The sequence below is a fragment of the Azospirillum mesophilum genome (assembly GCF_053470405.2).
Map to the genome: position 1 here is coordinate 115,344 of NZ_JBPXMQ020000004.1, position 115,343 is coordinate 230,686.

General features: G+C 69.6%; 88 protein-coding genes, 1 pseudogene and 1 riboswitch (2 of these 90 cut by a window edge). Of the genes and pseudogenes, 28 read left to right on the top strand and 61 right to left on the bottom strand.

What is annotated here, in order from left to right; translation table 11 throughout:
* Positions 1–2,216: the 3' portion of an MGH1-like glycoside hydrolase domain-containing protein gene (locus ACSVC7_RS06500; RefSeq protein ID WP_448203838.1), read on the top strand. Its footprint begins 475 nt before the window's first position; the window shows 2,216 of its 2,691 coding nt (coding positions 476–2,691); its start codon lies beyond the left edge, outside the window; the stop codon is at positions 2,214–2,216.
* A 158-nt stretch (positions 2,217–2,374) separates the two neighbouring features.
* Here ACSVC7_RS06500 and ACSVC7_RS06505 read toward each other — a convergent pair whose 3' ends face one another.
* Positions 2,375–3,328, bottom strand: a complete 954-nt coding sequence (locus tag ACSVC7_RS06505) for a LysR family transcriptional regulator (protein WP_448203839.1) — start codon at positions 3,326–3,328, stop codon at positions 2,375–2,377.
* Between the two features lie 319 nt (positions 3,329–3,647).
* Between ACSVC7_RS06505 and ACSVC7_RS06510 the strand changes: the two genes are divergently transcribed.
* The 5 genes from ACSVC7_RS06510 (at position 3,648) to ACSVC7_RS06530 (ending at position 6,708) form a co-directional block, all read left to right on the top strand.
* A complete protein-coding gene (locus ACSVC7_RS06510; protein WP_448203840.1) occupies positions 3,648–3,983 on the top strand; it encodes a BufA1 family periplasmic bufferin-type metallophore in 336 nt (111 codons plus the stop codon).
* A 34-nt stretch (positions 3,984–4,017) separates the two neighbouring features.
* Entirely contained in the window at positions 4,018–4,908 is an 891-nt protein-coding gene (bufB, locus tag ACSVC7_RS06515; RefSeq protein ID WP_448203841.1) for an MNIO family bufferin maturase, read from the top strand.
* Positions 4,898–5,695, top strand: a complete 798-nt coding sequence (locus ACSVC7_RS06520; protein ID WP_448203842.1) for an HvfC/BufC family peptide modification chaperone — start codon at positions 4,898–4,900, stop codon at positions 5,693–5,695. The genes bufB and ACSVC7_RS06520 overlap by 11 nt, the downstream gene beginning before the upstream one ends.
* Before the next feature lie 3 nt (positions 5,696–5,698).
* Positions 5,699–6,184: a DoxX family protein gene (locus ACSVC7_RS06525; RefSeq protein ID WP_448203843.1), complete on the top strand. Its 486-nt coding sequence runs from the start codon at positions 5,699–5,701 to the stop codon at positions 6,182–6,184.
* Between the two features lie 95 nt (positions 6,185–6,279).
* Positions 6,280–6,708 (top strand): hypothetical protein, encoded by a 429-nt coding sequence (locus ACSVC7_RS06530; RefSeq protein ID WP_448203844.1) that lies wholly within the window; start codon positions 6,280–6,282, stop codon positions 6,706–6,708.
* 20 nt (positions 6,709–6,728) lie between these two features.
* Here the strand turns inward: ACSVC7_RS06530 and ACSVC7_RS06535 are convergent, their stop codons facing one another.
* From ACSVC7_RS06535 to ccoN, 4 genes are all read right to left on the bottom strand, one after another.
* Positions 6,729–7,046, bottom strand: a complete 318-nt coding sequence (locus ACSVC7_RS06535; protein ID WP_448203845.1) for a type II toxin-antitoxin system RelE/ParE family toxin — start codon at positions 7,044–7,046, stop codon at positions 6,729–6,731.
* 5 nt (positions 7,047–7,051) lie between these two features.
* The gene (locus tag ACSVC7_RS06540) at positions 7,052–7,294 is read right to left on the bottom strand and encodes a hypothetical protein (RefSeq protein ID WP_448203846.1); all 243 of its coding nucleotides are present in this window, start codon (positions 7,292–7,294) and stop codon (positions 7,052–7,054) included.
* A gap of 388 nt (positions 7,295–7,682) precedes the next feature.
* Positions 7,683–8,843 carry an HPP family protein gene (locus tag ACSVC7_RS06545; protein ID WP_448203847.1) on the bottom strand — a complete coding sequence of 387 codons (1,161 nt, stop codon included), beginning with the start codon at positions 8,841–8,843 and terminating at the stop codon, positions 7,683–7,685.
* Between the two features lie 93 nt (positions 8,844–8,936).
* A complete protein-coding gene (gene ccoN, locus ACSVC7_RS06550; protein ID WP_448203963.1) occupies positions 8,937–10,361 on the bottom strand; it encodes a cytochrome-c oxidase, cbb3-type subunit I in 1,425 nt (474 codons plus the stop codon).
* A gap of 418 nt (positions 10,362–10,779) precedes the next feature.
* On the opposite strand from ccoN, the gene ACSVC7_RS06555 reads away from it, so the two are divergent.
* The 3 genes from ACSVC7_RS06555 (at position 10,780) to ACSVC7_RS06565 (ending at position 15,488) form a co-directional block, all read left to right on the top strand.
* Positions 10,780–11,649, top strand: coding sequence for a LysR family transcriptional regulator (locus ACSVC7_RS06555; protein ID WP_448203848.1), 870 nt, complete (start codon positions 10,780–10,782; stop codon positions 11,647–11,649).
* Positions 11,650–11,778: 129 nt separating this feature from the next.
* Positions 11,779–14,481, top strand: a complete 2,703-nt coding sequence (mgtA, locus tag ACSVC7_RS06560) for a magnesium-translocating P-type ATPase (protein WP_448203849.1) — start codon at positions 11,779–11,781, stop codon at positions 14,479–14,481.
* 8 nt (positions 14,482–14,489) lie between these two features.
* Positions 14,490–15,488 (top strand): ABC transporter ATP-binding protein, encoded by a 999-nt coding sequence (locus ACSVC7_RS06565; protein ID WP_448203850.1) that lies wholly within the window; start codon positions 14,490–14,492, stop codon positions 15,486–15,488.
* A 50-nt stretch (positions 15,489–15,538) separates the two neighbouring features.
* On the opposite strand, the pseudogene ACSVC7_RS06570 reads toward ACSVC7_RS06565, so the two are convergent.
* A pseudogene (locus tag ACSVC7_RS06570) lies at positions 15,539–15,757 on the bottom strand (DNA alkylation response protein); the annotation flags it as partial.
* A gap of 93 nt (positions 15,758–15,850) precedes the next feature.
* Here ACSVC7_RS06570 and ACSVC7_RS06575 point away from each other — a divergent pair.
* Positions 15,851–16,327, top strand: a complete 477-nt coding sequence (locus ACSVC7_RS06575) for a GFA family protein (protein ID WP_448203851.1) — start codon at positions 15,851–15,853, stop codon at positions 16,325–16,327.
* A 3-nt stretch (positions 16,328–16,330) separates the two neighbouring features.
* Here ACSVC7_RS06575 and ACSVC7_RS06580 read toward each other — a convergent pair whose 3' ends face one another.
* The 5 genes from ACSVC7_RS06580 to ACSVC7_RS06600 form a co-directional block, all read right to left on the bottom strand.
* On the bottom strand, positions 16,331–17,650 hold the full coding sequence (locus ACSVC7_RS06580) for an O-antigen ligase family protein (RefSeq protein WP_448203852.1): 1,320 nt from the start codon (positions 17,648–17,650) through the stop codon (positions 16,331–16,333).
* Positions 17,647–18,651, bottom strand: coding sequence for a GumC domain-containing protein (locus ACSVC7_RS06585; RefSeq protein ID WP_448203853.1), 1,005 nt, complete (start codon positions 18,649–18,651; stop codon positions 17,647–17,649). The genes ACSVC7_RS06580 and ACSVC7_RS06585 overlap by 4 nt, the downstream gene beginning before the upstream one ends.
* A gap of 55 nt (positions 18,652–18,706) precedes the next feature.
* Positions 18,707–19,726, bottom strand: a complete 1,020-nt coding sequence (locus ACSVC7_RS06590) for a glycosyltransferase family 2 protein (protein WP_448203854.1) — start codon at positions 19,724–19,726, stop codon at positions 18,707–18,709.
* Positions 19,727–20,017: 291 nt separating this feature from the next.
* Positions 20,018–21,547 (bottom strand): lipopolysaccharide biosynthesis protein, encoded by a 1,530-nt coding sequence (locus tag ACSVC7_RS06595; RefSeq protein WP_448203855.1) that lies wholly within the window; start codon positions 21,545–21,547, stop codon positions 20,018–20,020.
* A gap of 410 nt (positions 21,548–21,957) precedes the next feature.
* A complete protein-coding gene (locus ACSVC7_RS06600; protein WP_448203856.1) occupies positions 21,958–22,785 on the bottom strand; it encodes a class I SAM-dependent methyltransferase in 828 nt (275 codons plus the stop codon).
* A 39-nt stretch (positions 22,786–22,824) separates the two neighbouring features.
* On the opposite strand from ACSVC7_RS06600, the gene ACSVC7_RS06605 reads away from it, so the two are divergent.
* The 6 genes from ACSVC7_RS06605 to ACSVC7_RS06630 all read left to right on the top strand — a co-directional run bounded on the left by ACSVC7_RS06605 (position 22,825) and on the right by ACSVC7_RS06630 (position 29,138).
* Entirely contained in the window at positions 22,825–23,916 is a 1,092-nt protein-coding gene (locus ACSVC7_RS06605; RefSeq protein ID WP_448203857.1) for a hypothetical protein, read from the top strand.
* Positions 23,917–23,918: 2 nt separating this feature from the next.
* Positions 23,919–25,055 carry a MalY/PatB family protein gene (locus ACSVC7_RS06610; RefSeq protein WP_448203858.1) on the top strand — a complete coding sequence of 379 codons (1,137 nt, stop codon included), beginning with the start codon at positions 23,919–23,921 and terminating at the stop codon, positions 25,053–25,055.
* Positions 25,052–25,975 (top strand): polysaccharide deacetylase family protein, encoded by a 924-nt coding sequence (locus ACSVC7_RS06615; protein ID WP_448203859.1) that lies wholly within the window; start codon positions 25,052–25,054, stop codon positions 25,973–25,975. Before ACSVC7_RS06610 ends, ACSVC7_RS06615 begins: the two co-directional genes overlap by 4 nt.
* Before the next feature lie 20 nt (positions 25,976–25,995).
* Entirely contained in the window at positions 25,996–27,090 is a 1,095-nt protein-coding gene (locus ACSVC7_RS06620) for a hypothetical protein (protein ID WP_448203860.1), read from the top strand.
* A gap of 163 nt (positions 27,091–27,253) precedes the next feature.
* The gene (locus tag ACSVC7_RS06625; protein WP_448203861.1) at positions 27,254–28,258 is read left to right on the top strand and encodes an AAA family ATPase; all 1,005 of its coding nucleotides are present in this window, start codon (positions 27,254–27,256) and stop codon (positions 28,256–28,258) included.
* Positions 28,248–29,138, top strand: coding sequence for a ParB/RepB/Spo0J family partition protein (locus tag ACSVC7_RS06630; protein WP_448203862.1), 891 nt, complete (start codon positions 28,248–28,250; stop codon positions 29,136–29,138). Before ACSVC7_RS06625 ends, ACSVC7_RS06630 begins: the two co-directional genes overlap by 11 nt.
* A 140-nt stretch (positions 29,139–29,278) precedes the next feature.
* On the opposite strand, the gene ACSVC7_RS06635 is transcribed toward ACSVC7_RS06630, so the two are convergent.
* On the bottom strand, positions 29,279–30,166 hold the full coding sequence (locus tag ACSVC7_RS06635; RefSeq protein WP_448203863.1) for a ferritin family protein: 888 nt from the start codon (positions 30,164–30,166) through the stop codon (positions 29,279–29,281).
* Positions 30,167–30,386: 220 nt separating this feature from the next.
* On the opposite strand from ACSVC7_RS06635, the gene ACSVC7_RS06640 reads away from it, so the two are divergent.
* From ACSVC7_RS06640 to ACSVC7_RS06675, 8 genes are all read left to right on the top strand, one after another.
* Positions 30,387–32,648: a 4Fe-4S binding protein gene (locus ACSVC7_RS06640; protein WP_448203864.1), complete on the top strand. Its 2,262-nt coding sequence runs from the start codon at positions 30,387–30,389 to the stop codon at positions 32,646–32,648.
* Positions 32,649–32,702: 54 nt separating this feature from the next.
* Positions 32,703–34,634, top strand: a complete 1,932-nt coding sequence (nosZ, locus tag ACSVC7_RS06645; RefSeq protein WP_448203865.1) for a TAT-dependent nitrous-oxide reductase — start codon at positions 32,703–32,705, stop codon at positions 34,632–34,634.
* A 124-nt stretch (positions 34,635–34,758) separates the two neighbouring features.
* Positions 34,759–36,135, top strand: coding sequence for a nitrous oxide reductase family maturation protein NosD (locus tag ACSVC7_RS06650; protein WP_448203866.1), 1,377 nt, complete (start codon positions 34,759–34,761; stop codon positions 36,133–36,135).
* Positions 36,132–37,013, top strand: coding sequence for an ABC transporter ATP-binding protein (locus ACSVC7_RS06655; RefSeq protein WP_448203867.1), 882 nt, complete (start codon positions 36,132–36,134; stop codon positions 37,011–37,013). Before ACSVC7_RS06650 ends, ACSVC7_RS06655 begins: the two co-directional genes overlap by 4 nt.
* Complete coding sequence (locus ACSVC7_RS06660; protein ID WP_448203868.1) at positions 37,010–37,840, top strand: ABC transporter permease; 831 nt, start codon at positions 37,010–37,012, stop codon at positions 37,838–37,840. Before ACSVC7_RS06655 ends, ACSVC7_RS06660 begins: the two co-directional genes overlap by 4 nt.
* A complete protein-coding gene (locus ACSVC7_RS06665) occupies positions 37,840–38,430 on the top strand; it encodes a nitrous oxide reductase accessory protein NosL (protein ID WP_448203869.1) in 591 nt (196 codons plus the stop codon). Before ACSVC7_RS06660 ends, ACSVC7_RS06665 begins: the two co-directional genes overlap by 1 nt.
* Entirely contained in the window at positions 38,427–39,425 is a 999-nt protein-coding gene (locus ACSVC7_RS06670) for an FAD:protein FMN transferase (RefSeq protein WP_448203870.1), read from the top strand. The genes ACSVC7_RS06665 and ACSVC7_RS06670 overlap by 4 nt, the downstream gene beginning before the upstream one ends.
* Before the next feature lie 24 nt (positions 39,426–39,449).
* A complete protein-coding gene (locus ACSVC7_RS06675; RefSeq protein ID WP_448203871.1) occupies positions 39,450–39,641 on the top strand; it encodes a twin-arginine translocase TatA/TatE family subunit in 192 nt (63 codons plus the stop codon).
* A 71-nt stretch (positions 39,642–39,712) separates the two neighbouring features.
* Here the strand turns inward: ACSVC7_RS06675 and ACSVC7_RS06680 are convergent, their stop codons facing one another.
* From ACSVC7_RS06680 to ACSVC7_RS06735, 12 genes are all read right to left on the bottom strand, one after another.
* Positions 39,713–41,284, bottom strand: a complete 1,572-nt coding sequence (locus ACSVC7_RS06680; protein ID WP_448203872.1) for a GMC family oxidoreductase — start codon at positions 41,282–41,284, stop codon at positions 39,713–39,715.
* Between the two features lie 28 nt (positions 41,285–41,312).
* On the bottom strand, positions 41,313–41,855 hold the full coding sequence (locus ACSVC7_RS06685) for a Twin-arginine translocation pathway signal (RefSeq protein ID WP_448203873.1): 543 nt from the start codon (positions 41,853–41,855) through the stop codon (positions 41,313–41,315).
* 40 nt (positions 41,856–41,895) lie between these two features.
* Positions 41,896–42,291: a VOC family protein gene (locus ACSVC7_RS06690; RefSeq protein ID WP_448203874.1), complete on the bottom strand. Its 396-nt coding sequence runs from the start codon at positions 42,289–42,291 to the stop codon at positions 41,896–41,898.
* Positions 42,292–42,456: 165 nt separating this feature from the next.
* Positions 42,457–43,794, bottom strand: a complete 1,338-nt coding sequence (locus tag ACSVC7_RS06695) for a phenylacetate--CoA ligase family protein (protein WP_448203875.1) — start codon at positions 43,792–43,794, stop codon at positions 42,457–42,459.
* Positions 43,795–44,003: 209 nt separating this feature from the next.
* On the bottom strand, positions 44,004–46,088 hold the full coding sequence (locus ACSVC7_RS06700; RefSeq protein WP_448203876.1) for a methyl-accepting chemotaxis protein: 2,085 nt from the start codon (positions 46,086–46,088) through the stop codon (positions 44,004–44,006).
* A gap of 236 nt (positions 46,089–46,324) precedes the next feature.
* Positions 46,325–46,609 (bottom strand): DUF5985 family protein, encoded by a 285-nt coding sequence (locus tag ACSVC7_RS06705; RefSeq protein ID WP_448203877.1) that lies wholly within the window; start codon positions 46,607–46,609, stop codon positions 46,325–46,327.
* Positions 46,609–46,875 (bottom strand): DUF5985 family protein, encoded by a 267-nt coding sequence (locus ACSVC7_RS06710; RefSeq protein WP_448203878.1) that lies wholly within the window; start codon positions 46,873–46,875, stop codon positions 46,609–46,611. The genes ACSVC7_RS06705 and ACSVC7_RS06710 overlap by 1 nt, the downstream gene beginning before the upstream one ends.
* A 16-nt stretch (positions 46,876–46,891) precedes the next feature.
* Positions 46,892–47,263 carry a hypothetical protein gene (locus ACSVC7_RS06715; RefSeq protein WP_448203879.1) on the bottom strand — a complete coding sequence of 124 codons (372 nt, stop codon included), beginning with the start codon at positions 47,261–47,263 and terminating at the stop codon, positions 46,892–46,894.
* A 168-nt stretch (positions 47,264–47,431) separates the two neighbouring features.
* A complete protein-coding gene (locus ACSVC7_RS06720) occupies positions 47,432–49,525 on the bottom strand; it encodes a response regulator (RefSeq protein ID WP_448203880.1) in 2,094 nt (697 codons plus the stop codon).
* A gap of 15 nt (positions 49,526–49,540) precedes the next feature.
* Complete coding sequence (locus tag ACSVC7_RS06725) at positions 49,541–55,858, bottom strand: HAMP domain-containing protein (RefSeq protein ID WP_448203881.1); 6,318 nt, start codon at positions 55,856–55,858, stop codon at positions 49,541–49,543.
* A gap of 658 nt (positions 55,859–56,516) precedes the next feature.
* A complete protein-coding gene (locus ACSVC7_RS06730; protein WP_448203882.1) occupies positions 56,517–56,801 on the bottom strand; it encodes an HU family DNA-binding protein in 285 nt (94 codons plus the stop codon).
* A 130-nt stretch (positions 56,802–56,931) separates the two neighbouring features.
* On the bottom strand, positions 56,932–57,285 hold the full coding sequence (locus ACSVC7_RS06735) for a hypothetical protein (RefSeq protein WP_448203883.1): 354 nt from the start codon (positions 57,283–57,285) through the stop codon (positions 56,932–56,934).
* A 327-nt stretch (positions 57,286–57,612) separates the two neighbouring features.
* Between ACSVC7_RS06735 and ACSVC7_RS06740 the strand changes: the two genes are divergently transcribed.
* Positions 57,613–58,620 (top strand): M23 family metallopeptidase, encoded by a 1,008-nt coding sequence (locus tag ACSVC7_RS06740; protein ID WP_448203884.1) that lies wholly within the window; start codon positions 57,613–57,615, stop codon positions 58,618–58,620.
* 65 nt (positions 58,621–58,685) lie between these two features.
* Here the strand turns inward: ACSVC7_RS06740 and ACSVC7_RS06745 are convergent, their stop codons facing one another.
* From ACSVC7_RS06745 to ACSVC7_RS06805, 13 genes are all read right to left on the bottom strand, one after another.
* The gene (locus ACSVC7_RS06745; protein ID WP_448203885.1) at positions 58,686–58,952 is read right to left on the bottom strand and encodes a hypothetical protein; all 267 of its coding nucleotides are present in this window, start codon (positions 58,950–58,952) and stop codon (positions 58,686–58,688) included.
* A 307-nt stretch (positions 58,953–59,259) separates the two neighbouring features.
* Complete coding sequence (locus tag ACSVC7_RS06750) at positions 59,260–60,255, bottom strand: zinc-dependent alcohol dehydrogenase family protein (protein ID WP_448203886.1); 996 nt, start codon at positions 60,253–60,255, stop codon at positions 59,260–59,262.
* Between the two features lie 173 nt (positions 60,256–60,428).
* Positions 60,429–61,283 (bottom strand): ParB/RepB/Spo0J family partition protein, encoded by an 855-nt coding sequence (locus tag ACSVC7_RS06755; RefSeq protein ID WP_448203887.1) that lies wholly within the window; start codon positions 61,281–61,283, stop codon positions 60,429–60,431.
* A complete protein-coding gene (locus tag ACSVC7_RS06760) occupies positions 61,273–62,310 on the bottom strand; it encodes an AAA family ATPase (protein WP_448203888.1) in 1,038 nt (345 codons plus the stop codon). Before ACSVC7_RS06760 ends, ACSVC7_RS06755 begins: the two co-directional genes overlap by 11 nt.
* Positions 62,311–62,474: 164 nt before the next feature.
* Entirely contained in the window at positions 62,475–64,199 is a 1,725-nt protein-coding gene (locus ACSVC7_RS06765; RefSeq protein WP_448203889.1) for a bifunctional protein-serine/threonine kinase/phosphatase, read from the bottom strand.
* Between the two features lie 62 nt (positions 64,200–64,261).
* Entirely contained in the window at positions 64,262–65,101 is an 840-nt protein-coding gene (locus tag ACSVC7_RS06770; protein WP_448203890.1) for a formate/nitrite transporter family protein, read from the bottom strand.
* 455 nt (positions 65,102–65,556) lie between these two features.
* A complete protein-coding gene (locus ACSVC7_RS06775; protein WP_448203891.1) occupies positions 65,557–66,324 on the bottom strand; it encodes a 3-oxoacyl-ACP reductase in 768 nt (255 codons plus the stop codon).
* Positions 66,325–66,343: 19 nt separating this feature from the next.
* Positions 66,344–67,342: an ABC transporter substrate-binding protein gene (locus ACSVC7_RS06780; protein ID WP_448203892.1), complete on the bottom strand. Its 999-nt coding sequence runs from the start codon at positions 67,340–67,342 to the stop codon at positions 66,344–66,346.
* A 14-nt stretch (positions 67,343–67,356) separates the two neighbouring features.
* On the bottom strand, positions 67,357–68,115 hold the full coding sequence (locus ACSVC7_RS06785) for an ABC transporter permease (RefSeq protein ID WP_448203893.1): 759 nt from the start codon (positions 68,113–68,115) through the stop codon (positions 67,357–67,359).
* Positions 68,112–68,870 (bottom strand): ABC transporter ATP-binding protein, encoded by a 759-nt coding sequence (locus tag ACSVC7_RS06790; RefSeq protein WP_448203894.1) that lies wholly within the window; start codon positions 68,868–68,870, stop codon positions 68,112–68,114. Before ACSVC7_RS06790 ends, ACSVC7_RS06785 begins: the two co-directional genes overlap by 4 nt.
* 11 nt (positions 68,871–68,881) lie before the next feature.
* Complete coding sequence (locus ACSVC7_RS06795; RefSeq protein ID WP_448203895.1) at positions 68,882–70,336, bottom strand: acyl-CoA reductase; 1,455 nt, start codon at positions 70,334–70,336, stop codon at positions 68,882–68,884.
* A 4-nt stretch (positions 70,337–70,340) separates the two neighbouring features.
* Complete coding sequence (locus ACSVC7_RS06800; RefSeq protein WP_448203896.1) at positions 70,341–71,432, bottom strand: LuxE/PaaK family acyltransferase; 1,092 nt, start codon at positions 71,430–71,432, stop codon at positions 70,341–70,343.
* Positions 71,433–71,526: 94 nt separating this feature from the next.
* A riboswitch (TPP riboswitch) is annotated at positions 71,527–71,653 on the bottom strand.
* A 96-nt stretch (positions 71,654–71,749) separates the two neighbouring features.
* Positions 71,750–71,908: a hypothetical protein gene (locus tag ACSVC7_RS06805; protein WP_483508112.1), complete on the bottom strand. Its 159-nt coding sequence runs from the start codon at positions 71,906–71,908 to the stop codon at positions 71,750–71,752.
* A 282-nt stretch (positions 71,909–72,190) separates the two neighbouring features.
* Here ACSVC7_RS06805 and ACSVC7_RS06810 point away from each other — a divergent pair, with 282 nt between their 5' ends.
* Entirely contained in the window at positions 72,191–72,643 is a 453-nt protein-coding gene (locus ACSVC7_RS06810; RefSeq protein WP_448203897.1) for a hypothetical protein, read from the top strand.
* Between the two features lie 37 nt (positions 72,644–72,680).
* Here the strand turns inward: ACSVC7_RS06810 and ACSVC7_RS06815 are convergent, their stop codons facing one another.
* The 11 genes from ACSVC7_RS06815 to ACSVC7_RS06865 all read right to left on the bottom strand — a co-directional run bounded on the left by ACSVC7_RS06815 (position 72,681) and on the right by ACSVC7_RS06865 (position 99,367).
* Positions 72,681–76,850, bottom strand: coding sequence for a non-ribosomal peptide synthetase (locus ACSVC7_RS06815; RefSeq protein ID WP_448203898.1), 4,170 nt, complete (start codon positions 76,848–76,850; stop codon positions 72,681–72,683).
* Between the two features lie 205 nt (positions 76,851–77,055).
* On the bottom strand, positions 77,056–82,464 hold the full coding sequence (locus ACSVC7_RS06820; RefSeq protein WP_483508114.1) for a beta-ketoacyl synthase N-terminal-like domain-containing protein: 5,409 nt from the start codon (positions 82,462–82,464) through the stop codon (positions 77,056–77,058).
* Positions 82,465–82,567: 103 nt separating this feature from the next.
* On the bottom strand, positions 82,568–85,441 hold the full coding sequence (locus ACSVC7_RS06825) for an acyltransferase domain-containing protein (RefSeq protein ID WP_448203900.1): 2,874 nt from the start codon (positions 85,439–85,441) through the stop codon (positions 82,568–82,570).
* The gene (locus ACSVC7_RS06830) at positions 85,438–92,382 is read right to left on the bottom strand and encodes an SDR family NAD(P)-dependent oxidoreductase (RefSeq protein WP_448203901.1); all 6,945 of its coding nucleotides are present in this window, start codon (positions 92,380–92,382) and stop codon (positions 85,438–85,440) included. The genes ACSVC7_RS06825 and ACSVC7_RS06830 overlap by 4 nt, the downstream gene beginning before the upstream one ends.
* Positions 92,383–93,702, bottom strand: a complete 1,320-nt coding sequence (locus ACSVC7_RS06835) for a glycosyltransferase (RefSeq protein ID WP_448203902.1) — start codon at positions 93,700–93,702, stop codon at positions 92,383–92,385.
* A 6-nt stretch (positions 93,703–93,708) separates the two neighbouring features.
* Positions 93,709–94,005 carry a phosphopantetheine-binding protein gene (locus ACSVC7_RS06840; protein WP_448203903.1) on the bottom strand — a complete coding sequence of 99 codons (297 nt, stop codon included), beginning with the start codon at positions 94,003–94,005 and terminating at the stop codon, positions 93,709–93,711.
* A gap of 25 nt (positions 94,006–94,030) precedes the next feature.
* A complete protein-coding gene (locus ACSVC7_RS06845; protein WP_448203904.1) occupies positions 94,031–95,332 on the bottom strand; it encodes a twitch domain-containing radical SAM protein in 1,302 nt (433 codons plus the stop codon).
* Positions 95,333–95,397: 65 nt separating this feature from the next.
* Positions 95,398–96,693, bottom strand: a complete 1,296-nt coding sequence (locus ACSVC7_RS06850; protein WP_448203905.1) for a twitch domain-containing radical SAM protein — start codon at positions 96,691–96,693, stop codon at positions 95,398–95,400.
* A complete protein-coding gene (locus tag ACSVC7_RS06855; RefSeq protein WP_448203906.1) occupies positions 96,662–98,026 on the bottom strand; it encodes a twitch domain-containing radical SAM protein in 1,365 nt (454 codons plus the stop codon). The genes ACSVC7_RS06850 and ACSVC7_RS06855 overlap by 32 nt, the downstream gene beginning before the upstream one ends.
* On the bottom strand, positions 98,023–99,009 hold the full coding sequence (locus tag ACSVC7_RS06860) for a hypothetical protein (RefSeq protein ID WP_448203907.1): 987 nt from the start codon (positions 99,007–99,009) through the stop codon (positions 98,023–98,025). The genes ACSVC7_RS06855 and ACSVC7_RS06860 overlap by 4 nt, the downstream gene beginning before the upstream one ends.
* A gap of 61 nt (positions 99,010–99,070) precedes the next feature.
* Complete coding sequence (locus ACSVC7_RS06865) at positions 99,071–99,367, bottom strand: hypothetical protein (RefSeq protein WP_448203908.1); 297 nt, start codon at positions 99,365–99,367, stop codon at positions 99,071–99,073.
* A gap of 386 nt (positions 99,368–99,753) precedes the next feature.
* Here ACSVC7_RS06865 and ACSVC7_RS06870 point away from each other — a divergent pair, with 386 nt between their 5' ends.
* Together ACSVC7_RS06870 and ACSVC7_RS06875 are read left to right on the top strand one after the other, a co-directional pair.
* A complete protein-coding gene (locus ACSVC7_RS06870; RefSeq protein WP_448203909.1) occupies positions 99,754–100,620 on the top strand; it encodes a glucosamine inositolphosphorylceramide transferase family protein in 867 nt (288 codons plus the stop codon).
* 15 nt (positions 100,621–100,635) lie between these two features.
* Positions 100,636–101,760 (top strand): glycosyltransferase family 4 protein, encoded by a 1,125-nt coding sequence (locus ACSVC7_RS06875; protein ID WP_448203910.1) that lies wholly within the window; start codon positions 100,636–100,638, stop codon positions 101,758–101,760.
* A 46-nt stretch (positions 101,761–101,806) separates the two neighbouring features.
* On the opposite strand, the gene ACSVC7_RS06880 is transcribed toward ACSVC7_RS06875, so the two are convergent.
* The 13 genes from ACSVC7_RS06880 to ACSVC7_RS06940 form a co-directional block, all read right to left on the bottom strand.
* Positions 101,807–102,742, bottom strand: coding sequence for a Gfo/Idh/MocA family protein (locus ACSVC7_RS06880; RefSeq protein WP_448203911.1), 936 nt, complete (start codon positions 102,740–102,742; stop codon positions 101,807–101,809).
* Positions 102,739–104,220, bottom strand: coding sequence for an NDP-hexose 2,3-dehydratase family protein (locus ACSVC7_RS06885; protein WP_448203912.1), 1,482 nt, complete (start codon positions 104,218–104,220; stop codon positions 102,739–102,741). The genes ACSVC7_RS06880 and ACSVC7_RS06885 overlap by 4 nt, the downstream gene beginning before the upstream one ends.
* Positions 104,217–104,666 carry a sugar 3,4-ketoisomerase gene (locus tag ACSVC7_RS06890; RefSeq protein ID WP_448203913.1) on the bottom strand — a complete coding sequence of 150 codons (450 nt, stop codon included), beginning with the start codon at positions 104,664–104,666 and terminating at the stop codon, positions 104,217–104,219. The genes ACSVC7_RS06885 and ACSVC7_RS06890 overlap by 4 nt, the downstream gene beginning before the upstream one ends.
* Complete coding sequence (locus ACSVC7_RS06895) at positions 104,663–106,057, bottom strand: twitch domain-containing radical SAM protein (RefSeq protein ID WP_448203914.1); 1,395 nt, start codon at positions 106,055–106,057, stop codon at positions 104,663–104,665. The genes ACSVC7_RS06890 and ACSVC7_RS06895 overlap by 4 nt, the downstream gene beginning before the upstream one ends.
* Positions 106,058–106,432: 375 nt before the next feature.
* Complete coding sequence (locus tag ACSVC7_RS06900; protein ID WP_448203915.1) at positions 106,433–108,034, bottom strand: B12-binding domain-containing radical SAM protein; 1,602 nt, start codon at positions 108,032–108,034, stop codon at positions 106,433–106,435.
* Positions 108,035–108,068: 34 nt separating this feature from the next.
* The gene (locus ACSVC7_RS06905; RefSeq protein ID WP_448203916.1) at positions 108,069–108,974 is read right to left on the bottom strand and encodes a polysaccharide deacetylase family protein; all 906 of its coding nucleotides are present in this window, start codon (positions 108,972–108,974) and stop codon (positions 108,069–108,071) included.
* Complete coding sequence (locus ACSVC7_RS06910) at positions 108,968–110,053, bottom strand: glycosyltransferase family protein (RefSeq protein WP_448203917.1); 1,086 nt, start codon at positions 110,051–110,053, stop codon at positions 108,968–108,970. Before ACSVC7_RS06910 ends, ACSVC7_RS06905 begins: the two co-directional genes overlap by 7 nt.
* 265 nt (positions 110,054–110,318) lie before the next feature.
* On the bottom strand, positions 110,319–110,990 hold the full coding sequence (locus ACSVC7_RS06915) for a 4-carboxy-4-hydroxy-2-oxoadipate aldolase/oxaloacetate decarboxylase (RefSeq protein WP_448203918.1): 672 nt from the start codon (positions 110,988–110,990) through the stop codon (positions 110,319–110,321).
* 79 nt (positions 110,991–111,069) lie between these two features.
* Complete coding sequence (locus ACSVC7_RS06920) at positions 111,070–112,575, bottom strand: tripartite tricarboxylate transporter permease (protein WP_448203919.1); 1,506 nt, start codon at positions 112,573–112,575, stop codon at positions 111,070–111,072.
* The gene (locus ACSVC7_RS06925; RefSeq protein WP_448203920.1) at positions 112,572–112,973 is read right to left on the bottom strand and encodes a tripartite tricarboxylate transporter TctB family protein; all 402 of its coding nucleotides are present in this window, start codon (positions 112,971–112,973) and stop codon (positions 112,572–112,574) included. Before ACSVC7_RS06925 ends, ACSVC7_RS06920 begins: the two co-directional genes overlap by 4 nt.
* Before the next feature lie 412 nt (positions 112,974–113,385).
* Positions 113,386–113,796, bottom strand: coding sequence for a GtrA family protein (locus ACSVC7_RS06930; RefSeq protein WP_448203921.1), 411 nt, complete (start codon positions 113,794–113,796; stop codon positions 113,386–113,388).
* A gap of 252 nt (positions 113,797–114,048) precedes the next feature.
* Entirely contained in the window at positions 114,049–114,771 is a 723-nt protein-coding gene (locus ACSVC7_RS06935; protein WP_448203922.1) for a class I SAM-dependent methyltransferase, read from the bottom strand.
* Positions 114,732–115,343 carry the 3' portion of a glycosyltransferase gene (locus ACSVC7_RS06940; RefSeq protein ID WP_448203923.1) on the bottom strand. 414 nt of this gene lie beyond the right edge of the window, so 612 of the gene's 1,026 nt are visible here — the last part of the coding sequence; the start codon falls outside the window, past its right edge — the gene reads right to left on this strand; its stop codon occupies positions 114,732–114,734. Before ACSVC7_RS06940 ends, ACSVC7_RS06935 begins: the two co-directional genes overlap by 40 nt.

The window sequence follows — 115,343 nt, forward strand, 5'->3', positions numbered from 1 at the left end:
GCGTCTTCGACGAGGGCCGCCACTGGGACGTGGAGGTGACCTACGCCAAGGCCGGCCCGGCGGAGATCCACATCCGCATCGAGGCCGCCAACCGCGGCCCCGACCCCGCCACCCTGCACCTGCTGCCCACCCTATGGTTCCGCAACACATGGAGCTGGACCGACGGCGCGCCGCGCCCGCAGCTCCGCGCCCTCGACCCGCCGGAGGGCGCCGCCTGGGCCATCCGCGCCGAGCATCCGGACCTCGGCGCCTATCACCTCTACGGCGCGGAGCCCGCCGACCTGCTGTTCACCGAAAACGAAAGCAACGCCGAACGCCTCTGGGGCCAGCCCAACCCCACACCGTACGTCAAGGACGCCTTCCACCGCCGCGTGATCCAGGGCGAGACGGGCGCCGTCAACCTGGCGCGGGAGGGCACGAAGGCCGCCCCCTGGTACGTCCTCGACGTTCCCGCCGGCCAGTCGCACACCGTCACCCTCGTCCTGTCCGAAACGCCCCTGTCCGCCCCCTTCGTCCGCACGCCCGAGGTCATGGCCGCCCGCGGCCGGGAGGCCGACGCCTTCTACGACGCGCTCCTCCCCGACGCGGACACGGACGACCGGCGCGTGTTCCGGCAGGCGCTGGCCGGCATGATCTGGTGCAAGCAGTTCTTCCATTACGATGTGGAGCGCTGGCTGGCCGGCGACCGGCTGCCCCCGCCGGACAGCCGCAAGGGGGGCCGCAACCGCTCCTGGAAGCACCTGAAGTCGTCCGACATCATCTCCATGCCCGACAGCTGGGAATACCCGTGGTTCGCGGCCTGGGACCTCGCCTACCACTGCGCAGCGCTGGCGCTGGTGGACGTGGACTTCGCCAAGGAGCAGATCGAGGTCCTGCTGTCCGAACGCTTCCTGCACCCCAACGGCCAGATCCCGGCCTACGAGTGGGCCTTCGGCGACGTGAATCCGCCGGTGCACGCCATGGCCGCGCTGAAGGTCTTCCGGGCGGAGCGGGTGCAGCGCGGCGCCGGCGACACCCATTTCCTGCACCGCGTCTTCCACAAGCTGCTGCTGAACTACGCCTGGTGGGTGAACCGAAAGGACGCCGACGGGCACAACGTGTTCGAGGGTGGGTTCCTCGGCCTCGACAACATCTCCGTCTTCGACCGCTCGCAGCCGCTGCCCGCCGGCTACAGCCTGAAGCAGGCCGACGCCACCGGCTGGATGGCGATGTTCGCGCTGAACATGGTGGTCATGGCGCTGGAACTGGCGGCGGAGGATCCCGACTACGAGGACATCGCGATCCAGATCTACGAACAGTTCCTCGCCATCGCCAACGCCATCGGGGGACACGCGCCCGGCGTCGTCTCGCTGTGGGACGGGGAGGACGGCTTCTTCAAGGACCTGATCGTCTGCCCGGACGGCAAGGTGTCCCGCGTCGACGTCTATTCCATGGTCGGTCTGATCCCGCTCTTCGCGACCGAGGTCGTGGACCGCCGCCTGCTGGAAAAGGTGCCGCGCTTCCGCCGCAAGCTGACCGAGCATCGCGGCGGCAAGTTCCAGGGCAGCTACGTCTGCGCCTGCCCGGACTGGGAGAACGACCGGGGCGAGCATCTGCTGGCGCTGGCCGACCACACGATGCTGCCGCGCATCCTGCAACGCCTCCTGGACCGCGACCAGTTCCTGTCCGACTACGGCATCCGCAGCGTCAGCCGCATCCACGCCGTGCACCAGCATCTGGGCGACCTTCCCGGCGTCGGGCAAGCGCTGATCGAGTATGTGCCGGGCGAGAGCACTTCCGGCCTGTTCGGCGGCAATTCCAACTGGCGGGGGCCGGTGTGGATGCCGGTGAACTACACGCTGGTGCAGTCGCTGGAGAAGTTCCACCGCTTCCTGGGCGACGCCTTCCGCGTGCCGGTGCCCTGCCTGGGCGGCCGGGAGCTGACGCTGAAGGAGATCGCCACCCTGATCGCCGACCGCCTCGTCTCCCTCTACCGCCCCGACGAGACCGGCCGCCGCCCGGTCTACCGCACCCAGCCCCCTTTCGACGAGGACCCGCACTGGCGCGACCTGCTGCTGTTCTACGAGTATTTCCACGCCGACACCGGCCAGGGATTGGGGGCGTCCCACCAGACCGGCTGGACCGGCCTGCTCGCCAACCTCGTGATGCGGCGCTACCGGACCGACATTCCGGATTATTGGAAGGCGCACAGCGGGGATGAGGTGGTGGACGCGTAGCTGACGGTTGCCCCCTCCCCAACCCTCCCCCGCCTTTGGCGGTGGAGGGGGCCGGTTCCCCTCTCCCGCGCAGCTCTCGCGCAAACCTTTGGTTTGCGCTGACGCGGCAGGCGGACCCTTGGGTCCGCCGAGAGCGGGGGAGGGAGGGACCCACGCTGTCAAGCGTGGGAGGGAGGGGGCATCGCGCTCTCCCCCACCTCCACATCACACCACCCCATCGCCCCGCCCCGCGTCTCAGCACCATCCCAGCGGTAGGTCTGGGCCATGCGGATGGCGACCTGCTCCACGGGGGTGAAGCGGCGGCCGGCGACGGTGACCAGCGACACGGTGCGCGACACCTCCGGGTCGATGATGACCCGCGTGGACAGGCCCGGCAGGATCGCCAGATGCTCCGGCATCACCGCGCAGCCCATGCCGGCGGCGATCATCGCCTGAACCCAGTCCTCCCGCTCGCTGTGGTAGCGGACGTTCACGGTGTGCCGCTTCGGGACGTTCAGCGCCTCGAAATGGTAGCGGAACTCGCAGTGGATGCGCTGCAGGTAGTCCTCGCCGTCCAACTCGCCCAGGGGGACGGCGTTCATCGCGTCGAACCGGTGGCCCTTGGGGAAGGCGATCATGTAGCGCTCGGTGAACAGCGGCTTGACCGTGCAGCGCTCCGGGAAGGAGGGCAGCGCCACCAGCGCCACGTCCAGGTCCCCCGCGATCAGCGCCTCCACCAGCGGCTTGGCCGGCAGGTCGCGGATCATCAGGTCCAGCATGGGAACGCGCGTCTTCAATTGCTCGAAGAAGCCGACCAGCCGCGCCGGGCTGATCGTGCACATCACCCCCAGCTTCAGCGGCGCGCGGTCCATGGAGCGGTACTGCTTCGCCTCCGCCAGCACGGCGGCGTTGGTGCTGTAGATCGCCTCCAGATGCGGCTGGACCAGCCGGCCGAGCTCCGTCAGGTGGGTGTTGTGATGCTCCCGGCTGAAGAGCAGCCCGCCCATTTCGTCCTCCAGCTTCTGGATGGCACGGGTCAGCGACGGCTGGGTGACGTTGCACTGCTCCGCCGCGCGCGTGAAGTTCAGGGTCTCCGCGACGGCGAGGAAGTAGCGGATCTGGTGCATCTCCATCGCAACCTCCTAAAGCGAACTGTCGTTCGCTTTGGATTCAAATGGCCTCACTTGCCGGCTCTCAGCGGATGCCCGTGGCATCCGCCTGCCGCCAGCGGGAACTTCGTTCCCGCGAGAGGCCGGGCTTCGGACGCATGGGCGTCCGGGTCCGCCGTCGCGGTCCAAAGCGGATTGAAATCCGCTTTTCCTGCCGAATGGCCCATAGCCGACGGCTATGCAGACAATAGGACCAAAGCATTTCAGGTCGTTTCGGACAACGAATACTTTGGGTTCGTCAACCACTCCCCATGGCGGGAGAGACAACCAAAGGAGATGACCGATGACCGAAAAGACCAATGGCCTGACGATTGCCGCCGCTCTGGCCGGTGCCCTGTCGATGGCGTCCCTGCTTCCGGCCACCAGCGCGGCCGCCGCGGAGGCCAGCGGCCTGGAGAAGTGCTACGGCATTTCCAAGGCGGGCCAGAACAGCTGCGCCAACGAGGCCGGCACCCATTCCTGTGCCGGCCAGTCCACCAAGGATTACGACGGCGGCGAGTGGCGTGCGGTCCGCGCGGGCGTCTGCACCGACATGGGCGGCAAGCTGGCCTCCTTCCAGGGCGTCGGCATGCCCAAGGACATGACCAAGGCCGACGCCGCCCCCCAGAAGAAGAGCTGATCCGGACCCCGCCGACCGCCGGAGACCCCTCGCCATGCATCCCCCGACCAGCACAGCCCCCGCCCCGTCCCCTTCCCCCTCCATCCCCCCGCGTGCGGGCGTCGGGCTGCGGCACCGCCACGTCGCGGACTTCCTGACCGCTCCCCCCGACGTGGCCTGGATCGAGGTGCACAGCGAGACCTATCTGGCGGCCGGCGGCCCCCGCCTGCGGGCGCTGGAGGCCATCCGCCGGGACTTCCCGCTGAGCTGCCACGGCGTCGGCCTGTCGCTCGGCTCCGCCGACGGCGTCGATCCCCGCCACCTGGAGCGGCTGGCGGTGCTCTACGCCCGCCTTCAGCCGGAGCTGGTCTCCGACCATCTGGCCTGGAGCAGCGCCGGGGGCGCCTACCTCAACGACCTGCTGCCCCTGCCCTACACGGAGGAAGCCCTGGAAACCGTCCGCCGCAACGTGGAGCAAGTGCAGGAGGCGCTGAAGCGCCCGATCCTGGTGGAAAACCCGTCCCGCTACCTCAGCTTCGCCCAATCGACCATTCCGGAGCCCGAATTCCTGGCCGAGCTGGCCCGCCGCACCGGCTGCGGCCTGCTGCTGGACGTCAACAACATCCACGTCAGCGCCCACAACGTCGGCCTCGACCCGCTGCACTGCCTGTCCGCCCTTCCCGCCGGCGCGGTGGGCGAGATCCACGTCGCCGGGCACGCCGTCCACGACACTGGCCGCGGCACGCTGCTGATCGACGACCACGGCAGCACCGTCGCCGACCCGGTCTGGGACCTGCTGGCCGAGGCCCTGCGCCGCACCGGCCCGCGCCCGGTGCTGGTCGAATGGGACACCCGCGTGCCGGAACTGCCGGTGCTGCTGGCCGAGGCCGTGCGGGCCGACCGCCTTCTCGCCCGCACGGCCTCGGAGGCGCGCCATGCTGCGTGACCTGCAAGCCGCCATGCGCCGCGAACTGCTGAGCGCCGGCACTGGCCTTCCCCCCGGCGTCGTTGACGACGACATCCCGGCGCCGCTGCGCTTCGCCATTTATGCCAACAACGTCGTCGGCTCGCTGGTCGAGGCGCTGGAGGCGGCCTTTCCAATGACGGCGCGGCTGCTGGGGGACGCGGCGTTCCGTTCGGCGGCTCTGCGCTTCGTGCGCCGGCACCCGCCGCGCGTGCCGCACCTGCTGGCCTACGGCGACCGCTTTCCCGGCCACCTCGACCGCGCAGTCCCCGGCTGTCCGGCGGCCGGCGAGATGGCCCGCTTCGAATGGGCGTGGAACACCGCCTACTTCGCGGCTGATGCGCCAATCCTCGACATCGCCACCCTGCGCGCCCTGCCGGCCGAGCGCTACGCCACGCTCCGCCTCGCGCTGCACCCCTCGGCGCACCTGCTGACCTGCGCCTGGGCGGTGCTGGACCTGTGGGACGCGCTGCGCCTAGGCGAAAGCCCGGCTCCGGCCGCCGAGCCCCAGCGCATCCTGCCCCAGTATATCTTGATCGTCCGCCCGCTGCTGGAGGTGCAGTCCGTCACGCTCGGGCCGGGCGAGCTGACCCTGCTGATGGCCCTGTCGGCCGGGGCGGACCTGTCCCACGCCGCCCTGGCGGCGGCCGGGACGGAAGCCGGCTTCGACCTTCAGAGCACGCTGCTGGCCCACCTGCAACTGGGCACCTTCACCGCCTTCACCACTGCCAACCCCAACTCCACCCCCAACTCCACCGATGAGGCCTGAGCCATGACGCACGCCACCATCGCCCGTCTCTCCGCCCCGCACGGCCTGACCGCCCTGGCGGACACCGCCGTCGCCCGCCTGAACGGCTGGGGGGCGCCGCTGCTGCAACTGGCGATCCGGCTGTGGATCGCGCGCGTCTTCTTCCTGTCCGGCCTGACGAAGATCCAGGACTGGGACACCACCGTCCTGCTGTTCCAGGAGGAATACCGGGTCCCGCTGCTGCCGCCCGACGCGGCGGCCCTGCTCGGCACGACCTTCGAACTCGGGATGCCGGTCCTGCTCGTCGCCGGGCTGATGACGCGGCTGGCCGCCCTGCCGCTGCTCGGCATGGCGCTGGTGATCCAGTTCGTCCTGGGCGCGGCCAACCCGGCCTATGATTCCGTGGAGCACGTCTACTGGATGTTCCTGCTGCTCGCCGTCGTCGTGCACGGCCCCGGCCCGCTGTCGCTCGACCAGCTGATCCGCAGCCGCGCGCGCCGCATCGGCTGATCCCACCGGGACTCATCTGGGGTAGCGGAGCACGCTTCCTCTGGAACCCGGATTCACTTTCAGGCAGAATCGGCGTCCCATAGAGAGCCTTGCCGATGCCGACCCGTCCCGAGACGCGCGCTTTCTTCCCGACCGACTGGCCGATCATCTCCGCCGCGATCCGGTTCGACCGGGCCGGAGGACGGTGCGAGCAATGCGGACGCCCCCACGGGGAACGGGTGCGCTGTCTGGCCGATGGGCGCTGGTGGGACGCCGACGCCGGCACCTGGCGCGACCGTCATGGCCGCCCGGCCTCCTGGCCCGACATCGTCGAGGCCTGCCAGGTGAAGGAAAAGGCGGTCCGGCTCGCCTGCTGCCACATCGACCACGACCCGGCCAACAACGCCCCGGAAAACCTGCGGGCATTGTGCCAGCCCTGCCACCTCCTCCACGCCCGCCCGCACCACCTCCGGCAAGTCCGGATCACCGTGATGCTGCGCCGCGCGGCGGGCGACCTGTTCCTGGGACCTTATCGCCGCGGGTGATCCGGCTGGGCGGCCGATGGTCAGTCCGGCGTTCGCAGAACGCCCTCCGGGGGCACCGCTCCGTGCAGGACGCGAAGGATTCTGAGGCTGTCCGATGACTGGCGGCGGTAATAGACGATATGGCGGTCATGGCCCGCCACCGGCCAAGCCCGAATGCCATGGAGCGCTGGATTCCGCCACAGCCGGGTGGAGCCGATGTCGGGGTGTTCGGCCAACCGCAAGAAGGTGTGGTTGACAGCGTCGAGGAACCGCTCCGCTGCGACTTCGTCCCGCAAGCCGATGTAGGTGAAGTGGTCCTGGATGTCCTTCCTCGCGCGCGGGCTCGAAACGATGCGCAAGGTGGTCAGGCACCCTTCCGGGCGGCCGCCAGAGAGGCCCGGCATTCCGCGCGGATGGCTTCCGGGTCCCATTCCTCGCCGTCGCCCTCAAGCCCCTCCAGCAGAGCGGCCTCCAAGGCGGCATCGGCCGTGTCGCGGGCATCAGCGGCAACCAGATGGGCAACATAATCCGCCGCGTCCCGAAAACCGGCTTCCGCAGCCCGGCGTTCGGCCATCCGTTCGATATCGCGCGGCAGAATCAAACCCATGCCCATTCTCCCTGGTCTCTCCAGAGAGTAACAGCCGGGACGCTGTTCGGGCAATGTCCCCTTCGAAGGCGCTTGGCCCCCAAGACGCTCTCGTCCCTTTCGGTGTTCTTGAAGCGTTTCATCAATCGCGCTACTCTTGGGCCATCACGGGCCGAGCCATGCTTCGTGCGCCCCCACGCCACCTTCCGCGCATTTCACTCCTCTCCCAGCGGAGCCGGGCGAGGGGGAAAAAGGCCGCATCGTTGTGCATCCGGTGCACAACGATGCGTGTTCAAACGAACGGCTCAAGCGCTTGGGATAAAACGGAAAACGCCCCGTTCTTCCCATTGTGCAGGACCGGCGCACCGCGCAATCCGCCCAACGATGCCCAACGCGCGGCAGGCACCGCTTACGCCGCGCCCTCCGTGGCCGGAACCGGGCGGGACAGGGCCGTGCGGGCGAGGATCATCAGCAGGTCGGTCTGCGTCACCACGCCCAGCAACCGACCATCCTCGCCCACGATCATCGCCTCGTGCCGGCGGCCGCCGGACAACGGGCCGAGGAGGCGGAAGGCCGGCGTGTCGGGCCGCTCCAGCAGTGCCGGCTCCATGATGTCGACGACGCGCGCGCCGTCCTTGGCGAGTTGCGCGTGGCCGATCACGCCGACCACCCGGTTGCGGTCGTCGACCACCGGCAGCGTGTGGAAGGCGTGCTCGACCAGCCGCTTGCGGGCGACCTGCGGGGGATCGACGGCGTCCACCGCGACCACGTCGCGGGACATGACGTCGCCGCAGGACACGTCGGCGTGCAGCCGCTCCATGGCGTGGAGTTCCGCCTGGACGAGCAGCGCGCTCAGGTCCTCGCGGCTCACGTCCAGCGCCTCGCCGAGCTTCAGGATGGCGTCGTCCACGTCCGTCGCGGTGACGCCCACCCGCATCTGGGGCGGCGGATCGTTGGTGCGGTGCGCGTTGGCGGGCTTGGCGGCGGGACGGTGCGGGTAGGAATGGCCGGACCAGCGGTGGAACATCAGCCCCGCGGTGACCAGCAGGATCGAGTTCACCGCGACCGGTACGAAGGCGAAGCCGAACCCCGCCGACGCCACCGCCGGCCCGCCGAGCACGGCGGTCAGCGCCGCCGCCCCGCCCGGCGGGTGCAGGCAGCGCGTCACCGACATCACGGCGATCGCCAGCGCCACCGCGACGGCGCCGGCCAGCATCGGGTCCGGCACGAGGGCCGCGACCAGCACCCCGACCAGCGCCGACAGGGTGTTGCCGCCGATGATCGGCCAGGGCTGGGCCAGCGGGCTGGCGGGCACCGCGAACAGCAGCACCGCCGAGGCCCCCATCGGGGCGACCAGCTCCGGCGCGGTCGTGATGTACTTCAGCAGGTTGTGGCACAGCAGCCCCGTCGCCGCGATGCCGAGCATGGCACCGAAGCAGGCGAAGAGGCGGTCCCGCAGGTTGGCACCGGGAAGAATGGGGCGGAAAAGAGCGATACGGCGACGGAATGTTTGTTTTTTTGACAGGAGGATCACCCAACGGCGCAGCAGAAGCCTTCTCTTACGACTCATTCCCCTCACTCTCCCAGGAAGTGGCGAACCCGTGGACCCAGCCTAGAACCTCAACCTAACTTGAGGTCAAGGCGGAAATGGGCATAGGCCCGGTCAGTGCGCCGCCGCCCCGATGGCCGCGGTGCTGCTGGCCGCGGTTCCGCCGGCCGGCCGGCGCTCCGCCGCCGCGTCGCCACGCATGGTGCGGACGAGGTTGTAGACCATGATCAGGGCACCGGCCAGGAACAGCGCCCCGCCCACCGCGCGGATGGCCTGGAAGGGGTGCGAGGCCGCGACCGTCTCCACGAAGGAGTATTGCAGGAAGCCCAGGCTGTCGTAGGCGCGCCACATCAGGCCCTGCATGATGCCGGACACCCACATGGCGGTGATGTACAGCAGGATGCCGACGCTGGCGGTCCAGTAATGCAGGCTGACCAGCGCCCGCGAATAGAGCCGCTCACGCCCCCACAGGCGCGGGACGAGGTGGTAGAGCGAGCCGAACAGCATGAAGCCCACCCAGCCCAGCGCCCCGGAGTGCACGTGGCCGACGGTCCAGTCGGTGTAGTGAGACAGCGCGTTGACCGGCTTGATCGCCATCAGCGGGCCTTCGAAGGTCGACATGCCGTAGAAGGCCACCGACGTGACGAGGAAGCGCAGGACCGGGTCGGTGCGCAGCTTGTCCCAGGCGCCCGACAGGGTCATGATGCCGTTGATCATGCCGCCCCAGGACGGCATCCACAGCATGACCGAAAAGGTCATGCCCAGCGTCTGCGCCCATTCCGGAAGGGCGGTGTAGTGCAGGTGGTGCGGACCGGCCCAGATGTAGAGGAAGACCAGCGACCAGAAGTGCACGATCGACAGGCGGTACGAATAGACCGGCCGCTCCGCCTGCTTGGGCACGAAGTAGTACATCATGCCGACGACGCCGGCGGTCAGGAAGAAGCCGACGATGTTGTGCCCGAACCACCATTGCAGCATGGCGTCCTGCACGCCGGAGAACAGTGGGTAGCTCTTCGTCCCGGTGAAGGAGACGGGGACCGCGAGGTTGTTGGCCGTGTGCACCATCGCCACGACGATGCCGAAGGCCAGGAAGAACCACATCGCCACATAGATGTGCGTCTCACGCCGCTGCCGGATCGTGCCCGCCAGGATGACCAGGTAGAGCGACCAAACGCCCAGCAGGAACAGGTCGGTGTACCACTCGAACTCCGCATACTCCTTGCCCTGCGTGGCACCCAACGGGTAGCCGGTGACGGCCAGCAGGATGAAGATCTGGTAGGCCCAGAACAGGAGCTGGTGCAGCTCCCGGCTGCCCCACAGGCCGGTGCGGCAGGTGCGCTGCGCCACGAAGAAGGAGGAGCCGAACAGCGCGTTGCCGGTGAAGGCGTAAACGACCAGCGTCGTGTGCATCGGCCGGATGCGGCCGAAGCTGGTCCATTCCAGGCCGAGGTTCAGCGAGGGGAAAACCAGCACCAGCGCCACCCAGACGCCCATCAGCAGTCCGGCGACGCACCAGAACAGGGACGCCTTGACGAACATCCGGATGACGGCGTCGCCCACGGCGTATTCGGAGGGGTGGAAGGCCGGGCGGTCGAAAGCTGGGCGTTCGGCCGGTGTTGTGGCGGTTGCAAGTCCGATTATTGCAAGTTCGGTCATGAAGGTCCTCGTGCCGTCGCGGGCGCGCGCGACGAATCCGCCGCCCGTGGGGGCGGCCCGGTCGCCGTGCGTTGGTCGGGAAACGCTCCCGGCCAACCACGCCCACCATCGGGCAGGGGTGGATGCGGCGGCCGGAAAGCGGCGGAGGCTCCCCGGTTGTGTCCGGGGCTGGCTTGGTTGCGCAAAGCCTAGGTCGCGTCTAAGCGCTGGAAAAGCGAATTTGTTCGATGATTCATATCGGGTTTATCGATATGAAAGACTCCGGACGCTCCACCGGCGGCGAGGGGACATGGATACGGAAATGGCGCGCACCTTCCTGGAGGTGACGAGGGCGGGCAGCTTCGTGGCCGCCGCGGAACGGCTGCACGTGACCCAATCCACGGTCAGCACGCGCATCCGCCAGCTGGAGGAGCAGCTCGGCTGCCCGCTCTTCGTGCGCAACAAGAACGGCGCCACGCTGACCGCCGCCGGGACGCGCTTCCAGCGGCACGCCATCGCCATGGTCCGGCTGTGGGAACAGGCCCGGCAGGAGGCCGCCCTGCCGCGCGGGCACCGGGCGCTGCTGCGCATCGGCAGCGAGGCCGGGCTGTGGAACCGCATGCTGAACCGCTGGATCCCCTGGATGCGGCGCAACGCCGGCGACATCGCCCTGCGGTGCGAGGTCGGGCTGGCGGACGACCTGCTCCAGCGGCTTCAGGACGGGACGCTCGACCTCACCATCCTCTACTCGCCGCGCGCCGTGCCGGGACTGACCGTCCAACTGCTGCTGGAGGAGGAGCTGGTCCTGCTGAAGATCACGCCCGATCCGGGCACTGCGGCCGACGATGAGGAGGGGCATTACGTCCACATCGACTGGGGCGACGAATTCCAGCGCAGCCTCCGCCTGCGCCATCCGGAGATCCTGTCCACGCCCCTGTCCATCGGGGTCGGCACGCTGGGGCTCGATTACGTGAAGCGGTGCGGGGGAACCGGGCATTTCCCGCGCGGACTCGTCCAGCCCCTGATCGACCAGGGCATCGGGGAGATCATCCCCGAAGCCCACCCCTTCAGCCTGCCCATCTACGCCGTCCACCCGGCGGAGGCCGACACGGACGTTCTGGACACGGCGCTCGAAGGCCTGCGGGCCATCGTCCAGCCGGGCGTCGCTCCCTGCGCCGCTCTTTCGCGGTAGCCCGACCACATGGGGGTGATCCTGACCCACGTCATGGACGCTGGCGGGCGGCCCGGCTAGGCTCTTTGCGTCCATGGCTCGGGTCATGACGGCGCGGACCGTGGACCGATGTCCGTATGGAGCCGGCCCATGGCGCTGCCGCTTGCCGAACACGGATCATATCCCGAGAAACCAAGGCCCGAACAACCCGGCCCCGACAAGCCCGGCCCCGACAAGCCCGACGGCGTGGCCCTGGCCGACCACCCGCTGGCCGCCCTCCTGGCGGACCTCGGCGCCGCCCCCGACGGGCTGAGCGCCGCGGAGGCCGAGGCCCGGCTGGCGCGCTTCGGCGCCAACGACCTGTCGGCGGCGCGGCGGCGGCCGCTGTGGCTCCAGTTCCTCGACCGGCTGCGCAACCCGCTGCTGATCATCCTGCTCCTCGCCAGCGGCTTCTCGGCGGCGGCCGGCGACCTGTACAGCTTCGCCATCGTCGTCGTCATCGTTCTGCTCAGCATCGTCCTGGACTTCGTGCAGGAGGTGCGCGCCGAGAACGCGGTGGAGGCGCTGCGCCGCTCGGTCGCCCTGCGGGCCAAGGTCCTGCGCGGCGGACAGGAGAGCGAACTCCCCGTCGAAGGGCTGGTGCCGGGGGACGTGCTGCGGCTGAACGCCGGGGATCTGGTGCCCGCCGACGCTCGCCTGATCGAGGCCCGCGACCTGTTCGTGAACCAGGCCCTGCTGACGGGGGAGCCCTACCCGGTCGAAAAGCACGCGGCCGACCTGCCGCAGGCCGCCGCCGATCCCGGTGCTGCGACCAACACCCTGTTCATGGGAACGTCGGTCATCAGCGGCACGGGGCGGGCCGTGGTCGTCGGGACCGGGCGCGCCACGCTGCTCGGCGGCATGGCGCACAGCCTCACGGCCCAGCCGCCGCCGACCGACTTCGAAATCGGCGTGCGCCATTTCGGGCTGCTGATCCTGCGCGTCACGGTGTTCCTGGTCCTGTTCGTCCTGTTGGCGAACGTGCTGTTCCACCGGCCCTGGCTGGACTCCCTGATGTTCGCCGTGGCGCTGGCGGTCGGGCTGACGCCGGAGCTGCTGCCCATGGTGGTGACGGTGACGCTTGCCCGCGGCGCCCTGCGTCTGGCCGGGCGCAAGGTGATCGTCAAGCGGCTGACGGCGCTGCACAACCTCGGCGCCATGGACGTGCTGTGCACCGACAAGACCGGCACCCTGACCGAGGCGCGCATCCGGCTGGTCCGGCACGTTGACGGGCAGGGGCAGGACAGCGACGCGGTGTTCCGGCAGGCCTGGCTGAACAGCCGTTTCGAAAGCGGCATCCGCAGCCCGCTCGACGACGCCATCCTGGAGCACGACACGCCCGACGCCGGGGACTGGCGCAAGCTGGACGAGGTGCCGTTCGACTTCGAGCGGCGCCGCGTCTCCGTCCTGCTGGAAAAGGACGGCGCCCACCTCCTGATCGTGAAGGGCGCGCCGGAGGAGATCCTGCGCCTGTCCACCCATCACGAGCCGAGCCCCGGCCAGATCGTCCCCTTCGACGCCGGGGCGCGGGCGCGGGTGACCGCCCTGTTCGAACGGCTCGGCGAGGACGGCTTCCGGGTGCTCGGCATCGCCTCGCGGGTCGTCGGGCCGGAGCGGGTGGAGGCCCACGTCACCGACGAAACCGAACTCGTCTTCGCCGGCTTCGCCGCCTTCCTCGACCCGCCCAAGGCGGACGCGGCCAGCGCCGTGCACGCCCTGTCGCAGTCCGGCGTGGCGGTCAAGATCCTCACCGGCGACAACGACCGCGTGACCCGGCATGTCTGCCGCGAACTCGGCATCACGGTGACCGGCCTCCTGACCGGGGAAGAGCTGCGCGCCATGAGCGAGGAGGCGTTGCGCGCGCGGCTGGCGACGGTCAACGTCTTCTGCCGGCTGTCGCCGCCGCAGAAGCAGCGCGTGCTGATGGCCCTGAAGCAGCGCGGGCACGCCGTCGGCTTCCTCGGCGACGGCATCAACGACGCGGCGGCCCTGCACGTCGCCGATGTCGGCATCTCCGTGGACAGCGGGGCCGACGTCGCCAAGGACGCGGCCAGCCTGATCCTGCTGGAACACGACCTGTCGGTCATTCACGACGGCGTGCTGGAGGGGCGCCGCACCGTCGAGAACGTCACCAAATACATCCTGATGGGAAGCAGCTCGAACTTCGGGAACATGCTGAGCATGGCGGGGGCGGCGCTGGTCCTGCCCTTCCTGCCGATGCTGCCCATCCAGGTTCTGTTGAATAACCTGCTCTACGACGCGTCCGAGATCGGGATCCCCTTCGACCGCGTCGATCCGGAGGCCATCGCCAGGCCGGTCCGCTGGGACCTGGATCTGGTGCGCCGCTTCATGCTGGTGATGGGGCCGGTCAGTTCCCTGTTCGACTTCCTCACCTTCTACGCCCTGCTGACGCTCTTCGGAGCGGGGGAGGCGCTGTTCCAGACCGGCTGGTTCGTGGAATCGCTGGCGACGCAGGCCCTGATCATCGTCGTCATCCGGACGCGGCGCTCGCCCTTCGCCAGCCTGCCGCATCCCCTTCTGGCGACGCTGTCGGTCGGGGTCGTCCTGCTGGCCGCCGTCCTGCCGCTGAGCCCCGCCGGCCCGCTGTTCGGCTTCGCGCCCCTGCCGCCGTCCTATTACCTGTTCCTGGCGGTGACCGTGGCCGCCTATCTGGTCCTGGCCGAGGGCATCAAGCGCCTGTTCTTCCGGGTGTTCGTGAAACGGGACCGGAGGCGCCGGAAAGGCCCCCATCGGCCGCCCGCGGCGCGTCCCGCCCGTCAGACCAACGACGACTTCCGGACCCGCAGTCCGTGATGTCCGCCATGGATCAGCTGCGCGCGCAAGACTCCCCCGCCCTGTCCCATCGCGAAGCCTTCGTCCTGCCGCCCTCCCTCGTGGCCTACATCCGGCGATACAGCGGGAAGCATCAGATCGGGCTGTCCGTGCTGTCCGCCATGGTCTTCCTGCTGAGCGTGGTTCCGCTCGAACTTCAGCGGCGCATCGTCAACGACGCCATTTCGTCCAGGGCCATCAGCTCCATTCTGTGGCTGGCGGCGGCCTACGTCGGCGTGGCGCTGCTGGAAGGCGCCATCAAGCTCGCCCTCAACATCTACCGGGGCTGGGTCAGCGAAGCGGCGGTGCGCCACCTGCGGACGGAGATCCACGGCTTGCACCGCTGTGTCCCGGAACAGGCCGGCCAGTCGGAGCGGGAAGGCCTCGAAATCGCGCTGATCCTGTCGGAAGCCGAACCGGTCGGGAACTTCGTCGGCATCAGCCTGTCGGAACCGCTTCTGCAAGGCGGGATCCTGCTCAGCGTCTTCGTCTACATGTCCCAGCTGCAGCCGGAGGTCGCGCTGCCGAGCCTGTCGGTTTTCCTGCCGCAGCTGGTCTTCGTGCCCCTGATGCAACGCGCGATCAACCGCCGGGCGGAAACGCGCATCCGGATCCTGCGCAGCGTCAGCGGCGGCATGATCGACCACGGCGAGGCGAGCGACAAGGCGCAGGCCGACCGCATCCAGCGGGTCTTCGCGCTCAACATGGGTATCTACAAGCTGAAGTTCGGCATGAACTTCCTGATGAATCTCATGCACCACCTGGGCATCGCCATCGTTCTCGGCATCGGCGGGTGGTACGCGGCGAAGGGCCGGATCGACGTGGGGGCCGTGGTCGCCTGCATCTCCGGCCTGACCAAAATCATCGATCCCTGGGGCGACCTGATCAACTGGTACCGCGAGGCGACCATCAACCGCATGAAATACCGCCTGATCGCGACGGCCGCGCAGCAGCTCAGCCGTGGAGGCGCAACCGGGGCCGCGGGGTGAAAGCGGCCGTCCAGGCGGTGACCATAACGGTCGAAGGCCCGCAGCGTGGGCGGATAACGGTTGGCGAGGTCGCCCAGCTCCATCACCCGCTCGCTTCCCGCCTCGGCGCCGAGGGCCGCGAGCGCCTCCTCGCCCCAGCCGCCGCCCTCCCGCCGCACCGCGTCCCGGAGCGCCACGTCCGTTCGCCACAGGTCGCACGGCGCAAAGTCCGGCGGCTGGTTGGTCACCGTGTGGGTGGCGAAAGCGGCGGCCGGCGCGCGATGGGCCATGTCGTGCCCCCTGATGATAGCCTTTCAGGGAATTGAGCGGCGGCTGACGGCGGTTCAAGATCGGCCTTCACTGCCCATTCGGGGAGAGGAACCATGCGGCTCGACGGCTCCTGCCACTGCGGTGCGGTGCGCTTCTCGGTCACGGCTTACGCGCCCGTTCCGTACCTGCGCTGCTATTGCTCGATCTGCCGCAAGACGGCGGGTGGCGGCGGATACGCGATCAACCTCGGGGCCAGGGCCGACACGCTGGAGATCACCGGGGCCGAGAACATCAGCGTCTTCCACGCGACCATCGACGGCGCGGCCAGCCCGGCCGAGCGCCGCTTCTGCAAGCGGTGCGGCTCGGCGCTCTGGCTGTGGGATCCGCGCTGGCCCGACCTGCTCCACCCCTTCGCGAGCGCCATCGACACGCCCTTGCCGGACCCGCCGGAGCAGGTGCACATGATGCTGGGGTCGAAGGCCAACTGGGTCCGCGTCGACGCCCGGCCGGGCGAGGCGCGGCACGACGGCTATCCGCCGGATTCGCTGGATGAATGGCACCGCGCCCACGGGCTCCTCGACGACGGATAAGCGTCACCGCGACGAGGTTCGCCGGGCGAGAGCCTGGAAATAGGCGCACAGCAGCAGCGGCCATTGCGAGGTGATCAGCCGGCCGATTTCCGACTCCATCAGGTTCGTGCCGACAAAGGCCAGCAGGGCAAGGAACGGCCAGTCGGTCGCCAGCGTCCGGCTGCGCAGAAAGCGCGGCAGGCTGATCGCCAGGAGATGGGTGAGCACCGCCAGACTGAGCCCAAGCCCCACCAGCCCGAGGCCCAGCGTGATCTCCACGAAACCGTTGTGCGCGTGGAACGGGTTGAAGCCGAAGAAGGCGGTGAACAGCGACTTGGTGCCGACCGGCTCCGTCCAGAAGGCCCCCAGCCCCCAGCCGAGCAGCGGGCGTTCCACGATGTGCCAGGCGGCGAAATCCCAGATGGGCTCCCGCCCGCTGAAGCTCTCGTCTCGCCCGAGAACCTCGAACAACCAGCCGGCCCCGGCGTCGGCCGAGGTCGCGATGACCACCGCCCCGGCCACCGCCGCCAGGACGCCGCCGAGGACGAGAGCGCGGCCCAGCGCGCGGCTCCAGATGAAGCACAGCTTCAGGACGGCAATCCCGAAGACCCCGGCCACCACCACCGTCGCCGTCGCCGACGAGGCCTTCGCCGTCAGCAGAAGCCCCGCCATCAGGCCCACGGCGAAAACGGCCCGCAGCCAGCCCTTCGCGGCGAAGACGCACACCAGCAGGGCGGGCAGGAACATCGCCAGCATGCGGCCCAGGCCGTTCTTATCGTAGAAGATCCCGCGCCACGCGCCGGCATGCTCGAAATTGCTCATCGTCCCCCGGCCCGGAAACAGGGCGACCACAAGGACGCTGACGCCGATCAACAGGCACGCGACCAGCCCGAGGGTCCGCACCGTCCGGGCCGGCGGGACGAGGCTGCTCAGGCACAGCAAGGTGCCGGTGACGACGAGTTGCATCGTGCTCCACAGCGCCGTTTCCCGGGGGTTCGCCGACCAGAGCGTGGAGAGCAGCCCCAGCCCGACCAGCAGCAGGGCCAGCGACGCCGAACGGGCCTGCCGCGCCAGCCGGTCCGGGGCGCAGCGCAGCGCCCGCACGGCGGCGTAGGCAAACAGCAGGGCGTTGAGGGTGCAGAAGATGACGACGCCCTTGATCCCGCTGTCCACCGCGCCGAGCGCCGGGGGCCGAATCGCGAGGCACAGGACCGCGAACAGCGCGACGGCGTCCCCGACGGACGCGCTCCACAGGCCGCGAATCCGGCCGGACACGAGGGCGGACAGGCGCGATCCCAGACTGTCCTCGGCGGTCCGGCCATATTCCCGCAGGCGCGCGGTCATCCCCGCCACCCTCGGCGGCGTTCGGACCGCAGCGCGTCGAGAAGGCTGGCAAGCGCAAGGGCAACGGCGAGAGAGCCCAGGACCGCGACCGACAGCAGCCCGAACCAGCGCGGCGACGAAGGCTCCGCCGGCGGGGCCGCGCGGGAGACGACCAGGAAATCCGGCTTTTGCAGATCGAGCTGGACCTGCAACGCCTGCTGCCAGCTCGCCAGACTCTGTGCGGCGCCCGGCTGGAGATCGGCCCGCTGCGGATCCGTCTGGGGAGAATCGGATTTGCCGGAGGCCGCGGCCGGGTCGGAGGAACCGAAGGAGGCGCGGAAGGCGCTCGTCGCCGCCAGGGCGGCCTCCACGCCGCCCCGCTTGCGCCGCACCTGATCGTCGAGGGCGATCTCCATCCAGCGGTTGGCGACGCGCGCGGCAAGCGCCGGGTCGGCCGCTGTGACCACGAGGCGGATGGTGCCCGTCATGCGGTCGCCGATGGCCTGGAGCCGACCCTCCATGGACCGCAGGAGGGCGACGTCCTGCGGCGACGGTTCGGCCGAATTGTCGATCCCGGAAGCGGCCGGACCTGAAGCAATCGGGGGCACGGCCGGCGGGCTGCCCGCGGCCGGACGGTCGGGCCGGCGGAGCGCGCCCGGCTCCAGGGACAGGTCGCGGGCGAGTTGCAATTGCGTCGTCCAGGACTGCAACCGCCGGGTTTCCGCGACGATGGTGTACCACAAGGCGATGACGTCGGCGCGCATCTCCTCCGGCGCGGCAGCAGGCCCGATCTTGGGTCCGATGCGGGTGTCGATGGCCATCACCGCCTCCGCCCGGTACTGCGGGACGGCCGATTTCAGATAGACGAGTGCGGCGGCGGTTCCCGCCAGGACGATGAACGCGATCAGAAATTTCCACCGGGCGAGCCGTCCGCCCCACGACCGCAGGGCCGCCGGGCCGCCGGAGAAAGGACGCCGAACCGTGAACATCCGGCGGGTTGCGGTTTTTTGAAGAAAGTCCATGACCTGTCTGATCCCGCGTCTGGTCGATCGGTTCGGAGTCTTCAGGACGAAGGGGCTACCCGCGCGGCGCCCCATAGCTGTACAGCCGGCAGCCAACCCCGCGCGTCCAGCTCTTGACCCGCTGGTACGAGGCGCAGGTCAGCCGGAACGCCGCATAGCGGCGCGACGGAACGACCCAGAATTTCTTGAGGCTCTGGCCGAACTGCCGGCGCAGCAGGGCCTCCCGCAGTTCCATGAAGGACAGATGGCTGTCCAGATGCTCCTGCCGCCGGCACAGCGCCTTCACCAGCGCGTGGTCGCCCTGCCGTTGCGCCTCCTCCATCAGGCGGCGGTTGACGACGGCGAAGTCCCGGAAATTCGCGCGGTCGTGCGTCTTCGACAGGGAGCCCTTGCGGCGCACATAGTGATAGTGCGGCTCGTCGATCAGGAACAGCCGCGCACCCTGCATGATGCAGCGCATGTAGAGGTCGAAGTCCTCGCCGACGCGGATGTCCGCCGCGTAGCGCAGCCCCGTGCGGAGCAGGAAATCCCGCCGGATCAGCGGCTTCGCGTAGCCGAGCCCCATCGTCCCCGTGCAGGGCCAGTCCTGGGCGCAGACATCCTTCGCCGGCACCGGGCCGAACGGACTCGACGGCCAGGGCGGGTAAGCGGTCTTCGTGCCGCCCGTGGCTTCGTCATGGACCAGCAGGTTGTCGATCAGCAGGTCGGCCCCGGTCCTGTCCGCCCAGGTGACCAGGGTGCCCAGCCGGTCGGCGTCGTACCAGTCGTCGGAATCGAGAAGCGCGATCCAGCGTCCCCGCGCGGCGGCGATGGCGCGGGTGCGCGCGGCGGAGGGGCCGCGATTGACGTCGTTGCGCAGCAGCGTGATGCGGCGGTCCCGTTCGGCGAAGCGCCCGACGACATCCGCCGTCGCATCCGTCGACGCGTCGTCCACGACGATGATTTCAAAGGACGTGAAACTCTGGGCCAGCACCGAGTCGAGCGCGCGGGCGACGCTGCGCTCGCAATTGTACGCTCCCATGACCACCGAAACGTCCGGGTGTGCCTCTTTTTCTGTACCGCAATGGGAGGGCATCGTTCCTCTCCTCGGATGGGCATCGGCAGCGGAATCGGCAATCCCGGAAGGAAAATGACGAAACGGAACAATGCACCGCAAAAACACAGGATGCCCGATCAACGAACCGCGGGGTTACGAATGGATTGCGGCTTGGCACCCTGATTGATTCGACGAAATCACATCAATGAACGGAACCGACGGCAACTTTGCCGAAGGGCCGGACAACATACGATCATGCTTATATCACAAACGACACGCCTCGCGCCGAGGCTCCGGAGGGGTGGCCTTGCCCCTTTCGATCGACGGTATTCAATTGGGTTGCAGGCGGCGATTGAGCCGGAAAAGGACATCACGCCCCTGGACCAGAACATCGCGGAGGCCGGCCCGGCCGCTCGGCTGGATCGCCAGCACCGCGACGAACACCGCGTAGGCCGCCGCGAACAGCAGCGCCAGGGCCATGACGCCCGGCGGCAGAAGCCGCTGCATCTGCCACTCGGCCAGCGCGGTTGCCACCGCCGCCACCGCGAAGGGCCGGAGAGCCGTGAGGAGTTGCGCGAAACCGACCGGTCCGCGCCGGGTCGCCGCCCACCACACCAGCGGCCCCTGGATGGTGCCGACCGCGATGTAGCTGATGGCGACGCCCAACGGCCCCCAGGGCAGGCCGACGATGAAGGACAGGACGAACAGCGCCGCGCTCACCATGCCCCAGTCGCGCATCTCGCGCGTCCGGTCCTGCGTCACCAGCAGCCACCCCGTGCTGGCGCTGACCGGCGCGAACAGCGCGCCGAAGGCGAGGACGGCGAAGATCGGCGCGACCTCCGCCCAGCGCTCCCCCAGCACCGCGTTGATGAGTTGCTGGCTCGTGCACATGGCGAACAGGACGCCCGGGTAGGTCAGCAGAAGGATGGACTCCAGGATGCGCGTGTAGGACCGCCGGTAGGTGTCCGGCTCCCGCCGCGTCCGCGCGAGCAACGGCAGGGCGACCTTGGAGAAGGGCACGGTGATCTGGTTGGAGGGCAGCAGCAGCAGCTTGTAGGCCCGGTCGTACAGGCCGAGCGGCGCTTCCCCCGCGAAGCGCCCGATCAGCACATTGTCCAGGTTGCGGGCGAAGTAGCTGACGAAGTTGAAGGCCGTGACGTTGCCCCCGAAGCCCAGCAGCCCGCGCGCCTCGGCGTCCCAGGCCGGCCGGCCGGGGACCCATGGCATGCACAGCCAGGCAAGGACCAGGGTCATGGCCGTGGAACCGGCCTGGTTGACAATCAGGGACCAGTACCCGAAGCCGAGCATCGCCGACCACACGCCGGCCACGGCCCCGAAGACGAGGCTGGCGAGATCGATCACGGCGAGCTGCGTGAACTTCATCCGCCGGTTCAGCAGCGCCAGATGCTGCGAGCAGAGCCCCCGCAGGAAGAACATGCCCGCCATGGCGAGCAGGATCGCGACGACCCTCGGCTCGTCATAGAACCAGCCGACCAGCGGCGCGCCCAGCGCCATCACGACGGCAAGGCCCACACTGAGCGCGCAGTTCAGCCAGAAGATGAAGCTGAGCTGGGCCAACGTGATCCTGTCCCGCTGCACCGTCGCCATCGTCAGCCCGAAATCGGCGAAGAGGGTGATGAAGGCCACGGCGGGGGTGGCCATCGCGACCAGCCCGAAGTCCGATGGCATCAGCAACCGGGACATCACGACCTGATAGACGAAGGCCAGCACAAAGCGCAGCCCCTGGGACACCAGATTGACGGCGACGCCGCTGATCGACGCGCGCTTGATCTGCCCCCGGTCCATGCCACCGCAAGCCGCCGTGATGTCGTGCGGGTCGGACTGCCTGGTCATGCTCATCGACGCGCGGCCCTTCGCCTGCTCATGTCCCGTCTGCAACGTGGAAGCTGAAGGCCGGAAAGCCTTGCTCCATCGGCGGTACAATGTCGGACGGGTCCGACCGTTCCCGACGGTATGCGCTTGCCACGCCGCCTACTCGAAAAGCCGGCGCGACGGGGGTACCGCCTTCGCCGGGGCGCGGCTACCGAACCATCCAGGCCGCGCTGCCGCCACGCCCATGCGACCGATGCCGGCGAGCGGACCCATGCGCAATGTTTCTTAAAATCCTGAAATATATTTCAATCATTATAACGTAGCCGGCGCTTGCGCGCCCATTTAGGCGTGCTGTAGGCTGCCAAATACATCCTTCGCGAGACATACGTGACGGATTATCACCCATAACATGCGTATGCATTATGCGACTTACACGTTTAGGTTCTCTTTCGGGCAATGCCCGCAATGTGGGGGCCGAACATCGGCACGTCGATCTCGAACGCCTCGCATGTGACGCTGGCGAATCCCGCCGCGGAAAGGGCGGGCATTGGATCACGGTCCAGGTGGCAGCCCCCGGCGAACCAGCCCCAGAGCGGTTGGACGGCCCGTTGCGCCTGCCGCAGCAGGCTTCCCGGCGCGCCGATCACATGCTCCATGAACAGAAGGCTCCCTCCGGGTTTCAGGACGCGCAGCACGTCGGCCAGCGTCGCCGCCGGATCGGGCACCGTGCACAGCGCAAAGGTCTCCACCACGACATCCACGCTGCCCTCCGGCAGTTGGCGCAAGCTTTCCGGATCGGCAAGCAGGTCGGCCTGGATCCCATGATGCCGGGCGGCCCGCAGGATCGGCTCGTGGCACAGACGGTCGGGTTCGATGCCCCGCCATCGGACGCCGGACGGGTAATAGCGGAAATTCACCCCCCGGCCGGGTCCGATCTCCAGAACCTCACCCGCGGCATTCGCCAACAGTGCGCCCTTCCGCGCGGCAACGGCGCGTTCACAGGCATCATCGATCCAATAAAGAATTTGCCGGCGCATTCCCACCATCCTCTCTGAACACGTCGGCGCAACGATATCCGAACATAGCTTCATGCACAATGGAGTTGATTTATGAATATAATAGAAAATCAGCCCGTATCTTATGACAATCATGGCAGTATTCCGTTTTCCATTCCTTTTGAGAAAATACCACCTGAAGAAATCAGCATTTATCTTCAGCTGGACACCAGGGTCGGGCGCGAGACGTGCCGGCAGGCCTGTCGACATTGCTTCTTCCTCAACCATGCCGAGACGCGCAACCGGTCGGTGGCGCTGGACGAGGGGCTGGCGATCAAGCAGGGACTGGAAGCCGCCGGCTATCGCATCTTCCCCATGATTTCCGACAGCTTTGCCAACCGGGGGGAATTCCTGCGCCTGTTCCGGAACACCCACCACCGCGATTTCCGTGAGGGGCTGAGCGGCACGCCGACCGGAACCATGGAGCGCGGGCACATGTGGACCAGCGGCGCGCCGCTGCTGGACGACGACTGGCGCGACCTGCTGGAACTGGGCGTGGAGAACGGGTTCGGCAGCGTGACGCTGACCTTTCACGGCCTGCTCGACGCCGACGGCTGTCTCCTGCCGCACGGCGCCTATCCGATCGGCGGCGTGTTTCCGGGCGAGCGTTGCGAGGAGGTGATCCAGCGCCTGCACGCGTTCAACCGCGACCTCGCGGCCAACGCGATCCCCCGGCTCGCCGCGTTGCCGGAGGAGGCGCGTCGGCCGCTGGAAATCAACGTCTCCGTCACGGTCGGCCGGCACAATCACGGGCGCGGGGCGCTCCTCCGCTATGCCCAATATTTCAACCGGCTCGGCGTGACGACGGTCCGGTTCAACCGCTTCCACGACCATGGCGGGCGGCACCCTCACCTCGTCCTGTCGGAGGAGGAGGTCGTGCAAGCCTACCGGGATTTCCGTTGGCTCCACGACCATGAGCCGCTGTCCTTCCAACTCGCCATCGACGAGGATTTCGGCTCGCTCGGCATCGAGGTCATGGAATTCCCGCCCCACGTCGGCTGGTGCCGCGCCGGGCGCCAGCTGTTCGCCGTCGTCCCGGACCCGCCCGAACTGGCCGCGGAGGATGCGGAGCGGCGGGTGGAGTGGATCGGCTCCATCGGGGCCTGCGTCGATGCCTTTCACCCCCTGGTTGGGCGCTTGGTGCGAGACACCGACAAGATTCGCGGCGCCGTGTCCTACCGCCTCGATTTCCGCCATGACGTCATCGCCGACCTGAACCGCAAGCGCATGGACGGCACCTATCGCAACGGCTGCTACGCCCTTGAGATGGAGACTGAAATGGAAGCTGAGATGGAGGCCGGGAAGGCCGCCGTAGGCGCCGTTCCGTCGGTCGCGGACTGACCATGCCCATGGAGCCGCGAGGGTGGCGCAACGAGAAGTGGACCAGCCACCCGACGGGTGTGCTGGCCGCCGATGTCGCGGAAATCGACTTTCCCGCTCCGCGGCCGGTCCGCGATGCGTTGAGCCGCCTGCTGTCCACCGGAGACCTCGGCTATCCCGGCCCGATCCTGGAGGAGGCGAAGCGCGCGCTCCGCGACCACTGGCGCACCGCGCACGGCCTGGACCGTGCGGCGGAGGACATCCTGTTCGCGGCGGACACCATGCAGGCCATCGGTCTGGCGCTGGCGGCGCTGACGCGGCCCGGTGACGGGGTGGTGCTCCAGCCGCCGGTCTTTCCGCCCTTCTTCTCCGTGGTGGAGCGGCTTGGACGCCGTGTCGTGGCCAACCCGCTCCTGCTCACCGGCGGGGGCTGGCGCGTCGATGCCGATGGGCTGCGCGGGGCGGTGGGGACTGGCGCGCGCGCCCTGCTGCTGTGCAACCCGCACAACCCGACGGGCCGGGTCTTCACCCGCGAGGAGCTGGAGGCGGTGGCGCGGTTGGCCGTCGAACACGACCTCGTGATCCTGTCCGACGAGATCCACGCCGACCTCGTCCACGCTCCCCACACCCACATCCCGATGGCGAGCCTGGGAAGCGATGTGGCCGCGCGGACGGTCACGCTGGCGGCGGCCGGGAAGACCTATGGCTTTCCGGGCCTGTCCGCCACGGCCATGATGTTCGGCAGCGCCGCGTTGCGCGACCGGTTCGAGGCGTCCTGTTCAGAACTCTGCGGCGCGCCCAATCGCTTCTCGCTGGAGGCGGCGACGGCCGCTTGGCGGCACGGCGGCCCCTGGCTGGCGCGGCTTCGGCTGGTCCTGCGGCGCAACCGCGCCCTCGTCGGCGCCTTCGTCGCCGCGCACGCGCCCCGGCTGTCCTGGCACGAACCGGAGGCCGGGTATCTCGCCTGGCTGGACTGCCGTGGAACGGGGCTGGAGAGACCGCACCGCGTCGTCCTGGAGCGGGCCGGCGTGGCGCTTGGGGACGGCGAGCGCTTCGGGCCGGGCGGAGCCGGCTTTCTGCGGCTGAATTTCGGCACGACGCGCCCCCTGCTGCGGGCCGTGCTGGACCGCATGGCGACCGTGCTGGAGGCGGCCCCATGACCCATCCGCCGACTTTTCTCGTCCTGCTGTACCACAACCTGTTCGACGGCCCGGCGTCCGGCGGCTGGACCGAGGCGGCGGACGACTACATGACGGGGTTCGAGGCCTTCCGGCGCGACATCACACTGCTGGAGCGCGACCGCCGGGTTCGCTTCACCACCCCCTGGGCGTTCCGGGAACGGGGGGCCGGCGAAACCGACCGGCTGGATGTCTACATCACCTTCGACGACGGCTACGCCAGCACGCGCAAGGCCCTGGCGTGGCTGCACGATCGCGCCATTCCCGCCGCGGTCTTCGTCAATTCGGGACTGGCGGGAATCGGGGAGCTTGCCTGGCCGGAAAAGCTGCTGTGCTTCTTCCACGAGACCGCCGGCCCCTTCTCGCCCGGCGCGCGGGACTCCTTCGTCGAGCTGCGCGACCACCTGAAGACCGTGCCCACCGCGGAGCGCGAAGCCTTTCTCGACGATCTCTACGCGCGGCACGACTTCTCGCTCGGCCGCCTTCGGGACGTTTCCCTGTACCGGTCGCTGCGCCTGCTCGACTGGGACGATCTGGCGTGGTGCACCGCCGCCGGCTTCGAGGTCGGCGGCCACACCTCCACGCACCCGATGCTGACGCGCTCCACCCCCGACCGGGTGCGCCGTGAAATCCACGCGGACAGCCGGGAGATTGAACGACGCCTCGGCGTTCGGCCCCGGCTGTTCGCGGTGCCCAACGGCGACGTCCACGACCACGACGACCTTGTCCTGGCGGAGTGCCGCGCCGCCGGCTACGACGCCGTCTTCTCCGCCGCCGACGGGCTGAACCGGGAACCGGGCGCCTATGTGCTGGACCGGGTCGACGTCGGCAACGCGCGGGCCGATCTGGCCGCGCTCATCGACCGGATCGCCGCGGACGTGACCGGGGCAGGATCACTTTGACATCTCAAGGCAGGGACACCATGGACGTCACCTTACAAAGCCCGACCCGCCAAAGCCCGACCGCCTGCCCGAGCTATGGGGTCATCCTGATCACCCGCGACCGGCCCGATTACCTGCGCGCTTTCGCGCCGCGGCTCCGCAAGGCCATTGAGGCGGGCACGCCCGGCGCCTGCCGGGGCGTGGCGGTGGTGGACGACTCCCTTGAAGCGTCGTCCCGCGCCGCCAACGCCGCCCTCTGCGTCCCCCCGCTCATGCAACTGACGGCGGTCGAGCAGGAGCGCCTGCTGGACGGCTTCGCGGCGGAGCAGCGCCCCCGCTTCGGCCGCCGCCTCGGCGATCCGTCCTGGAGCGTGGGGACCAGCCGGAATGTCGGCACCCTGGCCTTCCTGGCCGATCCGGCCGGGCGACCGGATGTCCTGGTCTATCTCGACGACGATCTGGACCCGCAGCCCGGCAAGGACAGGTGGCTCGTGGACATGGTGGAGGCCGCCGCCGGGCGGCGGGCGGTGGCCGGCTACCCGCTGGGCGGAATGCCCGATGAATCGCGCCTGCTGCGCATCCGGCGTCGGGCGCTCGCCAACAGCGGACGGCCAATCCCGGACAGCGACCGTCCTGCATCCCTGCCCATTTCCGGTGGGTGCGTGGCGATTCCGGCATCCTGCATGGCCGCCCTTCCCTACAGCCTGCTCTACAACGAAGACTATTTCCTGTTCATGGAGCTGGAGGCGATGGGTGTTCCCATGGTGACCATGCCGGACGACAACGCGCCCTGGCACCGCCATACCAAGGACACGCTGACGCTTGGCAAGCTCCAACTGGAAGCGCTCGGCGACATCATCCACCACGCCATGCTGCACGGCCCCGCCGGCGGGCAGACCCTGGACTGGCTGGCGGCCAACGGCTGGGCCTGGACCGAGGCGAAGAACGCCTACCTGCGGGATCTGGACGCGCTGCGGGCGTTGTGCGCCGCCTCCCCTTCCGCGGAGGACCACGCCGAACTGCCTCTGCTGTCCGCGCTCGGCGCGTGGCTGGAGGCGCACGTCTTCGATATGGGGCCGGTGGCGGCCCACGCCCTGACGCGCAAGACCTGGGCGGAACGCTTCGCCGTGTCCTGAGTCCCCTCCCCTCCCCTGCCGTACCGCGGGCCGCAAGCGGCGCCCCCAACCGACCGGGGTTGTGTCTATTCGCCGCCGAAACGCCGATCCGGGGGCCGCTTGACGGAAGTTGCGACTACCCGTATTCATCAAGTCGGGGCAGCAATTTCAACGAGGGGTTCTCATGAAAGGCGGCGATCTTCGGGCCTTTCGGGAAGCGCGGGGACTGAACCAGGGCGACCTGGCGCAGTGGCTGAACGAAAAAATGGGCCGGCGCTACGACAAGCAGCGCATTTCCAAGTGGGAAAACGACTCCGAACGCATCCCGCAAGCCGTCGTAGCCCTTCTGCGGCAGGACGCGCTGGGGCCGGAACCGCAGGTCGGGCCGGCCTACGTCGCCTCCGTGACCAACCAGAAGGGCGGCGTCGGCAAGACCGTCACCGCCGTCAACACGGCGACCGTGCTGGCGCGGCGCGGCTTCAAGACTCTCCTGATCGACGCCGATCCGCAGGCCAACGCCACCATGCACCTGGGCATCGACGCCTACGCGCTGGAGGAGCAGGGGAAGACCCTGCATTACGCCTTCGCCGGGTCGGTCCCCCTGTCCGACATCATCGTGACCATGCCGGACAGCGGGCTTCACGTCGCCCCCTCCTGCATCCGGCTGGCCGAGACCGAAGTGCAGCTGATGCTGGATCCGGCGGGCGCCCACGCGCTGGCCGAGATCCTGGCGTCGGTGCGGAACGACTACGACTTCATCCTGCTGGACACGCCGCCGAACATCGGGCAGCTGACCATCAACGCCCTGACCGCGTCGCACGGCGCCCTGGTGCCCTGCCAGACGGAGCGATTCTCCGTGGTCGGCATGCGCTTCCTTTTTTCCAACATCGACAAGATCCGGCGCCGCACCAACCCCGGCCTGACCGTGGTCGGCATCGTGCCGTCCATGTACCAGGCCCGCCAGATCAACGACCGCACCACGCTGCAGCAAATCCAGGAAGAGTACAGCGGCCTCATCACCGTGTTCCCGCCGATCCCGAAGGTGGCCGTCTACGCGCAGGCGACGACCATCGGGAAGTCGCTGATGGACGCGGCGCCGGACTCGCCGGGCGCCTCGGTCTACGACGCCATCGCCGCCGCCCTGATCCACGAACGCACCAACCGCCTGGAGAAGGCCCATGTCGCGTAACCTTCTCGCCAAGGGGAAGTCGGCCCCCGCCCCGGATTCCTCCCGTCAGGCCAACGGGCATGCCCTGTTCGTGCTGGCGAAGGGCGGCCCGCAGATCGTCGAGGCCGACATCGACAAGATCGTCGCCAACCCGGAGCAGCCCCGCCGGACCTTCGACGAGGAGGAGATCGCCAACCTCGCCGCCTCCATCGAGACCCACGGCCTCCAGCAGCCGATCGGGCTCCAGCCCCTGCCCGCCGGCGGCTGGCAGCTGGCCTTCGGCGAGCGGCGGCTGCGCGCGGTGCAGCGGCTGGGCCGCAAGTCCATCGCCGGCCTGATCGTGAGCGGCGACCTCGCCGAAATCGGCCTGATCGAGAACGTCCAGCGCGTCGACCTCAACCCCTTCGAAGAGGCCTTCGCCTTCGACCGTCTGCGCCAGCGCCACGGCTATTCCCACGACGCGCTCGCCAAGGTCGTCGGGCGCTCCAAGAGCATGGTGACCAAGACGCTCATGCTGCTCCGCCTCCCGGAGGGAGCCCACGAGCGGTATGTGCAGGCGGAGGACAAGCCGACCTTCCGCGCCATGTACGCGGTGGCCGCCCTGGAGGACGAGCAGGACCGGCTCAACGCCTGGGACGCGCTCTTCACCCTCCCCTCTTCCGGTGAGGCGGACGTGCCGGAGGACGGCGAGGCCGACGGACGCGCCGCCGCCCGCCAGAGCCCCGAACCGTCGGAAGCGCTGAGCGCCCTGTCCATGCGCGTCGCCCGCAACCTGCTGCGGGCGCGCGACGCCCTGAACGCCCTGCGCGAGCGCCCACCGTCCCTGATGGACAGCGACCGCGAGATGCTGCGCGACATCCGGGACGCCGTCGACGCCCTGCTCCGCAGCAAAGCGTCCTGATCCCGCGAGGCGCCGGATCGGTTCACGGTGAACCGATCCGAGTCCGCGCCGGTTCACGGTGAACCGATAAACTGAACCGCCAACCTGAACCATACCGCTGGGAATGGGGCCGCCGGGCAGGAATAAGCAGGCACAGGCCCTCAGCCGAGCGCGTCCAGACGCTCCGCCAGCAGCGCGAGGTGGCCGACGACACACTCCTGAAGGCGCAGGGCCTCGTTCAGGACGCCCTCGTCGGTGGCGTGTTCGGCCACATCGCTGAAGGCTTCGACCAGACGTTCCGAGGCGGCGATGGCCGCGCGCAGGTCCGCAAGCTCCGGGGCAGGGGAGGGGGCCGGCACCGGCTCAGGGGCCATCCGCCGCTCGTCCTCCGCGATGCGGTCGAGCAGGGCGGCGCTGTCGGCATCGCCCGCCGCCTGCAACCGCAGGGCTAGGTCCGCGTGCTCCGCCGCCGCGACGGACAGCAGGGCAGCGGCCAAACGGTTCAGCTCCTCCAGGCTGTCGGCGCGGGCCGGCTTGTGATCCCCGGTTTCCCGTTCGCGGCGATAGGCCTTGCGCCGTTCCCGCCGCAGCAGGGCGGCGTGGCGCAACTCCTCCCGCGCCAGGGCTTCCGCGTTCCGGCGAACGGTGTCGTCCTCCGCGCTCGCGGAGACGTAGCTGTAATAGGCGAAGGCCCGCTGTTCGTTGAGCACGGCCAGCGACAACGCCTGATAGGGCGTCAGCCGCGTCCGTTCGGTCAGCTCGTCCCAAGAGGTGGCGATCTCCGGCGGCAGACGCCAGACGAAGGCCGGCGCGTCGGGGGAGGGCAGGCCGAGACCGTGCGCCCACCCATCCACAGCCACCACATGGTCCTGCTCCTCCGCGACCAGGGCGCGGAAGGTGGCGGCGGTGTCCGGCTCCCCACGGCCGTCCATCAGCCGGGCAAGCTGGACGTAGCGGCGCACCGCTTCCTGCTCCAGCGCCAGGGCAATGCCCAGCAGATCGCCCAGAGACTCAACGCGGCCCTGAGGTTCGTGGCGCAGCAACGGCATGGCCCACCATTCAAATAAAATGCAAGATATCATCCCCCGCGACGGATCGCCACCGGACGATGTGACAATCATAGACCACAGGCGATTTCCATCCGCTTGATCGAGGTCAAGAACCGCCCCTTCGATCTGGGCTCTGATCGCCACGTCAACGCGCCCCGGACGCATCCGATCCACGGAACGCCCGGGACTTGACCAAAATCAAGAGTGCAGGGCGATGGGAATGACCGGAATCACTTGGCGGGGAATGCGCGCGGCCTTGACTGGGGCGATGGCCGGCTTGCTTCTCCTGCTGGCCGGAATGGCCGGAGCGCAGGCCGCCGAAGCGAAGCTGTCGCAGTATCTGGGCAAGGTGCAGCCGGCCGATCTCGTCGCCGGGGCCGATCGATTCGGCGCCGTGCAGCCGAACGCCCCCGTGGTGCCGGTTTACAAGGGCGACGCGCTGGTTGGGCACGCCTACCTGAACTCCGACTTCGTCAACACGACCGGCTATTCGGGCCGTCCCATCGACGTGCTGGTCGGGCTGAAGCCGGACGGCACGGTGGCGGGCGCCAAGCTGATGGACCACCACGAGCCCATCGTCCTGATCGGCATTCCGCCCGCGAAGATCAACGCCTTCATCAACGGCTACGTCGGCAAGAACGTGCTGACGCTCGCCTCGCAAAGCGCCGCCACCCCGCCGGTGGACATCGTGTCGGGCGCCACGGTGACGGTGATGGTCATCGGCGATTCCATCATCCGGTCCGGCAAGAAGGTGATGCAGGCGCTGGGCGCCGGCGGGGCCGAGGCCGCGCCGACCGTGACCAAGAGCCTCGACCTGTCCAAGACGGGTGTGGAGGACTGGGCGACGCTGGTCGGCGACGGTTCCGTCCGCCGCCTGACCCTGACGGTGGGCGAGGTGAACGCCGCCTTCGAACGCACCGGCAAGGCGGAGGCCATCGCCCGCGCCGAACCCGGCAACCCCGACGACACCTTCATCGACCTCTACGCGGCGCTCGCCACCATCCCCGCCGTCGGCCGCTCCCTGCTGGGCGATGCGGAGTACGAGACGCTGACCCAGCGGCTGAAGCCCGGCCAGCAGGCCATCGTCGTGGCGGGGCAGGGGCGCTATTCCTTCAAGGGCTCGGGCTACGTGCGCGGCGGCATCTTCGACCGCTTCGAGCTGGTGCAGCACGAGGGCTCCGTCCGCTTCCGCGACAAGACGCACAAGCGGCTGGGCTCCCTGGCCGCCGCGGGCGCCCCGGACTTCCCGGAAATCGGCCTGTTCGTCATCCCCGAAGGCACGGAATTCGCCCCGGCCGAACCCTGGCGCCTGCAACTGCTGGTGCAGCGCGCGACCGCCGCGCTGGACAAGGCCTTCGTAACCTTCGACCTGGGCTACCAGCCGCCTGAGAAGTTCCTGAAGATCGAGCGCGCCGCAGCGCCCGCCGCCAACGCCGCCCCGGCCGTCCAGGCGAAGGCCGATCCGGTGGAGCCGGAGGCGACCGGCGAGACTCCGCTGTGGCAGCGCATCTGGCAAAACCGGCTGCTGGACATCGCCATCCTGGGCATCGCCATCACGTTGCTGACCGGCATCTTCTTCTTCCAGGACCAGCTGGTGCAGCGGCCCAAGTTCTACGATCGGCTGCGCACCGGGTTCCTGGTCTTCACGCTGGTCTGGCTCGGCTGGTACGCCACGGCGCAGCTGTCGGTCGTCAACGTGCTGACCTTCGCCAACGCGCTGCGCACCGACTTCCGCTGGGACTACTTCCTGATGGACCCGCTGGTGTTCATCCTGTGGTTCTCGGTCGCCGCGTCGCTGCTGTTCTGGGGCCGTGGCGCCTTCTGCGGCTGGCTGTGCCCGTTCGGCGCCTTGCAGGAGCTGGCGTCGAAGGCGGCCAAGAAGCTGGGCGTGCGGCAGATCACGGTGCCCTTCGGGCTGCACCAGCGCCTGTGGCCGATCAAGTACATGATCTTCCTGCTGCTGTTCGGCCTGTCGCTCTACTCGCTGGCGACGGCGGAGAAGGCGGCGGAGGTCGAGCCCTTCAAGACCGCGATCATCCTGCACTTCATCCGCGACTGGTGGTTCGTCCTGTTCGCCGTGGCGCTGATCGCCGCCGGCCTGTTCATCGAGCGCTTCTTCTGCCGCTATCTGTGCCCGCTGGGGGCCGCACTCGCCATCCCTGGCCGGATGCGGATGTTCGACTGGCTGAAGCGCTACAAGGAATGCGGCAACCCCTGCCGGCGCTGCTCCAACGAATGCCCGGTGCAGGCGATCCACCCCGACGGGTCGATCAATCCCAACGAATGCATCCAGTGCCTCCACTGCCAGGTGCTCTACCACCACGACCGCAAATGCCCGGTCATGATCCAGAAGCGCCTGAAGCGGGAGCGCCGCGACGCCACCCAGACCACCGGCCCGGCGAGCGAGGCCAAGCCACGCGCCGCCGTGCTGACCACCGATCCTGCGACCGGACGCCTGTCCGCCCGGCCGGAAGGAGCCTGACCCACGCTTGGGTCAAACAGAGCCCCCGAAAAGGGGCCATCGAAGGAGCGAACAATGTCGAACGACAAGGCAGAGCGGACGGGCGTCAACCGCCGCGATCTTCTGGGCGGAACGGCCAAGGCGGCGGCGCTGGCGGGTCTCGCCGGCGCGGTGGCCGGCGGTACGGCGGGCAGCACCCTGTTCGGCGCGGCGCCGGCCCAGGCCGCGGGCGCTGCGGGCAACCAGAAGTACGAAGTGAAGCCCGGCGACCTTGACGAATACTACGTCTTCCACTCCGGCGGCCAATCGGGCGAGCTGCGCATCCTCGGCCTGCCCAGCATGCGCGAGCTGCACCGCATCCCGGTGTTCAACCGCTGCTCCGCCTCCGGCTGGGGTCTGACCAACGAAAGCCGCAAGATCCTGAACGAGGGTCTGTCGGCCGAGACGAAGAAGTTCCTGGAAAGCCGCGGCGGCGCCTGGCTGAACGGCGACCTGCACCACCCGCACATGTCCTTCTCGGATGGCACCTACGACGGTCGCTACATCTTCGTGAACGACAAGGCGAACACCCGCGTTGCCCGCATCCGCTGCGACATCATGAAGGTGGACAAGGTCATCGAGGTCCCGAACGTCTCGGCGATCCACGGCCTGCGCCTTCAGAAGTATCCGCGCACCGGCTACGTCTTCGCGAACGCCGAGCAGATCGTGCCGATGCCGAACGACGGCAAGAACACGGATCCGAAGAACTACCGCACGCACTTCTCCGCCATCGACGGCGACACCATGAAGGTGGCCTGGCAGGTGTGGGTGGACGGCAACCTCGACAACACCGAGGCCGACTACCAGGGCAAGTACGCCTTCTCGACCTGCTACAACTCGGAGATGGGCGTCACCACCGCCGAGATGACGGCGAACGAGCAGGACTGGATCGTCATCTTCAACCTGAAACGCATTGAAGAGGCCGTGAAGGCCGGCAAGGTTCAGGTGATGAACGGCGTGCCGGTGGTCGATGGCCGCCATGGCTCGGCCTTCACCCGCTACGTGCCGATCCCCAACAGCCCGCACGGCATCAACGCCGCCCCGGACGGCATCCACGTCACCGTCAACGGCAAGCTGTCGCCGACCGTGTCGGTCATGGACGTGCGCAAGCTGGACGACCTGTTCGACGACAAGATCAAGCCGCGGGACGTCATCGTGGCTGAGCCGCAGCTGGGCCTCGGGCCTCTGCACACGGCCTACGACGGCCGCGGCAACGCCTACACCACGCTGTTCCTCGACAGCCAGATCGTTAAGTGGAACATCGATAAGGCCAAGCGCGCCTACGCGGGCGAGAAGGTCGATCCGATCATCCAGAAGCTGGACGTGCACTACCAGCCGGGCCACACGCACTCCTCCATGGGCCAGACCAAGGAGGCCGACGGCAAGTGGCTGATGGTGCTGAACAAGTTCTCGAAGGACCGCTTCCTGAACGTCGGCCCGTCCAAGCCGGAGAACGACCAGCTGATCGACATCTCGGGCGACGAGATGAAGCTGGTGCACGACGGCCCGACCTACGCCGAGCCGCACGACACCCTGATCGTCCACCGCTCCAAGGTGAACCCGAAGAGCGTCTTCACCCGCGACGACCCGATGTGGGAAGACGCCCGCCAGCAGGCCAAGAAGGACGGCGTGAGCCTGGAGGAAGACGCCAAGGTCATCCGCGACGGCAACAAGGTCCGCGTCTACATGTGGCAGCGCGCTCCGGCCTACGGGCTTGAGCAGTTCACCGTGAAGCAGGGCGACGAGGTCACCGTCTACGTCACCAACATGGACGACGTGGATGACCTGACCCACGGCTTCACCCTGTCCAACCACGGCATCGCCATGGAGATCGGCCCGCAGCAGACCAGCTCGGTCACCTTCACCGCCGACCGTCCGGGCGTGCACTGGTACTATTGCCAGTGGTTCTGCCACGCCCTGCACATGGAGATGGGCGGCCGCATGATCGTCGAGCCGCGCGCAGCGTAAGGGCGCCGTTGCCCCCTCCCCAACCCCTCCCCCGCTTCGCGGTGGAGGGGCTTAATTCCCTCTCCCGCGAAGCGGGGGAGGGTTAGGGAGGGGGCAACACCCCGCACAACAACAAGGTAACCCGATGCCCAACCGCCTTCCGCTCCTCCTCGCCACCACGGCCCTCGCGCTGATCGCACTGGTCACCGGCCCGGCGCGCTCGGCCACGGTGACGGTGGCGCCGGGTGGGCTGGGCGGTGCCCTGGCGGCCGCCGCGCCGGGCGACACGCTGGTGCTCGCCCCCGGCACGCACTCCGGCCCGGTGGTGGTGAGGACGCCGGTCACGCTGCAAGGCCAGCCGGGCGCCGTCATCGACGGGCGGGGAGAAGGAAACCCGCTGACCGTCTTCGCGCCGGACGTGACGGTCCGGAGCATCGAGGTCCGCAATTCGGGCCTCAGCCTCTTCGAACAGAACACCGGCATCTTCGTCGGCAAGGAAGCGCACCGGACGGTGATCGAGGACAACCGGCTGCGCGGCAATCTGATCGGCATCTACGTCTGGGGCGCCAACGACGTGATGGTCCGCCGCAACGACGTGGTCGGGCGCACGGACCTGCGCGTGGCCGAACGCGGCAACGGCATCCAGCTGTGGAACGCGCCGGGCACGCAGGTGGTGGACAACACGGTCCACGACGGGCGCGACGGCATCTTCACCACGACGTCGAAGAAGAACCTGTTCGCCCGCAACCGGTTCGAGCGGGTGCGCTTCGCCGTCCACTACATGTACACGAACGATTCCGAGGTGTCGGACAACGTGTCGGTCGGCAACAACGTCGGCTACGCGATCATGTATTCCAACAACCTCGTGATCCGGAACAACCGCTCCCAGGGCGACCGCGAGCATGGGCTGCTGCTGAACTACGCCAACAGCGCCACCATCGAGGGCAACGTCATCGACGGGCATTTCGCGGCCGATCAGGCGGAGCCGGTGGAGACCGTCGCCGACAAGGACATGCCCGTGGCGTCCGACGGCCCGGTGGAGGGCAAGCGGTTCGGCACCTGGAAGTGCGTCTTCATCTACAACGCCAACAAGAACCGCTTCACCGGCAACCGGTTCGAGGGCTGCGAGATCGGCGTCCACTTCACCGCCGGGTCGGAGCGCAACGTCCTGACCAACAACGCCTTCATCGGCAACCGCACCCAGGTGAAGTATGTCGGCACCCGCTTCCTCGACTGGTCGGAGAAGGGGCGCGGCAACTACTGGTCCGACAACGCCGCCTTCGACCTGAACGGCGACGGCATCGCCGACGAGGCCTACCGGCCCAACGACGTGATCGACCGCGTGATGTGGGCCTACCCGTCGGCCAAGCTGCTGATGAACAGCCCCGGCGTGCAGGTGATCCGCTGGGCGCAGAAGCAGTTCCCGGCGCTGCACCCCGGCGGCGTGATCGACAGCGCCCCGCTCATGAACCCGCCAGCCATAACCGCGCCACCGCAAACGGCGGAAAGGACCCGGCCATGACCGACACGCCCACCCTCCGCCACACCATTGTTGTGGACGGTGTCTCCAAGCAGTACGGCGACGCCTTCGCCGTGCGCGAGGTGGATTTGACCATGGCCCCCGGCGAGTGCGTGGCGATGGTCGGCCACAACGGCGCCGGCAAAAGCTCGCTCATCAAGCTGATGCTGGGCCTGACCACGCCCACGGCGGGCAGCGTGCGCGTGCTGGACGGCGACCCGGCCAGCGCCGCCGCCTCGCACATCCGCCGGCAGGTCGGCTTCCTGCCTGAGAACGTCGCCTTCCACCCCAGCATGACGGGGCGGGAGACGCTGGACTTCTACGCCAAGCTGAAGGGCGCGCCGCGCCGGGACAACGACGCCCTGTTCGAGCGTGTGGGGCTGGAGCCCGCCGCCATCAAGCGCCGCGTCGGCACCTATTCCAAGGGCATGCGCCAGCGCCTCGCCCTGGCCCAGGCCCTGCTGGGCGGGCCGAAGGTGCTGTTCCTGGACGAGCCGACGACCGGCCTCGACCCCGCCCTGCGGCAGAGCTTCTATGAGATCGTGCGCGACCTGCGCGACGCCGGCACCACCATCCTGCTGTGCAGCCACGCCCTGACCGAACTGGAAGGGCAGGCGGACCGCGTGGTGGTGATGAACCGGGGGCGCAAGGTGGCCGACGGCTCGCTCGCCACGCTGCGCGGGCTTGCCCAGCTTCCGGTGCGCATCCGCCTGACCATGCCGGCCGGCAACGTCGTGGAGATGACCTGCGCCAACGACGAGAAGGTGCGGATGGTCCGCAGCATCGCCTGCGACGGCATGCCGGTCACCGACATCGAGATCCTCCAGCCCAGCCTGGACGACATGTACGCCCACTTCCTGCGCCGGGAGGCTGCGGAATGAACACGCTCCTGATCATCGCCGCCAAGGAGGTGCGCGACGGCCTGCGCAACCGCTGGGTCGTCGCCACGACGCTGCTGATGGCGGCGCTTGCCCTGACCATGAGCTTCCTGGGCGCCGCCCCGACCGGCACGGTCGGCGTCGGCCCGGTGGAGGTCACCATCGTCAGCCTGTCCAGCCTGACCATCTTCCTGCTGCCGCTGATCGCCCTGCTGCTGTCCTTCGACGCGGTGGTGGGGGAGATCGACCGGGGCACCATGACGCTGCTGCTGTCCTACCCGGTGGCGCGCTGGCAGGTGCTGCTCGGCAAGTTCCTGGGCCACGCGGCGATCATCGCCTTCGCGACCGTGCTGGGCTACGGCGCCGCCGGCGTGGCGCTGTCCATGGGCGGGACGAAGATCGGGGCAGAGAGCTGGCGCGCCTTCGCCGCCATGATCGGGTCCAGCGTCCTGCTGGGCGCCGCCTTCACGGCCATGGGCTATCTCGCCTCCACCCTGGTGCGCGACCGCGGCACGGCGGCGGGCATCGCCGTGGCGGTCTGGCTGGCCTTCGTGCTGCTGTACGACATGGGGCTGCTGGGCCTGCTGGTGGCCGACGGCGGCAAGACGCTGAACGCCGAGGTGCTGAACTGGGCGCTGCTCGCCAACCCGGCGGACACTTACCGGCTGTTCAACCTGACCGGCTTCAAGAACGTCAGCCTGTTCGCCGGGACCGCCGGTCTGGCCGCGCAGGCGCAGGTCTCCGCCCCCGTGCTGCTCGCCGTGCTGGCCGGCTGGGTCGTCGCCCCGCTGGCGCTGGCCGCCGCCCTCTTCTCAAGGAAGCAGATCTGATGCGCACCTCCCTGAAAGCCGCGCTGCTCGCCGCCTGCCTGCTGCTTCCGCTCGGCGCCTGCAAGCAGGAGCGCGCGGAGACCGCACCCCCGGCCCCCGTCGCCATCACCGCCGACGCCATCGGCCATTACTGCGGCATGAACCTCGCCGACCATCCCGGCCCCAAGGGGCAGGTGCTGGTGAAGGGGCAGGAACGGCCGGTCTGGCTGTCCTCCGTCCGCGACACCTTCGCCTTCACCATGCTGCCGGAGGAGCCGAAGGAGCTGCGCGCCATCTACGTCACCGACATGGGCAAGACCGCCGACCCGCAAAGGCCGGACCTGTCCGCCTGGGTGGAGGCGCGCAAAGCCTGGTACGTGCTGAACAGCCGCCAGCGCGGCGGCATGGGCGACGCCGAGCCCTTCCCCTTCTCCACGGAGGCCGACGCCCGCGCCTTCGCCGCCAGCAACGGCGGGACGGTCAAGCGCTTCGCCGAGGTGAAGGAGGACGAAATCCTCACCCCGCAAACCGCCTCGGAGGAGCACGCGGAACCGGCGCCGTCCGGGCATGGTGGGCAGGGCGGGCATAACGGACACGGGGGAATGCAATGACCGTCTCTCCGCTCACCCGCCGCCGCTTCCTCGGCATCGCCGCCACGGCGGCCGGGCTGGCGCTGCTTCCCGGCCGGCTGTTCGCGGAGGGCGTGCCTGTCAGGACGTGGCGCGGCGTGGCCCTGGGGGCGGACGCCTGCATCCAGCTCGCCCACCCCGACGCGGCCGAGGCTGACCGGCTGATCGGGCTCTGCCTGGAAGAGGTCGCGCGGCTGGAGCGCGTGTTCAGCCTGTACCGGCCGGACTCCGCCCTGTCGCGACTGAACCGCGACGGCGCGCTGGAGGCGCCGCCCGCCGACCTCGTCCGCCTGCTGTCGGAATCCGTGGCGTTCGGCCACCGCACCGACGGGGCGTTCGATCCGACCGTGCAGCCGCTCTGGCAGCTCTACGCCGGTCACTTCGGCCGCCCCGGCGCCGATCCCGATGGACCGCCGGACGCCGCCGTCCGCGCGGCGGCGGCGCTGGTGGATTACCGGAGCCTCCGCGTCGAGCCCGGCCGCATCGCCTTCGCCCGGCGCGGCATGGCGGTGACGCTGAACGGCATCGCCCAGGGCTACGTCACCGACCGCGTGTCGGAACGCCTGATGGCGGAGGGCATGGACCGCGTGCTGGTGGATCTCGGCGAGATCCGGGCGCTCGGCCATCATCCCTCCGGCCGGCCCTGGACCGTCGCGCTGGCCGACCCGGTCGCGGAGGGACGGACCACGAACACACTGGAGATCGCGGACCGCGCCGTCGCGACCTCGGGCGGCTACGGCACCCGGTTCGACGCGGCCGGGCGCTTCACCCACCTGTTCGATCCGGCCACCGGCCGTTGCGCCGGGGAATGGCTGGCGGCCACCGTGCTGGCGCCGGACGCGACCACCGCCGACGCCCTGTCCACCGCGCTGTCCGTCGTTCCGGAGGCGCAGGCCAGGGCCATCCTCGACCGCCATCCGGGCGTCGCCGCCCGTCTCACCCGCCGCGACGGCAGCGTCCTCGCGCTGCGGGCCTGACCCCCTTTTTCACTGGAGATCGTTATGGGAAGCCTCAGCCTCATGCATTGGGTCGTCGTCCTGCTGCTCGTCCTGCTCCTGTTCGGGGCCGGCAAGCTGCCGTCGGTCATGGGGGACCTCGCCAAGGGCGTGAAGGCCTTCAAGTCCGGCATGAAGGACGAGGCCGACGCGGCCCCGGCGCTGACCGACGGCGCGAGCGGCCCGAAGGCCTCGTAAAGGTGTCGGGGTGAAAGGAACGGGCCGGACCGCGCGCCCATCCCCGCGGTCCGGCCCGATCCCCACAGGGATCAGATGACGTTCTTGCTCATCTGGTCGGCGATGTAGTCGGCCTGACGCAGCGCCAGCGCGACGATGGTCAGGGTGGGGTTCTCCGCCCCGCCGGTGGTGAATTGCGACCCGTCCGACACGAACAGGTTCGCGACGTCGTGCGCCTGCCCCCACTTGTTGACCACGCCGTCACGCGGGCTCGCGCTCATCCGGTTGGTGCCGAGATTGTGCGTGGACGGGTAGGGCGGGGTCGGGAAGGTGCGGATCGCCCCCACCGCCTCGTACAGCGCCATACCCTGCCGGTAGGCGTGGTCGCGCATGGCGATGTCGTTCGGGTGGTCGTCGAAATGGACGTCCGGGATCGGCATCCCGTAGGCATCCTTCTTGTCCGGATGGAGCGACACGCGGTTGGTTTCCTGCGGCATGTCCTCGCCGACCAGCCACATGCCGGCCATCTGGTCGTATCCGTCCAGCGCCGAGGTGAACTCCCGCCCCCAGGCGCCGGGATTGAGGAAGGCCGCCATGAAGGGCAGGCCGAGCGACAGCGTCTCCATCTCGTAGCCGCCGACGAAGCCCCGGTTCGGGTCGTGGCGCGCCTCGTCGGCCACGACGCCGGCCATGGTCGTGCCGCGGTACATGTGGACTTTCTTCTCGAACATCCCGTAGACCGAGCCGGTCATGTGCCGCATGTAGTTCCGGCCGACCTGCCCCGACGAGTTGGCGAGCCCGTCCGGGAACATCGAGGACGCGGAGTTCAGCAGCAGGCGCGGGCTTTCGATGGAGTTGCCGGCCACCGCGACGACGCGCGCCTTCTGGCGCTGGATCGCGCCGGACTTGTCGGCGTAGAGCACGCCGGTGACCTTGCCCTTCGCGTCATGCTCGATCTTCAGCACCTGCGCGTTGGGACGGACCTCCAGGTTGCCGGTCGCCTCGCCCTTCGGGATCTCCGCGACGAGCGTCGACCATTTCGCCCCCGACTTGCAGCCCTGGAAGCAGAAGCCGATCTGCTGGCAGGATCCGCGCCCGTCGCGGGGCTGCGAGTTGATGGCCATGCGCCCGGTGTGGCATTCCTTGTAGCCCATCCGGTCGGCGCCGGCCTTCAGGACCTTGAAGTTGTTGTTGCCGGGCAGGCCGGGGATGCCGTTGGTGCGGGTCACGCCCATGCGGTCCTCGGCCTTGGCGTAGTAGGGCTCCATCTCCTCCAGCGTGACCGGCCAGTCGAGCAGGTTCGCGCCCGCCACCTCGCCGTAGGTCGTGCGTGCCTTGAACTCGTGCGGCTGGAAGCGCAGCGAGGCGCCCGCCCAGTGGATGGTCGATCCGCCGACCGCCTTGACGATCCAGGCCGGCAGGTTGGGGAAATCCTTGGCAACGCGCCAGCTTCCCGAGGTGGTGCGCGGGTCCAGCCAGGAGATCTGGGTGAAGCTGCCCCACTCGTCGTTCTGAAAATCCTCGATCTCGTGGCGGCCCCCCGCTTCGAGGATGACCGTCTTGATGCCCTTCAGCGCCAGTTGCGTGCCGAGCGTCCCACCGCCCGCGCCGGACCCCACGATGACTACGACGCTGTCGTCGTTCAGGTCGAATTTCCCTGCCATGGCTGACGTCCTCCCTGGGGACTTTCGTTCAGAGCCACTCGATGTCGTTGAAGCCGCGGTCGATGTAGCCGCCCTTGGACGCGCTTTCGCCCTCGTAGCCGAAGAGCGGCCAAAGGTCCTTGTTGTTGTAGAGGCCGGTCACCAGCCCGCCGCGCACCTTCTGGAAGAAGGGATCGGCCTCGACCTCGCGCAGCAGACGGACCCGGTCCGCCTCCCAGCCGACCTCGGCGTAGGGCATGCCGTGTTTGGCCTTGGCAAGCTTGTCGAGCTTCGCCATGCCCGCCTCCATCAGGTCCTTGAGCGCGGCATCCTTGGCCGCCGCCTCGTCCTGGACCTTCATGGCGACGGCGTAGAAGCGGTCGCCCAGCCGGTCGTGCGGGTAGATGTCGCGGGCCATCTTGACCAGGGAGCGCATGGTTTCGGGCGCCAGCGCCTTCGTCTCGTACCCCCAGGCCTCCGACGGGCAGAGGATGGCGCTGCCCGACACCAGGATGGCGGTCGCCGCGGCGGCCGTGGCGGAGGCCGCCAGGAAGGCGCGGCGTCCGACGGCCGTGTCGATGGTGGAACTCATGGATTCCTCCCATTTTTGTGAGAGCCGGGGAGCCGCCGGTTCAGCGGTACCGGCCGTGGCGCTGGAGGACCTCGATCTTGTAGCCGTCGGGGTCCTGGATGAAAAAGAAGCGCGCCATCAGCGCCCCGTCCCGCATGAATTCCTTGATGGGGTTGGGGGCAAAGCCGAGGTCGGTCAGCCGCCGATGCTCGGCGTCGAGGTCGTCCACGCACAGGGCGATGTGACCATAGCCGTCCCCGTGGGTGTAAGGCTCCGCACGGTCGTGGTTGATGGTCAGCTCGACCTCGAAATCGCTCTCCGCGTTGCGGAGGTAGACCAGCGTAAAGCCTTCGAAGGCAAAGCGGTCGGCGCATTCCAGCCCGAACGCATTGCCGTAGAAATCCCGGGACCGCTGTTCGTCGAGAACCCGGATCATCATATGGATCGCCTTGGCCATGGCGGTCGGCTCCATTCCGGTTGGGAGACGCGCCGGAAAGGCGCCGTCACCGCTGACCAGGGAATGGTATTCCGCGCGCACCGTTGGCGGCGCGGTAAGTCCGTACTACTTGCAAATCTCCATGGGAGTAACACCGGCGGGCGGCCCCCGCCGGTGTCATGTCCATCAGGACCAGACGTGCGTGCGGCGGTCCTCGATGCGCTTGGCCTTGTGCACGGCGCGGGGCAGGGAGTCCGGGTCCAGAACGACGACCTCGGCGCCGACGCCGGTGACCGCCTTCAGATGGCGGCGCAGCCGGTCCCGCAGTTCCTCCGGCGTGCCGTTGAAGCCGTGGGCGCGCTCCACCTCCACCGTCAGGCGGTCGAGATGCTCGACCCGGTCCACGACCAGCCGGTACTCGCCGGTCAGGGCGGTGTCCTGGCGGATGGCCGCCTCCACGTCGCTGGGGAAGATGTTCACACCCTTGATGATGAGCATGTCGTCCAGGCGCCCGTGCACCCCCTTCAGGCGCAGGGACGTGCGGCCGCAGCGGCAGGGCTCGGTGGTGACGGACACGATGTCGCCGGTGCGGAAGCGGATCAGCGGGCGCGCCCGCTTGCGCAGGGTGGTCAGCACCATCTCGCCGCGCTCCCCTTCCGGAACCGGCTCGCCCGTTTCGGGGTCAAGGACTTCGACCAGGATGTGGTCCTCGGCCCAGTGCAGCCCGTCCTTCTCCGTGCACATGCCGGCGCAGGAGCCGAAGATGTCCGACAGGCCGTAGTAGTCGTAGACCTCCGCGCCCCACAGCGCCTCGATGCGGGAGCGGGTCTCGGGGATGGAGCCGCCGGGCTCGCCCGCCACGAACAGGCGGCGCACGGCGAGATCGCGGCGCAGGTCGATGCCCTCCTTCACGGCGGTCTCGCCGAGATGCCAGGCGTAGGACGGCGTGGTCCACAGCGCGGTCACCTGGAACTGCTTCAGCACGGCCAGCAACCGTTCCGACGGCAGCGTGCCCGCGTGGATGCTGAGCGCGCCCAGCTTCTGCGCGCCCAGCACGCAGGGGCCGCCGACGAACAGCGAAAAGTTCAGCGCGTGGGCGTAGCGGTCGGTCGGGCGCAGGCCGCTCGACCAGAACTGGCGCGCCTCATAGTCGATCCACTCGTCGAAATCCTCCGCGGTGAAGGGCGAGGCGGTCGGAATGCCGGTGGATCCGCTGGAGGCGGAGATGTACACGATGTCGCGCTCCGGCACCGCCACGATGTCCCCGAAGGGGGAAACCGCCTTCTGCCGGTCGCGCAGGGTCGCCTTGTCCAGGAACGGGAAGCGGCGCAGGTCGTCCAGCGTGCGGAACTGGTCCGGGTGCACGCCGTGGGCCTCGAAAGCGGACCGGTAGTAGGGCGACCCGTCGTAGGCGTGGCGCAGATGCTTTGCCAGCAGGTCGAACTGAAGCTGACGCCATTCGGCCCGGCTCTGGGTTTCCAGCACGGGTTGCCAATAGGCCTGGTCGTCGGAATGCGCCGTCATGCTTTGTCCCTTGCCGCTGGTGTAAATTAATCCCGCTTTCAAACCAGCGGAATGGGTGAATATCTACCTATGGCATAACCATATTTTGTTATTCGAATTTGGAACCACAGCCATGTGCGGACGGGACGCGGAAAACGGGCAACGCCCCGGCCGCGCGGGGCAGCCGGGGCGTCGTGGACCCATGTTTTACGGGGGATGAGTGTGGTTCGTCAGGCCGCGCGGATTTCGGCGAGGAAGCGGTTCACCTCGCCGCGCAGCGTCTCCGCGTGCCGCCCGAGCTGGTCGGCAGCGCTCAGCACCTGAGACGCGGCGGCGCCCGTTTCTCCCGCGCCCTGGCTGACGCCGGTGATGTGGCCCGAGACGTCCTGCGTGCCGCGCGCCGCTTCCTGAAGGTTGCGGGTGATTTCGGCCGTTGCGGCGGCCTGCTCCTCGGCGGCCGAGGCCACGGTGCCGGTGATCGCGCTCATGTCGGTGATGGTGCCGCCGATCACCTTGATGGCCTGCACCGCCTGTTCGGTCACCGACTGCACCTGGGCGATTTCCGCCGCGATCTCCTCGGTGGCCTTGGCGGTCTGGTTGGCGAGGCTCTTCACCTCCGACGCGACAACGGCGAAGCCCTTGCCGGCCTCCCCGGCGCGCGCGGCTTCGATGGTGGCGTTCAGCGCCAGCAGGTTGGTCTGGCCGGCGATGTTGTTGATGAGGTCGATCACCTTGCTGATCCGCTCGACCGCCTCGACCAGGCTCAGGATGGTTTCGTCCGTGCGCTGGGCGTCGGTCACGGCCCTTCCGGCGATGGCGGAGGACTGCGCCATCTGTTTCGTCACTTCGGAGATGGAGGCCGACAGCTGCTCCGTCGCGGCGGCGACCGTCTGGACGTTGCTGGCGGCTTGGTTGGAGCCCGCCGCGACGGACTGCGCCTGCTGGTTGGTCTGTTCGGCGGTCGCCGTCAGCGTGGTCGCCGCGCTCTGCATCTCCGTGGCGGCGGAGGCGACGATCTCGACCACCCCCAGCACGCTGGCCTCGAAGCTGTCGGCCACCCTGAGCATGGAGTTGCGGCGCTCCACCTCCGCCCGGCGGGCGGCTTCCTCCTGCTGGTGCTGGAGGTCGGCGACCTTGCGGGCGTTCTCCTTGAACTGCTGAAGCGTCTGGTTGATGCGGCCGATCTCGTCGCCGCGGGACTGTTCCGGAACGGTGACGTCGTAATTCCCGGCGGCCATCGCCTCGATCACCGTGATGGTGCGACCAAGCGGCCGCCGCACCAGCACCAGCAGCACGCCGCCCAGAGTCGCCATCAGGGCCACCAGGAAGATGGCGCTTCCGCCGATCAGGCTGTTGCGGATGGCCGCGGCGTTCTCCTCCGCCTTGGTGAGCGGCAGGCCGACGAGCAGGGACCAGGGCGTCTTCGTCTCGCCCACCCGCACCGGCACGGCAAGCCGGAGAACCTGCGCGTTCAGGACCCGCGAAAAGATCTCCGTCGAATAGAAGCGGCCCTCCTGGACGGCCTTTTTCGCCTCGGTAAGGCCGGGGTCGGCCTCGTCGATCGGCTTCCCGAGCAGGTCCGCCTTCTGGTAGGCGACCCACCGCCCGGCGTTGGAGATCAGGGCGACGGCGCCGTTGCCGAAGGGCCGGATGGTCTGAAGCCGCTCCGACATCCTGTCCAGCGCCACGTCGATGCCGGCGACGCCGAGGAACCGGCCGTCCTGCAGGATCGGCACGGCGATCGAGGTGATCATCACATCCTTGCCGGACACCTTGTACATGTACGGCTCAACGATCACCGGCGCCTTGGTCTTCTTCGGCAGCAGGTAATAATCGCCGGCACCGTCCTTGTCGTAGTCCTCCAGCGTCTCCAGGACGATGTCGCCGCTCCCGCGGTTCCAGTAGGACAGGAAGCGCCCGGTCTTGTCCGATCCCTGCGCCCCGACATACTCCGAGTCGCGGTTGTCCAGCGCGCGCGGCTCGAACCCGGCCCACACGCCGAGATAGTCGGAATGGGCGGCCAGCGTGTCGCGCAGCAGCTGGTTGACGTGCTCGCGCGTGGCGGTCCCGGAACGCTGCGCGCTGAGGATCGCTTCGCGCACGTCTTCGGCGACGGTCATGATGGTGCCGAGTTGCCGTTCGACCTCCGCGGCGTGCCGGTAGCCGAGCTGTTGTCCTTCGCTCATCACCGCGGACCGCGCCTGATCGGCGCTCCACCGGGTCATGATCGCGGTGCCGATGCCGACCGAAATCACCACGACGGCGCTGGTCATCAGCAGAAGCTTGCCGGTCAGGGAGAGCTTTCCAAGGGTCACCGTTCGCTCCTCCGTTTTTATGGGTTCACCGTCAACGGCGAGTCCGGTACCCCGGCACCCGCCCCCGTTGCGGCTCCCTTGTTTAGTGTCTTAATTACTTTGGAACGGATAACCCTGCGCGCGCAAGTGTTTTTGTGCAGCGCTCAGTGCGCATGGTTGCGGAGCACGCTCCCGCCCGGCTCTCCCCCCGATTGCGAAGGTAGGGGGCTGCCGTCGGCTGCAGCGATGCCTTGCGCCTACCGGTGGTCTATGTTCTTGCGGCCCATGTTCTTGCGGACAATAGCCGCGATGATCAGCCCGAAAGCCGCGAGCCGGATCAGGTAAAGCCACCCCTGCTCTTCGTTCATGGAACTGCTCAGCGCGACGGCGCCCTGGCCAAGCGCCAGCAGCCAGAAGGCGAAGCCGAAGTTGATGAACAGGCTGTCGCGCGTGCGGCGCCAGAACCGCAGGAAGAAGAGGCCGGCGACCGCATAGCCCATGGCGATCATGCCGGACAGGAACAGGTAGCTCGACGGCGCCATCACTCGGCATCCCAGACAAAGCCGTAGAGAAGGGCGCCGACCCCGCCAAGCGCCGTCAGAGTCCGGTAGGGCAGGAGGTCGATGTTCGGCAACACCACCACGTCGATGAACAGCAACAGGTTGTTCGCCGCGAGGCCGACGAAGCAGATCGTGCTCCACAGCAGCAGCCGGCTGCGCGTGCGCATGAAGCTGCGGGCGAGCAGGACCATGCACACGACGCTGGCGGCGAAGCACAGCAGGTAGACGGATGATCGAACAAGTTCCATGCCAGTCATCCTTGCCTCAGTCATCCTTGCGCAGGCGGAAGGCGTCGGCGAAGCCCTGGATTCCGCCCGACGACACGGAATAGAGATCCTGTATGACGGCCGCCGGCCGGGTGGCGTAGGCCGCCGCGATCTCTTCCGCCCACTGGTCGAGCGCGGGTGCGGCGGCCTGATACCGCAGACGCCCATCGGCCTCCTCGACGACGAGGCCGACGTGCCGCAGGTTAGCCGTAGCCTCCTGAATGATGACCGTGCTGCTGCGCGATTCCCGGATGAGTTCGTCGGCGCTCCACGCCCGTCCGGCGTCACGGCGCAGGATGAGCAGGATTTCCAGCGTCCACACCGTCCTGATCGACCGTCGAAGCAGGCCAAGGGCATCGTTCGAAAGCACGCCGCCAGTCCATCGTCTGTTCCGGTTTTCTCCGCGCCCCCGACGATCGGGAACGTTTCAGCGCCTCGGCCCGCGAAAAGGGACGGGAGTGTGCACGCGGGCCGGCCGGGCGTCGACCCCGACATCCCGCCTATCCGACATCCCGCCTATTTCGCCCGGCAATCCGCGTCAGTTCGACAGGGCCTGCGCCGCACCGGCCACGCCCACCGGCGTATTGCTCATCGCGGCGGCGATGGCCGCGATGAGCGTCGGCTGCGTGAACGGCTTGTTGAGCCGCGGCACATGCTCGACCTCCGGCGGCAGTTCGGCGTAGCCGGAGGTGAGGAGCGTCGGCAGGCCCAGGCCCATCCGTTCGATCTCGCGGATCAGCTGGACGCCGGTCATGCCCGGCATCGCCTGATCGGTCACCACGAGGTCGAAGGTTTGTCCGCCGTGCAGCGCGGCCAAGGCCTCCTCGCCCGAGCCCGCCTCGACCACCGTATGGCCCATCTCTTCGAGCATGGCGACCGAGGCCATGCGGACGAGGGCGTCGTCGTCGACCAGCAGGATGGTGCAGGGGCGGACCGCTTCCGGCCGTGGCTGCGGCTTTTCCAGGACCGTCGGCGCCTTCGCGGCATCCGCCCGCGGAATCCACAGGGAAACTGTGGTCCCCCGCTCCGGCGTGCTGTCGATCCGCATGGCGCCGCCGGATTGGGCGGCAAGGCCGTGCACCATCGACAGGCCGAGCCCCGTGCCCTTGCCGATGCCCTTGGTGGTGAAGAAGGGTTCGGTGGCGCGCCGGCGCGTTTCCGCGTCCATGCCGGCCCCGGTGTCCGCGACCGACACGCGCACGTAATTGCCGGGCGGCAGGAAGGCGCCGAAGCCGGCGCTCACGGTCTCGTTCTCCGCGGAGATGCGGAGCGACCCGCCGTCCGGCATGGCGTCGCGCCCGTTCACGGCAAGGTTCAGGATCGCCAGTTCCAGCTGGTGGGGGTCGATGTGCGCGCGGTCGAGCTGGTCGGGGAAATGCGTTTCGACCTGCACCAGGGGGCCGAGCGAGCGTTGCAGCAGGTCGGCCATCCCCTCGACCAGCGCCGGAACCTCGACCGCCTCGGGCTTCAGGTCCTGCTTGCGGGCGAAGGCCAGCATGCGGCGGGTCAGCGCCGCCCCGCGTTCCGCGCCCTGGATGGCGCAGTCGATCATGGTCTGGCCCCGAAGATCGTCCGCCAGCCTCGGCCGCAGCATTTCCAGGTTCGTCAGGATCACCGCCAGCAGATTGTTGAAGTCGTGCGCCACGCCGCCGGTGAGCCGGCCGAGCGCCTCGGTCTTCTGCAACTGCACGACCTGTTGCGTGCGCTCCTCGACGCGCTGTTCCAGCTGGTTGTTCAGCAGGCTCAGGGCCTCCGTCGCCTCGCGGCGGTCGGTCACGTCGAAGTTGACGCCCATCATGCGCAACGGCTGCCCCGCCTCGTCGTGGACGACGCTGCCGCGCGCGGCCAGCCACCGGACAGTGCCGTCCGGCCAAACCACCCGGAACTCACTCTCGTAGGGCGTGTGGCCTTCGACCGCGGCGTCAATCTCGCGCTGCACCCGGGCCTGGTCGTCGGGATGGACGGCCCGCAGGAGGGTGCCGTGGGACGCGGTCGGGCCGGCGGTGTCCATGCCCAGAAGCCGCCCCAGCCCTTCCGACCAGGTGACCGTGTCGGTCTGGATGTCCCAGCTCCAGGTGACGATGCCGCCGGCGTCCTGCGCCAGCCGGACGCGGCTTTCGCTTTCCTGAAGCAGCGCGTTGGACGCCTCCAGCTCGGCCGTCCGCTCGGCCACGCGGCGCTCCAGCTCGCTGTTGAGGCGTTCGAGCTGGCGGGTCTTGCGGTGCAGGTCCGCGAAGGTCCGCACCTTGGCCCGCAGGATTTCCGGCACGACCGGGACCGGGATGTAGTCCACCGCCCCGCACTCGTACCCCTTCAGGCGGTCGAGGTCGGTCATGTGGATGGCCGAGATGAAGATGATCGCGATCTTCTCGAACCGCGGATGCTCCCGGATCATCGCCGCCAGCTCGAACCCGTCCAGCTCCGGCATGCACACGTCGACCAGCACGACGGCGATGTCGTTCTTCAGCAGGTGGGCCAAAGCCTCCCGCGCCGAGTTGGCCTTGATCAGCGTCTCGTCGAGTTCCTGGAGGATCACCTCGTAGCTGAGCAGCTTCGCCGGCTGGTCGTCGACCAGGAGGATATTGACCCTATCGTCCTTCAAAAGAGCGTCCTTCACGAGGTCATCGTTCACGGTCGTTCTCCGGAGCTAGCGGTGCAGCCACATGCGCAGCGCGGACAGCAGCTGCTCTGTGTTGACCGGCTTCGCCAGATAGTCGGATGCCCCCGCTTCCAGACATTTCTCGCGGTCGCCCTTCATCGCCTTTGCCGTGAGCGCGATGATCGGCAGGCGGCGGAAGGCCGGGTTGGCCCGGATGACCTGCATCGTTTCATAGCCGTCCATCTCCGGCATCATGATGTCCATAAGGACAATGGCGACGTTCGGCGTGGATTCCAGCAGCGTGATCGCCTCGCGGCCCGTGGTGGCGGTCAGCACGTTCATGCCGCGCCGCTCCAAAACGCTGCTCAGCGCAAAGATGTTGCGGGCGTCGTCGTCGACCAGCAGCACCGTCTGCCGGACCAGATCCTCGTCGGAGCTGTGCAGGCGCTCCAGCATGCGCTGCTTTTCGACCGGCAGGTCGCCGACCACCCGGTGCAGGAACAGCGCCGTTTCGTCCAGCAGGCGTTCGGGCGACTCCACCCCCTTGACCACGATGCTGCGGGCCATGGAGTGCAGCAGCGCGTCCTCCTCGGGGCTCAATTCGCGCCCGGTGAAGACCACCACCGGGACGTCGGCCAGCGTCTCGTCGGCGCGGAGCTGTTCGAGAAGCTCGAACCCCGTCATGTCCGGCAGGCGCAGGTCGAGGACCACGCAGTCGTGCGGCTGTGCACGCAACGCCTCCATGGCCTCGGCCCCGGTGGAGGCCACCGTGATCTCCACGTCGTCGTGGCCCAGCAGCTCGGTGATGCCCAGCTGTTCGGCGGGGTTGTCCTCCACGACCAGCAGGCGCTTGCGGCGCGGCTTGGCGAAGTTCTTGATCTTGTTCAGCGCACTCTCCAGCCCCTCGGTGCTGGTGGGCTTGGTCATGAAGGAGAAGGCGCCGCGCGCCAGACCGTGCTGGCGGTCCTCGTCCAGCGTGACGATCTGCACCGGGATGTGCCGGGTCGCCGGGTTCTGCTTGAGCTGGCTGAGCACCGTCCAGCCGAGCATGTCCGGCAGGAACACGTCCAGCGACACGGCGGTCGGCCGGTACTGCCGCGCCAGATCGAGCGCGTCCGCCCCGCGCGTCGCCACCAGCGTCTTGAAGCCCCGGTCGCGGGCCAGATCGACCATGATGCGCGCGTAGTGCGGGTCGTCCTCCACGATCAGCAGGATGGTGTCGTTCGGGTGCAGGTCACCGCGGTCGTCGGCCACCGCCTCCGTCGGCCGCTCCGGCGCGCAGATCGGCGGGAAGACGATCGGCAGCGGGGCGGCGGACTCGGGGCGCCCTTCCGTCACCGGGCGGCCCGGCATCGACGGGCCGACATACTTCAGCGGCAGGTAGAGCGTGAAGGTCGAGCCGACGCCGGGGTTGCTGCGCAGCTGGATCTCGCCGCCCAGCAGGCTCGCCAGTTCGCGGCTGATCGCCAGCCCCAGGCCGGTGCCGCCGTACTTGCGGCTGGTGCTGGCGTCGGCCTGCTGGAACGCCTCGAAGATGATCTTCTGCTTTTCCAGCGGGATGCCGATGCCGGTGTCCGACACCTCGAAGGCGACCACCATCGGTGCCTGGCGGAGCACCGGATGGTCGGTGTTCCAGCCGCCGAGCGCGGTGGAGACGTTGAGGCGCACGCCGCCATGCTCCGTGAACTTGAAGGCGTTCGACAGCAGGTTCTTGAGCACCTGCTGCAGGCGCTTGGAGTCGGTGATGAGGCTGCGGCCGAGGTTGGGATCGACCTGCACGTCGAAGGACAGGCGGCGGTTTTCCGCCTCGTGCCGGAAGGGACGGCCCACCATGTCGACGAGGTTGGAGAAGTAGATCTCCTCCGCCTCCACGGTGACGGTGCCGGATTCGATCTTCGACAGGTCCAGGATGTCGCTGATGAGGTTCAGCAGGTCGGTGCCGGCGCCGTGGATGGTGCGGGCGAATTCCACCTGCTTCGCCGTCAGGTTGCCGTCGGGGTTGTCGCCCAGCTGCTGGCCGAGGATCAGGATGCTGTTCAGCGGCGTGCGTAGCTCGTGGCTCATGTTCGCCAGGAACTCCGACTTGTACTTGGAGGTCAGCGCCAGTTCGGTCGCCTTTTCCTCCAGCGCGCGGCGGGCCTGTTCGATCTCCTGGTTCTTGCGCTCCACCTCGACGTTGCGCTCGGCCAGCTGCTGGGCCTTCTGCTCCAGCTGTTCGTTGGTCTGCTGAAGCTCCTTCTGCTGGGTCTGAAGCTCGGTGGCGAGCTGCTGCGACTGCTTCAGCAGGCCTTCGGTCTGCATCGTCGCCTCGATGCTGTTCAGCACGATGCCGATGCTGGCGGTCAGCTGCTCCAGGAAGGTGACCTGAAGGGTCGTGAAGGCCGCGACGGAGGCCAGCTCGATCACCGCCTTGGCCTGCCCCTCGAACAGGACCGGCAGGACGATGACGTTGCGCGGGGTCACCTTGAACAGGCCGGAGCCGATCGGGACCACGTCGGCGGGAAGTTCGGCGATCAGCATGCGCCGCTTGTCGAGCGCGCACTGCCCGATCAGCCCCTGGCCGATCTCCAGACGCTCCGGATGGCCGTGGGCGCCGTCGTCGGCGTAGGCGGTCAGCAGCTTCAGCTTGCGCTTGGGCGAGGGGTCGTCGGCCTCCATCTGGTAGATCACGCCCTGCTGCGCGTTGACCAGCGGTGCCAGTTCGGCCAGCAGCATGCGGCCGACGTTGGTCAGGTCGCGCTGGCCCTGGAGCATGTTGGTGAAGCGGGCGAGGTTGGTCTTCAGCCAGTCCTGTTCGGTGTTGCGGTCGGTGGTCAGCCGCAGGTTGTCGATCATCGTGTTGATGTTGTCCTTCAGCTCCGCCACCTCGCCGCGGGCCTCCACCTGGATCGACCGGGTCAGGTCGCCCTTAGTCACCGCGGTCGCCACCTCCGCGATGGCGCGCACCTGTGTGGTCAGGTTGGCGGCCAGCAGGTTCACGTTGCCGGTCAGATCCTTCCAGGTGCCGGCCGCACCCGGCACGTTCGCCTGACCGCCGAGACGCCCTTCCACGCCGACCTCGCGCGCCACCGTCGTCACCTGATCGGCGAAGATGGCCAGCGTTTCCGTCATGTTGTTGATGGTCTCGGCCAGCGCTGCGACCTCGCCCTTCGACTTCACCGCAAGGTTCTGCTTCAGGTCGCCGTTGGCGACGGCGGTCACCACCTTCACGATGCCGCGCACCTGCTCGGTCAGGTTGGCGGCCATGACGTTCACGGTGTCGGTCAGGTCCTTCCAGGTGCCGCCGACACCCTCCACCTTCGCCTGTCCGCCGAGCTTGCCTTCGGTGCCGACCTCGCGGGCCACGCGCGTGACCTCGCCGGCGAAGGCGTTGAGCTGGTCCACCATCGTGTTGATGGTGTTCTTCAGCTCCAGAATCTCGCCCTTCACGTCCACGGTGATCTTGCGCGACAGGTCGCCGCGCGCCACCGCCGTGGTCACCTCCGCGATGTTGCGGACCTGGGTGGTCAGGTTGGCGGCCAGCAGGTTCACGTTGTCGGTCAGATCCTTCCAGGTGCCGCCCACGCCGGGCACCACCGCCTGACCGCCGAGCCGCCCTTCCGTGCCGACCTCGCGCGCTACGCGCGTCACCTCGGCGGCGAAGGAGCGCAGCTGCTCCACCATCGTGTTCAGCGTTTCCTTCAGCAGAAGGATTTCGCCGCGCACGTCCACGGTGATCTTCTTCGACAGGTCGCCGCTGGCGATGGCGGTCGCCACCTCGGCGATGTTGCGGACCTGGGCCGTCAGGTTGCCGGCCATGAAGTTCACGTTGTCGGTCAGATCCTTCCAGGTGCCCGCCACACCCGGCACCTGCGCCTGACCGCCGAGTTTGCCCTCCGTGCCCACCTCGCGCGCCACGCGGGTCACCTCGCCGGCGAAGGCGTTGAGCTGGTCCACCATCGTGTTGATGGTGTTCTTCAGCTCCAGAATCTCGCCCTTCACGTCCACGGTGATCTTGCGCGACAGGTCGCCGCGCGCCACCGCCGTGGTCACCTCCGCAATGTTGCGCACCTGGGCCGTCAGGTTGCCGGCCATGGAGTTCACGCTGTCCGTCAGGTCCTTCCAGGTGCCCGCCACACCCGGCACGTTGGCCTGACCACCCAGACGCCCTTCTGTACCCACCTCGCGCGCCACGCGGGTGACCTCGCCCGCGAAGCGGTTCAGCTGGTCCACCATGGTGTTGAGCGTCTCCTTCAGCTGGAGAATCTCACCACGCACGTCCACGGTGATCTTGCGCGACAGGTCGCCGCCGGCCACGGCGGTCGCCACCTCGGCGATGTTGCGCACCTGGGCCGTCAGGTTGCCGGCCATGGAGTTCACGCTGTCCGTCAGATCCTTCCAGGTGCCCGCGACACCCGGCACCTGCGCCTGACCGCCAAGGCGCCCTTCGGTGCCCACCTCACGGGCCACGCGCGTCACCTCCGACGCGAAGGCGTTCAGCTGGTCCACCATCGTGTTGATGGTGTCCTTCAGCTCCAGAATCTCTCCGGAGACGTTCACGGTGATCTTCTTGGACAGGTCACCCTCGGCCACCGCGGTCGCCACTTCCGCGATGTTTCGCACCTGGGCGGTCAGGTTGCCGGCCATGAAGTTGACCGAGTCCGTCAAGTCCTTCCAGGTGCCCGCCACACCCGGCACCTGCGCCTGCCCGCCGAGCTTGCCTTCGGTGCCCACCTCGCGCGCCACGCGCGTCACCTCGCCCGCGAAGCGGTTGAGCTGGTCCACCATGGTGTTGATGGTGTCCTTCAGCTCCAGAATTTCGCCGCGCACGTCCACGGTGATCTTCTTGGACAGGTCGCCGCCCGCGATGGCGGTGGTCACCTCGGCGATGTTTCGCACCTGGGCGGTCAGGTTGCCGGCCATGAAGTTGACCGAGTCCGTCAAATCCTTCCATGTCCCGGCGACGCCGGGCACGATGGCCTGACCGCCCAGCTTGCCGTCCGTGCCGACCTCGCGCGCCACGCGCGTGACCTCTCCCGCGAAGGCGTTCAGCTGGTCCACCATCGTGTTGATGGTTTCCTTCAGCTCCAGAATCTCGCCGGAGACGCTGACGGTGATCTTCTTGGACAGATCGCCCTGCGCCACCGCCGTGGTCACTTCGGCGATGTTGCGGACCTGAGCCGTCAGGTTGCCGGCCATCGAGTTCACGCTGTCGGTCAGGTCCTTCCAGGTGCCGGCGACACCCGGCACGTTGGCCTGACCGCCCAGGCGTCCCTCCGTTCCGACCTCGCGGGCCACGCGGGTCACCTCGCCGGCGAAGGCGTTCAGCTGGTCCACCATCGTGTTGATGGTGTCCTTCAGCTCCAGGATTTCGCCCTTCACGTCCACGGTGATCTTGCGCGACAGGTCGCCGCGCGCCACCGCCGTGGTCACCTGCGCGATGTTGCGGACCTGGTCGGTCAGGTTGCCGCACATGGCGTTCACGGAGTCCGTCAGGTCCTTCCAGGTGCCCGCCACGCCGGGCACGATGGCCTGACCGCCCAGCTTGCCGTCCGTGCCCACCTCGCGCGCCACGCGCGTCACCTCCGAGGCAAAGGAACGGAGCTGGTCCACCATCGTGTTGATGGCTTCCTTCAGCTGGAGGATCTCGCCGCGCACGTCCACGGTGATCTTCTTGGACAGGTCGCCGTTCGCCACGGCGATGGTCACCTCGGCGATGTTGCGGACCTGGGCCGTCAGGTTGCTGGCCATGGAGTTGACGCTTTCGGTCAAATCCTTCCACACGCCGGTCACCTCGCGGACCTGCGCCTGACCGCCGAGCTTGCCGTCGGTGCCCACCTCGCGCGCCACGCGCGTCACCTCCGACGTGAAGACGCTCAGCTGCTTGATCATCGTGTTGACGATGGTGGCCGCGCGCAGGAATTCGCCCTGCAAGGGGCGGCCGTCCACGTCGAGCTGCACCGTCTGCAACAGGTCGCCCTGCGCCACGGCGGAGATGACGCGGGTCACCTCGGTCGTCGGCCAGAGCAGGTCGTCGATCAGGGTGTTGACGGAGGTCTCCATCTCCCCCCAGGCGCCCTGCGCCAGACCGAACTTCACGCGCTGGCGCGTCTTGCCCTCGCGCCCGACGGTCTGGCCGACCCGCTCCAGCTGCGTCGCCATGCGCTGGTTGGCCGCGACGATCTCGTTGAAGGTGTCGGCGATCTTCCCCGCCAGCCCGACCCGGTCGCCGGGCAGCCGCACGGAGAAGTCGCCGACGCGCATCGCCCGCAGGGCCTGCAGCAGTTCGCGGAGATCGGCGTTGTCGCCGTCGGCCTGTTCAGCCACCGCGTGGAGGGCAACGCCGTGGTCCGTGGTCTCGGTGACCGCATTGTCGTTCGGCTGCATCGTCATGCTCCTGGCGGGCGGATCGTCTGGCTGTTTCGGTCGGCGAAGGCGGTGGGACCTTGATCCCGTGTTCCGGCCCGTGTTCCGGCGGTCGGCGGTGCTCTGCGGGCAACCCGAAGGACGGCAGCGGGACCAGAGTTCAACGAAAAACCGTGCCGTGTCCGCTGGACGGAAAATGGGACATCGGCAAAGGACGGATGCGGCAGGTCACCAGACATGAATGACTTCCGACCTACCACTTTCGGCGGAACGGTTGTAAGACGCGGGTTGTCTAGGGCATCATAAAGAGAGGCCAGCGCGCATTTTCTTCTTCATTGATGTCTGCCCATACCCTGGAAAAATCCGCCCTTCTTGCGGAGTGCCACCATAAAAGTGCGCAATCCTTGAGCCAATAGTCCAATATGGGTAGATTCCCGCAATGCGGGCTGTTGTTTGGGCGGGATTTATGCCGGACGGCGCGGCAGGAATGCGCCGCCGCGATGAGATATCGGAAGCCGGCTGTCGGATCGGTGCCGTTGGATCGGCGTTGCGCGTCAACGCCGGTGGAGGGCGGACGAAAGTCCTGAGAACGCTTGAGCGGCAGAACGCGTAAAAGGCGGCGAACCCGGAAGGCAGCGTCTCCGCCGCCTCCGGGCCGCCGGTGCCATAAAGGGCTGGATCAGGCGGCCTTGCCGTTGATCGCGTCCTTGAGGGCCTTGCCGGCGGAAAACTTCGGGGCCTTCGACGCGGCGATGGTGATTTCCGCGCCGGTCTGCGGGTTGCGGCCGGTGCGCTCACCGCGCTCGGCAACCTCGAACTGGCCGAAGCCGGGCAGCTTGACCGTCTCACCCTTGACCAGCGCGTCCTGCAGGCTGTCGAGCACGGCGTCGAGTGCCTTGCCGGCATCGGCCTTGCTGCCGCCCAGCTTGGCGGCGATGGCGTCGATCAGGTCAGCCTTGGTCATTCCCTACTCCCTTGTTCGTGGCGGACTCCCGGGCCGTCGCCGGGCGTCTCGGCGCCCCTGAGGTACCCCGCCACGCTTCAGTACGCAAGCCCCTCCTGGCCTTGCGCGGCTCGTTCCAACGCCGGGCGCGTCAGCCGGCGAGGGCCGACTTCACCAGGACGGCGGCGCTTTCCGTGCTGTCGCGCTTGTCAAGCTTCTTCGCGATGTCCTCGATCTCGGCGACCGGGATGTAGCGGCGGGCCTGCCGGGCGGTGGTCATCAGCCGGCGCTGCGCCAGCCGGACCTGGTCGCCGAGTTCCGTCAGCGCTTGGTACGCCTTGCGCCGGGCGGCGCTGTCGATGCCGCCGCTCGTCGCGGTGGCGCGCTCCGTCGCACCGGTCAGGTCCTTGCACAGCTGCAGGTACGTGGCGATGGCGTCCGTCAACTGACGGCGGGCTTCGAGCTTGGGATCGGTGGGGGTGCTGGTCGGCGCGGAAAGGGACACTGAAATCGACTCCTTGCTGATGCCCATTGACGGGGCGCAAAGATGGGCAGCATGGCCGCGGATGTCCAGCGACCTTGACCGGCAGAACAGGTCCGGGGCGCAATCATTCCGAACGGCGGCCGGCATCGGACCGCGCGGCGCGTGTTGAAGGCGGCATGCGGGACTGGCTGTGCGATGAAATGCTGGGCCGGCTCGCGCGCCTTCCGGCTGGCCGAAGGAAGGGACGGCCTGCCCGCCGGAGCCCGTGACGGCAATCGGGGGTGGCCGAACCGGCGGCGGGCTCCTATGGTCAAGGCTCGGTTCCCATGATTGAGCCTGAGGGTCGGTATGATCCGTGTCCGGTGCGCCGCGTTCGCCCTGCTCCTCGCACTTCCGTGCCTGTCCGCCCGGCCGGCCGCGGCCGACGCGCCGCGCTTCGACTTGCCGATCGACTGCCGGGTCGGGGAGGTCTGCTTCGTGCAGAACTACGTGGACGAGGATCCGGGGCCGGAATGGCGGGATTACGCCTGCGGGCGGCTGACCTACAACGGGCACGACGGCACCGACATCCGTCTGCCGGACTACCGCTTGATGGACGCCGGGGTGCCGGTGCTGGCCGCCGCCGCCGGCACCGTGCTGCGCGTGCGCGACGGGATGGAGGACGTGAACGTCAACATCGTCGGCCGTGACAAGGTGAATAACGTCGGCGGCGGCAACGCGGTCATCATCGACCACGGCGACGGCTGGCAGACCGCCTACCTGCACATGAGGCGCGGCAGCGTCGCCGTGCAGCCCGGACAGCGGGTCGAGGCCGGTCAGAAACTGGGCCTCGTCGGCCTGTCGGGATTGACGGAGTTCCCGCACCTGCATTTCGGCGTGCGCCACAACGGCAAGGTCGTCGATCCCTTCGTGGGCGAAGAACCGGCCCCGGCCTGCGGCCAGCCGCCCACAGCGTCGCTGTGGAGCGCCGCGGCGGCCAAGGCGCTGGCCTACAAGCCCACCGCCGGCCTGGGCGCCGGCTTCGCCGTCGCTGTCCCCGATGCCGAAGCGGCCCGCCACGGGACCCAGGCCGTGGAGACGCTGCCGCCCGACGCACCGCTTCTGGTTCTGTGGGCCGATCTGATGGGCGTGAAGGCCGGGGACACCCAGCGCGTGCGCATCGAGGCGGCCGACGGACGCGTCCTGTTCGACCACAGCGCCGATCTGCCGGCCGACAAGGTGGTGTGGTTCGGCTACCAAGGCCTGAAGCGTCCCGCCGCCGGCTGGCCCAAGGGTCCCTATCGCGGCACCTTCACCCTGATGCGCGGCGGGGCCTCCGTGGTGACGATGGAACGGACGCTGGCCGTGTCCCGGTGATCAGGGGGACCCCGGTCAACGACGCCTCTGCCCAGGTGGGGCGGGCGCCTCCGCGGGATGGGCGCCTACAACTTGGCCAGCGCTCCGCACCGGAAAGTCCCGCCGTCACAGTCGGTGAAACGCTCCAGCATCATGCGGTTCTCCAGCCACGAAAGCTCCTCCAGCGTTCCGACCACGATTTCAATGTCCGTGTTCTTTTCCACGACTTTCGCGTACAGGACGCCCCCCTGCACCGGCAGGCTCCAGATGTCGCGAATGCCGATACAACCAAAGCCCATGTTCTTCAGCGATTTTTCTGCCGAAATCCGGCTTGTGAAGCGGATTTTCTTCACGGAGCCCTCCATGGCGGTGGGCGGCGGTGGGCGTTGGCGGCGTTTTCCCTGTCAGTGTAGAAGGTTTTTCCTTCGCCGGGCCACCACACAGACGGAGCAGCGGCTTTCCATTGGGAGGGGTTCCGGGTGACGATTATAGCGAATTGTCATTCGCTATAGATTCATATGACCTCATTCGCCGGTCGGGCTTCGGCCGCATGGGCGGCCGGGACCGCGGTCGCGGTCCAAAGCGGATTGAAATCCGTTTTAGGGCGATGGTCCTTTCCCCGACCGTCTATCGCGTTACGCCAGCCCACCAGACCGTGCGTCACATCGTAAGCACCGCGGCCCCCGCGATGATCCCACCGCGCAACGCGGCCACGGCGTCGTTGGCCTGGGCGAGCGGGAAGGGCGTCACCTGCGTTCGGACCGGGATTCTCGGCGCCAGGGCCAGGAATTCCTCCCCGTCGCGGCGCGTCAGGTTGGCGACCGACCGGACGACCCGCTCGCCCCACAGGATTTCGTAGGGGAAGGAGGGGATGTCGCTCATGTGGATCCCCGCGCACACCACGGTCCCGCCCTTGGCCACCGCCCGCAACGCGGTGGGCACCAGCGCGCCGACCGGGGCGAACAGGATGGCGGCATCCAGCGGCTCGGGCGGAGCCTCGTCCGATCCGCCGACCCAGACCGCGCCGAGTTGCCGCGCCAAGGCCTGCGCGCCCTCGTCGCCGGGGCGGGTGAAGGCGAAGACCTGACGGCCCTGGTGCCGGGCGACCTGCGCCACGATGTGCGCGGCCGCCCCGAAGCCGTAGAGGCCCAGCCGTGCCGCCTCGCCCGCCCCCTCTCCCGCCATGCGCAGGGCACGGTAGCCGATCAGTCCGGCGCACATCAGCGGTGCCGCCTCCTGGTCCGAATAGGACGGGTCGATCGGGAAGCAATACCGCTCGTCCGCCACGGTCAGTTCGGCGTAGCCGCCGTCGATCTGATAGCCGGTGTAGCGCGCCCGGTCGCACAGATTTTCCCGCCCCGAACGGCAGTAGGCGCAGGCGCCGCAGCTCCATCCCAGCCAGGGCACCCCAACCCGGTCACCGGCTTTGAACCGCTCCGCCCCCGGACCGGTCGCGACGACCGTCCCGATGATTTCATGGCCGGGGATCAGGGGGCGCTTCGGGTTCGGCAGCTCACCGTCGATCACATGCAGGTCCGTCCGGCACACCGCGCAGCTGTGCACACGGATCAAAACCTGACGCGGTCCCGGCTCCGGATCCGGCAGCAGGGCTGGCACCAGCGCGGAGCGCGGCTGCGGAAGGATCATCGCCTTCATGGGCAAACCTCCCCAACGTCCGCACAGCTTAACAGATGAGCCAGCCGTCCAGCCACCGCAACAGGATCGCCACCGGCTGACGAAACAGCCCGCTTGCGACGTCGGTGGCACTTTTAGGTTGCCGGATGTCGCTCTCTGTCAATCTTGAGACGCTCCCGACGTCGCAAGACTTGTCATTCGCCGAGCAGGTCGTCGATTTCCTGGCGAAGCTGGCGCAGCCGCTCGCGATGCTCGGCGACCATCGCGGAGCGCACCTCCCGTAGGGCGGCGATGTCCTTGCCGATGCGGTTCAAGCTGGTGCCCAGAAGCCGCATCGGCTCGACGGACGGGCGAGAGCGCGGTTTGGCCGCCCGCATCTCCCGCACGGTCATGCCGCCCTTCGCCTGCGCCCAGAGCGCGCGCTGCGCGTCCTCTCCGTCCACGGCGGCGAGTTCGTAGAGCGCCGACCGGCTCACCGCGTCGGGGGCCGCCTGAAGCTCGGCCAGGATGTCGGCGGGCAGGGCGAGCACGCTCAGCCGCCGCGAGGTCTCGCTGTCGGACAGGCCGATGGCGGCGCCCGCTTCCGCCTGGGAATAGCCGTGGGTCTCGATCAGCGCCTTCAGGCCGCGCGCAAGGTCCACGGCGTCGAGGTCCACGCGCTGCACATTCTCGATCAGCGCGATTTCGTCCGGCCGCCCGCGGGTGATGATGGCGGGAATGGTCGCACGGCCCAGCATCCGGTGGGCGCGCAGGCGCCGCTCCCCCGCCACCAGATGGTAATGGCCGAACTCCTCCGCCTCCCGCACCAGGATCGGCTGCTGGAGCCCGTGCCGCTCGATGGATTCCGCCAGCGCGCGCAGCGCGCTCTCGTCGAACACCGTGCGCGGCTGGCCGGGGCTGGGCGTGATGCGGTCCAGATCGGCTTCGATCAGGCGCGGCAGGACGCCGGACAGGCCGTGCAGTCCGGCGCTGACCTCCGGGATCGCCTCGCGCCCCGCCGGGCCGGCCATCATCTGCGTGCGGGTGGTGCGCTGGAGCTTAGGCGGCATGGCTGCTCTCCGGGGGGGCTTCGGCGCCAGCGATCAGGCGGTGGGCGATCAGGCGGCGGGCGATCTCCACGAAGGTTTCGATGCCCGGCGCGCCCGGCTCCGCCTCGACCGTGATGCGCTGGCTGGCGGCGGCCTGGGAGTAGATGGTGGCGCGCGGGATCGGGTCGAAGACGTGCATCGCCGGCCCCCAGACCTGCTGGATATCCTCCAGCGACGCGCGGTCCTGGCTGAGGCGGGCGTTGTACATGGTCGGGACGATGCCCAGGATTTGCAGGCGCGGGTTGGCGCGCTGCTGCACCTCGCGCAGCGTGTTGTGCAGGTGGTCGAGGCCGAGGATCGCCGGCGCCTCCGTCTGGCAGGGGATCAGCACATAGTCGGAAGCGACCAGCGCGTTCATCGTCATGGCGGACAGGGCCGGAGCGCAGTCGATCACCACGAAGTCGTAGCTGTCCCGGACCTGCGCGATCATCTGGCGCATGAAGCCGCTGGGGCTGATCTGGTCCTGCGTCATCTCCTTCTCCGCGACGGCCAGCGCGATGCTGGACGGCAGCAGGTGCAGGTTCGGGTAGGCGGTGCGCAGGATGCAGGACTCCACCGGCGCCTTGTTGGTCAGCGCGTGGTACAGCGTCCGCCCGGCCTTGGTCAGCTCCACCGTCTCGTTCACCGGCACGCCGGCCTGCACGGTGGCGTTCGCCTGGCTGTCCCCGTCGATCAGCAGCGTCCGGTAGCCGGCCCGCGCCAGCACGTAGGACAGGCACAGGCTGGTCGCCGTCTTGGCCGTGCCGCCCTTCTGGATCGCCAGGGACACGGTGGTGCAGCGTGCGGGTGCTGCGTCCTGCGGGCGCTCCAGCGTCATCATCAGCAGATGCCCCGCGACGTCGGCCGGGATCTTCTCCTTGCCGCTCTCCCACTTCGACACCTTGGTCTTGTCCAGCTTGCGCCCGGTCCAGCCGTTCAGCGCCGCCGCCAAGTCCGCCTGCGTCATCCCGCGCGTTTCCCGCAGCGCCCGGATCTGGTCGCCGTCCATCCCATGCCTCCACCGATTGAGGTAGACGCCACGCTAGCTGGTTGCCTTCCGAACGTCAACAGAGACAACTTGCCAGGGGCGGATGGTGGTGTGGAGACCTACAGGAACGCCGATAAGGCTGACACGGTAGGCGAACAACAACGCCAACAGACAACCAGCGACGTTCACAGCCTGGAAAGCAGGACGAGGACGATGGCGGCAAGAACCGCGGACAGGCCCTTCCAGAACAGCAGGGGGTTCCGCTCCATCAGCGGGCGGCGGCGTTCGGGCGCGAACTCCGGGTTCGGGCGGCGGAGGTCGGCGATGAACTCCGACAACGCCTCATAGCGTTCGAGCGGGTCGGGGTGGACGGCGCGGCACAGGGCCGCGTCGACCCATTCGGGAACCGGGCGCGACGCGCTTCGCGCCGGGATGTAGCGCAGCCGGCGCTGCGCCTTGCGGCTGCGCGCCCGCCCGACCTCCGCGCCGTAGGGAAGACGGCCGGTCAGCATCTCATAGGCGATGACGCCCAGCGAAAACTGGTCGGAAAGCGGGGTCCCCGGCTCCCCCACGAAATATTCCGGTGCCGCGTACTGCACCGTCCCCAGGATCGCCTCGCCGTCGAGGTCGGGGGCGGCCTCGTGGACGCCGGCCACCTTGGTGGAGCCGAAGTCGATGATCGTCACCCCGCCGTCGCGGTCGATCATGATGTTTTCCGGGCGCAGATCCTGGTGCACCATCTCCATGCGGTGGAACGCGCGCAGGCCCTTCTCGATCTGTTCGACGATCGCAAGCACCGCCCCGAAGTCCGGGCGGGGATTGTCGATCATCCACTGCCGCAGTGTCTGGCCTTCCACATGGTCGGTCACGACGTAGAGGAAGTTGCGGCGGCGGTTCGGCGGAACGGCCTTCAGCACATGGGCGCTGCGGAGGCGGCGCGCGATCCATTCCTCCATCATGAAGCGCCGCAGATAGGCCTCGTCGCCCCGCAGGTCGACCGACGGGATTTTGATGGCGACCCGCGCGCCGCTTTCCGGATCGGCGGCCAGATAGATGTGGCTGCGGCTGTTGGCGTGGATCTGCCGCAGGATGCGGTAGCCGTCGAAGTCGCACGGCGCGTCCGGCAGGGGCGGGGGCGCCAACTCGTCGGTCCGGACGAAGACGTCGCCGGCATCGCCGTCCGGCAGGGCGTCGATGCGCGCGATCTGGATGGTGAGGTTGTCGGGACTGCCCTGGTCCAGCGCCTCCTCCACGATGCGTTGGGCGGCAACGTCCAGATCATCGGGCGACGCGGCGATGGCCTGCGCGACGAAGCGCGGCGCCACATGCTCGTAGACGCCATCCGTGGCGAGCACGAACACGTCGCCGGGGCTGAGTTCCAGGACGCGGTAGTCGATCTCGACGTTCGGCGCCGCGCCGACCGCGCGGCCGAGATAGCTTTCCTGCGACGACAGGACGATCCGGTGATCGTTGGTCAGCGGCTCCAGCGTCTCGCCGGCCACGCGGTAGATGCGGCTGTCGCCGATGTGGAACAGGTGGGCGCTGCGCGACTTCAGGACCATCGCGCTCAGCGTGCAGACATAGCCGCGGTCCATGTCGTGGGACAGGCGGCTGCGCCGGGTTTCCGCGTAAAGCCAGGAATTGGCCGCGTTGATGACGCGCTGCGCCGAGGTCTTCACCGACCATGCCTCGGACGTGCAGTAATAGTCGGTCAGCAGGCTCTTGACCGCCGTCTCCGCCGCGACGCGGCTGAGGGCACTGGTGGAGATGCCGTCGGCGAGCGCGATGACGACGCCCTTGGAGGCCAGCGCCCGTCCTTCCGGAAGCAGCGCGCCGTGGAAATCCTGGTTGGTCGCCTTGCGGCCCTGGTCGGAATGCTGCCCGATGGAAACCGCCAAACCGCCCGACATGCGCTCTCCTCATGAAAAAAGCTCCGCCCACGGGGGCGGAGCTTGCGGCGGTCCTGAACGGATCACTCCGCCGCGACGGGGAACAGGTTCGGCTTGGCCTTGCGCTTGGCGCCGGTGCGGACGTGGGTGGAATAGAGGGTCAGGCCGACGAAGGTCAGGCCGCCCACCAGATTGCCAAGCACCGTCGGGATCTCGTTCCAGATCAGGTAGTCCATGATCGAGAACTTGCCGCCGAGCATCAGGCCCGAGGGGAACAGGAACATGTTCACGACGGAATGCTCGAAGGCCATGCCGAAGAACAGCATGATCGGCATCCACATGGCGATCACCTTGCCGGACACCGAGGTCGACATCATCGCGCCGACCACGCCGGTGGAGACCATCCAGTTGCACAGCACGCCGCGGATGAACAGCGTCAGCATGCCGGCCGCGCCGTGGGCGGCGTAGCCCACGGTGCGGGATTCGCCGATGGCGCCGATCTTCTGGCCGACGGCGTCCGGGGCGCTGGTGAAGCCGTAGGTGAAGACCACCGCCATCATCGCGGCGACGGTCAGCGCGCCGGCGAAGTTGCCGACGAAGACCAGTGCCCAGTTGCGCAGCACGCCGCCCATGGTGACGCCCGGACGCTTGTCGAGCAGGGCCAGCGGCGCCAGCGTGAAGACGCCGGTCAGCAGGTCGAAGCCGAGCAGGTAAAGCATGCAGAAGCCGACCGGGAACAGGATCGCCCCGACGATCGGAGAGCCCGTCTGCACGGTCACGGACACGGCGAACACGGCGGCGAGCGCAAGGATGGCGCCGGCCATGTAGGCGCGGATCAGCGTGTCGCGCGTCGACATGAAGATCTTGGACTCGCCGGCATCGACCATCTTGGTCACGAATTCGGCAGGGGCGAGATAGGCCATTGCGAAATCCTTCTAGGCAGTTGGCTGGCGACTGTTGGCTGGCGCGCGTTCCCCGCCCGGACAGGAGCACCGTCCGGAAAAGGAAAAGGCGTCCGAAACCGCCGGAATCCTTGTCGGATCCCAGGGGATTCGGACGCCTTTGTCCGCGGTGGCCCATCGTCGGACCGGCAACGGCGCCATTGCCGCTGCCCTAATTCCCAGACCTTCTGGCAAGAGGCGTGCCAACACCGGCACCAAGGTATGACTTGGCCGGCGGAATGGCGGATTTCCAGGCTATGGCGGGTTGGGGGCGGAATGATGCCTGCCGGAATTGCCCGGCGCATGGGCAGGGTGTTTTGCCCTCAGCCGAACAAAAAACGGTCCGAAAGCCGAGTTTTTGTGCAAAGCACCACGACTATGGTCCGGTCGGGACTGAGCCTTTAGCATGAGCGCTGCCGCAGGAGGCTGGCGGCTGCTCAATCCATGACCAGCCCGCCATCCACGGTCAGGGTCTGCCCGGTCATGAAGCGGCTCCAGTCGGAGGCGAGGAACAGGACCGGCCCCGTCACATCCTCCGGGGTCGCGATGCGGCGCAGGGGCGTTTGGGCGACGATCATGTCCTTGACGCCCTCCTTCGTGCTGCGGCTGGCGTCGGTCGGGTAGACCAGCCCCGGCGCTACGCAGTTGACGCGGATGCCGAAGGGGCCGAGTTCGGCGGCCAGATTGCGGCTGAAGCCGATCAGGGCGGCCTTGGCCGTGGTGTAGTCGTGGTAGGGGACCGTCGGGCGGGCCACGAGGTCGGTCGCCATGTTCACGATGCTGCCGCGCGCCCGCCGACGCATCATCGGAAGCACCGCTTGGCAGACGTTGTAGGTGGCCCGCAGGGCACCGTCGACCTGCGCCTGATAGTCGGCCCAGCCCGTGTCCCAGAACATCTTGCGGCGGTCCGGGTCGAAGACGTAGGGCCGGAAGGCGTTGTTGACCACGGCGTCGATCCGGCCCAGCTCGTCGGCCACGCGGTCCGCCATGGCGCGGACGGCGGCCTCGTCCGTCACGTCGGCCTGCACGGCCCAGGCATCGCCGCCCAGCGCCCGGCAGTCCTCCACCACCCGCTGGGCGGCGTCCGCGTTGCGCAGGTAGTTGACGACGACCATCGCCCCCTCTGCCGCGAAGGCCCTGGCGATGGCCGCGCCGATGCCGCGGCTGGAGCCGGTGACGAGGACGGTCTTTTCCCGGAAGTCCATGGCTCTGCCCCGGTCCTGGCTATTGGGGAAGCAGGTCGGTGACGACCACGCGGGCGACGTCGATGTCCTTCGCGATCAGCCCCAGCTGCTTGAAGGTGTCGGCGCCTTTCTGCATCACCTCGGGATCGAAGGCGCCGAGCCCCTTCGCCCGCGTCGTGTCCGACTGGCTGGAGGCGTTGCGAAGCGTGATGATGGCGAGGTTGGTCGCCTCGTCCCGGCCGTTGATGGCGCGGTCTACGGCGATGCGGGCGGCCTCCTCCGGACGGTCGATCATCCAGGCGGCGCTGTCGCGGTAGGCGGCAAGGAAGCGCTTCAGCAGATCCTTCTTCGTGCGGTAGGTCTCCTCCGTCACCACGAAGATGTCGCTGGGCAGGTTCAGTGTGTCCTTCACCTCGATAACGTTGACGTCCTTCAGGCCCTTTTGCAGGCCGACATAGAGCCCCGTGTCGGTCGCGGCGGTGGCGTCCACCTGCCCCTGGATCACCGGCGCGAAATTCAGCAGGCCGGTCACCTCGATGGTCACGTCCTTTTCCGACAGGCCGACCTGATGCAGCAGCACCTGAAGGTTCTGGTAGGTGCCGCTGGACAGGCTGTAGACGCCGACCTTCTTGCCCTTCAGGTCGGCGGGCTTGGTGATGTTGCGCTCCTTCGGCGACACCACGTTGAAGACGTTCTGCGGGTAGATGTTGTAGATGGCGACCAGCTTCTGCCCTTTGTCGAGCGCCAGGAAGAAGGAGGCCGGGTCGGTGAAGGCGATGTCCGCCTGCCCGGTCAGCATGTTCTGGATCGCCGCACCGCCGCCGTTGCCCGGCACATAGTCCAGGTCGAGCCCCTTCGCCTTGAAGAATCCCTTGTCCGGCTCGGCCAGCAGGTTGGTGATCTCGCTGATCGGCTGGCTCCAGCCCGCGACGGTCACCTTGTCCAGGGCGAGCGCCCGGCCGGTCCCGGCCAGCCCGACCAGACCGGCCAGCGCGACGGCGCCCAGGGAACGCAGAAACCCACGATACGGCGTCTTCATCGGTGATCGTCCCTTCAGCCCTGTTGGTCGTTCCATTGGCGGCGCAGCAGCCACCGTTCGATCCCGACGGCGGCCTGGTAATAGAGCATCCCCAGCACCGTGATGACGATGAAGAGGGCGAACATCATGGTCGAATCCATCATGCCCTGCGCGGCGATGATCGAGGCGCCCAGCCCCTTGCGCCCGCCGATGAACTCCCCGACCACGGCGCCGACCAGGGCCAGCACGACCGACACGCGCACGCCGGCCAGGATCACCGGCAGCCCGGCCGGAATCTTCAGGCGCAGCAGCGTTTGCAGACGCGTCGCGCGCAGCATCCGGAACAGCTCCCGCTTCTGCGGATCGATCTGCTGGAGACCGGTCATGGTGTTTTCCAGCAGCGGGAAGAAGCAGATCAGCGCCGTGATGACCACGGTCGAGGTCATGCCGAACCCGAACCAGACGATGAACAGCGGCCCCAGCGCCAGCTTCGGCACCACTTGGCTGGCGATGATGTAGGGGTAGAGCAGGCGCCGCAGCCCTTCCACCTCCGCCAGCAGCACACCCGCCAGGAACCCGACCACGCAGCCGATCAGGAGGCCGAGCGTCATCTCCGCGCTGGTCATCCCGATGTGCGGCCAGAGGAAGCCGCTGGTCAGGCCACCCCACAGCGTTTGCAGGACGGCCGAGGGCAGGGGAACGACCAGGGACGGCACGCCCGTCACGCGCCCGTACAGCTCCCACCCGCCGAGCAGCAGGGCCAGCAGCAGCCCAGATCCGAGGCGGGCGCTCATTCCGCGGCCTCCAGCGGCCGCGCGTCCATGGCATCGCGAAGCTCCCGGCACAGGGCGTTGAAGCGGGGGCTGTAGCGGATGTCGCGGCCACGCGGCCTCGGCAGGCCCACGGGCAGGGCGTGGTGGAGCCGGCCGCCCTCCATCACCGCAACCCGGTCGGCCAGATAGATGGCCTCCGCGATGTCGTGGGTGACGAACAGCACCGTGGTGCCGCGCCGGCCGCACAGCGTCAGCAGGTCGTCCTGCAACTCCTCCCGCGTGATGGCGTCGAGCGCAGCGAAGGGCTCGTCCAGCAGCAGCAGCGCCGGTTCCGTGATCAGGGCGCGGGCGATGGCGACGCGGCTCTGCTGCCCGCCGGACAGCGCACGCGGGTAGCGCCCGGCGAGACCGGGCAGGGCGACCAGTTCCAGCAGCTCCTCCGCCTTGCGCCGGTCCTGCGGCTGGGGCTTGCGCTTCAGCGACAGGGGCAGGAGCACGTTGTCGAGCACCGGAAGCCAGTCCAGCAGCGTCGGCGTCTGGAAGACGAAGCCCACCTCCGGGCTCGGCTCCCGCACGGCACCGCCCCGGATGCGGATTTCGCCCGCCGTGGGGTGCAGCAGCCCGGCGGCGAGCTTCAGCAGGGTGGTCTTGCCGCAGCCGCTGCGCCCGACCAGACAGTGGAATTCCCCCTCCGGGATGGTCCAGTCGATGCCGTCGACGATGGGAACCCCGCTCTGGACGGCGTAGCTGGCCCGGCTGATGGACACGAAGCTCATGCGCCGCCCCCTCAATCGACGTAGCGGGCGAAGGCGTCGGCCGCCTGCTCCGCCGACTGTTCGATCTCCGTCATGGTGACGAGGTCGAGCAGGTTGAAGCGCCCGTCGTGGTGCCAGCCCGCCTCCGGCGCAGTCATCCGGCCGAGCGCGCAGATCCGCGTCACCCCGACCGCGCCCAGCGCCCCGGCCAGCCGAAACAGCTCCTCCGGCGCCGCCGCGATCCCCACGGTCTGGAGGAAGGCGCGGTGCGGCGCGAGGCCGGGAACCGCGTCCTCCAGCCGGTCCACGGCGACGACCTTGACGGTGCGGTTCAGGCCGCAGGGCGACAGCCCCTCCGCCGCGTCGGCGTAGGCCACGCTCCAGGCGTCGGTGGGGTCGCCGAGCAGGTCCCGCGTCGGCTCGGCGAAGGTCTTCAGCTCCTCCGCGTTGCGCCACGCCGCGACGCTGCCCGCCTCCTCCATGGAGAGGGCGCGGCGGGGGAACTTCGCCTCGTGGGCGGTCAGCTCGTGGGCGAGGTAGCCCGCGAAGTCGCGCGGCGACACCCGCCCGCCGCGCTCCACGAAGAACAGCTGCGGCGAATAGCATCCCTGCTGGTCGTAGCGCACCACATCGTAGGCCGCGCGGTTCGCCACCGACCACGCCTTGCCCGCGTCCAGCGCCGAGCGCGCGACCATGCCGAAGCTGATCTTGTGCCCAAAGGGCAGGAAGCGCGTGGTGATCGGCACCCGGCCGCGGATCGCCTCCAGCACGTCGTTGCCGCCGTAGGCGACGGCCGTGTCCGCCTGGGCCAGCCACGCCCGCTCCTGCACCTCGTCGCCGCCCTTCCACCAGACGATGGCCATGCAGTCGGCGAGTTGCGGGTCGATCTCCGCCAGGATCCGCGCGAACCAGCCCGCGAACAGCGGCTCGGCGCTCGGCAGCTTGCCGATCGTGCCGGCCTTGACCAGCAGGCCGGAGATCAGGCTGCACAGCGGCAGGCCCGGCACGTTGCCGGCCCAGACGTGCAGCAGCAGGTCCGGCCCGTGGGCCTTGGCGAAGCCGCCCTTGGGCATGGGCTGGAAATCGTCGAGGATCTGCGGGTTGGCGAAGTCCTCCGCCAGGAACTTGCGCAGTTCCGGCAGGCGGAAGGTCTTCAGATAGCCGGTGAGGCCCAGCCGGACCATCTCCGCATCATAGCCGGTGACCAGCGGCAGCAGCCGTTCCGCCTTCCGCCGCCAGGGATCGTCGCGGTCGAGCAGGCGGGCGACGGCGCGGTCGATGGTCGCGGCGATTTCGGCGACGGTCCGGGTCTTGAGATGGCGGCGGGCGGCCTCCCGCACCCGGTCGGCGACCTCGGCGACCTGCGCGTCGGTCAGGACGGGGACGGCCACCTCGACCGCGTCGTCCCCGCGCCGGAAGGTCAGCGTCCGCCAGTCCACCCGGTCGGTGGGCAAGCCCGGCAGATATCCGGCGACCTCCCTCATCATCGGCTTACACCCGCGCGGCTTTCAGGAACTCCTCGACCGCCATCGAGCATCCCTTGGCGTCGGCCCCGTCGGCCCGGCCGAGCAGGCGGAAGCCGCCGTCCACCTCGATCCCCGCATCCTCCGTCAGGATGGCCGAGGCGCAGTTGAAATGCGCCAGATCGTGGTGGACGAGGACACCGACGGTCCCGCGCGGCACCTCCGCCCCCGTCAGCGGGTTCACCACGCGGCTGCGGATCCAGTGCGGCCCCGACTTCACGGATGGGCACACCTCGTTGCCCCAATCGTAGAACTGGGTGCTCAGCTCCGTCATGCCGTACATGTTGATGCAGGCGCGGCGCGGCACCCCGAAGGTGGTGGAGAGCTGGTCGTAGAAGGCGTCCGCCTCCATCTCCCGCGACTGGCCCTTGAAGCCGCCGGTGTCCAGGATGCGGCTGCCTTCCGGAAGGCGGAAGGTCCGGCCCTCGGCGCGCAGGGCGTCCATCAGATGCACGAAGCTGTAGCTGGCGCCAAGCAGGGCGTAGGGCTCGCCGGTGGCCTCGGCCCGCGTCAGGTCGGCGGTCACGGCGGCGACGTCCAGCCCGTCGTCGCCGATCAGGTAACGGCTGCCCTCCGTCCCGAATTCGCGCAGCGCCAGCGCCAGATAATGCGCCAGGGAGGAGTTCGGCATCGCCTCCTCGGTCGGAAACAGGATGCCCATGCGCATCCGCTCCCGCCCCTGCATGAAGCGGTGGCGAAAGTTCACGATCATCGACCGGTCGTAGACGGCCAGCGTCGGATGGTGGCTCTTCCCCCGCACGCCGCGCGTCGTGCCGCTGGTCATGAAGACCCGCTCGCACTCCTCGGGCGGACGGCAAGTCAGGGCGAGATCCTTGAAGGCGCTGATCGGCACGGCCGGGATCTCGCGCCAGCTCCGAACCGTGCGGACGGTCTTGCCGCGCTGCGTGGCGAAGCGCCGGTAGGGCAGGTTGTGTTCGAACTGGTGGGCGAAGACAGCCAGCGCGAGGCGGTTGAAATCATCCTCGCTCGCGCCGTCGGCGGCGATGAAAGCCAGAAGATCGTCGACGATTTTGGCTTCACTGTTGAGGGCTTCGGTCACGTCCAGGCACACCCTGTCAAAGCGCGCGGAATATCAAAGCGCACGGAATCCGGCGGTCGGATCACAGGTGTCAGGACGGAAAAAGGGGCGCAGCACAGCCCGATGTCCCACATCCCTACGCCGGCATGACCCGGATCAGGTTCGTTGGGTCACCGCGTTACCCGGACGGATCCGGACCGGCGGAGTCTCAGCCTCCTAACGAGGCACCCCAGGGAACGGGGGTCAGCGTAGGGGACCGGCTCACGCCCTGTCAAGAATACGCGGAGATGCACGGGCCGGCGTGGAGGGGCGGGAGAGGGCTGAACGCCTCCTCCGGGTCACCGCCGCAAGGCGATGACCTCGCAGGACTGCCGAAGGGCGGGAGTGGACCGGGCGCGCCGGATCCGGGCCGTGGGGAAGGCGACGACGACCGCGCTGGCGACGGCGCCGCCGGCGGGTTCGACCGCGCCGTCCGGGGCGTCGGCGGCGCGCCCCACAGACCAATTAGAGATGCTGCTCGCTCCGCAGTGGTACGCGGCCGTCCAAGAGAGCAGACACCACATCGTCGAGTACGTGCTAAAAGTCCAAGCAAACATGGCCGACCTTGGAACCCGTTTTCCGAGGAGCGAAAGCCGTGCGCCGTCTGGGCGCGCGACGCCGAAGCACCTCTGCATAACGGCCGGGCCGTCCCGCCGTTCCGGGGTCCGCGCCGTCCTGCACGGATGCGGTATTTCGAACGGAAAAACCCAAACGCGGCAGGAAGCGAAGGGAGAACGTCGATGAAGGCCACCCAGACGGCGCCGGACCTGGACAGCCTTTTGAAAAGCTGGATGTCCTTCCCGCTGTTCCCCTTCCAGCAGACTCCCCTTCAGCAGGCCCCCTTCCAGCAGGCCATGCTGGACCAGTCCCGGCTCTGGCTGACATCGCAGATGCAGGCGCTCGCCGCGATGGAGCGCTTCAACGAGGGCTGGATGCGGCGCCGTCGCGCGGACCTGGAGGGCGCGCTGGCGGTGGTCGAGCGGATGTCCGCCGCCGGCGATCCAGGCGCCCAGGGCGCGGCGCTCAACGAATGGCTCTCCGGATGCAGCCAGCGCGTCGCAGAGGACCTGCAGAGCATGTCCGACTGCCTGTCGGCGGTGGCCCGGAATGTGAACACCACCGCGACGGACACGGCGGAACGGGCGCGCCCAGGATCGCGCGGCCCGGAGGTTCCCCGGCGCGCGATGGGCTGACCCGCCGCCCGGCCAGCCAGGGTTACCCCAGCCAGGATCAACGCAGACGCCGCAGGGCATCGTTCATGCGCTCGGCCAGCCCATCCACCTGCGGTTCCAGGAACATGGTCAGGTGCGTGCCGGGCGTGGCGACCACCGGCAGCGGGCCGGGGACGTAGGGCGACCAGCCCAGGTCCGGCCCGGCAGCCCGGTCGTCGCGCGACAGCTCCGCGTCCTCGTCCGCCGCCCGGAATAGCACCACGCCGGCCGGCCGGTCGAGCGGGTCCGGGCGGTAGCGGGACGCCGCGACGACGTTGGCCTTGTAGATGTCGATGAAGCGGGCGAAATGCGCCTTGTCCAGCGCCGCGGGCAGCAGGCGGGCGGCGATGATGCGGTCGATCAGGTGCGCGGTCTGCGCGTCCGGATCCAGCGCGTCGAAGCCGTCACCCAGGTCGATGCGCGTGCGGAACAGCTTGCCGATGCGCAGGCCGATGTGGCGCAGCCAGTCGCCGTGCGTCCAGCCCTCATGCTTCTGGCTGTCAGGGCTTCGGCCCTCCACCGCCGGGGCGGCGTTGTCGATCAGGCCGAGGAAGGCGACCTCCTGCCCCTGGCGCTGGAGCTGCCGCGCCATCTCGAACCCGACCAGCGCGCCGAAGGAATGGCCGGCGAGGCGGTACGGCCCCTCCGGCTGGGCGTCGCGGCGGATGATGGCGACGTAGCGGGCGGCGATCTCCTCGATCCGGGTCGGCACCGGGCTGCCGTCATCCATGCCCAGCGCCTGGAGGCCGTAGCAGGGCTGGTCCGCGTCCAGCATCCGGCAGAGGGCGGAGAAGTACAGCACGTTGCCGCCCGCCCCCGGCAGCAGGAACAGGGGCGGCTTGGCAACTTGCGCGACGGCGGGGCGGATCGGGACGAGGACGGGGATCTCGGCCCCGGCGGACGAGGCGCGCAGGTTTTCCGCCAGCTTTTCGATGGTCGGGCAGGTGAAGAGCGTGGCGAGCGAGATGCGGCGTTTGAACCGCTCCTGGATGCGCCCGGCCAGCCGCACGGCCAGCAGCGAATGGCCGCCCAGCTGGAAGAAGTCGTCGGTGATGCCGACGCGCGGCAGCTCCAGCACCTCCGCCCAGATGCGGGCGAGGTCCAACTCCACGAGGTCGCGCGGCTCCGCGGGGGTGCCGTCCGGCTTGCTCTCATCCCCAGCCAAGGAGCGCAGGGCCTTCACGTCCAGCTTGCCGTTCGCGGTCAGCGGCAGCGCGTCCAGGAACAGCAGGCGACCCGGCACCATGTGGGCGGGCAGGGCGCGCTCCAGCCGGCGCAGCAGCCGGTGGCGGGCCTGCTCGTCGCGCGGCTCCTCCGGGGTGGGGACGGCACAGGCGACGAGCTGGCGCGCGGCGGCGCCGTCCGCGTCGGGCAGCACCGCGCACTGGCGCACCGCCCCGGTGGCGCGCAGCGCGGCCTCCACCTGGCCCAGCTCGATCCGGTGGCCGCGGATCTTCAGCTGCCGGTCGCGGCGACCGAGCAGTTCCAGCGATCCGTCGGGCATCCGCCGCGCCAGATCGCCCGTGCGGTAGAGCCGTTGGCCGTCGATGGTGACGAAGCTCTGGTCGGTCAGCTCCGGCGCGTTGATGTAGCCGCGCGCGAGGCAGGCTCCGCCGATGTGCAGCTCCCCCGTCAGGCCGCGCGGCACCGGACGACCGCGCGCGTCCAGGATGTGGATGTCGGTATTGGCGGTCGGCCGGCGGAGGGGCAGGGTCGCCGTGGCCGGGGGCGCGCCTTCCGGCTCCACGAGGCCGGTCAGCACGCCGACGGTGGTCTCGGTCGGGCCGTAGTGGTTCAGGATGCGGCAGCCAGGGGGCGCTTGGCGCAGCCGCTCGATCCAGGCGGGGGAGGCGCCCTCGCCGCCCAGGACCAGCAGGCGGCGCGGCATCGGCGGCGCCCCGCCGGCCCCATCCACCAGCGCGGCGAAGTGCGAAGGCACGATCTTCAGCGCGTCGATGGCGTGGGCGCGCATGTATTCCGCGAACAGCCCGCCGTCCAGTCCGGCCGCCTCCGGCAGCAGGTGCAGGCAGCCGCCGCTGCACAGGGACGGGAACAGCATCGTGTGGCCGAGGTCGGCGGCCAGCGTGGAGACCAGCGCGAAACGCAGGCGCCCCTCCACGGGCAGGTCCACCAGCATGCTCTGGACGTAGTTGGCGAGCGCGCGGTGTTCCACCGCCACGCCCTTCGGGATGCCCGTGGACCCGCTGGTGAAGATGACGTAGGCGAGGCTGTCCAGCGTGGCCGTATCGGCTGGCGGTTCTTCGGCGCGGGAGTCCGACCGGGCGAAGAAGCTCTCCAGCCCCAGCGCGTCCACGCCCAGCTCCGCCCAGGCGCCGCGCCGCGCGTCGCCGGTCAGCACAACGCGCACCCCGGCCTGCGCGATCATGGCGCGCCGCAGGTCGGGCGGATAGGCGGGGTCCAGCGGCACATAGGCACCGCCCGCCTTCAGCACCGCCAGCAGGGCGACCACGAAGCCGGCGGAGCGCGTGGCGGCGATGCCCACCGTCACGTCCGGCCCGACGCCGCACTTGCGCAGATGGTGGGCCAGCCCGTTGGCGCGGCGGTCCAGCTCCGCGTGGGTCAGCGCGCCGTCCTCCGCCTCCACCGCCGGGGCGTCGGGGGCTGCTGCGGCGTGGGCGGCGAACAGGCGGTGGACCATCTGCGCCGGCTCCACCGCGCGGCGCGGGCCGGACAGGGCCGGTTCGCCGCGCTTTTGGCCGTCGAGGGGGATGTCCTCCACCAGCCGGTCGGGGTCCTCCACGACTGCCTCCAGGACGGTGGCGAGCATGGCGGCCAGCCGCTCCGCCCCGTCGCGGCGGAACAGGGACGTGTTGTAGCCCAGCGCCCCGGCGACCTCCGCCCCGGCGTCGCGGATGGTCAGCGACAGGTCGAACTTGCCGTCCGCCTGGGCAATGTCCAGCACGTCGAGCGGCGGCGCGCCCTCGCCCGGCGGCGGGGCGGCCAGATAGTTGAAGCTGGCGTCGAACAGGGGGGACCGGCCGGGATCGCGCTCCACCCGCAGCCGTTCGACCAGCAGGGCGAAGGGGAAGTCGGCGTGGTCCAGTGCTTCGCGGCTGACGCGGCGCACCTCCTCCAGGAAGTCGCGGAAGCGCCGCCCCTCGGTCAGGCGGGAGCGGACGACCACCGGGTCCACGAAATAACCGACCACCCCCGCGCAGTCCGCCTGCCCGCGCCCGGTCTGGGGTGAGCCGACGAGCACGTCATCCTGCCCGGTGATCCGGTGCAGCAGCACGAGGAAGGCGGCCAGGAAGGCGGCGTAGGGCGTCGCCCCGGCCTGCTGGGCCAGCGCCTTCACCCGCCCGCCCAGCCCGTCCGGCAGGGGCAGCGGGCAGGCGTCGCCGTCGTAGGTCTTCACCGCCGGGCGCGGGAGGTCGGTCGGCAGGGCGAGGACGGGCAGCGGCTCCGCCAGCCGGTCGCGCCAGAAGGCCCACAGCCGCTCGCCCTTCTCCCCGGACAGCAGGTCGAGCTGCCGATGCACATGGTCGTGGTAGATGATGGCCGGAGGCGGCAGCGCGGCGCCTCCGGTGCGCGCCTGGGCGTGCAGGAACGGCAGTTCGCGCCGGATGACCTCCAGCGACCAGCCGTCCGACGCGATGTGGTGCATGGTGATCAGCAGGACGGCACCGCCCTCGCCCCGCCCGAACCAGCGGAAGCGGACCACCGGCCCGCGCTCCAGGTCGAAGGGGGCCTGGTGGGCGTCGGCCATGCCGGCGGTCAGTCGGTCATTGCTCCAGTGGGAGGCGTCCGCCGCCGCCCAGTCGAGGACGCCGGCCGGGCGGACCTCCTGCACCGCGTCGTTGCCCCGGCGGGGAAAGACGGTGCGCAGCATGGGGTGTCGCCGGACCAGGGCCGTGCAGGCCTCCCGCCACTCGGCCTCCGCCGAGCCTGCCGGCAGGTGCAGCGGCAGGGACAGGTTGTAGGCGCTGCTGTCCGGCGCCAGCGCCCACAGGAACCACAGCGCCCGCTGCCCGTAGGAGAGGGGGCAGAGGTCCAGCGTTTCCGGCGCGGTCTCCAGCAGGTGAACCAGCTCCGCCTTGCACACCTTCAGCCGGTCGAGCAGGGCCGGGGTCACCGCGTCGCGGGGCGCGCGGTACTTCAGCTTCCCGTCCTCCAGCCAGAAGCGCCAGCGGGCCAGGACCAGATCCTGAAGGAACGCGGTGGTGCTCATGGCGCGGGGCTCCGAAGGGGTACGGTGCTCACACCCCTCGCCCATCTCCGATGGGAGAGGGAGGGGCCCGCGGCGCAGCCGTGGGAGGGTGAGGGCAAGGTTTTGCGGGATGACAGACACCTTGCCCTCACCCTTCCCATGGCTGCGCCATGGGCCCCTTCCCTCTCCCGCCGGGGGCGGGCGAGGGGGAATTGGTGCTGCGGCTTCACAGTTCGCCCTCGACCCAATCCGGTTCGGCTGGTTCGGGCGCGGCATCCGGGGGGGCGAAGAGGTGGTCGAGCACGGTGGCGGTTAGGGTGCGGAGGGTCTGGCCGTCGATTAGGCGGGTCACCGGGATGTCGATGGCGAAGTCCGCCGCCAGTTCGTTGCGCAGGCAGAGCGCCATCAGGGAGTCCATGCCCAGGCGGTTGAAGGCGGCGTCGGGATCCACCTCCCCCTCGCGCCGGCCGCCGAGCACGGCGAGCAGAGCCTTTTGCAGGTAGGCGGACAGCATCGGCTCCCGGTTTTCCTCCGGGGCGTTGCGCAACTTGCGGACGATGCGCGATTCCGCGCCAGGGGCGGGGAGGGGGGCCGCGGCGCTGACCCGCGTCCAGCGGATGCCCTCCAGCCGGGCGAGGACGCGGCCGGTCTCCGGGTCGGACAGGATGAGGGTGCCGCGCGGGTCTTCCCCGTCGCCGAGCGTGGCCTCGGCCAGCAGCGGGCGGTCGATAGCGGAGAGGCGGGCGAAGCGCTCCACCCCCGTCACGGCGTGCGCCCCGGCGGCGCGGAACAGCAGCGCGCCCAGGGCCTGGAACCCGCCGTCCAGCAGGACGGGGTGCCGCGGGTCGCGGTCGAGGTCGGGGTGGAGCTTCAGCCGCGCGACCGCCCGGCGCTCGCCCACCCACAGGTCGCGGATCACCCGGAAGGCCGGGCCGTAATCCAATCCCAACTGGCGGCAGGAGCTGTAGAAGGATTCCGCCCCGACCGGCTCCAGCCCGTCCATGCCGGAGTGCACCGGCGCGACGTCGGCGGCGGAGGCCCGCAGGGTCGCCTCGGCGTGCAGATCCCAACCGCCGTCCGCCCCGGCGGCGTAGCAGCGGCACAGCGCTCCGCCGTCGTGCGAGGGCGTGACGACGCTGTGCAGCGTCACCGTCCGGTCGGCGGGCAGAGCCAGGGGGCGGTGCTGGGTGACATTCTCAACGGTGACGGCGTCCGTGCCGAAGACGGCGTGCGCGGCGGCCTCCATCACCGACAGGACGCCGGACAGCGGCAGCACCGTCCCGCCGGGTGGGCGGAAATCGGCGAGGTAGGGCAGGGCGGTGGGCGACAGCTGCGCCTCGAACCGCCGTTCGCCGTTGGCGGCGGGCAGCGGCAGCGGGTCGCCCAGCAGGGTCTTCGTCCCGCGCGCGGCTGGGCGGAGGGCCACGCGGTCGCGCTCGATCCAGAAGCGCTCGCGTTGGAAGGCGGCGGTGGGCAGCGAGACCTTGCGCCCGCCCCGCCCGGCCTGGAAGCCCCCCCAATCGACCTTCCACCCCGCCGTGTAGAGCCGCGCAAGGCTGTCCAGCATCGTGCGCTGCTCGTCGGCGGGCGGGTGCAGGCTGGCGAGCCAGAGGGCGGAGGCCGCCGCATGATCCGCCTGGGCCATGCCCAGCAGGACAGGGCGCGGCCCGATCTCCAGGAAGGCCGTGCAGCCCTCGGCCAGCAGCGTCGTCACCGCGTCGCCGAAGCGCACGGGGCGGCGCAACTGCTCGGTCCAGTAATCGGGGCCTTGCAGGGCGGTGTCGGCGCGCTGGCCCGTCAGGGTGCTGACCAGCGGCAGGCGCGGCGGCTGGAAGGGCACCGTCGCGGCGAGGCGCCGGAACTCCGGCAGAATCGGGTCCATCAGGGCGGAGTGGAAGGCGTGCGACACCGACAGCCGCTGCCCGCGCAGGCCCTCGGCGCGCAGCAGCGTTTCGACCCGCGCCACCTCGGCCTCCGCGCCGGACAGGACGAGCGCGTGGGCGCCGTTGACGGCGGCGACGGACAGGTCGATGCGGTGGCACTCCAGCAGGGCGGCCACCTCCGCCTCCCCGCCCGCAACGGCCAGCATGGCGCCGCCGGAGGGAAGGGACTGCATCAGCCGCCCGCGCGCCGCGACCAGACGCGCGCCGTCCTCCAGTGCCAGCATCCCGGCGGCGACGGCGGCGGCGAACTCGCCCACGCTGTGGCCGGCGACCATGTCCGGCTCCACGCCCCAGCTCCGCCACAGCCGCCACAGCGCCACCTCCAGCGCGAACAGCGCCGGCTGGGTGTTGGCCGTCTGGTCGAGCCGCGCGGGATCGCCCCACAGGATGTCGGTCAGCGGCGCGGCGAGATGCGGGTTCAGCAGCGCGGCGCACTCATCGAGGGCGGCGCGGAAGACCGGTTCGGACTCATACAGCCCCCGCCCCATGCCGGATTGCTGGGAGCCCTGGCCGGTGAAGAGGAAGGCCAGCTTCGGGCGTCTCGACGGCAGCGGGGCGGGCCGCCGGTCCTCCAGCGCCGCGCGGGCTTCCTCCGCGCTGGCCGCCACCACGGCGCGGCGGTGCGGGAAGTGGTCGCGGCCGAGCGTGGCGGTGTGGCCGGCGTCGGCGATGTCGAGCCCTTGCGCCAGCGCGTCGGCGACGGCGTCGGTCAGGGCCTCCAGCCCGGCGGCGGTCTTGGCGGACAGGGTCAGGATGTGGTGGGCGCGGGGCGTGCCGGCGGCGGGCGGGGCCTCCGGCGCTTCCTCCAGCACCACATGGGCGTTGGTGCCGCTGATCCCGAAGGAGCTGACGCCGGCCACGCGCGGCCCATCGGCGGCGGGCCAGTCGCGCGCTTGCGTCACCACCGTCACCGGCAGGTCCGCCCAGGGCACGCGGCGGTTCGGCTGGCGGCAATGCAGGCTGGGCGCGATGCGCCGGTGGCGGAGCTGGAGCACCAGCTTGATGAGGCCGGCGACGCCCGCCCCCGCCTCCAGATGGCCGATGTTGGTCTTGGCGGAGCCCAGCAGAAGCGGGCGGTCCGCCGGGCGCGCCGGGCCGAAGACCTGGCCCAGCGCCTGCACCTCGATCGGATCGCCCAGCGAGGTGCCGGTGCCGTGCGCCTCCAGATAGTCCACCCGCTCCGGGCTCAGGCCGGCGTCGGCCAGCGCGGCGCGGATCACCGCCTGCTGCGAGGGGCCGTGCGGCACGGTGAAGCCGCTGGTGTGGCCGTCGTGGTTCACGGCGGTGCCGCGGATCACCGCCAGCACGCGGTCGCCGTCGGCCAGCGCGTCGGACAGGCGCTTCAGCACCACCATGCCGCAGCCCTCACCGCGCACGTACCCGTCGGCGGAATCGTCGAAGGTCCGGCACAGGCTGCCCGGCGACAGGGCGCCGGCCATGGACAGGTACAGGCTGGTCTCATGGGAGACGAGCAGGCTCACGCCCCCCGCCACCGCCAGCCGGCTTTCCCCCAGCCGCAGGCTGCGCACTGCCAGATGCACCGCCACGAGAGAGGAGGAGCAGGCCGTGTCCACCGCCATGCACGGCCCGTGCAGCCCCAGCACGAAGGACAGCCGCCCCGCCGCCGTGCTGTGCGAATTGCCGGTGCCGAGATAGCCGTTGATCGCCAGCCGCTCCGCCATGCCCAGGCGGTTGGCGTAGTCGCTGTTGCTGATGCCGACGAAGACGCCGGTGGGGGAGTCCTTCAAGCCCTGCGGGCCGATGCCGGCGTCCTCCAGCGCTTCCCAGGTCACCTCCAGCAACAGGCGTTGCTGCGGGTCCAGCGTCAGCGCCTCGCGCGGGGAGATGCCGAAGAAGGCGCCGTCGAAGTCGCGGATCTCCTCCAGGAAGCCGCCCCGGAAGATGTGCGGGACACGGGCGGGGTCGAAGCCGGCGGCGCGGATCTCGTCCATGTCCCAGCGCCCCGCCGGGATCGCGCGCACGGCGTCGGTGCCGCTCTCCAGCAGCCGCCAGTAGGCCGCGGGGTTGGAGGCGCCGCCGGGAAAGCGGCAGCCCATGCCGATGATGGCAACCGCGTCATCCCCGGTGTTGGCCGTTGCGGTTGGGGTGACGGTGGTCGCCGCGCCCGCGTCGAGAAGGGCGGCCAGCTGCTCCGCGCTCGGATAATCGAAGGGCAGAGTCTGGGCCAGCGGGCGGCCGATCCGTTCCTGCAACCGCTCCACGAGTTCAACGGCTTGCAGGGAGCCCATGCCCAGCTCGAAAAAGCCCTGGCGCGGGTCGATGCCGGCGGGATCGTCCAGCCCCAGCAGGTCCGCGACGATGGCCTGGATCGCCGCCACCAGCCCGCGCCGGTCGGCCTTGGGGGCGCTGTCAACGACGACAGGCGTCGCGACGGACGGCGCCGCCTCCGCGCGGAATGGGCGGGGATCGACGGGGACGCCGGTGACGAACAGCTGCGCCAGCGTGGTGCGGAGCTGCGCCAGCGTGTCCCGCGATTCCGTGTTGGTGGCCAGCGCCACGGCGTCCTTGCCGCGCAGCGTGTCGCGCACGAAGCCGGCGAGGTGACCGCCCGGCCCGACCTCCACGAAGGTGCGCACGCCGTCCTCGTGCATGCGCAGGATGGTTTCGCGGAAGCGCACCGGCTCCGTCCACTGCGCGCCCAGCAGGTCGCGGATGTCCTCCGGCCCGGCGGGAAGCGGAGCGGCGGTGGCGCAGCTGTAGGCCGGCACGGCGGACGGGGCGAGGTCCAGCCCGGCGTAGAGGGCGCGCATGCCCTCCGCCGCGATGGGGAAGCGGGGGGTGTGGACGGGGATGAACAGCTCCGGCAGGCGGAAGCACAGGGCGCCGCTCTGCCGCAGGGCGGATTCCACCTCCGCCATGGCCTCCCGCCCGCCGCAGAGGATCGCCTGCTCCGGGCAGTTGTCGAGCGCCAGCATCACCGACGCCCCGTGCCGCTCGCGCAGCGCGTCCAGCGTCGCGCGCGACTTGGCGGTGACCGCCAGCATGGTTACGGCGGTCGCCTCGCGCAGCACCGCCACCGGCAGCGCGTGGATCGCGGCGATGACGCGGCGCAGCAGGTCGAAGATCCGCGCCGGCTCCCGCACCATGCCGGAGGCCAGCAGCATGGCGCTCTCGCCGTAGCTGTGCCCGGCCATGGCGTCGCAGCGCAGGCCCGGCACATGCGCGGCCAGCACGGCCTGCATCGCCAGCGACTTCACGAGCACCGCGTCCATGGTGCCGAGCAGCCCTCCTTCCTCAGCCGGCTGGTCCTCCGGCGCGGCACGGGAGGGGAAAAGCTGCGGGTTGCGCAGGAAGCGGGCGCGGTCACCCTCCGGCAGTCCGTCGAACCACGCGCGCACGACGGGGAAGTGGCGGTGCAGATCCTCCATCACGGTGGCGTGGCGCGCGCCGAAGCCGGGGAAGAGGAAGGCGGTGCGGCGCGGCTCCCCCGCCACGCCGTACAGCACCTGCTGGGCGAGGTTGAAGGCGGGCTTGTCGGTGGTGCGCAGGCGGGTGACGGCCTGATCGGCCTTGCGCGCGAAATCGGCGGGATCCTCGGCCAGGATCGCCAGCCGGTGCGGGCCGGCGGGCGTGTCGGCCAGACGGTCGGAGAGGGCAGCAAGGTCGGTCTCGCACGCGGCGGCGGTCACGGCGTCGGCCAGCGCGCCCCGCGACGGGGCGGAGAAGAGCAACAGCTCGGCCGGGCCCGGGGCGGGGCGGAGGGTGGGGCGGGGGGAGGCCGGCTGTTGGACGGGAACCTGGGTCATCGGAACCGCGCGGGCGAGGGGGAAACGGTCAGGACAGGACGGCGAGGACGGCCCCGCCGTCGGCATGGAACTCCAGCGACGGCGGGCGGTCGGCGAAGACCGGGCCGCGGAGGGCGGGGCCGTCCGTGACTTCGATCTCATACAGCTCCGGCGGGGCGAGGCCGCGCCGCTCGGCCCAGCGGCGCGCGGCCTCCTTGGCGGCGATGCGCGACAGAAGCCAGCGCGTGCGCCGTTCGGGCGACGGCGGCAGGGCCAGCCACGCCGCGCGCTCCGCCTCGCTGAGGAGGAGGCAGGACAGCGCGCGCGCCCAGATGCCGCCGGCATCGTTCAGGATGTCCCAGTCCGCCGGATCGACGCGGCGGACGACGCCCGGCTGGTCCTCGCGCACGGGGTGGGAGAAGGCGGCGGCCTCGCCCCGGAAGATCCAGCCGCCCAGCGCTTCGGGAATCTCCAGAAGGCGCTGGCGGAAGCCCTCGACGGCGGCGATGGGGTGGCCGTCCGCCGTGGTGAAGAGGAAGTCCGCCTCCGTCGCCACGCCGGCCTCCAGCGCGATCCGCCCCCGGCAGCGCACCGCCGCGCCGGGTGGCGGCGGGGAGCGGTACAGCGTCACGCGGCGGGCGGCGAAGGGGAAGATGCCGAAATCGGGGGTCGGCCGATGGCGCTCCAGCAGCCAGAAGGCCACCAGTTGCCCGGCGCAGTCGATCAGCGCGGGATCCAGTTGCAGCGCGGTGCCGTCCAGGCCCGGCAGCGTTGTGACGACGAGGTCCGCCTCCACGCTCGCCGGACCAAGGGCGGTGACGCGCCGAATGCCCTGAAAGCAAGGACCATGGAAGGCGTAGTCGCGGTAGAAGCGCTCCGGCGTCCAGCGGCTGGGCGGGCGCGCGTCGGGCTCCGGTGCGGGCAGGGCGGGCGCGGGGGGAGCCGTGCCGACGGCCTCCAGGGTGGCTTCGAAGGCGGGGCCGGCGGGGTTGTCGGGTTCGGACAGGGCGACGCCGCGCTGCTCGTAAGCGCAACGCAGCGTCAGGGAGCCTTGGTCGAGCGCCATCCAGCGGTGCGCGCGCACGTCGCCCAGCACCAGGGGGCCACCACGACCGGCGGCGCGCCGCGCGCCCTCCGCTGTGATTTCCAGGCTGGTGGTGAAGGACAGGACGGGCAGCGGCGCGGGCGCGGCAGAGCCGGGACGCCGGCGGCCCAGGCTGTGGTCGATCAGGAAGGGGTCGCTGTGTGGGGTGAAGCGGCGCTCGCCGTTGCCCAGCAGGGGGTAGGCGGCGGGTGGCGGAGGAGGGGTGGGCGCGGTGGACAGGATGCTGCGGGCCAGCGCGTCCATGCGCGCGAGGCTGGCGCGCGTGTCGGCGATCAGGGCGGATTGGGCGGCGGTGATGGCGGAGAGGGTGGAGGGGGTTGCGCGGGCATCTCCCTCTCCCCTCTGGGGAGAGGGTGGGGGTGAGGGGGTTGCGCGTGGGCCGGACGTACTGGAGTCGCGGGGCCCCCTCACCCTAACCCTCTCCCCGGAGGGGAGAGGGGATTGAAGGGAGGGGAAAGGGGAGGACAGCAGTGTGTCCAGGGCTTGCGGGTTCACCGTCAGCCCCTGCGCGTGCAGGGCGGCCAGCAGGTGGCGGAGTTGCGCCACGTCGCCGCGGTGGGCGGAGGAAGAGGCGACCGCCAGATGCGGGCGGCCGCGCAGCGTGTCTTCGACGAAGGCGGTCAGCTTGGCGTCGGGGCCGACCTCCACGAAGGTGCGCACGCCGGAGTCGTGCAGCGCGGCGATGGCGTCGCCAAGCCGGACGGGCGCGGTCCATTGCGCGGTCATCGCGGCGCGCACGGAAGCCGGGTCCGCGTCCATCGGGCCGCAGCTGAGGCAGGAGAAGACCGGCAGGCGCGCCGCGCGCAGCGGCAGCGCCTCGTAGCAGGCGGCCAGCGTCTCCGCCCAGTCGGCGAACAGGGGGGTGTGGTAGGCGCGGTTGAAGGGCAGTTCGCCGCAGAGGCCGCCGCCAGCGGCGATGGCCTCTGCCGCCGCGGCGATGGCGTCCTGCCGTCCGCCCAGCACCTGCTGGCGGGGGCAGTTGTCCATGGCGAGGAACAGGCTGTCCGGCCGCTCCGCCACCAGCGCGTCGAGCCGCGCGCGGGGCACGGCGCTGACCGCCGCCATGCGCTCCGCCACCGCCGGCAGGCCCAGGCGGCGGCCGGCGAGGCTGGCGTGGCGCAGCCAGTCGCACAGCGCGTCGCGCTGCGTCACGGTGTCGGTGCAGGCGACCATCACCGCCGCGTGCTCCCCGTTGCTGTGGCCCAGCACCGCGTCGGGGACGACGCCCAGCCGGGTCAGCAGTTCGTTCAGCGCCAGATTGGCGACGGTGCCAAGCTGCGCGCCGTGGCCGATGTCGAACAGGTCGCGTTCGACCGCGCGCCGCTGCTCCTCGGTCAGGCTGTCGGGCGGGAACATCAGGGCGCTCGGCGGCGGTTCCCCCCGGCGGCGGTAGGCGTCGTCCAGCGCGTCGAACCACGCCCGCACGGGGGGCAGCCGCTCGTACAGCTCCCGCAGCATGCCGATGCGTTGCGAGCCCTGGCCGGGGAACAGGAAGGCGACGCGCCCCGGCACGGCGCCGGAGGCGAAGTAGACGCCGCGCTCGCGGACGATCAGGCGGGCGCGCTTGCCGTCGGACAGGCGGGAATGGGCAAGTTTCAGCCGTTCCGCCAGACCGTCCGGGGGCGAGACGATGGCGAGGCGTTCCGGGTCGCCGGGATTGCCGGGGGCGTCCTCGGCACTCCGGCCCGCCTCCAGCGCGGCGATGGTCCGCTCCAGCGTCGCCAGCAGGGCGGCGCGGTCGGGGGCGCCGGCCAGGAACAGCCGCTCCTCGGGCGGAGACTCCAATGTTGAAGGCGGCAGCCCCGGAGGGAGGCTCATCCGGCCTCTCCGATGCGCTCCGTCAGTTCGCGCATCTGCAACAGCAGGACCGACGCCTCGAACACGGAGGAGAGCAGCGCGTTGGACGGCTGTCCCCACGGCCCGCGCCCGGCGATCACCTCCGCGTCGGCCTTGGTGCCGTGGCTCAGCTCCTCCACGAAGAAGCGGCGCCCGGCCTCCGGGTCGATGGGCAGGATGCCCTGGGCTTCCAGCAGGAAGCGCACTCCGCCTCCGCTGGCCATGCCGGTGCCGCTCCACGGACCCCAGTTGATGGTGACCACGCGCGTGTCCGGCCAGCGGGCGTTCATGCGGTGGGCCAGCCGGTTCATCGTCTCGTTCGCGGCGGCGTAGTCGGCCTGCCCCTGGTTGCCGAAGCGCCCGGCGATGGAGCCGAAGAGGACCACCCACTTCAGCCCCTCCGGCCGCAGGCGGCGGCTGAGGATCCAGGCGCTGTCGGCCTTGGTGTCGAAGACGCGGTCGAAGGAGTCCGGGGCCTTGGCGGTGAACTTCTGGTCCTCGATGACGCCGGCGCCATGCACCACCGCGTCGATGCGGCCATGGCGCCGGTAGAGGTCGTCGATCAGCCCGCCGAACGCCTCCTCCGACCGGACGTCCAGCCCGTGATACTCAACCTCCGCCCCGGCCTTGCGGAATCCGTCCAGCGCCTCTTCGCGCTGGCGCAGCACGTCCTCGGGCGCGTCGTTGCCGGCGCGGCCGACCAGCACGAGGCGAACGCCGGGGCGGGCCAGCTCGCGCGCGATCTCCGCCGTGATGCCGCGCGCGCCGCCGGTGACGAGCACCACCCAGCCCTCGGCCGGACGCCAGTCCTGAAGTGCCGCGTTGGCGGGGAGCGGTGCAGGCTCCGCCATGTACATCAGGCGGCGGCCCTGCGCGTAGCCGACCTCCTCCCCGCCGCCGGGCATCAGCAGCTCGTCCAGCAGGCGGGCGGCGATGGTCTCGGCGGTGGCGGCGTCCTCGAAATCGACGGTCTTGCTGACCAGATGCGGGTATTCCCGTTCCAGCGAGCGCAGGATGCCGTGGCTGCCGCCGGCCGCCGGGCTTTCGGGCAGCGTGCCGCCACGCCCCCAATCGCCTCCCAGCCGTGTCGCCGCGACGAGGTGCATGGGCAGGTCCGTGCGGTCGAGGTCGTCGGCGCAGCACTGCACCAGATGGAACAGCGCCTTGGTCGAAAGCGCCGTGGCCTCCCTCCAGGACGCCAGCCTGTCGGCCTCCGCGTCGAAGCCCAGCCCCGCCAGATGGACGAGGCCGCGCACCGGCCCGTGCAGCTCCCGCAGGACCAGAACGCGCTGGGCGATGGCGTCGGGGTCGGCCAGATCGGCGCGGCGGACCAGCGCGGCGTAGGCGCCGTGCCGCCGCAGCTCCACCGCCAGACGGTCGGCGACGCCCAGCGCGTCCTCCGTCACCAGATAGAGGCCGCCGAGCCGCGCGCCCTTCAGCGCCGGCAGGGGCTTGGGCGTGCCGCGCATGACGAAGCGGGGGCAGGCGGACTCGCCGGCGGTTCCGGCCGGGGCCTCGCCCACGGTGATGCGCAGGGACCCGCCGCCGTCGGACGCCGACGCCTCCCGCATCAAGGCGTCCACGATGTCGTTCAGCGATTTGGCGCGGGTCAGGCGGTTGAAGCGCTTCTGCACGCGTTCCGCCACCGCCTCCGGCAGCGTGGCGACGAGACGGCCCAGGATCTCGATGCGCTTGATGGAATCGACGCCCAGTTCGGCTTCCAGATCCTGCTTGGGATCCAGAACCTCGGCGGGGTAGCCGGTGCGGTCGCTGACCAGCCGCAGGGTTTCTGCCATCAGCGCCTCGCGGTCAAGCCGCAGGGCGGCCTCCGGCGCGGGCACGGCGCGGGGCGACGGGGGAGCCTCCACCACGGCGGGCGCCGCCGGGGCCGGGGCGGGTGCCGCCGGGAGCCCGGCTCCACCGCCCAGCAGATGGGCCAGCACACGCTCCTGCTGGTCGAGGAAGCGGCGCATGGTCTCCTGATACTCGCCGTAGACGGCGGCGATGGGGTTGCCGGACGCAGCCGGCAGCGCGCCGGGGATGCCCATGGCCGGGGGCGGGCTGTCGGCGTCGAGGAAGGGCAGGGAGCCGACGAGGCCCGGCTCGCCGGCGCGGAAGACCCGGCCGCCGTCCATCATCCAGCCCGGCGCCTTTTTGGTCTGCATAAGCTGGCCGGGCAGGCGCACCGGGCGGTTTTCGAACAGCGCGTCGAGCGCGGTCACCGCGCCGCGCACGTAGAGCTGCGCCACGGCCTCCAGCCAGGGGCGCAGGCCGCCGTCGGCGCTCAGCGCGTGGTGCGGGCGGTCGCCCAGCGTCTGGCGGACCAGACCGGTCAGCACGCGGCCCGGCCCCAGCTCCAGGAACAGGCGGACGCTGGCGGCGTACAGGCCCTCGATCTGGGCGACGAAATCGACCGGCTGCTCCAGATGCTCCACCCATCGGGCGCGGATCGATGCGGCGTCGGCGGGGTAGGGCGCGCCATCGAGGTTGGCGTGCACCGGCAAGCGCGGGGCGGCGACCTCAATGGCGTTGGTGACGAAGCGGGCGAAGGGCTCCCGCGCCGGGCGCATCAGGGGGGAGTGGAAGGCGCCCGAGACGGTCAGTTTCCGCACGGTGTGGCCGTCGGCGCGCAGGCGCTCCAGCACCGCCTGCACCGCCTCCGTGGCGCCGGACAGCACCTGCTGGCGCGGGGCGTTGCCGTTGGCGATGCGCACGTCGGCCACGCCATCCAGATAGGGTTCCAGCTCGGCCCGCGTCAGTGCGGCCATGCCCATGGTACCGGCATCAGGGCCGACCCCAGCCATCAGGCGCCCGCGCATCTCCGCCAGACGCAGCAGGCCGTCGCGGTCGATGGCTCCGGCGGCGTGCAGGGCCACGAACTCGCCGAAGCTGTGGCCGGCGACCCGCGCCGGCTCAACGCCCAGGCGGCGCAGGCTGTCGAGCAGGCCGCAGCTGACCACCGCGATGGCCGGCTGGGCGATGCGGGTGTCGGCAAGGTCCTTTTCCTGGCGCGCGGATTCCTCGTCGTCGAAGGCGGCGGGCGGCAGGATCAGGCGGCACAGCGCCTCGCCGGCCTGTTCAAAGGCGGCGCGCATCTCCGGCCGGTAGAGCGCCAACTCCCCGCCCATGCCCGGATGCTGGGATCCCTGGCCGGGGAACAGGAAGGCCACGTCGCCGGGCACCGCGTCACGGCTGAAGAAGACGCCGGGGAGCGGTGCGGGCTTGTCCAGCGCGTCTCGGGCGGCGGTCAGCTTCTGCCGCAAGTCGGCCGCGTCAGCCGCCACGACGGCGAGGCGCAGCGGCCCGCCGTCGCGGGCGGCCATGGCACAGCGGAAGGACAGGTCGCGCAGGCGCGTGTCGCCGTCCACAGCGTCACAGGCGGCGATCAGCCGGTCGATGCCCGCCGCCAGACCGGCGCTGTCGGCGGCGGCCAGCACGAACAGCTCGCACGGCCAGTCGTCCGCACCCAGCGCCGCGCCGTCATCGTCATAGCCTTCGAGAACGGCGTGGAAATTCGTGCCGCCGAAGCCGAAGGCGCTGACGCCGGCCCGGCGCGGCTGCCCCGGACGGGCCAGCCAGGGGCGCGCAGTGTCGAGCAGATGCACCGGGCTCAGCGGGTCGCGCAGGGCCTCCAGCGGCCGGTCCACCCCGGCGTGGGGCGGCAGGGTGCGGTGGTGCAGCGCCAGCGCCGCCTTGACCAGCCCGGTCAACCCGGCCGCCGCGCGCGTATGGCCCAGCAGGCTCTTGGCCGAACCGACCGCGCAGGAGCGCGGCGGGACGTTGCCGGCGCGGAGCGCGGTGGTGAAGGTCTCCAGCTCCGCCCGGTCGCCGACCTTGGTGCCGGTGCCGTGCGCCTCGTACAGGCCAAGCGAGGCGACCTCCACCCCCGCCTGGGCATAGGCGCGGTCGAGCGCCAGCACCTGCCCCGCCGGCTTCGGTGCTGTCAGCCCCATGCCCTTGCCGTCGCTGGACCCGGCGACGGAGCGGATCACGGCGTAGACGCGGTCGCCGTCGCGCTCCGCGTCCGCCAGCCGCTTCAGCACCAGCATGACGGCGCCCTCGCTCAGTACGATGCCGTCGGCACCCTCGTCGAACACGCGGGCCTTGCCGGTGGCCGACAGGGCGCCCGTCTTGCTGAAGGCCATGAAGGCGTGCGGCGAGCCTTCCAGCTCCACCCCGCCGGCCAGAGCCATGTCGGAGCCGCCGGTCTGCAGCTCCCGCACCGCCAGATCGAGCGCGGCGAGGGAGGAGGCGCAGGCCGCGTCCACCGTGAAGTTCGGACCGCCCAGGTCGAAGCGGTTGGCGATGCGCCCGGCGATGACGTTGACCAGGATGCCGGCCTGACTCTCCTCGCTCCATTCCGGCAGGCGCTGGTAGGCGTCCTCGCCCGGCTGGGTGCAGAGCGGCAGGCTGCTGCGCGCTTGGTAATAGTGCTGGAGGTCGCCGGTGCTGGCCGCGCCGACGATGACGGCGGTGCGCTTGCGCAACGCCTCCTCCGCGATGGCGTCGCCGAAGCCCGCGTCGCGCAGCGCCCGGCGCGTCACCTCAAGGCCCAGAAGCTGCGGCAGGGCGATGGAGGGCAGCGACTTCGGCGGGATGCCGAAATGCAGCGGGTCGAAGGGGATCGGGTCGATGAAGCCGCCCCAGCGGGCGTAGATGCGGTCGCGCGCCGCCGGATCGGGATCGTAGTAGAGGCGCCAGTCGAAGCGGTCGCGCGGGATTTCCCGGATCACGTCCACCTTGTCCAGCAGGTTGCGCCACAGCGTTTCCGGATCGGTGGCGCGCGGTAGCACGCAGCCGATGCCGACGATGGCGACCGGCGGCGGGGCCGGGCGCGGGGTGGGGGGCTGCTTGCGCCGCGCCTCTCCCTCGGCGAGGTCGGCCAGAAGATCGGTGCCGCCCGCGCTCACGTCCTCGTGCAGGTCGGCGCAGCGCACGGGCGCGTCGCGCAGCACCGCCAGTTCGCCCAGCATGTAGAGGCCACCGGCGCGCTGCTGCGCCTCGTCCACCGGGTGCAGGCCGTCGGTGCGGCGCTCCAGCCCCTTGGCGGCCAGACGCAGGCGGCCGGCGACCATGCGTTCCAGCGCGTCGCCCTGCTCGGCCGGCGCCACGCCCTCCGCCCGCAGCGCACGGCCGCGCGCCGCGAAGGCATCGAGGAAGGGGGTGGGGGCGCAGCGGATGCGGTGGCCCGGCCGCGTCTCGATCACCGCCGTGGACCGGCAGGCCATCGCCTGTCCCTGGAAGCCGGGCAGGATCGCGCCGCCCTCCACCGCCTCCGCCGTGAAGAGGTAGGCGGTGCCCATCAGAACGCCGACGGACACGCCGCGCTCGGCCAGCGGGGCGGCGAGTGCGGCCACCATGGCGGCGGAGCGCGCGTCGTGGATGCCACCCGCGAACAGCACATGCACGCCTTCCGCCCCGCTCGGCGGAAGCTGGGCGAGCAGCACGTCCACCGCTGCGCTCCACAGGGCGAAGCCGTGCAGCGGGCCGATGTGGCCGCCGCACTCGCTGCCCTCGAAGATGAAGCGCTTGGCGCCCTGGTCGAGGAACATGCGCAGCAGTCGCGGGGTCGGGACGTGCAGGTAGGTGGCGGTCCCCAACTCCTCCAGCCGCGCGGCGTGGTCGGGGCGTCCGCCGGCGATCAGCGCCAGGGGCGGCCGGGCCTTCGCCACCGCCTCCACCTGCGCCTGCCACAGTTCCTCCGGCAGGTAGCCCAGCATGCCGACGCCCCAGGGGCGGCTGCCCAGCGCGTGTTTGGCTTCCTCCAGCAGGGCGCCGGCCTGCGCGCCGCTCATGACAGAGAGCGCCAGCATGGGCAGGGCGCCGCCGTCGGCGACGGACAGGGCGAAGGGCACGCGGTCGCTGACCCGCGTCATCGGCCCCTGCACGATGGGGTAGCGCGTGCCATGGGAGCGGGCGAGCGGCCCGTCCGCTTCCAGCGGGCGCAGCCGCGCGGCGGTGGCGATGCTCCGTTCGCTGGTTTCCAGCACGGCCCGGATCAGCCGGCCCACCGTGCCGTGGCGCTCCGCCACGGTCGCGGCCCAGCCGGCACCCTGGCCCAGCGGCCATGCGGCGCGGTCCGGCTCGCCCCAGCCCAGCGCCCCGGCGACGGCGGCGCGCCACGCGGCGGGGCGTTCGGTCTCCGCGACGGTTTCGGCGATCTCGGCGGCGCGGCGGCGCAGGGCGCGGGCGGCGGGGAAGGCGGCGTGGTCGGCGACACGGCAGGGGGCGCCCCACTCCGCACCCAGGGCAACCGTGTCCTCCACGCCCAGGCCGCCGAGCAGCGCGCGCTGGTGGGCGGGCAGGGGCGATTCGCGCAGCAGAAGCAGCGCGTCGTCCAGCACCACGCCCGCCGCGCCGGCGGCCCGGCAGGCGGCGGCGCTGTACGGGCCGATGCCGCCTTGGATCCAGAAGGGACGCTTCTGACGGGCCAAGCGCTGGCACAGGATGAAGGCGGCCTCCCGCCCGCTGCGCCCGCCGCATTCGGACCCACGCCCCAGCCAGCCAGTGACCGGCAGGGCCGGATCGACGGCGTCCAGATCGTCGCTCGCTGTGACCTCCAGCCACAGGCTGCGTCCGGGGGCGTCGAGCGCGCACAGCAGCCCGGCGAGGTCGCCACCCCGCCAGCCACACAGCACGAGCGGATGCGGCGTCCCCGCCAGCCGGTCGAGCAGGGCGGCGTGCGTTTCCGTCTGATCGGCGGCAAGGCGCAGCGCGATGCGGCCCGCAGCGTCCGGCGCGGCGTCGCGCAGAAGCCGGCCGAGATGCTCGGCGGCGGCAGGCACCGCGTCGGCGGGGCACAGTTCGGCGTCCAGCAGGGCGATGCCGCCGGCCCGCAGCGTCGCGCGGGCGATGCCGGGTGTGGACTGGATCGCCGACAGCGTCACAGCCGATAGCGTCACACGGGCAAAGCGCGTCATCATCTACTCTCGCGCGAAGGCTGGGCGGAGGGTGGTCACCGGCTTGGAGGAACGGCTGGTCAGGGTGCGCTCGACGATGCGCACCGCTTCGCCGATGCCGTCCTCGGCCATGATGGTCAGGCCGAGCGCCGTGGCGCGGCGGCGGATGCCGGCGTCCTCGGTCACGCGCCGCACGGCGTCGCAGAAGCGGCGGGGGGTGAGCTGCGACGGCGGCAGCGGGTCCACGCCGACGCCCAGCTTGGCGATCTGCCGGCCCCACAGACCCTGCTCGTAGCCGAAGGGGATGGCGAAGCTGGGCACGCCCGCGCGCAACGCCGCCGCCGCCGAGCCCGACCCGCCGTGGTGCACCATCGCGGCGACGCGCGGGAACAGCCAGTCGTAGGGGATCGAATCCACCCGGAAGATGGAGGAGGGAAGCTCCACCCCCTTCAGCCCGCCCCAGCCGGCGATCATGATGCCGCGCCGGCCCGACCGCTCCAGCCCTTCCACCACGTCGGCGGTGATGCGCCGGGCGTTGCGGCCGACCTGACTGCTGAAGCCGATGGCGACGGGCGGCTCGCCCGCCTCCAGGAACTCCACCAGATCGGCGGGCGGGGTGAAGCCGGACGGGCGGTCCTGGAACCAATAGCCGGTGACGTGGATGTGCCGGCCCCAGTCCCAGGGCTTGGGCAGCACCGCCGGGCTGTAGCCGAACAGGTGCGGCAGGCGGCGCAGCGCCCGCAGTTCGTCCTGCCAGCGGATCGTCGGCAGGCCCAGCGTGGTCTGGCGCCAGCGGTCCACCTGCTTCTGCCCGATGCGGGTGAAGGGCCGCGCCCACAGCCAGCTCAGCCGGTTGTAGAGCGGGCCGAGCGGCAGATACTCCAGCTCCTCCGGCCCCTGGAAGGGGTTGGCGAAGGCCGAGGTCGGCAGGTGCAGCACCGGGTTGACGCTGACCACGAAGACCGGGATCCCCAGCCGTTCGCCCAGCGACGGGCCGACGCGCGTCCAGGGCCAGCAGAGGATGGCGTCGCTGTCCTGGCACGCCTCCCAGCAGGCGGCCATCAGCTTGTCGAGGAAGGTGCCGAGATAGTCGTCGAAGAAGCGGACGAATTCCCGCTTGTCGCGGGTCCGCTCCCGCAGCGCGATCCCCGCCTGCCCGCCGAAGAAGGCCGAGGCGTTGCCCGTCAACCGGAAATAGTCGAGGCCGTACTGCCGCACGGTCCCCTCGAAATCCGCCGGGGCGGCGCAACGCACATCGAAGCCGGCGGCCTTCAGGCCGACGCCGAGCGCAATCAAAGGCTGCACGTCACCGCGCGAACCGAGGGCCAGGATCGTGCAGCGCATGATCGGTCACACGGTTTCGCTGATGCCCAGGCTCTCCATCAGGAAGGCCAGCAGTTCGCCCAGGGTGATGTCCTGCACATACTCGCCGTCGCGGACCGCCAGTTTCTCGAAGCTCAAGGGCTGTTCGAGGCGGTCTTCCAGATGGATCATCAGGTGGATGGCCTCCACCGACGAAATGCCGAGGTCGGCGCTGAGCCGCGTTTCGGGGGTGAGATCACCCGGCTCCTCGCCCTTTTCGTCGAGAAGCGCGTTCAGGCTTTCGACGACGGCGTTCCAGCAGTCCTTACGGGTGTCGATGCTCAAGATGTCCCCCAAAGCGAAAAAGCGGTTACTCGAAAAGCGGCGCCAGTTCGGGCACCACGTCCAGGGTGCGTTGCGCGCGGCGGCGGTCCTGCATCAGGCAGCGGTCACGGAACCGGGGGATCAGATCCTGGCGGTCGGCGGCCATCATGTGGGTGATGATGCCCTCGATGTTGTCCAGCAGGGTGTCCACCTGTCGGCGGCTCCAGCGCACCGGCCCGGTGTCCAGCCTTTCGGCGCACCGGCGCAGCCGCGCCGCAACTTCCGCTTTCATTTCCGGCCGCAAAATCTGGACGCTGTAGGCCTCCGGCTGAGAGAGAACGCTGAGATTCGGTATATCCATATGGTTGAATGAATTTAGTGCATAATCGACAATTGCGTCAATACCGAACGCACCATGCACTTGTATGGTTGTATTGATCGACATGGCCGTTACGCCGATGTTCTTGAATTCGCGATCGACGGTTTTCAGGTTCCGCTCCACAACCTCCCACCGCGAGGGGGAGCGGATCAGGTCGTTGACCGGCCCGACGCCGTCCAGGCTGACGGTCAGGCTGACCGCCTTGAAGTGGCGCCACAGCGCCGTCAGGCGCTTGGGCAGGGTGGTGAGGTTGGTGTTGTAGCTGAGCGTGATGTTGCCGGCGACGCCCAGTTCCACCGCGCGCTCCAGGATCTGGTACATCTGCTTGATGACGAAGGGCTCGCCGCCCAGGAAATGCAGCCAGTCGACCTGCGGCAGGAGCGCCTCGACCGACTGGCGGAAATCGTCGCGCTTGTACCAGTCGATGCGGCGCAGCGCGGTGACGAGCGGATCGTCGGCGGCGCGCCCCGTCCGTTCCACCCATTCGTCGATCAGGCCGGTGCTGTTGACCGGGGAGCACATGCGGCATTGCAGGTTGCAGGAATTGCCCGGATAGAGGTCGAACTTGCGGATCAGGTGAAGCGGGGCGGTGCCGTCCTCCGCCGTGGCGGCGACCGATGGGGCGATGCGGTCGGCGTAGACGCGGTTGTGGCGGCGGCGGTAGGGCTGCATCCCCGCCCCCTCGCCGCGCTGGCAGTCCCGGCATTCGAGAGGTGTCTTCCCGGCCAGCATGTCGCGGCGGATGCGCCGCATCGCCGCGCTGTTCCAGGCCCCCTCGACCCCGCCGGGGCCGACGGCGGACACCGCCTCCCGGTCCGGGGCCTCAGGCGTCAGCGGGAATTCCGTCAGATAGCAGGGGCGCACGCGACCAAGCTGGTCGGTGGCGAACTGCACCCAGGGCAGCACGCAGAAGCTGCGGGAGGGCAGTTCGTCGTCCTGCGCGGTCGGGCGGGTGTCGAGACACGTCATCGTCGGTGGCTCCTCCGGTTGGGCGACCGCGGCGATGGAAGCGATGGGGCTCAGGCGAACGGGCCTCAGGCGAACAGCGGCGCCAGCTCAGGCAACGCTTGGGCGGTGTCTTGGTTGCGCCGCCGGTCCTGGATCGCGCACAGGCGGCGGAACTCCGGCAGAAGATCGCGCCGGTCGGCGGCCATCATGTGCTCGACGATGCCGTTTGCCGCGTGCCGGAGATGGTCGATTTGCGCCGTGCTCCAGCGTTCCGGCCAGCGGCCCTCGAACCGCTCCAGGCAGCGGCGCAGCCGCGCGGCGGCCTCCTCCTTCAGGTCGGGCGGCAGGATCTGGACGTTCAGCGCCTCCGGCGCGCTGAGCAGGCTGAGGTTGGGGGCGTCCATGTGTGCGAAGGAGTCCGCGGCGTAGGCGATCAGCTCGTCGATGCGCAGGGCGTTGTAGACCTGCACCGTCACGTTCATGGACAGGCTGGCCACGTTCACCCGCTCGAATTCGCGGTCGATGGTGTGCAGGTTCCGGTCGATGTCCGCCCAGACGGAGGGCGCGCGGATCAGGTCGTTGACCGGCCCGACGCCGTCCAAACTGACGGTCAGGCGAACCGCCTTGAAATGCCGCCAAAAATCGAAAAGCCGGTTGGGCAGGGTGGTGAAGTTGCTGTTGTAGCTGAGCGTGACGCGCATGGCGTGGCCAAGCTCGATCACACGCTCCAGCACCTCGAACATCTGCGGGATCAGGAAAGGCTCGCCGCCCGCGAAGTGCAGGCGCTCCACATTGGGCAGCACGGCGTCGATGGCCTGCCGGAACTCCGCGCGCGTGAACCAGTCGATGGAGCGCAGAGGTTCCAGCGAGGGATCGCGGGGCGATAAGCCCTTGATCTCCGCCCATTCCGCCAGCAGCGCCCGGCTGGACAAGGGGGAGCACATGCGGCAGCGCAGGTTGCAGGAATTGCCCAGATAGAAGTCGATCTTGCGGACCAGACCGATCGGGGCCGACCCGTCCTCCGCCGTGGCGGCGGCGGCCTCGGCGATGTGGTCCTGGAACAGCCGGTTGTAGCCGTGCCGGTAATAGTGGACCCCCATATCCTCGTCACGGAAGCAGAGGGCGCAGGCGTCCGGCCGCCGCCCGGCCAGCATGTCGCGGCGCATGCCGCGCATCAGGGAGGAGTTCCAGGCGGCCTCGATCCCGCCAGGGCCATGAATCAGGGCGGGCGCTTCCGCCCCGTCGCCGTAGGCCAGAGGGCAGCCGCGCACGCGGCCGAGCGGATCGGCGTAGAGTTGGAGCCACGGCAGCGCGCAGAAGGTCGGCGACGGCAGCGGCAGCGCGTGGGTGTCAGCGTGTGTTCGGGGGGCCTTGTCCGTCATGGTCCGCGGGTCCTCCCTGATCGGGAGCGGCCGCGAGCAGCGGAGCCAACTCGGGGAGCACCGCCCGCGTGTCCTGCCTCCGGTGTTGGTCCTGGTGTCGGCTCCACCGCTGGAAATCAGGAACGAGATCGGAGCGGTCGACCTTCTTCATGTGGTCGAGAACCCCCTGGATTCCAGACGACAGGGCCGCCGCCTGGGCCTCGCCCCAGCGCGCCGCCCAGCGCGCGCCGGACCGTGCGAGCAGGTCGGAAAGCGTTGATTCGGCTTGCTCTTTCAGCTCCGGCGGCAGGATGCGGACGCTGAGATGTTCGGGGTACGTCAGAATACTCAGGTTCGGCGCCTCGAATCGCGCCAGGCTTCCGGCGGCGTACTCCAGCAGGCCGTCGAGGTGGAAAAGGTTGTAGACCTGCACCGCCGTGTTGATGCCCAGCCCGCCCGTGCAATTCAGCCGTGCCGCCTCGCGGTCGAGCCGGCGGAGGTTGGCGTCCAGCACGTCCCAGTTCGACGGGTGGCGGATGAAGCTGTTGACCGCCCCGACCGCGTCCAGGCTGACCGTGACGCGCACCGCCTTGAAGCGCGGCCACAGGTCGAACACGCGCTCCGGCAGGACGGTCAGGTTGGTGTTGTAGCTGATGGTGATGTCCTTGGCCCGGTCCAGCGCCACCAGCCGCTCCAGGAAATCGAACATGGCGTCGATCAGCAGCGGCTCGCCCCCGGCGAAGTGCAGCCGGTCGAGCGCGCCGGAATGCGCCTCGAACATCGTCCAGAACTCGGGCCGGGCGAACCAGTCCAGCCGGCGCAGCCCGTCGAAATAGGGATGCGTGGTCTCCACCCCGTGGAAATCGGCCCACTCCCCGATCAGCCCCTTGCTCGACTGCGGGGAGCACATGCGGCAGCGCAGGTTGCACAGGTTGCCGAGCCGCAGGTCCACCGTGCGCGGCGCCACCGGGACGCGCCCCTCCGCGTCGGTCTCGGCCAGCAGGCGCGGGACCAGCGCCCGGTGCTGCGCGTTCTGCGACTGGCGGTGGCTGCGCATGCCGAGGTCTTCGTACATGTAGCAGCGCTCGCACGGGGCCGGACGACGGCCGTCCAGCATGTCGCGGCGCAACTCGCGCATGTAGCGCGTGTTGAACCCGGCCTCCAGCCCGTCTCCATCGTGAACACGCTGTGGCTGCCCGTCGTCGTCGCGGACATTGGGCAGCTTCGACCCGACCGAGCGGCAACAGGGGTGCATCACCCCCGTCTCGTCCGCGAACACATGGATCCAGGGCAGGACGCAGAAGCTGGGCGACGGGTCGGTTTCGGAATCGGCAGTGGAATCGGAAAAGGTCATGCGGCGGTGTCCGAGGCGCGCAGGGCGAAATAGCCGCGCACCCGTTCGTGGAGATCCGGCTTGTCGCTGGCCCAGCGCAGGCAGCCCCCGCCGTCGAGGGTCACGTCGAGGGCCACGTCGGTCGCCGGGTCGTAGGCGTTGTCCTTCAGGATGGCGGCGCGGTCCACATACTTCCGCCCGGCGATGCTGCCGTGCCAGAGGTGGAGCACGCGCCCCGGCGTGTGATGGACGCGGCCCTGGACGTCCTCGTGGAAACGGCGGCTCCACTCGGCGATGGAGGCGACCATCGGGCGCGTCAGCTGGCGGCAGTAGGGGTTCAGGCCGCGCCAGAAGTCGTTGTCGCCGTAGATGGCGTGGGCGATGGCCACGTCGCCGCCGCCCAGCACGCTGCGGTCGTACAGCCCGTGCCGGTCCAGGATGGCGCGCCGTGCCGCCCAGGCGAAGCCGGTGTGGCCGTGCATGAAATAATCGGCCAGCGCGCGGCGTCGGTCCGCGCAGCCGGCCAGCGCCGCGGCCATGCCCGGCAGGCATTGCCCCTCGCCCAGCCCAAATGGCAGATCCTGCGGCAGGGTTCGCGTGCCGCGCGGCAGCCAGCAGGCCGTGTCGTAGGGCTGCACAACGGAAAAGGATTCAAGAAGCCGGGCCGTCTCGCCCACCCACCCGTCGTTCTCGAACAGGATGTCGGCGTCCAGCCAGACCACCTTGTCGCAGGACGGCGGCAGCGACTCCACACCGATGTTCAGCAGCCGCTCCTTCTGCCACAGCACCGCGCCGGAGCGGCGGCGGACCAAGAGGTCGGCGCAGTCGTCGGGCAGCGTGAAGGGCGCGTCGGCGAAGGCAAGCTCGACAATCAGAAGCTTCAGGCCCTGGTCGCGGACCCGCCGGCCGAACAGGGCCAGATTGTCCCGCATGACGGGGGCGCCCGCCGGGTTGAAGTAGGCGGCGACCCCCCACAGCTCCCCCGGAAGGGAGATCGCGGGCAAGCCCGGATCCCCCACCCCGGATGGGGTTGCCCTGATCGGTGAACCGGTCAAGGCGCCGGACTCAGACGGCGACCTTGCCCGTCCGGCGGTGCTCGACGTGGGCGTCCAGCAGGTCCAGCAGCGGGACGAGCGGGGTGACCTCGGCGTCCATGATGAAGTTCTTGCGCAGCTCGACGGTCAGCTCGGCGTTGCCCGGCGAGTTCACGACGAGGACCAGGCCGCCGCCGACCTTCGAATAGGCGCCGACGATCGAGCCCTTCGACATGGCCTTCTGGACGCCGTCCTTGAACGCCTGGAGGTGCTCTTCCTCCATCTGGTTGATGAAACCCTTCGCCTGGAGGCTCACGAGATACAGCATTTTCTCATCCTATGACGGTCGTTTCGGGACTGATGCACGATATACGACGCAACAAAATCGAAAGCCTATCTCATTGCGTGAATATCGCTTTGTGGTGTATATCAACTTTCGAAAGAAAGTCAATTCATGGGGCGTACCAGCGATCGGCATACAATCGCACATCCACCAACCGGCGGTATATTATCGCATGCGATAAAAAGCCGGCCTCCCGCCCCCCGTTTTCCGTACAAACGAATGAAAATGCAGCGTTTCCGCGCGGTTGAGCTTGAGGAGCGGACCAGAGCATTCGCCGGAATTCTCCGATTCGCCGCGGGAACTGCCGACAGAGGCCAACACAGGGTTGTCATGACGATTTCTTCCGCATCGACATACGGGCACGGCACGACATGGCGGTGAAGGCCCCGCGCTGGCGCAACCGCTGGTCCATCGGTCTCTACCGCGGCCCCAGCCCCCTGGCCCTGCGCCCCCTGGACAAGGCCGACCGGCCGGCGCTGACCGCCCGCGACGTCACCGACATCCCGGCGCAGGCCGTGGCCGACCCGTTCCTGCTGCGCCGCGACGGGCTCTGGCACATGTTCTTCGAGGTGATGAACGGCGCCACGGACCTGGGCGAGATCGCCCATGCCACCAGCCCCGACGGTCTGGCCTGGAGCTACGGCGCGGTCGTGCTGCGCGAGCCGTTCCACCTGTCCTACCCGCAGGTCTTCGCCTGGGACGGTGCGGTGTGGATGGTCCCGGAAACGCGGCAGGCCGAGTCGGTGCGCCTCTACCGGGCGACCGACTTCCCGCGCGGGTGGGAGTGCGTGGGCACGCTGCTGCACGGCCGCTATGCCGACGCCACGCTGTTGAACCACGACGGCCGCTGGTGGATGTTCGCCCAGCGCGGCCTGGACGAGATGCGTCTGTTCATGGCCGACAGGCCGGACGGCCCCTGGCGCGAGCATCCGGCCAGCCCGCTGTGGCCCGGCAACCGCAGCCGCACGCGGCCCGGCGGGCGCATGCTGGTCCATGAGGGGCGCATCCTGCGCTTCGCCCAGGACGGCTGGCCGTCCTACGGCAGCCGCCTGTGCGTGTTCGAGATCGACCGCCTGACCGAGACCGACTACGCCGAGCACGAGCTGCCCGAAAGCCCGATCCTGCGCGCCACCGGCACCGGCTGGAACGCGGTCGGCATGCACCACATCGACGCCGTGCCGACCGACGACGGCGACTGGCTGGCCGCCGTGGACGGCGCCAGCCTCGCCCTTTACTGACCGGGGATGGGCCGAATGAGCCTCGACGCCAAGATCTGCCTGTCCACGCAGGAATACCCGCCCCACGTCGGCGGCGTCGCCATCGCCGCGCGCCGGCTGGCGCGGCTGCTGGTCGCGGCCGGCTGCCAGGTGCATGTGGTGACCCCCTGCGACACCGCCGGCGCCACCGGCGAGGTGCGCACCGACGTCGAGGACGGGGTCACCGTCCACCGCCTGTATCACGACTTCAGCAACCCGCAGGCGGCCTTCGCCTTCCGCCAGCTGGTGCGCGACCTGGACGGGCGCGTTGGCTTCGACCTGTTCCACGGCTTCTTCCTGACGGCGGTCTACCCCTGCACGACCGTCGCCGGCCGCCGCCCGGTGATCGCAAGCGTGCGCGGCAACGACGCGCTGACCCTGATCGACCACCCCTACACGCGCGCCACCATCCTGTCGGGCCTGCGCAAGGCCACCTGGATCACCTCCGTCAACGAGCTGTACCTCCAGCGCGTAGCGCGGGAGGTTCCGGTGGAGGGCCGCTCCTCCGTCATCCGCAACGGCGTCGCCCCGGTGCCGGAGGCCGCCGAGCCCTGGCGCCTGACCGACGCCAACCGGGGCGTGGTCGGCACGGTGGGGCAGCTTCGGCGCGTCAAGGACCTGCCGCTGCTGGTGCGCGGCTACGCCGCCGTTCCGGCCGAACTGCGGTGCCGGCTGGTCATGGCCGGCTACTTCCACGACCGCGACGAGGAGGAGTGGACCCACACCCTGGTCCGCGAGTTCGGCCTGGAGGCCGAGGTGGTGGTGACCGGCCATTTCCCCCAAACGGAAGTGTTCGGCCATCTGCGCGGCATGCATTGCTACGTCCAGTCCTCCGCCTTCGAGGGGCTGCCCAACGCGCTGATGGAGGCGGCCTGCCTGGGCCTGCCGCTGGTGGCGACGGCGGTCGGCGGCATGCGCGAGGTGCTGGACGACGGCGACACCGCCCTTCTGGTGCCGCACGGCGACCCAGCCGCCATGGCGCAGGCCATCGCCCGCGTGCTATCCGACGACGCGCTCGCCGCGCATCTCTCGACTGGCGCCCGCAAACTGGCCGCCCGCCTCAGCCCAGACAAGGAACGGGACGAGTGGCTGGGCCTGTACGGGCGCCTGCTGGCCGCGTGAGGTGCCATTTCTCCCTCTCCCATCCCCGATGGGAGAGGGCTTTTTGTCACTCCGCCGGGCGGATGCCCGAGCGCAGGCGGTGGACGGCGTCGGCGTCGGCCAGCATGGGGGGGAGGAAGGTGTCGGTGTCGCCGCGGTCGATGGCGGCCAGGACCGCCTTCAGGAACTCCGCGAAGCAGTCGGCCGCCGGCACCGTCAGGGGCTGCGGCTGGTTGCGGCGGGTGACGCGCAGGGTGCAGTCCATGTCGGGCGTCACGGTGAAGACGCGCTCCGCCGACACCGTCACGTCGGCGCCCAGAAGCTCCAGCCGGTTCACGTAGCCGGTTCCCATGCCGAACTGCCCGACCATCGTCCGCCCGCCGGGATAGACGGCCATCAGGGAGAAGGCCCGGTCGTCGCCGCGCGCGATCAGCTCCGTCGGGGCGTCGCCGAAGAACAGCCGCCCGACCGAGACCGCGTAGGGGCCGAGGTCGAGCAGCACGCCGCCGCCCAGCTCCGCCCGGTGGCGGAAATTGTCCGGGGGCAGAGGCGGAAAGCTGAAGGCGGCCAGCAGCCGCGTCGGCGCGTCGCCGGCCTCCGCGAAGGCGGCGCGGATCGCGTCGATCTGCGGGTGGTGGGCGTAGACCGTCGCTTCCGCCAGCAGCAGGCCCTTGCGGCGCGCCAGATCCACCAGCCGGTGCAGGTCGGCGGGGTGGGTGGTGGCCGGCTTGTCGATCACCACATGGCGGCCGTGTTCCAGCGCGGTCGCGGCCTGGGCGGCGTGCTGGCTGTTGACGGTGGAGATGTAGACGACCTCCGCCTCGCTGCGGCGCAGGGCGTCGTCGTAGTCGTCGAACACGCGGCCGGACAGCCCATCCGGCAGCGCCACGCTCCCCCCCTGGGAGCGGGTGGCGACATCGACTCGCGTCACCCCGATGGCGGCCAGCGCCGGCAGCACGCGGCGGCGGCCGATGGAGGAATAGCCGAGCAGGAGAACCCTCACGACGGTCCCCCGTCCTGTTCGCTGTCAGATGAAAAATCCAGGCAGGCCAGCAGGTTGCGCCCCTCGATGGTGACGTGCCCGTGCTGCACGAAGTCGTTGAGCTGGCCCAGCGTCATCCAGCGGTAGTTCTCCGGCAGGTCGAGCGTCCGGTCCGGCGGGACCTCCAGCACCATGTAGCGGCTCTGGAACCGGTCGAACCGCCCGCCTTCCTCCGAATGGACGGCGCTGTAGCGCACCCACGCGGCCGGCGGGTTGTGGAAGAAATCCAGGAAGGGCGGCGCGCTGGGCTTGCCGAAATGGGATTCGGCGTTGGCCCGCGACACGGTGGAGTTCAGCTCGAACAGCTCCGTGTTGCCGGGGAACAGGCAGGCGCGCACCAGGAAATGCAGCACGCCGTTGATCCGCTGCAGCAGGAAGCCGTTCAGCCCGCGCCCGGAATGGCGCAGCAGCGGCTGGCTCCAGCGCACCACCTCGCGCCCCTGCGCCTCCACCTGCACGGCGACGACCGAGAAGTGACGGCCGGAGGCGTGGCTGATCTCGTCCTCCGTCATGCGCCAGTTCTCAAGCTGGTCGAGCGGCCGGCGCTCCAGCGACAGGCGGTAGCGCGCCCGCAGATCCACCAGCCAGCTCAGCACGTCGTTGTCCGGGTGCAGCGCCGCCTTGCGGTCGTAGAGCGACAGGGCGAGGTCGCGGCCGAAGCCGGTCAGGCCCCAGTCCTCGATCTCCTCCGGCTGCGGCTGGCGCGTTCCGGCGGCGGCGGCGAAGGGCACACAGCTCAGCACGGAACGCGCGGTCATGTTGACGAGGTTGTCCTCGCGCAGCAGCCGCTTGATCTGCCCCAGCGTCAGCCAGCAGAAGCCCTCGGCCAGCGGCACGTCCTCATGCGCGTGGACGATCATGTTGCGGTTGCGCTTGCGCAGGAAGCGGGAGCCCTGCTCGCCCAGCAGCCGGTCCACCAGCACGCGCGCGTGCCCGCGCTCCGTGAAATATTCGTTGTACAGCGGCGGCTTGCCGCCGTGCACGCGGGTGTAGTTGCTGCGCGTCGCCTGATGGGCGGGGGAGATCTGGATGCCGTTGATGTTGCCGGGCTCGATCTTCGCCTGCATCAGGAAATGGCGGATGCCGCCGAAGTCGCGGGTGATGGTGCCGAGGATGCCGATTTCCGGCTGGTTGATGATCGGCTGGTCCCAGCTGGTCGCGGGGCCGAAATCCGTCTCCACACGCACGCCCTGCACGGTGAAGAACTTGCCCGACCGGTGGGCCAGCGCGCGCGGCGCGTCGGTCCAGTGCCACTGGTCCAGCTCCGCAAACGCGATGCGGCGCGTTTCCATGCGGTTGGCCATGCGCTGGCCGGCCAGCCATTCGCGGAAGGCCTCCAGCGGGAAGACCGGGCTGTCGGTGGCCAGCGCGGAGCGCAGGAAGGCGTCTTCCGGCTCCGTCCCGGCGGCGGGCTTGGCGAGGAGGGCGGCGCCCATCATGACCGGATCGCCTCCAGATACTCCTCCCACGAGCGGATGGAGCGGTGCTTGTCGTAATGGGTGCTGGCCATCACCACGGCGCGCGCGTCGTCGGTGAAGTTGCTCATGCGGATGAACAGCATCGGCCCGAACAGCAGGCCGCGCGTCGGGCTGTCCAGCGTGAAGCTGCGTTCGTTCGTGCCGTCCGACAGGATCAGGTCGAAACGCCCGGCCACCGCCGTGACGATCTGGTGGGTGTCGCGGTGGGCGTGGCCGCCCCGGTCGGCGGTGATGTGGTGCAGGAAATAGACGCGGCGGATCTCGAAGGGGATGTCGCGCCCGCCTTCCACCGCCGTCAGGACGCCCCGATCGTCGCCGTGGGAGGGCAAATCCACCAGCCGCGCGAGGTCGAGGCGACCCGGCCCGGGCGCGGCGGAGGAAACGGTCGTCGTCGGTGCTTCGGTCATGCGGCCCCCAGGATCGGCGTCGGGTCGAACAAAGGCGCGAGTTCGGGCAGGGCTTCCACCACGCTCTGACCCCGCGAACGGTCCATCTCACTGGTCCAGCGGCGGAATTCCGGCAGCAGGTCGCTGCGGTCGGCGCCGTTCATGTAGTCGATGATGCCGTCGATGGAGGACAGCAGCTCGTCCACGTCCTTGCGGCGCCAGTGCGCCGGCCAGCGGCCCCCCGAGGAACCGTCAAAGCGCGCCACGGCCGCGCGCAGCCGCTCGGTCGCGCGGCGCTTCATGTCGGCGGGCAGCAGGCGGACGTCGAACTGTTCCGGGTAGGACAGCAGGTTCAGGCGCGGCCGTTCGAAATGGGGCAGGGCGGTGACGGCGTACTCGATGGCCTCGTCCAGCCGCTGCACGTTGTAGGCCTGCACCGTGATGTTCAGGCTCAGGCCGCCGCTGCACTTCAGCCGGTCCGCCTCGGCGTCCAGCCGGCGCAGGTTGCGGTCCAGCACGTCCCATTTGGAGGGGTGGCGGATGTAGCTGTTCGTCGTGCCGACGCCGTCCAGGCTGACGGTGATGCTGAGCCGCTTGAAATGGGGCCAGAGCGCGAAGACCCGCTCCGGCAGCACCGTCAGGTTGGTGACGTAGCCGAGCGTGATCCCCGGTGCCAGGCCGGTCTCGACCAGATGTTCCAGAAAGCCGAACATCTCCTCCGCAATCAGCGGTTCGCCGCCGGCGAAGTGCAGCCGCTCGACGGAGGGCGCGCAGGCCTCGAACGCCTCGCGGAATTCGGGGCGCGCGTACCAGTCGATGCGCTTCAGCTTCACCAGCCGGGGGTCGTCCTCCACCAGACCGTGCAGCCGCGCGAATTCCGGGATCAGCGCCTTGCTGGAGCGCGGGGAGCACATGCGGCAGCGCAGGTTGCAGACGTTGCCGAGCCGCAGATCGACGCTGCGGATCAGCGACGACGGCGAGGTCCCGTCCGCCCCGGTCGCGGCCAGCGCCCCGGCCACGTGCTCCCCGAACATGGCGTTGGACATCAGCCGGTGGCTGTGCATGCCCAAATCCTCGTCCCGGAAGCAGCGCGCGCAGGCGGCCGGGCGGCGGCCCTCCAGCATGTCCGTGCGCAGCCGCTTCATGAAGCCGGAGTTCCAGGCCGTCTCGATCGCGCCGGGGGCGGAGGCCACATAAGGCGTCTGGTCCTCGTCCCGGTTGATGGTTTCCGGACCGCCCAGCGCCATGCAGCAGGGGTGGAAGTGCCCCATCTCGCTGACGAACAGGTGCAGCCAGGGCAGCACGCACCATGTCCCGCCGGGAGCCGGCTCCGCGCGCGGCAAAGCCGGTGTCGCCTGGGCCGGTGTCGCCTGGGCCGGTGTCGCCTGGGGATGTTCGTTCGACCGTTCCATCGGCGACGCCGGCTCGCTATAGTTGCTGATCTCTCAAGATAACAATGACGTAAGCTGAATACATACGCACATTGACCCGTACTAGTAGTGTAATTGGCGTATGTATTCTGTCAATCGCGAAAAGCCGACACTTATGCGTGTGGCGGACTTTAACCCCCTCGCCCGCCTCCGGCGGGAGAGGGAGGGCAATCGCATATGGAGACTGATTTCCATTCATAGGATCACCGTCATCCCCGCGAAGGCGGGGATCCAGAAAACTTCGCACATAAGCGGCTGAAAAGGCTGGATCCCCGCCTTCGCGGGGATGACGAATATCATAGAAGAGGAACGTCTTCTCCAAATGCGATAGCCCTGGGCGGGAGAGGGGGATTCTGGTCACGCCGCGACGGTGGTGGCGCGGACGGTGGCGTCGCCCAGCGATTCCTCCAGCGCGATCTGGCGGTGAATGGCCTCGCGCATCGCCGGAACGCGCGCGGATTCGAAGAAGTGGCGGAAGATCAGCCGGCCGACCACCGTCACCATGTAGGGGGCGTTCTTCTCCGCGTGGGCGAGGATGCGGCCGATGTGCGGCTGGACGTGCTCCGGGAAGCGCGTGAAGAGGGACTTCAGCCCTTCGGCGGCGCTGGCGGCGGACACGCGCTCCGGCACCTGCGGCGGGCGGGTGACGTTGTCGATGAAGCCGTACATCCGCTCTTCGAAGTTGGTCCAGTCGAAGATGCGCTCGACGAGGCGGAGATAGCCGGACAGCAGCTCCACCCGGCTCATCCCGGCGGGCAGGATGTTGCAGTGGACGTTGGCGTCCAGGTAATGGCCCGTGTCGCCGGTCAGCTTCGCGATGTCCAGCACGCGCCCGTCGCGGACCAGCCGTTCCCGCAGCTCGGTGCCGGCGATGGCCTTCAGCATGTGCATGCGCGGGATCGGGATGCAGGACTGCTGGAGGAATTCGAACTGGAGGTCGAAGGTGTCCACCGTGTCGTGGTCGAAGCCGACGATGATCGAGCCGTCGATGGGCACGCCGTAGGACTGGATGGTCCGGCAGGTGTCCACGAGGCTTCCGCGCAGGTTCTGCCGCTTGCGGATTTCGATCAGGCTTTCCTTGTTGGGCGTCTCGATGCCGATCAGCAGACCGGAGAAGTTGGCGTCGGCCAGCAGCTCCATCATCTCCGGATCGCGCGCGATGGTGATGTCCAGCTCCGCCGCGAAGGTCATCGGGCGCTCGAAGCCGTTGTTCACGGGGGTGACGGCGCGCAGCAGCTCCTTGGCGTAGGCGCGGTCGCCGACGAAGTTGTCGGCGCAGAACAGCACGCTTTCCATACCCAGGCGGTGCATGGTGCGCAGCTCCTCCAGCACCTGTTCGATGGGCTTGGTGCGCATCTTGCGGCCGAAGGTCTGCCAGACGCCGCAGAATTCGCAGTTGAAGGGGCAGCCGCGCGTCACCTGGATGCCTCCGGTGACGTAGTTGCCCTTCATCACGTCGGCGATGCTGTCCCAGCGCGGTGGCGGCGACAGCGCCAGGTCCGGCAGCGTGGGGGAGCGGTATTCCTGCACCGCGCAGCCGGCCTTCACGTCCTCCAGGAACTTCGGCCAGGTCAGCTCGGCCTCGCCGATGAAGAGATGGTCGAAATGCTCGCGGAAGGCCTCCGGCGCGGCGGTGACGCCGGGGCCGCCGGCCGCGACCGTCAGCCCGCGCCCGCGCAGGATGCGGGCGATGCGGACCGCGCGTTCCATGTGGCTGGAAAAGCCGGTCAGCCCGACGAGGTCGTAGGAACCGCCGAGGTCGGTGTTCTCGTCGATGAAGCCGTGCACCGGCTCGTCCCAGATGCGGACCTCGATGTCCTCGGGCGTCAGCGCCGCGATGGTCGCCAGATGCAGCGGCGCCATGAAGGCTTTCTGGCGGAGGAAACGCGGCAGATCCAGGTAGGCCCAGGGGGACAGACCCTCGTCATGACCGACGCAGACCAGAAGTATTCGTTGCATTGCCAATCCTCGTCACGAATTCCGCCGCCCCGCGTCACGGGGCCTTTTCCAAATCCCGGCCCAAAAGATCCCGGACATCGATCCGGCGCCGTTCGAAGGGCGGCGCCCCCGGCCCGTCGCGGTCGCCGAACATGGTCAGGGCGCCGTTGTAGCCGGCCTCCCGGACCAGGGCCGGGGCGAGCGGCCCGACATGGTGCGGGCGCCCGTAGGGGTAGGCGAAGGGCATCGCCTCCAGCCCCAGCCGCGCGCGCAGATCGTCGCGCGAGCCGAAAATCTCCGCCGCCGCTTCCGCCGGGTCGAGGCCGGACAGGGTGCGGTGGGTGCGCGTGTGCGACCCGATGGTCCAGCCCTGCCCGTGGAGGAAGGCCAGATCCTCGGCGGTCAGCGTCTCGAACCGCTCGTCGTTCTGCGCCGCCGCCCGGCATTGCGCCGGGGTGACGCCGAGCCGGTCCAGAAGCCGGGCGTGGGTCTCACTCCGCTGCGCCTCGGGCATCCGCTTCAGCGCCGCCTTGGCGGTGGAAAAGGCGCGCACGCGGTCCTTGACCCCGTCCAGCGGGTGGCGGCCCGCCTTGATGGGGGCGAAGTCCACGCACTCCGCCCCGGTCAGGCGGAAGGCCAGCTCCAGCTCCTCGAAATGGAAAAGCGGGCGGTCGGGCTGCAACGCCTGGGTGATGACGAAGACCGCTGCGGGAATGCCCCGCGCGCGCAGGATGGGAAAGGCGTGGCGCAGCACGCCCCGGTAGCCGTCGTCGAAGGTCAGCGCCGCCACGGCGTCGGACTCCGCCGCCGCTTGGGCCTCGGCCAGCGACACCCAGCGGTAGCGCGCCGACAGGCGGTCGATCGCCGCTTCGAAGCGGTGGACGTGCAGGCGCGTGCCCATCGCCTCGTCGAAGGCGTCCGCGTCCCCCGCCACCACGTTGTGGACGTTGACGATCAGCACGCGGGCGCCTGTTTGATGAGGTCAGCGACCAGCGCCGCCGAGCGGCGTGCGCCGTCCAGGTCGATGTCCAGCGGTGCCGGGCGGAAGTCGGCGGTGCGGCGGATTTCCTCGGCCAGCCGTTCGGGGCTCGCGCGGTCGGGGCTCAGCCAGCGGACGGCGCCCAGCCGGGCCAACTTCATGGCGCGCCGGGTCTGCTCGTCCTGGGTCGGCGTGGCGTAGGGGACCACCAGCGCCGGCGGGCGGGTGCGCAGCAGGTCGAGTGCGGTGTTGTAGCCGCAGCGGGAGACCGACACGCTGGCCGCGGCCATCTCCGCCGGCAGGTCGGTGGACCAGCGGACCAGCTCGAGCCGGGGCACGCCGCGCGCCATCTCCTGCAAGGCGGTCCAGTCCTCCTCGCGCAGGTAGGCGCCGGCCAGCACCCGCATGGCGAAGTCCTCGGCAAGGCCCGACCGCTGCGCCTGGAGGGCGGCGCGCAGCAGATCCTCACCGCCACGCCCGCCGCCGACGGAAACCAGCACGCGCGGCTCCTCCGGCGGGCCGGGCCACGGGCGAACCGGGCTGTCCGGCACCACATAGCCGGTGTGCAGCACCGGCACGCGCAGGTCGCCCGCCCGGGCGAAGGTCATCTCCAGCGCGAAGAGCGTGGGGTCGGAATGGATGAGGACCGCGTCGAAGACGCCGTTGACGATCTCGCACACCCGCGCGTCGAAGGCCTGCTGCTGGCGCCGGCGGCATTGCTGCACATCGCGCAGGCTGCACAGCACGACGGGGGGTTGGGGAGTGCGCCGCGCGCGGTCGAGGACGGGCAGCAGCTCGTCCGCCGCCTCCTGCCGGCCGAAGGGGAAATATTCGACGACGATGGCGGCGGGCCGTTCACGCTCCACCAGCCCGGCCAGGGTGACGTCGTCGTTCAGTTGCCGGATCTCGACCCCCGGAGCCGGCACGGCATCCGTGCCCGGCGTGCCGCGCACCGCGAGCACGACGCGGAACCGCCGGAGCAGTTCCGAAGCCAGCGCCGCGGTGCGGACCCAATGCCCGGCACCGTAGCTGACTTGGCAATACATCAGGATCGTCGGCATCGTCCCCACAGTCCTTGCGCGGGGAGGCATGGTCCCGAGGACAACACGCTTCCACCCGTTTCGGGCGGCACAGTAGCATGACCGATCAGGACTGACTACCGGTGCGTGATTATCTTATGTTTATATCCACTATTCGCATGCGGACATGACATACATGCGAATTATAATTGAGCTTCTTCGGGCAACGGCGCGCATACACGCGTAAATGGAAACGGGGCGCGGCCCCGCGCGGCGGCCTTGCCCCGCCACGCGGGCGCCGGCCGCATCAGAGCTTGATGCGGGCCGCGTCCAGATAGTGTTCCAGCTGGAGCACCTCGATCGTGGTCTTTCCGGCCTCCAGCTGGCGGCGGAACTCCGCCTCCGCCTCTTCGCGCTGGTTCGCCTTGGACAGGGTCGCGGCGGCTTCGGCCTGCGGCACCACCACCACGCCGTCGTCGTCGCCCACCACGATGTCGCCCGCCGACACCATCACGCCGCCGCAGGTGATCGTGGTGTTGATGTCGCCGATGGCCTGGGTCTTGTAGGTGCCCTTCATGTTGGTGCCGCGGCAGAAGACCGGGAAGCCCATGTCGCGGATCGCGGCGGCATCGCGCACGCAGCCGTCGATCACCAGCCCGGCCACGCCGCGCGCGATGGCCGACGCGGTCAGCACGTCGCCCCAGGGGCCGGCCTCCTCCATGCTCTTGAAGTCCACCACCAGCACGTCGCCCGGCTTCGCCAGCGCCAGGCCGACATGGACCATCAGGTTGTCCATCGGGTTGGGGCAGAACACGGTCAGCGCCGGCCCGCACACCCGCATGCCCGGATACAGCGGCTTGATCGGGTGGCACATGGCGCCCTTCTTGCCCATCGCCTCGTGCAGGGTCGCGGGGGACTGGGTCCGGAAGGCCTCGATCAGCTCCGGGGCGGGGCGGGCGAAATCGTTGTTGACGGTCATGGATAGGCAGCCTTTCACGACGGAGCCCCCGCCGCGGGGGCGGCGGGGGGTTCAGGACGGACGGGGAGCGGGTGAGGGCTTACTCTTCCTGGAAGGCCTCGTCCCGCTTCTGGCGGATCGAGGGCAGCACGATCAGCGCAAGCAGCAGGGCGCAGACCGCCAGCAGGCTGCCGCTGATGGGACGCGTGGCGAAGACGGTCAGATCGCCGCCCGACAGCAGCAGCGCGCGCCCCAGGTTTTCCTCCAGCATCGGGCCAAGCACGAAGCCCAGCATCAGCGGCGCCGGTTCGCAGTCCAGCTTGCGCAGGATGTAGCCGAGCACGCCGAAGCCGGCCATCAGCACCACGTTGAAGGTGCTGTTGTTCAGCGTGTAGGTGCCGATGCAGCAGAAGACCAGGATGGCCGGGAACAGATAACCGTAGGGCACCTTCAGCAGCCGCACCCACAGGCCGACCATCGGCAGGTTCAGGATCACCAGGATCACGTTGCCGACCAGCATGCTGGCGATCATGCCCCAGAACAGCTCCGGCTGCTTGGTCATGATCTGCGGCCCCGGCGTGATGCCGTGGATGGTCATGGCGCCGATCATCAGCGCCATGATGGCGTTGGGCGGAATGCCGAGGCTGAGCATCGGGATGAAGCAGGCCTGCGCCGCGGCGTTGTTGGCCGCCTCGGGCGAGGCCACGCCCTCGATGGCGCCCTTGCCGAAGCGCTCCGGCCGGCGGGCGATCTTCTTCTCCAGAGAATAGGCCGCGAAGGAGGCGAGCGTCGCGCCGCCGCCGGGCAGGATGCCCAGCATGGAGCCCAGCACCGTGCCGCGCACCGCCGCCGGCCAAGCCTCGTTGAAGTCCTTGCGGCTCGGCCACAGGCTGGAGATGGGGGCGGTCTTGCGCCCCTCGCCGCCGGTCTGTTCCAGGCTGGTGATGATCTCCGTCAGGCCGAACAGCCCCATGGCCAGCGGCACGAAGTCGATTCCGTCGTACAACTGCGGAAAGCCGAAGGTGAAGCGCGTCTCGCCGGAATTGACGTCCGTGCCAACCATGCTCAGCAGCAGGCCCAGCACGATCATCGCGATGGCCTTGATGACCGAGCCGTGCGCCAGCGTCACCGCGCCGATCAGGCCCAGCAGCATCAGCGACACATACTCCGCCGGGCCGAAGGCAAGCGCCACGCCGGCCAGCGGCGGGCCGGCCAGCGCGATCACCGCCGTGGTGACGATCCCGGCGAACAGCGAGGCGAGCGCCGCCGTGGCCAGCGCCACGCCGGCCTTGCCCTGCCGCGCCATGGCGTAGCCGTCCAGGCAGGTGACGACCGACGAGGATTCGCCCGGAAGGTTGACCAGGATGGCCGTGGCCGAGCCGCCGTACTGCGAGCCGTAGAAGATGCCGGCCAGCATGATCAGCGCGCCGACCGGCGGCAGATAGAAGGTCAGCGGCAGCAGCATGGCGACCGTGGCGGTCGGGCCGATGCCCGGCAGCACGCCGATCAGCGTGCCGATCAGCGCCCCGCCGAAGCAAAGCGCGAGGTTGCCCGGCGACAGCGAAATGCCGAGGCCGAGCCAGAGGTTGCTGAACAGGTCGATCATGGCCACACCTGGATCGGAAGACCGAGGCCCCAGACGAACAGGGCGATGCAGCCGAGCGCGAGCCCGGCGCCGAGCGCCGCCAGCGGCACCAGCCGCAACGGCTGCCCGGCCAGATTGCCCAGACCCACCAGCAGCAGCACCGCGGCGACGAGCCCCAGGCTTTCCAGCGCCGCGGCGAAGGCCAGCACCGCGACCGTGACCCCGAGCAGCGGGCGCCACGCCCAGGCGGACAGCCCTTCACCGGGGATCAGCATGCCGCGCACGGCGACGATGGTGCCGAACACCAGCAGCAGAACACTCAGCAGCCGGGGGAAGAAGCCGGACTGCACGGCGGCCAGCGTTCCGGTCGGCCAATCGCGCCCGAGCCACAGCGCGCCGAGGCCGATCGCCGCGATCATCAGGCCGGCGGCCAAATCCTGCGGCGATCCAATGCGGACCCCCGCGGGCCGCGGCGAAACGCCCGCCGGTGCCGAACCGGGCAAGGGTGTCTCAAAGCGGGAGGATGGGGATGGGTCGCCCGAGGGGGGCGGGTGCAAGTCTGAAAGGGGCGCGCTCGGCATGGGGCTTTTCCGGCAAGATCGGGGTCACGCTTTCCACGAACAAATGGCAGTTCTCTCAACTTTTTAGAAAAAGTTAGGGACAGCCAAGATCATGGCGTTGCTTTACCACACCGTTTTCGCGACTGGAAGGAGCATTCAAGCCGTAATCGGACGCCGGTTTGTACGTCCTATTCCGGTATTCAACAACGCTGGCCTTCCGGGCTGCGGTAGCCCGGGCTTCCAGGTTGAATAAAATTCACGCGCAGGTCCGCTACCGATGGAATGCCCAGAGCGTGTTCAGGGCGTAGCTTGCCGGCGGGTAGCACAGCGCCACGATCCCGGCCGACACCGCCGCGGGCACGCCGAAAAGCCCGGTCATCAGATGGACCGCCCCCGTCGACAGGGCGGCCAGGGTCAGCGACACGGCGACGAAGCGCGGCAGGTAGTGGTCGTGGCGGCTCGTCTTGCCGAAGGTGAAGCGATGGTGCCCGACGTAGGACAGGGCCAGCGACACCGCGAAGCCGATCAGGTTCGCCACGGAGGCCGGCAGCCGAACCCCCGTCCAGCCGTCCGACAGGCCGACGGTCACTATGTAATAGGTCGCCGTCGCGGCCACCCCCACCAGGGCGAACCGCAGCGCCCGCCGTCCGGAAAGCAGGGCCTTGATCGCCTCCGCCGCCATTCAGTTCTCCGTCATCCTAAATGATGCGCAGATCTCGCAAGAACGGTAAGTGGCTGATCTGGCGTGCAAAAGCCCCTCTCCCTTGAGGGGAGAGGGGTTGGGGTGAGGGTGAAACGTCGACAACGGATAGAGCGTCGGCTTTTTCCGCCCTGCCGGGCGTAACGACCCCTCATCCCAGCCCTTCTCCCCCAAGGGGAGAAGGACTTTTTTGCTCGTTCGGGCATCCCGCACTGTGTGCATCCCATAGCTCCGTCACCGGACGCCGTCCTTCCGCCAGACGGCCATCAGCGACTTGCCGCAGCGGAAGCGGAGCAGAGGGTCGAGGTGCCGGGACAGCGGGACCATCCAGCGGTCCCACAGGGCGATCTGGGCGGGCTTCGGCTGCGCCGCCTTCAGGACGAGACGGTTGCCCAGCGACGCCAGCATGCCCACGGAATCCAGATAGCGCATCGACGCGAGGCTGAACCCCTCCGGCTTCAGCCGCCGCAGGCTCGCGCGGTCGTAGCGGCGGTGGTGGCCGATGGCGGCGTCGAAGGGCGTGTAGAGGAACTGGTGGGCCGGCGACAGGACGACGATGTGCCCGCCGGGCTCGACGTGGCGGGCCACCCGTTGCAGCTCGCCGGCGTCGTCCGCGATGTGCTCCAGCACGTCGATGTAGAGGACGGTGTCGAAGCGCTCGTCCGGCGCCAGCGCCGCCACGGTTCCGCAGCGGGGGGCGACGGCGGCCGGAAGCCCGCCCTCCGCCACCACGGCCGCGAGGCGGGCGGCCATGCCGGCGTCCGGCTCCAGCGCGACCCAGCGCTCGACACCGTCATGATAAAGGGCGCGCGTCACCGAGCCGATCCCCGCCCCGACCTCCAGCACCCGGCGGCCGAGGAAGGGGCGGACCTGCGCGCCCCAATAGGACCGCCAGTTGGTGGCCGCCGCGAAGACCTCTAGTTCCGAGCCGCTGTAGGCAAAGCCGCTGTCCGGCATCTGTCCCTGACCATGATTGTTTTGCGAACATAGTGCGGCGCCTGACGCGCCGGCAGGATCGGAGCGGCGGAGCGGTTGGCCAGCATCATGAAGGCCGCGACGCTCAGCAGCGTGATCGCCTGGAACAGGATGATGGTCGCCACGCCGACCGCCGTCGTCGCCCAGCCCGGCACGGCCAGATCCGTCGTCATGCGGACGAGGAAGGCGGCGAAGCCCAGCAACCCGGACGCTCCGGCGACCACGCCGCAGACCAGCAGCAGCCGGACGAAAAGGAAGTCGCTGAAGACCGACATCGCGCTCAGCCCGTGGGTGACCAGCGAGACGAGGTTCATCGAGGACCGGCCGGCGTAGCGGGCGCCGCGCTCCGTGGGCACCCGGACGATGGCGACGCGCGAGCGGACGACCGTCGCCGCCAGATGGTTCCACAGCTCCGCCATGTGGAGAAAGCGGTCCAACTGCTCCATCGGGATCAGGCAGAAGTTGCCGAAATCGATGACCTTGCCGGTCAGCATCCGGAACAGCGACTTGTAGACGGCGTAGCCGCGGCGGAACAGGTAGCCTTCGGACCGCTT

Coding starts and splice junctions, on each gene's coding strand:
- ACSVC7_RS06505 (WP_448203839.1), bottom strand. CDS start 3,328: ATGGAGATGCACCAGATCCGCTACTTCCTCGCCGTCGCGGAGACCCTG.
- ACSVC7_RS06510 (WP_448203840.1), top strand. CDS start 3,648: ATGACCGAAAAGACCAATGGCCTGACGATTGCCGCCGCTCTGGCCGGT.
- bufB (WP_448203841.1), top strand. CDS start 4,018: ATGCATCCCCCGACCAGCACAGCCCCCGCCCCGTCCCCTTCCCCCTCC.
- ACSVC7_RS06520 (WP_448203842.1), top strand. CDS start 4,898: ATGCTGCGTGACCTGCAAGCCGCCATGCGCCGCGAACTGCTGAGCGCC.
- ACSVC7_RS06525 (WP_448203843.1), top strand. CDS start 5,699: ATGACGCACGCCACCATCGCCCGTCTCTCCGCCCCGCACGGCCTGACC.
- ACSVC7_RS06530 (WP_448203844.1), top strand. CDS start 6,280: ATGCCGACCCGTCCCGAGACGCGCGCTTTCTTCCCGACCGACTGGCCG.
- ACSVC7_RS06540 (WP_448203846.1), bottom strand. CDS start 7,294: ATGGGTTTGATTCTGCCGCGCGATATCGAACGGATGGCCGAACGCCGG.
- ACSVC7_RS06545 (WP_448203847.1), bottom strand. CDS start 8,843: ATGAGTCGTAAGAGAAGGCTTCTGCTGCGCCGTTGGGTGATCCTCCTG.
- ccoN (WP_448203963.1), bottom strand. CDS start 10,361: ATGTTCGTCAAGGCGTCCCTGTTCTGGTGCGTCGCCGGACTGCTGATG.
- ACSVC7_RS06555 (WP_448203848.1), top strand. CDS start 10,780: ATGGCGCGCACCTTCCTGGAGGTGACGAGGGCGGGCAGCTTCGTGGCC.
- mgtA (WP_448203849.1), top strand. CDS start 11,779: ATGGCGCTGCCGCTTGCCGAACACGGATCATATCCCGAGAAACCAAGG.
- ACSVC7_RS06565 (WP_448203850.1), top strand. CDS start 14,490: ATGGATCAGCTGCGCGCGCAAGACTCCCCCGCCCTGTCCCATCGCGAA.
- ACSVC7_RS06575 (WP_448203851.1), top strand. CDS start 15,851: ATGCGGCTCGACGGCTCCTGCCACTGCGGTGCGGTGCGCTTCTCGGTC.
- ACSVC7_RS06580 (WP_448203852.1), bottom strand. CDS start 17,650: ATGACCGCGCGCCTGCGGGAATATGGCCGGACCGCCGAGGACAGTCTG.
- ACSVC7_RS06585 (WP_448203853.1), bottom strand. CDS start 18,651: ATGGACTTTCTTCAAAAAACCGCAACCCGCCGGATGTTCACGGTTCGG.
- ACSVC7_RS06590 (WP_448203854.1), bottom strand. CDS start 19,726: ATGCCCTCCCATTGCGGTACAGAAAAAGAGGCACACCCGGACGTTTCG.
- ACSVC7_RS06595 (WP_448203855.1), bottom strand. CDS start 21,547: ATGAGCATGACCAGGCAGTCCGACCCGCACGACATCACGGCGGCTTGC.
- ACSVC7_RS06600 (WP_448203856.1), bottom strand. CDS start 22,785: ATGTCGACAGGCCTGCCGGCACGTCTCGCGCCCGACCCTGGTGTCCAG.
- ACSVC7_RS06610 (WP_448203858.1), top strand. CDS start 23,919: ATGCCCATGGAGCCGCGAGGGTGGCGCAACGAGAAGTGGACCAGCCAC.
- ACSVC7_RS06615 (WP_448203859.1), top strand. CDS start 25,052: ATGACCCATCCGCCGACTTTTCTCGTCCTGCTGTACCACAACCTGTTC.
- ACSVC7_RS06620 (WP_448203860.1), top strand. CDS start 25,996: ATGGACGTCACCTTACAAAGCCCGACCCGCCAAAGCCCGACCGCCTGC.
- ACSVC7_RS06625 (WP_448203861.1), top strand. CDS start 27,254: ATGAAAGGCGGCGATCTTCGGGCCTTTCGGGAAGCGCGGGGACTGAAC.
- ACSVC7_RS06630 (WP_448203862.1), top strand. CDS start 28,248: ATGTCGCGTAACCTTCTCGCCAAGGGGAAGTCGGCCCCCGCCCCGGAT.
- ACSVC7_RS06635 (WP_448203863.1), bottom strand. CDS start 30,166: ATGCCGTTGCTGCGCCACGAACCTCAGGGCCGCGTTGAGTCTCTGGGC.
- ACSVC7_RS06640 (WP_448203864.1), top strand. CDS start 30,387: ATGACCGGAATCACTTGGCGGGGAATGCGCGCGGCCTTGACTGGGGCG.
- nosZ (WP_448203865.1), top strand. CDS start 32,703: ATGTCGAACGACAAGGCAGAGCGGACGGGCGTCAACCGCCGCGATCTT.
- ACSVC7_RS06650 (WP_448203866.1), top strand. CDS start 34,759: ATGCCCAACCGCCTTCCGCTCCTCCTCGCCACCACGGCCCTCGCGCTG.
- ACSVC7_RS06655 (WP_448203867.1), top strand. CDS start 36,132: ATGACCGACACGCCCACCCTCCGCCACACCATTGTTGTGGACGGTGTC.
- ACSVC7_RS06660 (WP_448203868.1), top strand. CDS start 37,010: ATGAACACGCTCCTGATCATCGCCGCCAAGGAGGTGCGCGACGGCCTG.
- ACSVC7_RS06665 (WP_448203869.1), top strand. CDS start 37,840: ATGCGCACCTCCCTGAAAGCCGCGCTGCTCGCCGCCTGCCTGCTGCTT.
- ACSVC7_RS06670 (WP_448203870.1), top strand. CDS start 38,427: ATGACCGTCTCTCCGCTCACCCGCCGCCGCTTCCTCGGCATCGCCGCC.
- ACSVC7_RS06675 (WP_448203871.1), top strand. CDS start 39,450: ATGGGAAGCCTCAGCCTCATGCATTGGGTCGTCGTCCTGCTGCTCGTC.
- ACSVC7_RS06680 (WP_448203872.1), bottom strand. CDS start 41,284: ATGGCAGGGAAATTCGACCTGAACGACGACAGCGTCGTAGTCATCGTG.
- ACSVC7_RS06685 (WP_448203873.1), bottom strand. CDS start 41,855: ATGAGTTCCACCATCGACACGGCCGTCGGACGCCGCGCCTTCCTGGCG.
- ACSVC7_RS06690 (WP_448203874.1), bottom strand. CDS start 42,291: ATGGCCAAGGCGATCCATATGATGATCCGGGTTCTCGACGAACAGCGG.
- ACSVC7_RS06695 (WP_448203875.1), bottom strand. CDS start 43,794: ATGACGGCGCATTCCGACGACCAGGCCTATTGGCAACCCGTGCTGGAA.
- ACSVC7_RS06705 (WP_448203877.1), bottom strand. CDS start 46,609: ATGGCGCCGTCGAGCTACCTGTTCCTGTCCGGCATGATCGCCATGGGC.
- ACSVC7_RS06710 (WP_448203878.1), bottom strand. CDS start 46,875: ATGGAACTTGTTCGATCATCCGTCTACCTGCTGTGCTTCGCCGCCAGC.
- ACSVC7_RS06725 (WP_448203881.1), bottom strand. CDS start 55,858: ATGCAGCCGAACGACAATGCGGTCACCGAGACCACGGACCACGGCGTT.
- ACSVC7_RS06730 (WP_448203882.1), bottom strand. CDS start 56,801: ATGACCAAGGCTGACCTGATCGACGCCATCGCCGCCAAGCTGGGCGGC.
- ACSVC7_RS06740 (WP_448203884.1), top strand. CDS start 57,613: ATGATCCGTGTCCGGTGCGCCGCGTTCGCCCTGCTCCTCGCACTTCCG.
- ACSVC7_RS06750 (WP_448203886.1), bottom strand. CDS start 60,255: ATGAAGGCGATGATCCTTCCGCAGCCGCGCTCCGCGCTGGTGCCAGCC.
- ACSVC7_RS06755 (WP_448203887.1), bottom strand. CDS start 61,283: ATGCCGCCTAAGCTCCAGCGCACCACCCGCACGCAGATGATGGCCGGC.
- ACSVC7_RS06760 (WP_448203888.1), bottom strand. CDS start 62,310: ATGGACGGCGACCAGATCCGGGCGCTGCGGGAAACGCGCGGGATGACG.
- ACSVC7_RS06765 (WP_448203889.1), bottom strand. CDS start 64,199: ATGTCGGGCGGTTTGGCGGTTTCCATCGGGCAGCATTCCGACCAGGGC.
- ACSVC7_RS06770 (WP_448203890.1), bottom strand. CDS start 65,101: ATGGCCTATCTCGCCCCTGCCGAATTCGTGACCAAGATGGTCGATGCC.
- ACSVC7_RS06775 (WP_448203891.1), bottom strand. CDS start 66,324: ATGGACTTCCGGGAAAAGACCGTCCTCGTCACCGGCTCCAGCCGCGGC.
- ACSVC7_RS06780 (WP_448203892.1), bottom strand. CDS start 67,342: ATGAAGACGCCGTATCGTGGGTTTCTGCGTTCCCTGGGCGCCGTCGCG.
- ACSVC7_RS06785 (WP_448203893.1), bottom strand. CDS start 68,115: ATGAGCGCCCGCCTCGGATCTGGGCTGCTGCTGGCCCTGCTGCTCGGC.
- ACSVC7_RS06790 (WP_448203894.1), bottom strand. CDS start 68,870: ATGAGCTTCGTGTCCATCAGCCGGGCCAGCTACGCCGTCCAGAGCGGG.
- ACSVC7_RS06795 (WP_448203895.1), bottom strand. CDS start 70,336: ATGATGAGGGAGGTCGCCGGATATCTGCCGGGCTTGCCCACCGACCGG.
- ACSVC7_RS06810 (WP_448203897.1), top strand. CDS start 72,191: ATGAAGGCCACCCAGACGGCGCCGGACCTGGACAGCCTTTTGAAAAGC.
- ACSVC7_RS06815 (WP_448203898.1), bottom strand. CDS start 76,850: ATGAGCACCACCGCGTTCCTTCAGGATCTGGTCCTGGCCCGCTGGCGC.
- ACSVC7_RS06825 (WP_448203900.1), bottom strand. CDS start 85,441: ATGAGCCTCCCTCCGGGGCTGCCGCCTTCAACATTGGAGTCTCCGCCC.
- ACSVC7_RS06830 (WP_448203901.1), bottom strand. CDS start 92,382: ATGATGACGCGCTTTGCCCGTGTGACGCTATCGGCTGTGACGCTGTCG.
- ACSVC7_RS06835 (WP_448203902.1), bottom strand. CDS start 93,702: ATGCGCTGCACGATCCTGGCCCTCGGTTCGCGCGGTGACGTGCAGCCT.
- ACSVC7_RS06845 (WP_448203904.1), bottom strand. CDS start 95,332: ATGACGTGTCTCGACACCCGCCCGACCGCGCAGGACGACGAACTGCCC.
- ACSVC7_RS06850 (WP_448203905.1), bottom strand. CDS start 96,693: ATGACGGACAAGGCCCCCCGAACACACGCTGACACCCACGCGCTGCCG.
- ACSVC7_RS06855 (WP_448203906.1), bottom strand. CDS start 98,026: ATGACCTTTTCCGATTCCACTGCCGATTCCGAAACCGACCCGTCGCCC.
- ACSVC7_RS06865 (WP_448203908.1), bottom strand. CDS start 99,367: ATGCTGTATCTCGTGAGCCTCCAGGCGAAGGGTTTCATCAACCAGATG.
- ACSVC7_RS06870 (WP_448203909.1), top strand. CDS start 99,754: ATGGCGGTGAAGGCCCCGCGCTGGCGCAACCGCTGGTCCATCGGTCTC.
- ACSVC7_RS06875 (WP_448203910.1), top strand. CDS start 100,636: ATGAGCCTCGACGCCAAGATCTGCCTGTCCACGCAGGAATACCCGCCC.
- ACSVC7_RS06885 (WP_448203912.1), bottom strand. CDS start 104,220: ATGATGGGCGCCGCCCTCCTCGCCAAGCCCGCCGCCGGGACGGAGCCG.
- ACSVC7_RS06890 (WP_448203913.1), bottom strand. CDS start 104,666: ATGACCGAAGCACCGACGACGACCGTTTCCTCCGCCGCGCCCGGGCCG.
- ACSVC7_RS06895 (WP_448203914.1), bottom strand. CDS start 106,057: ATGGAACGGTCGAACGAACATCCCCAGGCGACACCGGCCCAGGCGACA.
- ACSVC7_RS06900 (WP_448203915.1), bottom strand. CDS start 108,034: ATGCAACGAATACTTCTGGTCTGCGTCGGTCATGACGAGGGTCTGTCC.
- ACSVC7_RS06910 (WP_448203917.1), bottom strand. CDS start 110,053: ATGCCGACGATCCTGATGTATTGCCAAGTCAGCTACGGTGCCGGGCAT.
- ACSVC7_RS06915 (WP_448203918.1), bottom strand. CDS start 110,990: ATGACCGTCAACAACGATTTCGCCCGCCCCGCCCCGGAGCTGATCGAG.
- ACSVC7_RS06920 (WP_448203919.1), bottom strand. CDS start 112,575: ATGATCGACCTGTTCAGCAACCTCTGGCTCGGCCTCGGCATTTCGCTG.
- ACSVC7_RS06925 (WP_448203920.1), bottom strand. CDS start 112,973: ATGATCGCGGCGATCGGCCTCGGCGCGCTGTGGCTCGGGCGCGATTGG.
- ACSVC7_RS06930 (WP_448203921.1), bottom strand. CDS start 113,796: ATGGCGGCGGAGGCGATCAAGGCCCTGCTTTCCGGACGGCGGGCGCTG.
- ACSVC7_RS06935 (WP_448203922.1), bottom strand. CDS start 114,771: ATGCCGGACAGCGGCTTTGCCTACAGCGGCTCGGAACTAGAGGTCTTC.